We start from the raw sequence: 115,343 nt of genomic DNA, 5'->3' as shown, positions 1-115,343 counted from the left end.
ACGCAATTGCTGGTGTTGTGAATATCATTACCAAGAAGCAAAGCCACGGCTTCAATATCTCTGCACAAAGTGGTGCAAATGCCTATAATGGAGACGGCTGGCAGTATCAGGTCAACGGCGATGGTGGCTTCAAATGGGGCGATAATGGCTATGTTCATATCGGCGCTCAGCTCACACACTCTGATCACTTCATCACGAAAAATGTTTTTGACCACCGCCTCGTAGGCTACACACCTCCCGGCGTAGCATCAGTCTTGTACACGGCACCTGCTGGCGGATATCAGCCTCCAGCCACTAGCAACAAAATCATGAGCACCCCAGAAGAGACGCGTGAAAACCTCTTCATCAATTTTGGCCGTAGCATCAACGAGAATATCGATTTCTACGGACAAGTCAGCTACGCTCACCGCCACGCCGAAGCGTTCGAGAACTATCGTACGCCCAACAAGGCTCCAGAAGTCCACCCTTACGGCTTCTCTCCGATTGAAACCAATGAAGAAAATGATTTCGGTACAATTCTCGGGCTGAAAGGCCAAGTCTACGGTTTTGATTGGGATCTTAGCACTGTCTATGGTGAAGATATCGACCGTATCGGCAACAAAAATACCGCCAACCAAGCACTCTACCTAGCAACTGGCTACACCCCCACAGATGCACTTGCTGAAGGTTACAGCATGTCTCAGTGGACCAATACTCTCGACTTCCGCCGTCATTTCAGCCTCTTTAATGCCGTTCCCGTTACTTGGGCCTTTGGTGCACAGCACCGCCTCGATGGTTATCAAATTACTGCAGGCAATCCAGCTTCCTATTACTCAGGCGGCACCGCAGGCTACGCAGGCCTAACGCCACAAGATGCAGGGAAATGGTGGCGCAATATTTGGGCAGGGTACATGGATGGAGACTTCCACTTCACCCCAAAATGGGAAGTAGACTTTGCCGGCCGATTTGAACATTACACGGACGTCGGCAACAACGAAATCGGTAAAGTTTCAACCCGTTACGACTTCACTAAACGTATTGGCATACGTGGCACCATCAGCAATGGTTTCCGCGCACCGACACTAGCTGAACAAAACTTCAGCGCACTCAACGTTTCTCCCACTGGTGCTGGCGGTATCCTCCCGGTCAACTCTGCAGCTGCCCGCTCTCTTGGTGCATCCCCTCTGAAGCCTGAACGCTCTGTAAGCGCCAGCGGTGGTGTCGTTGTAGAGCCGGTAACAGGCTGGCATATTGAAACAGACGTCTATCAAATCAATATTCGTGACCGTATTGTCCAAGGCGGCACCACCAATGGCCTTCCAGCCATTGCTGCAATCCAACAAATGGGCCTGTCTCTACCCAGCGACCTTAGCCCCTCTGATTACTCAAACGTTTCAGCGTCTTACTTCGCCAACGGTGCCAGCACACGTACACAAGGCTTAGATATTAAAACTGATTACCTCTTCCACCTGCACAAATACGGTAATCTTGCGGTTACAGCGGCATTGGACTTGAACCGTACTCGGTTGCACCATAATGCTATTGGTTCTACCGGGAGTGCGCTGCTCACTGAACAAAACATTGCAGCCCTTACCACTGAATATCCACGTAGCAAACTGATCTTGAACGCGTACTGGACCTATAAAAACTGGGACGTCAATCTACGCCAAACCCGCTATGGCCAAACAACCGGCATGTTGACCTATGAAGACTGGACGCCATCTGCGGCATCCTGCCCCAAAGATGGTAAAGCTCTTCAGTATTCCAACTCTTGCTTCTATCAATTCAAGAATACGCCACGCTGGCTGACTGATCTTGAAGTTGGGTATCGCTTTAACGATCATTGGCACGTTGCAGTCGGCGGCAATAACCTCTTCAATATCCGACCACGCAAAGTACCTGGATACGTTAATACGCTCGGTGCAACAGTCTACGATCAAGACTCAGCACAAATCCCCATGTTTGGTGGATATTACTACGGCCGTATTAACGCGACCTTCTAAAAAACCCAACAGTGCCACCCCTTCACATGAGGGGGTGGCTTTTGTTTTATTTGTGCAAAAACAAAGCCTCATATTGCTCCGGCTTAAAGCCCAGATGTAAAACCTTTCCATCTTCGAGCAAAATAGGGCGCCGCATAAGAGTGGGTTGTTCTAAAAGCATCCCTAACGCCGTATCTGCATTCAAACGCTCTTTATCTTCTGCAGACAGCTTACGATACGTCATACCACTACGATTGAGCAGCTTCTCCCACCCGACCTGCTGCAACCAACCTGCCAGCACCTCTTGCGTGAGACCATCTTTCCGCAAATCATAATACTGATAAGCAATCCCGGCAGCATCTAGCCAACGGCACGCTTTGCGTACTGTGTCACACGTCTTAATTCCATACAGCATTATCATAGCGTTCACTTTCACTCGACGGCGCCCACATCTCTCCGCGTAACCTTCTATCACGAGGAATGGCACCTCAAAAGCATCCACTATCCAAGTGCCAGACAGACGAACGTTTCCACCCCCACAACGAAAAAGCTCCAAGCCCTTGTACAGAACTCGGAGCAATACGATGTCATGTGCCTCATGGCGAAGCCACCGTGTAAAAATTCTCTTTTTACAAAGCGATCTCGCCATACAACATGACTATATTCAGGACGGACGGCGACCCGATGAGCGCGGACGGCCACCGCCCGCACGCGGGCCACCATTTGAGCGGCCACCTGGCGCACCACCACCCTGCTGAGGACGACGGCGACCACCGCCACCGCCGCCACCACGCTGACCGCCACCACGACCACCACCTAAAACCGGTGGACGTTGTGTAGAATTCTGAGCCGCATCCGAATGATAAGGATGATCCGTTACAACGGGGATCTCTTTATCAATCTTACGCTCAATATCGCGCAGCCACGCACGCTGCTCGGCATCACACAACGACACAGCCCAGCCATCACGGCCTGCACGTGCCGTACGGCCGATACGATGCACATAAGACTCTGGCACATTTGGCAGATCATAATTGAAGACGTGCGTCACATCATCAACGTCAATGCCACGCGCCGCAATATCCGTAGCAACCAGCACCTTCAACGTACCATTACGGAAACCACTCATAGCACGCTCACGCGCCCCTTGTGATTTATTACCGTGAATGGCTTCCGCCGTGATGCCTTTTTTGTTCAAAAACTCAGCCACTTTATTGGCTTCATGCTTCATCAGCGTAAAGACAACAGCCCGCACCACATTTGGGCTATCTACCAGCATGTGAACCACGTCTTTTTTGTTTGGCGTGTCCACAAACATCACAGCTTGGCGAATACGGTCTACCGTGCTGGATTCAGGCGTAACCTGTACTTTAGCAGGGTTTTTCAGCAATGAATGTGCAAGGTCATTGATAGACGCTGGCATCGTTGCCGAGAACAATAGGGTCTGACGTTCTTCTGGAACCAACGCCATAATACGGCGAATATCCCGCACAAACCCCATGTCCAACATACGATCTGCTTCATCAAGAACCAAGATTTCCAAAGCAGATAAATCAATATGGCCTTGACCGATCAGGTCCAACAAACGTCCCGGTGCAGCCACCAGAACATCTACGCCACGGCGCATTGCTTCAATTTGACGCCCCTGCCCCACACCGCCGAAAACAACAGCATGCTTGAATGGCATATGACGCGCATAGGTGGAGAAACTCTCCGCAATCTGTGAAGCCAGTTCACGCGTTGGCGCTAAAACCAGCGCACGTACGCCCTTCGGCGGCGCTTTACGTCGCTCACGGCACAGATGGTCAAGAATAGGCAATGCAAAAGCAGCGGTCTTGCCTGTACCCGTTTGCGCTAGACCGAGCAGGTCACGCCCTTCGAGCAAGTATGGGATCGCACCAGCTTGGATAGGGGTTGGGGTAACGTAACCAGCTTCGGTCAACGCTTTTTGAATAGGATCCGCCAGATTCAGCGCGGCAAAATTTGTCATGGCCCCCTCCTAAGGGACGGCTAAACACGGTTCGCGAGTAAGCGGCGTCCAACGCATCATAGCGCGCATAGCGGCACGAACCCTGAACGCAAGCGGAGATGCTTTCTAGCGTTTAAGACAAAGATACAAGCTTTGCTCTCAGCATCGTTACGCCCGTCCTTCATAAGAACAACGCAACGGAAAACCATCACCCTCGGCTCTACAAACCACGAGCCGAGGGCGGCACCACTATAGCAACTCCCTCGCGCCCGCAAGAGAACCACGACAAAGAGACACAAAACGCCTCTTTGAAACCAAAAGCGTTACAAACAATCAAAAGCTATCGTGCAGGACAATCTCATTCAGTGGCAAAAATCCACCACGCCCTTTGGGCGCTTCTAGCCCTTTTCCTAAAGCAACAAACATCACCAGTTCATGGTCTTCAGGCAGACGAATAATCTCCGCGACCTTTGCAAAATCAAACCCATCCATTGGGCAGGTCTGCAAACCATGTGCCGCAGCAGCCATCATGAGCGCATAAGCTGCAATACCACAAGATCGGAATGCCTCATCACGTTGAACCTGAGGCTTACCCTCGTAATACTGCTGAATAAGGCCCGTATAAATATTTTGAACCTGCTCTGGTGTATCTTTCCAATAACGAGCCGGCTCTTTTTTCCACGCCTGAACGTCAGCACATAAAATGATCAGCGCAGCACAATCCTCAATCTGCGGCTGATTCCACGCAACCTCTTTAATTTTGCGGCGCTGCTCCGCATCACGTACTACTAAAAAACGATAATTTTGAAGATTAAACGCCGTCGGCGCATGCCGCGTTGTTTCCAGAATAGATGTCAGTTCTTCATCTGAAATGACATAAGAAGCATCAAAGCTCTTTTGCGCACGCCGTTCACGTATCGCATCAATAATAGCATTCATGACACATCGTCTCCGTAGTGAGGTGGCGTTCCGTTAACGCCCCACTCTCCACATGTTTCATTCACTGACGACTTAATAAAAAAAGCGCCTGCTCACCAAAAAGATTAGCCCACCGCACAGAACGGCGCCATGGCGCCTTTGCGCCATCTTCATCAATCGCCAGCCATTGCCGGATCGTATAATTTTCTTCTTCACACAACGCGACAAAATCTCGGATCGTACAAGGATGGATATTCGGCGTTTGGTGCCACGGCGTACTCCAGACCGGCGTCATCGGCATTCGCCCTGTCGTCAAAAGCTGTAAACGCAAGCGCCAATGGCCAAAATTCGGGAATGAAACGATAGCGTGCCGTCCAATACGCAGCATCTGCCGCAAAACCTCTTGCGGCCGCTCAACAGCCTGAAGCGTTCTTTGCAAAACCACAAAGTCAAACGTATCATCAGGGTAATGCGCCAAGTCATGGTCAGCATCACCATGCACAACAGGCAAACCATGTGCGACAGATTGCGTCACACTCTGCATATCCAATTCTATGCCGCGCGCATCGCATTTTCGCGTGCGATACAAATAATCAATGAGAGTACCATCACCACTCCCGACATCTAAAATGCGTGACCCGGGAGTAATCATTTCTGCAATTAACTGCTGATCAACACGCATTAACCTTGCCCCCGCCGCAAACCGGCATGCTCAGCCGCCCCATCCAAGAACCCTCGCACCGTGCGATCAAACTCAGGCTCATCCAGCAAAAACGCATCATGTCCACGGTCACTTTCGATCTCTACAAACGAGACATTCGCTCCAGCCCGACTCAAAGCTCTCACCAAAGTGCGAGACTGCGTCGTCGGAAAGAGCCAATCGGAACTAAAAGACACGACACAAATACGTGTTGAGCAATTTTGGAACGGAACCGACAAATCTCCATCATGATCGGCCGATAAATCAAAGTAATCCATGGCACGCGTAATCGTCAGATAGGAGTTCGCATCAAACCGCCGTACAAAAGTCGACCCCTGATGCCGCAAATAACTCTCGACTTCAAACATTTCCCCAAAAAGGAAAGCATCTGAAGATGCGCCAGCTTTTCGTACTCTACGGCCAAATTTTCGGTTTAAAGCATCTTCAGACAGATATGTGATATGCGCCATCATACGCGCCACGCCAAGACCACGCGCCGGTATTGCCCCATAATCCCGGTAACGCCCTTTATGCCATTCTGGATCAGCAAAAATAGCCTGCCGACTTACCTCATTAAACGCAATATTCTGCGCTGAATGATATGGCGATGTTGCAATCGGCATGGCCGCAAAAACACGATCAGAATGATGCGCAATCCATGTCAGAGCTTGCATCCCTCCCATAGAGCCGCCGACAACAGCGAATAAGCGCCCAATCCCCAAATGATCAATCAACTTCACCTGCGCGGCTACAATGTCTTTCATTGTAATTTGAGGGAAATCGCTATCCCATGCGGTCCCCGTTTCTGCTCGCACAGATGTCGGGCCAGTCGTTCCTAAACAGCCGCCCAAAACGTTAGAGCAAATAACAAAAAAACGGTCCGTATCAATCGGCTTACCCGGCCCCACCATACGCGCCCACCATCCCGGTTTACCGGTCAGAGGATTTTGTTCCGCAACGTACTGGTCACCCGTTAAAGCATGACAGATAAAAATTGCATTGTCGCGCGCGGGCGACAAAGTCCCATAGGTGCAATAGGCAATCTCTAATGGGGCAATATGCTCCCCACACTCCAACGACAACCCATCCTCTAAGCGTACCATTTTATGCGTAAATACAGAGGCGCTCTGCCCCGCATCAGAGGTGGCTTGACCCTTCTTATCATCGCTGGACATGCCGATTTTCCTTACCCATCCGCCTTACTGTCATCAAACGCGGCGTCATCATAACCAACGCATCTGCACGATCAGATATGGCACTCGGACCAAACATCGTAAACCCACAGGACTATTGACGATATATTAACGAATGATATGATGCGGGAGAAATTATAATTTTATACTCTTTTCAGAGAAAAAACTAGGAATACCACCTTGAAAGTTATAAATTTTATAACTGAAACAAGCACCATACAAATAATAGGTCATTCAGGCCTATTTGATCCAATTTATTATATCAAAAATAATAAAGATCTTCATGATATAGGCACAGAATCTCTCCGTCATTACCACATATATGGATGGAAAGAGGGCCGAAAGCCCAATCAGTTCTTTGACCCTAGATGGTATATTCTCCAAAATAGAGACGTCAGACAAGATCCACTTTTGCACTATATAACGCATGGTGAACATGAAGGGCGCCGCCCAATTTCATGGTTTGACCCTGTTTGGTACAAAAAAAATTATTCTATTCCAGAAGGAATGCTGGCTTTAACGCATTATCTTTTGAACCGTCAGCGTCCAGAAATCCGCCCAATTCCGGAATTTGACCCCGCCTTCTATCTAAAAACATATACAGATGTTGCCGCCGCTAATATGGACCCCCTAGAGCATTACATGCTGCAGGGTTTCCGTGAAGATAGACGTCCCTTTGCAGGTTTTGATCCACTTTATTATCGACGCAGATACTTAAAATCAATCCCAGATACAAACCCTTTACTTCATTACCTAAACAATAAATCACGACCTGATATTTACCCCGCAAAACCCACCAACGAAATTACTGTTTTTCGTGACGTAAAGCGCTTCAGCCGTGCCGGTAGTTTATTTGAAAAACAAAAAAAACTTCCACAAAATGCCGTTAAACGGGCACGTATATTCGCATACTATCTGCCTCAATTTCATTCTATTCCTGAAAATAACACATGGTGGGGCAAAGGCTTTACCGAGTGGACCAATACAGCACGCGCCATGCCGCGCTTTCACGGTCACTATCAACCACGCATTCCACGCGACCTTGGCCACTATACCCTCAACTCATCAACCCTTCTCTCACAACAAGCAAAAATGGCCCGCGACGCTGGTATCGAAGGATTTGTTTTTTATTTTTATTGGTTCAATCAACAACGATTACTAGAAACACCCCTTGAAATATTACTAAAACACCCCGAAATCGACCTCCCCTTCTGCCTCATGTGGGCCAATGAGAACTGGAGCCGCCGCTGGGATGGATCAGAGGATGACCTACTGATTGCACAAGACTACCACACAGATGATGACGTGGCCCTGATCGACTGCTTTGCTCGCCACATGAAAGACCCACGCTATATTCACGTCAATAAACGGCCATTACTCAAAATATACCGGCCAGACACCATACCCAATACTCAGAAAACCATTGCGCGCTGGCGTAAGATTTTCAAAAATCGCCACAATCTCACCCCACTCATTATAACGGGACAAGCCTTTAACAGCGCCGACCCACGCCCCTTCGGCGCAGATGGTGCATTTGAATTCCCACCGCATAAAATTGTTAACGGTCGCCCACTCCTAAATAATGATGTCACACTTTTTGATGAAGATTTTAGTGGGCAAATTTATGATTATGAAGATATCGTCACACACGCCCTACAGGAAGCCCCCCCTCCTTACCCACTCATACGTACAGCCTGCCCATCATGGGACAACGATGCACGCCGCCAAGGCGAAGGCCTAGTCCTGCACGGGTCCACGCCAGATCTTTATAAAAAATGGCTCAATGGCATTATTAATTACGCACAGAACAACCCCTTTCATAACGAGACCATCGTCTGCGTAAACGCTTGGAATGAATGGGCTGAAGGCGCTTATTTAGAGCCTGATCAACATTTTGGTAGCGCTTATTTAAATGCAACAGCCGAAGCCTGCGCCGGTTTCAATACAACCCTAAACACAACAAAACTTTTACTGATCGGCCATGATGCTTTTCCCGCAGGATCACAAACTTTACTCTTGGAGATTGCCCGCACACTGAAAAGCACCCGAGGGATAGATCTGCGTTTTATCCTCCTTGATGGCGGCGCATTACTGGATCAGTATCGCGCTCTTGCGCCAGTCGATATTCTACCACCAGATACACCAGACCTCTCCGCAAAACTAACACAACTTCGTCATAACGGCTTCCACCACGCGATACTCAACAGCGCGGCCTCCTCCCCCATCTCTGCCGCCCTGAATAGCGCACAGATCGCTTTTACTTTTTTAATTCACGAATTGCCTTACATTATCCAAGAACGCCATCTGCGCCCCAGCCTAGATATCGCATGCACCCTGGCCCAAACCATCATCACACCCGCACCCTTCGTTGCACACCAGTTGCTGCTATCAAATAATCCCAAACTCCATATACTCCCCCAAGGACTTTACACACATATCCAGTATTCAACCGCCACGAGACAAAACCTTCGAACACATATTGGCATTAACGAATCAGAAAAACTTATCATCGGCATCGGCTATGCAGATATTCGTAAAGGGTTTGACCTCTTCATTCAGCTCTGGCGCAATCTACCCAGCACTACACACGCAGTATGGCTTGGTGATATCGACCCTACACTTCATAAAGGTCTAGCGCGTGACCTAGAATACGCATCCAAAAGCAAACGCTTTCATCTGCTTGGTCATGTCAAAAATATCAACGAATGGCTTTCAGCAGCAGACTTCTTCACTCTCACATCACGGGAAGACCCCTACCCATCTGTGGTACTCGAAGCCATTGCTGCGGGCCTCCCATGCCTCGCATTCAATGAAACTGGCGGGATTCCTGATCTACTCCACAGCCTAAACGCAGAACCACACGCACTGTTACAACACCACATTCTTCCTTTTGGCCATATACAAGAAATGGCCCTAACACTCAGTAAAAGCCCTGCACCCACCGCACAACAGCGCAAACTCCAATCAAATCGCATGGCACAGAGATTCAACTTTACACATTATGCAGACCGCCTTCTGTCATATACAATCCCCGACCTTCCACGCGTCTCTGTCATTGTTCCCTCTTATAATTACGCGCACTACCTGGCGCAGAGACTGGCCTCCATATTTGCGCAAACACACCCCATTCTGGAAATTATTGTCCTTGATGATGCATCCCAAGACGGTAGCCCAACTATTGCCAAAGAAACGGCACGTCATTGGGGGCGCACTATTCGCCTCGTCACCAGTCGCACCCCTTCTGGATCCGTCTTCCACCAATGGCAAAAAGGCCTCGAACTTGCTCGTGGCGAATGGGTATGGATTGCTGAAGCAGACGACCTCTGCGATTCCACTTTTATCGAAACCCTACTCAACGCAGCCCTACAAACCCCCAACGCCGTTATGGCTTTCTGCGACAGCCGCGCCATAGATACCGAAGGGCGCGTACTCTACCCCAGTTACAAACCTTACTGCGCCGAAAGTACCGGTATTTTACTGGACCACGATGCTTGCTTTAATGGCAGAAATTTTATCCAATCCTGCCTCTCTGAACGCAATACCATTTTGAATGTAAGCAGTGCCATCTTCAAGCGAACAGCACTGCGCAAAGCGCTACAGCGCTGTAAAAACGACCTTAAAACCTATAAAATAGCTGGAGATTGGCGCACATACATTGAATTACTAGACCACGATAATGCCGAAGTCATTTACTTAAGCAAAACTCTAAATAGTCACCGCAGACATGATCAATCTGCCACACACTCGTTAGACTATACGATCCATTTAAACGAAATACAATCTATCCATACTCTTTTACAAAGACGCTTCACCTTGCCCGCAGAAAAAATAACAATACAAAATCAATATAGAAAATATATTGATAAAACTTTTACAAAACAAAAAATTCAATCATTATAAAACGCAATATTCATACAAAGAGGGTAAAATTCTATGGACACCAATTTACTTGTCGGCGACCTAATAAGAACAAAAGAATCATCTGTAAATCAAAAATTTACCGACCTAGGAAAGAGGGCACGAGGACCATATTTTTTAGGAAGGCACCCCGCTCTTGTACTGCAAAGAAGTATTTATGGATACGGTGCCCGAGACCTTGCTACCATCACCTACAAACAAAAAAATGGCAAATGGTCTAATCGAAACACAATAATTTGTTTGCGGTACTTTGAACTCGTTTCAAGACCTCAAAAAAGTGCTTTGTTCAACCCATTTAAAACGTGGGAAGCTTATGAACAAAGGCGTAGTATTACTCTCGTGAAATCTAAAAAGTGCGTTTACAGTTTTCAGTGGGCCAACTCTGCCTGCACAACAGACCCTGATACCCCTTTGATGTATCAGCCACTGCCGATGTCTCACGCTGAATTAGGGGCATATATCCGCCTTGCGCTTTCTAAAACAAGCGACCATGAATCACGACGAGAAAACGGTGTGATGCCCAGAGAGTATTTAGATGAAATATTCCGGCGCACAAGGATAAATTTTGACCCTGTATTCGAAGAAATGAAATCTAAATACAAACTTGATAGAACTAAATTACTATCAACACGATCTCAAATTAGTGTTTCACAACTTTATGATTGCTACCTAATCCAACCCACAGCATCTGCTCCAGAAAGTTTTCTTTTTGTTTCCATTCATGAGAGTGATGAAAATTTAGGCCGTGCCGCCTTATCCGTAATCGAACGCTCTATAACCGAAAAACAATACCGTACGGAACACTCGTTTCTTTCACGGATTACACCACACCTTGAACCCCATATTCTGAACGCCACTTTCTAGGGTGGATCTTCGTGACAAAAACCCACCCTAGAAAAATCAACCATTCACAATGATGCCGCCATTCACATGCAACGTCTGACCCGTCACAAAAGAAGCATCATCACTAGCTAAATATACATAAGCTGGCCCCAACTCCGCAGGGTCTGCGCAACGTTGCATGGGAGTGCTTTTCGTCAAATCGGCAACCGTCTGCGGATCAATAGGCCCCCAACTTGCAGGTTGCAAAGGTGTCCATACCGGACCAGGTGCCACCGCATTCACCCGCACACCATGAGATACCAACTCTAAGGCCAAAGCACGTGTAAAACCGAGCTCTGCGGCCTTAGTAGTCGAATATGCAAGCAACGCCTTATTACCCATAAAGGCATTAATAGACGATGTATTAATAATTGCACCGCCTGACGAAAAATGCGGAACAGCTGAGCGCGCCAAATAAAAATATCCGTTGATATTAATATCCATATGGCGCTGCCATTCATCATCAGAAATTGAGCAAATATCTTCACTCACAACCTGAATGCCAGCATTATTGACTAATATATTAAGACCACCAAACTCACGAACGACCTGCTCGACCGCATTCTTGCATACGCTACTGGAAGCGACATCACCCGCAATCGCCAGAGCCTTGCGCCCCTCAGCCTCAATGAGACGGACTGTCTCTTGGGCATCATCGTGCTCTTCCAGATAAAGAAACGCGACATCCGCTCCCTCACGGGCGAAGTGCAGCGCTACAGAACGACCAATCCCGCTATCACCACCGCTGATCAATGCCTTTTTACCCGCAAGCTTACCGCTCCCGCGATAATCTTCACGGATATGTACAGCCAATGGCTCTAACGCGGACTCTTTGCCCGGTTGATGTTCCTGTGATTGCGGAGGGATTTTTGTGGGCATGACAGAAACTCGCTCAAAATTTTTGCCCCTTACACGTAAGGAGCACTCTGCACGAGAAAACGCCGCCCCATCCCTGACCGTTGCCTCCATCACCTATCTGTGAAGAGACAACCGCCAGAAGGAACATCACTCCGCAATAATGGCTTAAACTGCCGTAATCACCTTCATACCGCCCATATAAGGGATCAAAGCTTCCGGCACTGTAATGCTGCCATCTTCATTTTGATATGTTTCCATGAGCGCAATCATCGTACGCCCCAACGCTAGGCCAGAACCATTCAGCGTATGCACAAACGCTGGCCCCTTAGCCGTCCGATAGCGCGCATTCATACGACGCGCCTGGAACGCACGCGTATTAGAGCAAGATGAAATTTCACGCCACGCCCCCTGCCCAGGCAACCATGCTTCAAGGTCATACGTCTTAGCCGCACCAAAACCCGTATCACCCGCACAAAGCAGCATACGACGGAAAGGAATGTCCAACCGCTCTAGCACTGTTTCTGCAGCCCGCGTCATGCGTTCATGTTCATCATCGCTTGCCTCAGGCGCAACCACGGACACCAACTCACATTTCATGAATTGATGCTGACGCAACATCCCACGTACATCACGCCCAGATGCCCCCGCTTCAGAACGAAAACACGCGGACAAAGCCGTCATACGGATCGGCAACGTAGTCTCTGGAAGAATATCTCCCATAACCGAAGCGGTTAAAGGCACTTCAGCTGTTGGAATCAACCAACGGCCATCTTCTGTACGAAAAGACTCTTCCGAAAATTTCGGCAGCTTATCCGTGCCATACATGGCATCATCACCAACCAAAAGCGGCACGGTCGTTTCGCTATAACCAAACTCCGTGGTGTGCGTGTCGAGCATAAACTGCCCCAACGCACGCTCCAAACGCGCCAAGGCACCGCGTAACACCACAAATCGCGCACCAGACAATTTGCTAGCCGTCGGAAAATCCATCAGGCCGAGTTGTTCGCCCAATTCAAAATGCTGTTTCGGCGTAAACGTAAAATTACGCACTGCGCCACGCTCATGCACAACAACATTATCGCTCTCATCCTTGCCATCCGGCACAGAAGAATCAAGCTGGTTCGGCAATGCTTTGAGCACATCATCAATGCCCGTTTGCAAAGCATTCGCCTTTTCTTCTAACGTCACGATCTCTTCACGCAGAGCGACTGCCCGCGCTTCCAATTCGCTCGTATCCGCGCCGCTGCGCTTACCCTGCCCGATCTCTTTCGCGATTGTCTTACGTGCCGCTTGTGCGTCTTGCAGTGCGGCTAACGCTGTACGGCGTGCTTCGTCTTCTTCAACAATCTTCTGCCCGACCGGAGCAAGGCCACGGCGCTTAAGAGCTGCATCGAACGCATTCGGGTCCGCGCGCAGGGCTTTAAGGTCGTGCATGGTTCAGGCTCCGTTTCTTCGTCTTACAATCAATCAACATCATCAGGCTCCGGCTTTGGCTCAACCAAACGTGCCGTAAGAATAGAGACCTCATACAACGCCACTAGCGGAACTGCGAGGCTCAACATCGTAATCGCATCCGGCGGTGCAATCACAGCAGAGACTGCAAAAGACGCCACAACCGCATAACGACGAAATTTCTTTAGCTGAGCGACGCTCACTAACCCAACACGCGCCAAGAGCGTCAAAACAACCGGCAACTCAAAACACACCCCAAAAGCAAGGATCATTTTGGTAACCAAGGTCAGATATTCTGAAACCTTCGCCTGTAACTCAATCTGCATCCCGTCACTACCGGGCGCACCGCTCTGGAACGATAGGAAAAACTGCCACGCAAACGGGAACACAACGTAGTAAGCCAGCGCTGCCCCCATCAAAAACATGACAGGCGTTGCCACTAAAAACGGTGCAAACGCTTTCTTCTCACTACGATACAAACCCGGTGCAATAAAAATCCACGCCTGAATGGCAATCATCGGAAAAGATAAAAACGTCGCCCCGAACAACGCCACACGAATATACGTGAAAAACGCCTCATACAGCGCCGTATAAATCAAATGTGGCTGCTCCCCCTTCTGCCGCATGATTGTGCCCAAAGGCGCAGCCAGAAACCGATACAACTCACCTGAAAAGTGGTAGCAAATCCCAAAAGCCACCACGAACGTTGCAATCGACCAGATTAACCGCCGCCGAAGTTCTACAATATGCTCCAGCAGAGGCATCGGCTTATCATCAAGTGCATCCGCCTCGCTCATGCCTGCGTCTCCTCACGTCTAATCGGCACACGGCGGCCATGATGGAGCGTCCGCACCGGGGGCAAAATATGCGGAGCCTCCCAGCGGGAACGCTCTCTTAACAAACGACGCGCCGTGCTTGGCGGCATAATCACAGGCGCCTGCGCGACATCCTCATTTAACACATGCTCAACGACTGGCTGCTCTACCGGCGCTCCCCCACCAAATGGCTCATACGCTTCCGGCATAGGTGGCGGTGGAGGCAATGGCGCAGGTGGTACACGCGGTAATGCCGATGGATCATGCTTGTCATCCAGTGACAAACCTTCTCTCAAACTCCCATCAGCATCTACAAAACGCCCAACACGATCACGCAAATTGAAATTCCGTAAATTTCGGAACTCATCACGTGCATCGGAGAGGTCCGCTTCACGCACCATGTCATCCACATGGGACTGAAACTCTGAGGCCATACGCCTCATCGCTTTAATCCCATTCGAAATTGTACGGATCGCAACAGGCAGGTCTTTCGGGCGGATAAAAATCATCGCCACGATCACGAACAGCGCAATCTCAGAAAAACTAAAGTCGAACATGCGCCAACCCTACCCCTTCACGGCCTTCTCGCCTATCCTTCATCTTGCGGATCACGCGTCATTCCTACCGTTTCTGTATCTTCTGTCGTCGCACGGTCTAGCAAGAAGTCCTCCCGGCGCGGCAAAGACGCCAGAGAAGACAAACCAAATACTTCTAAAAAACGCGCCGTTGTGCCCCATAATACCGGCCGACCCGGCACATCTTTTCGCCCTTTGGGAGACACTAAACCGTCTTCCAAGAGCGCATCCAACACCGCCTGCCCTAAAGAGACCCCGCGCACAGCCTCAACTTCTGAGCGCGTACACGGCTGATGATATGCAATGACGGCAAGCGTCTCCATCGTACTCCTGCTCAAACGCCTTGGTTTCTCGATAACCCGCGTCAAAGCCCCCGCATATTCGGCACGTGTCCGAAACTGCCAGCCACCAGCCACCTCAACCAATTCAATCGCATGATGCTCAAAACGCTTTTGTATCTCCAGAAGCACTTCTGGAGCATGCGCTTCTAAACCTTGCGAACGCAAAAGATCTACCATTGCTGATAGGCGCACAGGCTCTGGAGAGGCAAAAATCAATGCCTCCAGCAAACATGCTGCATTCATGCTCTTCGCGCCCTTCATGGTACACTCCGAAAATGAATATCGGCAAAAGCCTCATCCTGCCGCAACTGAACACGCCCTATTTTAGCCATTTCCAATCCTGCGACTAAAGAACCTGCCAGAGCCGCATGCCGTCCAATAGTCGTCTCTTCTTCTGGGAAAATATCTGGCACGATGGCATTCAAAGCGCACCATTCTTCCCCCACCCCATCTGACAACATGGCCTTTAACCGCGCCAAAGCATCTTGCACGCTCCAATATCGGCGTATTTTGGGCGTATAAACACGCTTCTTAAACGTTCTACGACGTGCAGACAGATAAGACGTGATCAACGATGTCAGGTCTACTTTCAACCCAGATCGATCAATTTCAGTATGATCTTCTCCAGCCCCCCGCCGAAAAACATCAACGCCTAACTTGGGCTGTTTTCCGAGCCACAAGGCAGCTTCACGCATGTGCTCTAACGCAACCAGACGCTCTTGCAATAATTCTGCCGCTTCTTCAGCCGTGGCATCATTTTGTTCTACCGGCAGCAACAAGCGTGACTTTAACCACGCCAACCACGCCGCCATAACCAACCAATCGGCGGCCAATTCCAGCCGAAAAGAACGTGCCTCAGCACGCGCCTTTTCCACTAGAGCAAGATACTGCTCCACCAGTTGCAGAATGGAAATCTGAGCCAAGTCCACTTTCTGCGCCCGAGCTAACTCAAGCAACAAATCCAGAGGCCCCTCATAACCATCCAGCGTGAGGTGGAGCGTATCGTCGTTCAAAGCACACTCAAAATTGCGCTGGCGTACACGCGATAGACTGCGCATGCAGCTTCACACAAAACGCACGGGCAGCCTTACTATCAGCAAAACCACCAATACGGAGACGCACAAAACTACGGTCTCCCTGCGTCGTATGCTCAAAGAGCGGCGTATGCCCACTCAATAAACCTGCAGCACGCGCGCGCAAGGTCTCCCATTCATGATGCGCCATGGCTTCACTATTGAGCGCAGCCAATTGCACCTCATGATGCCCATTACCCGATGCCGCGTGTGGCGTATCATCACTCTCCGGCACAGGAGATGGCGGCGGCAATGGAGCTGCCACAGCAGGGCGTGGCGCAGGTACAGGAGCAGGCCCGACCTCTTGCCGAATAATACGCTCCCGCTCTGGAGAAACCCGCCGGGACGTCACCGCCGACCGAACAGCCGGCAAAGAAGGCGTCTCGGCCGCATCCGCATCATCATCACTCGGTGTTACCACCTTCGCCGCTTTCACAGGCGCTGGTGGCGATACATGCTTGACCGGTGCAGGCGACTCACTCTGCGCAGAAGAGGCTTTGGACGCAGCGTCAGCCAATTGCGTCCGCTCCCCAGCAACTGTGTCAGGTGCCACACCATCCTTCGGCTGTGTATTCAGTGACGATGCATCGGCTGACTTCTCTGCCGTAGCCGCAGGAGACGTAACCGTATTTTGTGCCACCGGCTTTGGTTCCGGAGGCGCACCGTACTGCCGCGCAAAAGCCTTCGTATCAGGCTGTTCTGGTCCCGGAGCTAAGTGTGCTTCTCCGCTGCCTGTCATATCTGTGCTGTCATCACCGGCCATCAACTGCATACCACCAGGATCTGCCGGAACTTCGCGCACAGCCCCAGGCGGCGGCCCAATAATGGGCACACCACCATGATGCTTGCCAACCAAACTCCAGCCACCAACAGCAACCAGCAACACCGCTCCAATACCGACAGCACCACCTACCAGCTTACGCGTCGCCGGGTCGCTTCCAAGGAACGACATAACCCCTGCACCAGCAGCAGCCTTTGCCTTCCCCTGTCCAGCCGGTGACGCCGCATTCGCAGGACGTGCCGCGCCACGACGGCGAGACGGCACATCATCATAATCTTGGCTCAACCGCTCACGCCCTTGCGGACGGCTCTCCGGTGACCGTGCAGCAGGCCCACGGTCATCCCCTCCCCCTAACGGGCGGCGAGGAAGATCATCCCGCCGTGGTGGTTCATCATGCCGATAGCCGTCACCACCATCTGCCATTACATTTCCTCCACCGGCTCCACGCCAAGAATGGCCAGAGCATTACGCAATACCTGAGCAAGAGCAGAAACCAGCGCCAATTTTGACAAGCTCAACGCACGGTCATTCTCATGCAAGAAACGCAGTGCTGCATCATCACGCCCACGGTTCCACAATGCATGGAAGTCAGACGCCAAATCCACACAATATGTTGCGATACGGTGCGGCTCACGCGCCACTGCCGCTGCTTCAACCGTACGCGGGAAGGCCGCCAAACGGCGTAGAACCGCGATTTCTGCATCTGATGACAAGCCAGACAGATCCGCACCGTTCAAGCTTTCAGCCGTCAGTGCATCTGCACCAAACATCGTCGCGGCAGAACGTAAGACAGAACGGCAACGCGCATGTGCATATTGCACATAGAACACAGGGTTATCGCGCGTTTGTGCCACGACCACATCAAGGTCGAACTCCATCTGCGCATCTGCCTTACGCGTCAACATCGTGAAGCGCACCGCATCACGCCCAACTTCATCCAGAAGATCACGCAGCGTCACGAATGTTCCCGCACGCTTGGACATACGCACAGGCTCACCGTTCTTCATGATGCGCACGATCTGGCACATCACAACTTCAAAGCCCGTTTTACCTTCTGTCAGCGCTGAGACAGCTGCCCGCATCCGTGAGACATAACCGCCGTGATCTGCACCTAACACGTCAATCAACACATCAGCATTGCGTGCCTTTTGGGCGTGATAGCCAATATCATTGGCAAAATACGTGTTGGTTCCATCAGACTTACGCAACGCACGGTCGGTATCATCACCAAAATCCGTGGAACGGAACAGCGTTTGTGGGCGTGGTTCCCAATCTTCAGGCGTCTTACCCTTAGGTGGCTCAAGCACACCTTCATAAAGCAGGCCCTTAGCGTCCAACTGACCAATCGCGTCATCAACCAAACCAGAAGCCAGCGTCTCAGCTTCCGATGCAAAAACCTTATGCTCAATACCGAGAGCGTTCAGATCTTCACGGATAGCAGCCATCATCCGTACCAAAGCCGTCTGGCGCACGACTTCGAACCAGACGGACACGTCAGCTGGGCTACCATCTTCAGCAGCCAATGCGCGGCCATGTTCTGCGGCAATCGCCTCAGCAACCGGAATGAGATATTCTCCCTGATATTGCAGCCCATTTGGCGTTAGCTTGCCAAAGGTTTCTGCATCAATATCCGTGCCAATAGCCTGCAAATAACGCCAATACACAGCCCATGTCAGGGCAACAACCTGCGTCCCTGCATCATTGATGTAATATTCGCGCGTGACATCATGCCCTGCCGCTTCCAACAGGTTAGCCAGCGCATCACCCACCACAGCACCACGGCAATGCCCTACATGCATTGGGCCTGTCGGGTTCGCTGAAACATATTCCACATTAACCCGCGTGCCATGCCCCAAACGGGAACGACCAAAAGCACTCTCCGCACGCAGCACCGTACGCGTCACGTCCTGCAGAACATCTGCCTTCAATGTGATGTTCACAAAGCCTGGGCCTGCAGATTCCGCCTTTGCAATTATCGGCAAATCACTCAGTGCTTTAACCAAGTCCGCCGCAATCTCAACCGGCTTACGGCGCGCGGGCTTCGCAGCCAGCAGCGCTGCATTCGTCGCCATATCACCATGTGCCGCATCACGTGGTGGCGTGACTTCCACTCGTGCCAACACAGCATCAGGCACATCTGGCACCACAGAGCGCAGAGCCGTGCACACTAATTCGCGCGTCTGTGCGAACAAGCAGTCGGTCGTAAGGGTGGAAGAAGCTGCGTCCATGATGCGTTCGAGTCCTGTTGTGTCTATCATCGTCAAAAAAAGCGTGGCCTTATCAACCCAGCACAGAGAGATCCGTCAACCGCCGATGTTCCTCCATCGCAAAACGATCGGTCATTCCAGCAATATAATCGGCCACTAAACGGCGAAGTTGCTTATCATCAGCAGCCTCGGCCCGGTCACGCCACGGATCAGGTAAGAGCCTTGGCTCATCTGTTAAGGTTTCAAAAATCTCCGCTACAGCAATCCGTGCTTTACGCGCCATGCGGTTCACGCGCCAGTGGCGATAAAGCCGCGCATATAAAAATGTCCGGATCGCTTTATTTTTTTCCCATATTTCGGGACTGAAGGCGACGACTGCCTGCGGCGCATGACGAATATCATCTGCTGATTGGGGGTTCAACGCTTCCAAATTCCGGCGCGTTTGCTCCGTCAAATCCGTAGCCAGCGCATTAATCACCAAACGAACCGTCTCATGCCGTGCACGCTGCGCCTGATCTTGCTTCCCACGCCCCGTTTCACGCTCTAAAGCCCGTGATTTTTCCAGCGCTTCGCCTACAATCGGCAAGTCTTCAATATCTTCAAATGTCAAAAGCCCAGCCCGCAAACCATCATCCAAATCATGGCCGTGATAGGCGATATCATCCGCCAATGCCGCAACCTGTGCTTCTGCCGATGCAAAACTCTGCAAATCCAGGTGATGAATAGCATCATACTCCGCCATATACGGCGTAGGATTCAAAACTGGGCCATTATGCTTGGCCAGCCCCTCCAACGTTTCCCACGTCAAGTTCAGGCCATCAAATGTATGATAGCGTGCTTCCAATTTGGTCACGAGACGCAAAGACTGGGTGTTATGATCAAACCCACCCCAATCCTGCATCACTTTCGAGAGGCCATCTTCCCCCGCATGGCCAAAAGGCGTGTGCCCCAAATCATGCGCCAGCGCCAAGGCTTCCGTCAGATCCTCATTTAATCCCAAACTCCGCGCAATAGAGCGCGCAATCTGCGCGACTTCTAAAGAATGGGTCAGGCGGGTACGGAAAAAATCACCCTCATGATTGATAAAGACCTGCGTTTTGTATTGCAGCGTCCGAAAACCCGTCGAATGCACAACCCGGTCACGATCGCGCTGCCAAGGGGAGCGCGTTGCTCCTTCATCTTCTGCAAATAAACGCCCACGCGCGCCACGGTCTTGAACAGCATAAATGGCCGGCATCTTGTCTTCATCCTTGCCTTGAGCAACCCAACTGAACCGGCTGGGTCTCTGTCAGGGACAACCCTGACAAGCCCATTTTACGCTCCATACGGCATGACGCAACTCCAGCTCTTGGTCTCTACGCATTCCATCGCCATATGGGAGTGTGCTACTCCTCAATCCACCACACGGAACGGACCAGCCGGAACGGATATCCTCCACATGTCTGACACACCCAATTTTTCCATCTCTGCCAGCGCCGCAGCCCGTATTTGCGAAATCATTGCTGCCCAACCAGACCCGCAAGGCCTTGCGCTACGCGTTGCGGTCTTGGCTGGTGGCTGCAATGGCTTCCAATACCAATTCAAGCTCGACACCACACAAAATGCCGATGACCATCGCCTCACCCGAGACGGTGCTGACGTTATTGTCGATGAAACCAGCCTTGACCTCCTCGAAGGCGCTGAACTCGACTTTATTGACAAACTCATGGGCGCTCACTTTACCGTCACCAATCCCAATGCAGCATCCTCTTGCGGATGTGGCACCAGCTTTTCATTGGCATAAATCCTGTGAGCAATACCCCGCTGCGCTTCGCGACTTGGAACATCAACTCTATCCGAGCACGTGCCCATCTGGTCCATGATTGGCTAGACCGTAACCCGGACTGCACCCTCCTCGCGCTTCAAGAAATTAAGTGCGAAGAACACCAGTTCCCCACGTCATTTGCCGAGGCTGGCTTTCACGTCGCGATACTGGGGCAGAAAGCCTATAACGGCGTGGCAATCATTTCCCGCCGCCCACTCACTGTCACCATGACGGGCCTCCCCGGCGTTACGGACCCTTCGTCTCGTTATATTGAGGTCGAGTGTGATGGCTTCACCCTAGGCAACCTCTACCTCCCGAACGGAAATTCCGGCGGCGAGGAAGGCTATGCACGCAAACTGGCCTTTTTTGACGGGCTGACAGAGCGCGCACGCACGCTACTAAGCACGCATACATGTTTTGCGTTCATCGGGGACTATAATGTCTGTCCAACCGATGAAGACCTTGCCCCCAAAGCCCTCTCCGCAAGTGATGCACTCGTCCGTCCAGAGACACGCGCTGCATTCCGCCGCCTGCTCTGGACAGGCTTAACCGATGGCTTACGCGCTCTGCATCCAACCGGGCCATATTATACTTTCTGGGATTATCAATCCGCTGCATTCCAGCGCAATTCTGGCCTGCGCATTGACCACGCTCTCCTATCCCCCCGCGCGGCAGAGCGCCTCACGAGCATCACCATTGACCGCGATGAACGCGCCCGTGAGAAATGTTCAGACCACGTCCCTGTGATCATAGAGCTAGCTGCACGCAGCACCTAAAATACAGCCCATGCAGGCACTCACACCGCATGGGCTACAATTTTAAAATAATAAATAAGAATATAATCAAATAACGAATACATCCTTCCTTAGACGGTCACTGGTCTTAGAGAGAAGACTTTTATACTCTAACCAAAAAAGTAACCTGATATTTCGCACCAAGAAATCGATGCTCCCGCAATTCCCGATAGGCTTCACCATTATACCAAGATAAAGCCGCATCACGGTCTGGAAACTTCACCACCGCGCCCCCTTCCGGTCCTTGACCTTCAAAGCACGTCTGTTCGCCGTAAGCCACAAGCACCTCATAATGAGTGCCCCTCAAAGGTTTTGCAGCCAGAGCAGAATATATCTCCATACCTTTCTAGGAAAGCGTCTCTTCGCACGTAAAGATACCATAGGCTGACATCTATTTTTCCAGATACTTCCGAAGAGAAATATACTCATAATCCACGATCAATATGACAAAACTCACTTCCCTATTACGAGAACGATATGCAACCAATAGTTCTACGCAGAACAATGGAAACCGACTATGCAAAGCAAGATAGAGGGCACAACCCTTCCCGTTCTCAGTATCCGGATTGACCCCGGCGAGCGCCTGTTTGCAGAAACTGGTGAACTCTCATGGAAAACACCCAATATTTCTTTGCGCACCACCACATCCGGCGCCGGAAATAGCGGCTTTTTCGGAGCAATCTCTCGCGCCATAGCCGGAGGGGGCTTATTCATGACCGAGTTTTTCTCCGAAGGTGGCCCCGGCATGGTATCTTTCGCAGCAAAAATTCCAGGCCAAATTGTGGAACATACCGTTGATAGTACAACTAGCTATATGGTCCACCGCCACGGTTACATGGCCAGCACAGATGGCGTGACACTAGACCTCGGCTTTCAACGCAAATTAGGCGCTGGTATTTTCGGTGGTGATGGTTTCCGCCTCCAACGCATTTCTGGCTATGGCCAATTCTGGACCATGCTCGGCGGAGAAATCATCCCCGTTGACCTCGGACCGGGAGAACAGTTGGACGTTCACCCCGGGCATGTCGGCATGTTTGAAGAACGCGTGAACTTCGACATCACCATGCTCCCCGGTATTCGCAACAAAATTTTTGGTGGCGATGGCTTCTTCATGGCACGCCTCACCGGCCCCGGCCGCGTATGGCTACAAACACTCACCATGCCTAACCTGGCCCACGCACTAGCCCCCTATATGGGCGTAGAAACCGCAACAGATGCTGCCGAAGCAGGCGGCGTGGCAGGAGCAGCCTCTCTCATCGGTCGCATGTTCGAATAAATTTTTCTCAGAAAAAAAGCGCGGCTCCATCCGGAACCGCGCTCTCCAAAAACACCTTTAGTCCAATCTTACTTAGACAGAGCAGGCTTCGGCTTTGGCAAATCCAAAGCAAGGTGCAGTTCTTTCAAGCGTGCAGGCTCAACCGGAGCAGGTGCTTCCATCATCAGGTCTTCACCGCTCTGGTTTAGCGGGAACAAGATCACTTCACGAATGTTCGGCTCATCAGCCAACAGCATCACGATACGATCCACACCCGGCGCAGCACCACCATGCGGCGGCGCACCATAGCGGAACGCATTCAACATACCGCCAAAGCGTTCTTCCACCACTTCTGGGCCATAACCTGCGATTTCAAACGCACGCAGCATGACTTCCGGCAAATGGTTACGGATAGCGCCAGAAGACAATTCCACACCGTTACACACGATATCATACTGATATGCGTTAATCGTCAGCGGATCCTGCGTGTTCAACGCATCAAGCCCACCTTGCGGCATGGAGAACGGGTTATGTGAGAAATCAACCTTACCCGTCTCTTCGTTCAGTTCGAACATTGGGAAGTCCACAACCCAGCAGAAGCGGAACGCGTTCTTCTCAATCAGGTCAAGTTCAGTCGCAACCTTGGTGCGCACAACACCAGAGAATTTCGCAACCTCATCGCCCTTACCCGCGGCAAAGAAGACTGCATCGCCAGCCTTCAGACCACAAATCTCACGGATCTTCTCAAGACGATCTGCCTCAAGGTTTTTAGCAATCGGGCCCTTACCACCATTCTCTTCGAAGATGACATAGCCCAGACCACCGGCACCGTTCTCACGCGCCCATGAATTCAGCTTATCAAAGAACCCACGCGGACGATCCCCCGCACCCGGCGCCGGAATTGCGCGGATTTGACCGCCAGAAGCCGCAATCTTTGCAAACAGACCAAAGCCAGACTCAGCAAAAGCTTCGGTCACATCTTTCAAGATAAGCGGGTTACGCAGGTCAGGCTTATCGGAGCCATAGTCGCGCATTGCATCTTTATACGGGATACGCGGGAACGCACCATCCGTAATCTTCCAACCTTCTGGCGTGAACTCTTCAAACAGCCCCGCCAAAACAGGTTCCAACACGCCGAATACATCTTCCTGCGTGGCAAAAGCCATCTCAAAATCGAGCTGGTAAAATTCACCCGGACTACGATCCGCACGGGAGGCTTCATCGCGGAAACAAGGCGCAATCTGGAAGTAACGGTCAAAACCCGCCACCATCGCCAACTGCTTAAACTGCTGTGGTGCTTGCGGCAGTGCATAGAACTTACCCGGGTGCAGACGTGCTGGCACCAAGAAGTCACGTGCACCTTCAGGTGAAGACGCCGTCAAAATAGGCGTCTGGAATTCCGTAAAACCCTGATCATTCATACGCTGACGCATGCTCGCAATGACCTTGCTGCGCAGCATGATGTTACGGTGCATCTTCTCACGACGCAGATCTACGTAACGATATTTCAAGCGCATTTCTTCAGGATAGTTTTCCTGACCAGCCACCTGAAATGGCAGCACCGCAGCACTGGAGCGTACTTCAATGCCCTCTGCGCGTACTTCGATTTCACCCGTCGGCAGATGTTCATTACGCTGACCATCTTCACGAAGCACGACCTTACCGGTCACAGTGATCACGCTTTCAACGCGCAGACGCTCAACTTTTTCCAGCAATTCCGGGCCTGATGGCACCACAATCTGCGTCATACCAAAGTGGTCACGCAGATCGATAAACAACAACCCACCATGGTCACGCTTACTGTGAATCCAACCGGAAAGGCGGACCGTCTGCCCCGCATCTGCGGCTTTTAGGGCACTGCAATCATGAGTACGATAGGGATGCATGACAGACCTCATTCGACTTTACTGGCAACGACCGACACACGTCGGAACAAAACAATTGGGCGCAGGAAGCCGGGTAGCGCCTACAATGTCAAGCACAGGAGCGCATTGAAACGCGTATAGCATCTGTTTCTCTTCCAAACGTCGTATAATTTCACACCTCTTCGTGCAAAAACGCCTCAAAATCAACTGCTGCCTTCGCCAATTCTGCCGCATGGCCAGCACCCGCCATCGCTACGGCTTTGCCCCCTTGCGTATACGTAGCCAAGAAATGGAAACCGCGAATATCTCCCTTCAAATGCACCGCATCAAACGATTCACCCCATCCAAGAACTTCTATTTTCTTGCCAAATTGCTGCGTCCAAAACCAAGGCATTGGTAAACGCCCCATATGTCCCATCATAGACAGCGCAGCCTGCCGCCCTTGGGCTTGCGCATGTCGCCAGTGCTCAATCCGGTACGTTTTTTCCCCATATCGTGTGGCGGAAACATCCCCCGCAGCATACACCCCCGGCGCAGCCTGCATTCGCTCATCAACAATGACAGCGCCCTCATCATCGCGCTCCAGCCCCACCACAGGCTCAGACGCAGGTACGACCCCCGCACCAAAAAGAATAAATGCCGCAGGCAGGCGCATGCCATCACTCAACTCAACGCCTTCAGCACGCTGTTCACCATAAATTTTGACCACATGCGCGTCGGACACAAACGCTACACCATTTTCTTCATGCAACTGGCGCAACCGAGTGCCAATTTCACGCCCCAAATGCCGCTCTAACGGGACATTCGTTGGCGTAATAATCGTGACGCCAACCCCACGCTGACGCAATAAAGACGCCACCTCAAGACCAACAAAACCCGCCCCAATAATCGTCACGGCATGATCATCTTGCACCCGCGCAGCAATAACTTCCGCATCATGCTCACGATGCAAAGCAAATACCCCCTCCAGCGTATCTCCCGGAAGGTTTAACGGCCGAGGAATAGACCCCGTCGCAATCAGGACATGATCTCCAAAAAGCTCCACATCATTCGTTAATGTCGCCATCTTACTGGTCGGGTCAAACGAACGTAAACACGCATGCACAACATTAATATCATGTGCCTGATAATACTCTTCTTCACGCAAAGCGGGCGCACGGGCGGAAGAGCCATCCCCTAAAAGAACCGTTTTACTCAACGCCGTCCGGTCATACGGCAAATCTTTTTCTTCCGTGACCATTGTAATGGTTCCGGCAAAACCTTCTTGCCGCAATGTCACGGCTGCGGTCACACCTGCCGCACCCGCCCCTAAAATTAGAACATGTTCATCGCTTTGCTTTGCATCCGGCACAGCGCGTTCCTGTGGCGCCGTCCCCACCCATACCCGTCCATCACGCAGTTCAACAGGAAACGACTTCAAAGGATCAAGAGCGACGGGCTCTTTCAACGCACCATCCACCACAGCAAAAACAGCTTTGTGCCAAGGGCAAACCACCACCCCCTCACCTTCTGCCGTATGGCAAAAAGCCCCTTGCTCCATCGGTGCGTCTTTATGTGGACAGCGCCCCTCTAACGCATAAACAGCATCACCATCGCGCACCAATACCACGCTCTGCCCTGCCACTGAAAAAGGACGGATTATGCCATTTTCCAACTCATCAAACGCCACAATATCATGAAACTTTGGGGCACTAATCTCAGAACCTGACATGCGTGGCGTCCTCCGGTACACAAGCAATGAACTCTCAATAAACGCAATATACCGACCATGAGTTGAACATAAAAAAAGCCGCCCAGTTCAAAACTGGACGGCCTCACAACATTAAACCGAACGATTAAAAACTATCGTCAAAATCATTCCCGCCAAAACCACCACCGCCGAAATCGGAATCAGAGAAACCGCCACCGGCATCCGTCCCTGACCCAGCGAATGGATCTTGGCCTGCATCACCATAATTGTTGTTGATGATCGTTTCACCACCGCCGAAACCACCATCTTGGCCCCAGCCACCTTCATGGTGATGCTCGCTGAACAAGCCTTCCAGTGCATCGGCTGCCATCATACCACCAGCAACGCCAGCCGCCGTCGTCAACGCAGACCCCAAGAAACCAGAACCACCACGCTGAAACATGCCCTGCTGATAACCCGGTGGGTAACCATATTGTGGCTGTGGTGGCATCTGTGGCGCTTGCGCTCCCCACCCCGGAGGGGGTGCTGCATTTTGCTGCGGACGCGCCCCCCCCCCAAACAGTCCACCGAATAAACCACCACCTGCATTACCGCGTTGCTGCTGCGCCTGCGCGAGTTGAGACTGCGCCTGCTGCAATTGAAACTCCAACTGACGGATGCGGTTTTGCGCCTGCGCCAACGCGGCTTCTTGCACAACAGCCATCTGCGTTACACGGTAACGTGCTTCCGGATACCGCTGGAAGTTATCGGCAATAAACCGATCAGCTTCCGGGTCAACCGGCGGCAGTGCTGGCGCCTGCTGCTGACCAAAAGAGCCAAACGCACCACCCTGCTGCACTTGTGCTCCACCACCAACACGCGCAACAAAGCGGGAAATTAGCTCACGTTCTTCGTTGTTCATCGTCTCAGCCCTTCCAGACGAGAAATCGTTATACTCTGAAAATATGATGCACTCCTGCCCTTACGGCAAGGGCTCAAAAAAACTCTCACACAGCAAATACCCTTTTAATATTTCTTCAATAAATAAAGGACTAAAAAAGTCCAAAATCATAAAATTTTCCGAATAATACTAATATCACAATCAATATTTTAAATTTTTTCTATATTTTTCCAAAAAAATTAACACTCAAACTTTACAAAGAAAGAAAAAATCTCTTTAAAAACCTCACCACCTCCTCGCATGGACATAAAACCCTGCTCTCCGTTCTACCACAATCATTCCGAGAATTGATAACTGCCCTGTGGCAGCCAATCATACTCACATGTATTGTGCTCGGATTGGGTGGGCAACTCACCTTACAAAGCCAAGCCCTCCCGGATGAAGCCCCCCGCATAACGCTGGAACGCCTTACCGGCCTTCATATTGGTCCAGAAACGCATGATATGGACGTGCACTGCTCCGCCATGATGCACATGCCGTCCAGCGCGCAGCATGATGATCACCATCATAATAACCCCTCCTGCCCGTTATGCCCCTTACTACATCTACCGGTCATCATTCTTGGCCTCGCCATCATCGCGCTCCTCATCGCACGACTGCGTATTCCCACACGATACACACCACAACTTACACACCTGATCCCCGCCCAGCGTGCAGCATTCTTACCACCCGCAACGGGCCCTCCCGCCTTCGCCTGAAACGTCCTTCCTCACAGCTTTAGATACGCATCATGCACCGGAAAAACACGGCATTCATGACGCGCATCCATAGCTATCGATCGTGTTTCATCGAAAGCTCACTCAATGTTTTATCCCTTCACACGCCATAGCTGCCGCCTTGCGCTACTTGCATGCGGCTGCGTATTGCCACTCCAGCATGCCCCTCTATACGCTCATGACACGGTAGAAATAATCACCGTGAATGGCATACGGCAGCACAACACATCAGCAGACACCACAAAACTGCTACATAACAGCCTTGGGTTCAGTGCCTATTCAGCCGGCGGCATTTCTTCTCTTCCCGTTTTAAACGGCATGGCGGATGACCGGGTCGCAACCTTTGTGGATGGTATGCGCCTGTCAGCAGGCTGCCCAAACCATATGAACCCGGCCATGTCTTATATCGACCCGGACTCTGTATCCTCAGCTGTTGCCACTGCAGGCATAACCTCCGTCAGTGAGGGCGGCGACAACACTGGCGGTACCATCACCATCACGCGCAAACCGCCCATTTTTTCTAAAAGTGAAAAACTCCTCATCACGGGAGAAGCACGCGGCACCTATCGTAGCAACGGTGGCGCATCGGGCGCGTCCGGCTCTTTGACCCTTGCAAATGACTGGCTAAGCCTGCGCTACACTGGCTCTTACGCCCATGCCAGTGACTACCATGCGGGTGGCGCGGACCAGCGCGTACGGTCAACAAATTATTTAACCTATAACCACGCCGTTACCCTAGGCATACAACACGAGGCACAACTCTTCACCCTCACCGCAGGGCAACAAGACACGCCTTATGAAGGCTTTCCCAACCAATATATGGACCTTACCAATAACCGATCGACCTTTGTTAATGGGAAATACACCAACACCTTCCATTGGGGCACATTAGAGGCGAGCGGTTTTTGGCAGCGCGTCTCTCACGCCATGAATATGCTCTCGGATAAAGGCGGGCACAGCGCGACCCGCGGGATGCCAATGAACACGGACGGGCGAACAGCAGGCTACACACTAAAAACCACCATCAACCTGTCCTCCCAGCAAACCCTTGGCCTCGGCAGTTCCTTCGAGCATAGTGGCCTCAATGATTGGTGGCCCGCCATTCCAAGCAGCATGATGATGGGCCCCAACACGTTCCATAATATCAATAATGGGCACCGCAATCATCTCGGTCATTATGCTGAATGGCATGCGGCTTGGACGCCACACCTCTCCACAGAGCTCGGCCTACGCAGTGACATCATCATGATGAATACAGGCCCCGTTACGCCATATTCATGGACTGGCATGATGAACATGGCAGACGCTATGGCAGCAAAGCGCTTCAACACCCTTTCCCGCGGGCGGACTGATTATAATTTTGACGTCACCGCTCTCACTCACTGGGATGCAACCGATACCTTCTCTCTCGAAGGCGGCTACGCCCGCAAAACCCGTTCCCCCAACCTTTATGAACGTTACGCATGGGGCCGCGGCATTATGGCAATGAAAATGATCGGTTGGTTCGGCGATGGGAATGGCTATGTCGGGAACCCCAACCTCACCCCAGAGATCGCTAATACCGTCAGCACAACACTCCACTGGCACGACAAAAGCAACGAACGTTGGAGCGTGCAGATACAGCCTTACTACACTTATACGCACCACTACATAAACGTCATGCCTCTTGCCACACTCGCCAATGGTCGCCGCACCCTCGCCTTCGCGAACCACAATGCCCAAAGTTACGGCATCAATAGCAACGCCTTCATCCAACTCTGGAACACAACACATTACGGAAAGGCCGTGCTCCATACGCATCTCAACTGGGTACGCGGGCAAGACCTGATCACACATACAGGTCTATACCAACAAATGCCGACTAACGGCTCCGTACGATTCCAAGAAACCTACGGCGCATGGAGCGGCTATACCGAACTCACACTCGTCAAAAAGAAAAGCACTGTAGACCTCCTACGAAACGAACCACACACACCGGGATACGCCTTGCTTGACATAGGCAGCACGTATCACTGGCGTGCCTTCACGCTTGAGGGCAGCATCGAAAATCTGATGAACCAGCATTATTTCCTCCCCCTCGGTGGACTATCTTTAGGGGATTACCGCAACACAGGCATCCTCTCGCCACTTCCCGGGCTAGGGCGCTCTTTCAATCTCAGCCTGAGCGCTAAGTTTTAACGCGTCTCTGTCATTATAAAATGGTTCGTAGAACCACCTCGGCACCTGCCTCACTTCTTCCAATTATGTGGCAGGTGCTCACTCACCCTAGATTGTGCAGTAAAGCAAAATTTGAAACCTACCGAAGCACTCTTTCGGTTTTGGCCCTTCCCTTGTAAGGTGAGGGCCATTTTTTAGCTTACTTCGGAGCCTTTCGCCTTGTCCGACAATCGGCCGCTCTGTTTTCAGGATCTCATCCTGCGCCTTCATCGCTTTTGGGCCGATAAAGGCTGTGCCATCCTCCAGCCTTATGACACCGAACTCGGTGCCGGTACGCTGTCGCCTCACACCACACTGCGCGCTCTCGGTCGTACACCGTGGTCTTGCGCCTATGTGCAGCCTTGCCGCCGCCCATCGGATGGTCGCTATGGTGAAAACCCGAACCGCCTTCAGCATTACTACCAATACCAAGTCCTGCTGAAGCCTACCCCAGAAGACAGCCAGCAGCTTTTGCTGGAAAGCTACCGCGCCATCGGGATCGACCCCGACAAGCACGATATTCGCTTTGTGGAAGATGACTGGGAAAACCCCACCATCGGCGCATGGGGCCTCGGTTGGGAAGTCTGGTGTGACGGAATGGAAGTCACACAATTCACGTACTTCCAGCAGGTCGGCGGCATTCCAACCGTCATGCCGTCAACAGAATTGACCTACGGGCTAGAACGTCTGGCCATGTACGTCCAAGGTGTCGAGAATGTCTATGATCTCGACTATAACGGCAAAGGCCTGAAATATGGTGATGTCTTCCTCCGCGCAGAGAAAGATTACTCACGCCATAATTTTGAACTTGCCAACACAGACATGCTGTTCGCGCATTTCAAAGATTGTGAAGCGGAATCCATCCGCCTAGCCGAGGCTGGCGTGGCTCAACCTGCTTTTGACCAGTGCCTCAAAGCATCCCACCTGTTCAACCTGCTCGATGCACGCGGTGTCATTTCCGTGTCCGAACGCGCCTCCTATATTGGCCGCGTCCGTACTCTCGCAAAAGCCTCCTGTGAAGCATGGCTAGCTGGTGAAGACGCAGGCGAAGAGGACAAGAATAATGGCTGAATTTTTCCTTGAACTCTTCTCTGAAGAAATCCCAGCAAGCGCACAAGAAAAGGCCGTAAACGACCTCTCCTCCCTGCTGACCACGGCGCTGAATGGCCTGAACCCATCCAACATCCGCACCTTTTACGGCACACGCCGTATCGCTATTACATTGGATGTTGATGCCGAAATCCCTGCACGCACGCTCTCTGAGCGCGGCCCACGTGACGGTGCCCCCGAAAAGGCCATCGCAGGCTTCACCCGCAAACATGGCGTCACCCCCGATGATTTGACGCTTGAAAACGGGTTCTGGGTGCTGAACCGAGATCTTCCCCCGGTACCCGCCTCCGCACGCATCGCAGAAGCCCTACCGGATTTGCTATGGAAATTCCCATGGCCCAAATCCATGCGTTGGGGCAATGGCTCCCTCTTCACATGGATCCGCCCTCTGCGCCGTATTGTGTGCTTGCTCGATGGTGCGCTCGTTGAGTTTGATCTCACCCGTGATGGTGATGACGCTCACGGCCTGCGCTCCAGCACACAATCCGAAGGCCATCGCTTCATCGCACCCGAAGCCTTCACCGTCACATCCGCAGCACAATGGCGGAGCGCCCTCACAGAACGCTCCGTGATCGTCGATGCCGATGAACGCCGCGCCATGATCCGCGACGGCGTTGCAGCACGTGCAGCAAAACACGATGCACTAGTAGTCGAAGATGAAGGCTTGGTGAGCGAAGTCGCTGGCCTTGTCGAATTCCCAGCTCCGCTGATTGGTAAGATTGACGACGCCTTCATGGACCTCCCGCCGGAAGTCATGCAGGTCTCCATGCGGATCAATCAGCGCTACTTCGCGCTCCGCACGCAAGATGGCAAAGCCGCACCGCTTTTTGCCTTTGTAGCGAACCTGCCTTTTGCGGATCAAGGCGCCCTCACCATTGCGGGCAATGAGCGCGTCCTGCGCGCCCGCTTCGCTGATGCCCGCCACTTCTGGGACCTTGACCGCAAGACCCCACTTGCCGAGCGCGTTTCTGCCCTTGATGCGGTCACATTCCATGCCAAACTCGGCACACAAGGCGCACGCGCACAACGCATCTCAGCCCTTGCTGGAAAGGTTGCACAGGCCATGGGTCTCGATGCCACCAGCATTACCCATGCTGAACGTGCTGGCCTTCTGTCCAAGGCCGACCTCACCACCGGCATGGTTGGGGAGTTCCCAGAGCTGCAAGGCGTCATGGGCGGCTATTACGCAGCGCATGACGGTGAAGCAGAAGCCGTCGCGCGAGCCGTGTCCGAGCATTACCTGCCACGCGGCCAAGCTGACGCAACAGCAACAGCACCTGTCTCCATAGCTGTAGCCTTGGCTGACCGCCTCGATCTTCTGGCCGGTTTCTTCGCCATCGGTGAAACACCCAGCGGGTCCGGGGACCCATACGCACTGCGCCGCGCTGCACTCGGCGTGATCCGTACCATCCGCGATAACGGCCTGCGTCTTGACCTGATGGCACTCATCACCGAGGCCGCCGCTGGCCGTAATGGTGAAACATTAAAGACCCTGCCATCCTTCATTGCAGAACGCCTGCGCGTACAACTCCGCAGCGAAGGCGCACGCTACGATGTCCTCGCGGCAACCTTGGCTGGCGGCCTGGATGGCGACCTCGTCCGGCTACTCGCCCGCACAGATGCACTCTCTGCCATGATCCAGTCAGAAGATGGTAAAAACCTTCTGGCCGCGGCAAAGCGCGCAGCCAATATCTTGCGCATTGAAGATAAAAAGGACGGCCCACACACAGGTGAACCTGATGCGTCTCTCTACACGCAAGACGAAGAGCGCGCTCTGGCAACGGCTCTCACGGCGGCAGTTTCAGACACCAAGACGGCCCTAGAGGCCGAGAACTTCACGCAAGCCATGCAAGCCATTGCAAGCCTGCGCCCCGTGCTCGACCACTTCTTTGAAGCCGTCATTGTGAATGCACCAGAGGCTGATATTCGGAAAAACCGCCTTCGCCTTCTGGCAACATTCCGCGCGACCACTGGTCTCATTGCGGACTTCAGCCAAATCGACGGCTAAAAACAAAAACACTCCCCCTTATTCAGGGGGAGTGTCCAACATGGCCTCATAGAACAATGCGACTTTATTCAGGGTCCATCTCATTCCGATGAACCCATGACGATAATAAAAGCCCAAAACCAAACATCATCGTCAACATCGCAGAGCCACCGTACGAAATCAGCGGCAACGGCACCCCACCAACCGGGATTGCCCCCATCACCATCGAAAGATTAACAGCACAATACAAAAAGAAATCCATAGCGATGCCCAAACCCAGCAAACGCCCAAACTGATTACGGCTCCGCAAAGCTATGAGCATACCGCCCAAGACCAGCGTGCCTAACAAACCAATAACCGCTATACCGCCGACAAAGCCCCATTCTTCACCAATCATAGTGAAGATAAAATCTGTCTGCTTTTCCGGAAGAAAACTCAACTGCCCCTGACTGCCATGCAGGTAGCCTTCACCCCACATGCCACCAGAGCCCAAAGCAATCTTAGATTGAATAATATTATATCCAGCCCCCAAAGGGTCACGCTCAGGATGCAAGAACGTATCAATACGCGCCTTTTGGTAGTCATGCAAATGACTGTAAATAAACTTACCCAAAAAAGGTATCGGCGCTACCAACGCAATGATTTGCCATAACCGCATACCAGCGGAGAAAAATAACGTTGCCCCAATTACACCAATAATAGTTGCCGTACCTAGATTTGGCTCCTTAAGAACCAAAAGAACCGGAAGCAGAGTAATAATCGCCGGGAAAATTAACCGCAATGGATTACCCAACCGCTCTGGTCCAGTACGATGGAACCATGTAGCCAACGCCAAAACAAGCGCAATTTTAGCAAATTCAGATGGCTGAAACTGCAAACCCGCCAAATTCACCCAACGCTCCGCCCCCTTACCGACATGCCCCATTTTCAGAACAAGCCCAAGCAACAGCAAAGCAACACCATACATAGGCCACGCCATCAGTCGCAGAACACGAGGCGGCACTAACGCCACCCCAATCATCATGACCAACCCCAACCCAAAGCGCACCATTTGCGGCCCAGCAAACGGATGAGATGACCCGCCCCCGGCCGAATACAGCGCGATGTAACCAACCCCTGCCAACATGCAAATCAACAGAACGTAAAACCAGTTCACCTGCATCAAACGTGCCAACGGCCGAAAATCTGGCTCAGCCCGCAACAGGCGCTTTTCACGCCGCAAAAACCCTAAACTATTACGCATCAGCCTTGCCCTGAATCTGTACGAGCAACTGTCTGACCTGGTGGACGCGCCTGATTGGCCGGATCACGCAGCAAGGTATCCGTCATAATTTTCTTAGCCAGAGGAGCCGCTTCATCCGCGCCTGCATTCCCATGCTCAACCACAATCGACACGGCATAATGCGGGTCATCATAAGGCGCGAAACAAATAAACAGCGCATGTGGGCGATATTCCCACGGCAAATTCGCAGAATTAAAATGCCCAGATTCACGCATTGCACGTGACACACGCCGTACCTGTGCCGACCCCGTTTTCCCAGCCATTGTAATACCCGGCAAATCAAGGCGTGCTTTCGGCGCCGTCCCATGCTGGTCATTCACAACGGCAAACATCCCTGCGCGCACGACACTAAGATGTTCCTGCGGTATCTCTAAAGCTGGCACCGTATCAGATACAGACAAGGTCGATACATGCTCGTTCACCGTCCGTAAAAGATGCGGCTGCACATTGCGCCCTGACGCAATACGCGACGCATAGGTTGCCAACGCCAATGGCGTAACTTGCACAAAACCTTGCCCGATACCCGCATTAACCGTATCACCACCATTCCAGTGATACCCATGTTGACGCCGCCACTCCGGTGTGGGGATAATCCCTGACCTTGCATGAGGGAGTTCTATCCCCAGCGGCACACCCAACCCCATCGTGTTAGCAATGTCCTTAATCGGGTCCATACCGCAACGACGAGCTACCTCGTAGAAATACACGTCACACGAATATTTCAGCGCTTCCCGCATATCAACCGCGCCATGCCCGTATTTATTCCAGCAATGGAAGCGCACTCCCCCCATATCAAAATAACCAGGACAGACAAAACGATCCTGAGGTGAAACCGAACCTGCTTTTAAAGCAGCCATTGCAACTGCGGGCTTAAAGGTAGAACCCGGCGGATACACCCCCGACACTGCCTTATCCACTAACGGTGTTTTGGGGTCTTCCACCCATTCATTCCACTGCGCATGGCTCACACCGGAATCAAAAAGAGATGGATCAAAGGACGGCGTACTCACCATCGCCAGTACTTCACCATTGCGGCAGTCCATCACAACTGCACTCGCAACGCGGTCTTCCAAACTCTCCCGCACTTGCTCTTGCAGCACAGAATCAAGCGTTAACCGTACTGTGGCACCTTGCTGCCCTTCCGCCCGGTCCAACTCACCAATCACACGCCCATGCGCGTTCACTTCCATTTCAACGGAACCTGGTTCACCGCGTAACGAAGCTTCCTGAGTTTGCTCCAACCCTGCACGCCCCACACGCATTCCGGGCAAAGACAAGGTCACATCATGCGCAACATCTGTCTCATTTGGAGGGGCCACATAACCCACCAAATGCGATGTTAACTCCCCTAGCGGATATAAGCGCGTCGAACCAACATCAACCAAAACACCCGGCAAAGATGGTGCGTTAAGCTCAATCTTTGCCATATCATCCCATGACAAAAACTCACGCAGCGTTACTGGGACATATTTCCGAAGATGCTTCAAATCGCGCTCAATACGCGCATGATCATGCTCATCTAAATCAATGAACGTACCAAAACGTTCAATGACAGCCGCAACATCTGTCGTTTCTTCCGGCATCAACAAAGCACGCCAGCTTACTTTATTTTCTGCTAACGAACGCCCAAAACGATCCTGTATTGGCCCCCGTGCGGGAGCCAAAAGGCGTTTGCTCGTACGGTTACGTTCAGCCAATTGCCGAAGGTGCTCCCCCTCATGCAACTGCAACGTATGTAGACGCCGCCCTAATACCCCAAGCACCCCCGCCTGCACCGCCATAACAACCAAAGCACGCCGCGTAAAAACCCCACGCGACGAACGCACGGCCCCATCCCCCCTTTTAAAGAGATTTTGCAACAAGCGAGATTTGCGAGCGCGTGGCAACATGTGGTGGGTGTTCAAATCCAAAAAAACAGAGCGACAAAGGGCGTTTTAACAGAACACCTATGCGCGATCAGGATTCGCAAACGTTCGGCTACCCCAAGAGAACAAAGCCATAAGACTTGGATAAAGGCCAATTGTCAGCACTGCCTGAAAAACACCGGGCATAGGCGATAAAAACGCAAAGGCATGAATACAGACAAGCAGCCACTGAAGACAGCATGTTAATATTACAAAAAGCGCAAAGATGAGCCAAACCAAAAGAAAGCTCACCTGAGCCAGAGCATACCGCCAATGCCTAGACACACCATAGAACACCAAAAGCGCCAACACCGCTAAACCGGGTGGCCCAAAACTATACAGTTCAAGGATAATCCCACACAAAAACACGACAGGCGTCGGCATGAGGCGTGGACGGTTCTGCCCCCAAAACCACACGACACATAACGCCACCCCAAATTGCACCTCTTCCTGCCCCGGCACCCCAAACGGAGCTGACAGAAAAATAATGACCGCAATTAACAACAGCGTTGGCATTGCAGACCGGAACATCCGGTCCAACACCAAACGCCATGTCTGCTTCGGTTCAACAGCAGAATGTAAATTAGGGGTCGAGCGCTCAGCGACCATGATTAATGACCACTCGCCGGCGGCACAGGCATCGACTGCAGCAAAAAAGGCAAACCAAACATCGTACTGTCAGACGATAACGGTTTCGAATCCATAATGCGTGCTTTCACACGCCCCGGCGCATCAGGGGCAACTAAGCTTTGACCACCATAATCAAAAATACGCACGATATCGAGGCGCGCCAAATCCGCATCAGGCACAACAACAGGATGATTAGGTGCGCTGTAATGAACGCTCCCAATAGGCAACCCCGCTGGCATTGTGCTCTGCCCTCGCGTTTGCACGCGCTCCCCCTCAATCGGGTGTTGATTCTGTGGGTAATACATCAAACGTGGCGTCGCCCCATCATCCCCCACCATAATCGCATCTGCCCGTGAGGTGGAAAGTGTCACAGGAATACGGCTCGCATCATCATTAATTTGAAGCACACGTACCGTATGCGGCCCCACTTCCGTCACGCGCCCAACGAGGCCCGCTGCATCCAGTGCGACGTCCCCGGCTCTTACAACGTGACCATCCCCTACATCGAGCAAAACAGCCCGTGCATAGAGACCGCCATCATCACGTGTGACACGCCCCGTCACATATTGCGGTGTCGGCTCCGGTATCCAATGCAGGCTATCTTTTAACTGGGCATTCTCACTGGCGAGTACTACTGCCACATCATACCAATGCCGCAAGGAACGATTTTCTTCACGGAGACGACTGCACTCACGCGCCAAATCCGTCGCCCCTTGCAAATCTTCAACCCAGTGCCGTACCTGTATCTGCGGCCACACCATTGCATGATAGGCCGGCGCCAACATATCTGCTGCCAAAAGACGCGCCTCATCCACCGCAGAACGTTTGGCCCACCCAATAACAAGAAGGCCAACCGCCAACATCACCAGCACGGGCAAAGAGGCCCGTGCTACAATCTGCTTAGCATGAATAGACAGCATAATGGCCGACCGGGCACTTAGTACATACTACTCAGAACGCTACGTAACCGCCGAGTTTCTTCCAAAGCACGCCCTGTTCCCAAAGCCACGCAAGAGAGCGCATTTTCTGCGACAGTGACCGGAAGCCCCGTATATAAGCGCAAGATTTCATCCAAACGGTACAACAAAGCACCACCGCCAGACAAAACAATGCCCTTATCTACAATATCTGCCGCCAGTTCAGGCGGAGTATTCTCCAGTGCTGTCGTAACAGCATCAACAATTTGCTGTACAGGCTCTGCCAAACTTTCCGCAACTTGTGCTTGGCTCACCACGACTTCACGTGGCACGCCATTAATCAAATCACGCCCCTTAATCTCAGTCAATGGACCATCAGGATTAGAACGATCATCCGGCGGCATCGCCGCACCAAGCTCAATCTTAATCCGCTCCGCTGAGCTTTCACCCACCAGCAAATTATATGTTTTACGGATATAAGAGATGATAGCTTCATCCATCTGGTCACCGCCAACACGCGCCGAGCGCGCATAGACAATCCCACCCAGAGAAATAACGGCCACTTCTGTGGTGCCACCACCAATATCAACAATCATGCTGCCGGAAGGCTCGGTCACAGGAAGCCCCGCACCAATCGCTGCGGCCATTGGCTCTTCAATCAAAAGAACCTTACGCGCCCCCGCGCTCTCTGCACTTTCCTGAATTGCACGACGTTCCACCGCCGTCGCACCAGACGGAACGCAGATAATAATTTGCGGCGTAGCAAAAGCTCGACGGTTATGGACCTTACGAATGAAGTGCTTGATCATCTCTTCAGCAACTTCAAAATCCGCGATCACACCATCCCTTAATGGACGAATGGCTGTGATATTGCCGGGTGTACGCCCAACCATCTGTTTGGCTTCATTACCGACAGCCAAAACCTGCTTTTTACCGCGCACATCCGCGATGGCTACAACGGATGGTTCATCAAGAACAATCCCCCGGCCCTTAACATAAACCAAGGTGTTGGCAGTGCCGAGGTCAATCGCCATGTCAGCCGACATGAGGCCCAGCAAACGAGAAAACATTTAATACTCCTGGCGCGACGCAAAGGCGGCAGAAACGCAGTTCCAATTCAGAATGGGACTTACCGACCCCACAGCAATACGACAAGGGGAAGTATCCCGTAACATGCATCAAATGATAGCCAAAAGGGAACTTATCGCCTCGTCGCAACAAAAAATTATATCCTGCCGCAATCCAGCCATCTTCTAATCACCTTCTCAGCGCAGTTCATACGGTATCATAATCGCGTAGATCCTTTCTTTCAGATCCACATCTTCAACACAGGTTACCACTGATCATGAATACTCCAGCCCGTTCCCGCAGCCTCATCGCCCTCGCATTCTGCGTCCTCACACTCACAGCCTGCGGCAACCCTTACGACAGCGGCGCACGCGCAGGCTCCGGCGCCCTTCTCGGCGCAGGTGCGGGCGCAGCCCTCGGTGCCATCGCTGGGGGGGGCCATGGCGCGGCTATTGGCGCTCTCGCCGGCGGCGGCACAGGCGCAGCTCTTGGAGCGGCAACCACCCCCAGCCGTCACCACCCACGCAACGAATACTGATTCAACGCAATGAAAATATTATCTACAATACACCGCACAAAAACAGTGATGGCTTCATGCTGCGCCCTTACATTGGGCGCGACTTTACTTTCAGCATGCAGTGATGATGCCTACAACCCGAATGCTCGCGCAATGAACGGCGGACTACTCGGTGGTGGCACTGGTGCTGCCATTGGCGCTCTCGCCGGTGGCGGACGCGGCGCAGCTATTGGCGCCCTTGCAGGCGGAGCATTAGGAGTTGCTACAGGCGCTCTAACCACACCAAGCCGCAACAACAACGATTATAACGCCCCGAACTATAATCAAGGCGGATACAACCAAAACGGGTACGGATACCCTCCCCCAGCGTCATACCCTCAAGGGTATAGCTATGGACAGCCCGGCCAATACACCCAACAAGCCGCCCCTCCACCACCGAATGCATGCCCACCGGAAATGGTCTGCACCCCGCGCTCAACATATACACAACCTAATTATGGGTATGGCTACTAAGCCATACCCACCGCTTCGGCGCTTCAAACCATCCGCAGGCCAATAACAAACAGTAAAATACCCAAAACCCATCGCTGAACACCGTCCGACAGACGATCTGAGAAAAGCGTACCCAAAACAATACCTGGTATGGATCCCAACAAAAGAGCCACTAAAACCGTCGTATCAACAGCCCCTTCTAACCAATGCCCACCACCCGCTAACAATGCTAATGGCACAGCATGCGCAATATCTGTGGCAACAAGCGTACGCGTACTCAATCGTGGGTATAACGCAGTCAAGGCTGCCATCCCAATGGCACCCGCGCCAACAGAGGTCATTGTGACCAAGGCCCCCAAAACAGCTCCCAGAAGAACCGTTAAAATCACCTCTAAACGAGGAGACAAAGGTGGACGATTAACCGATAACTTACCGAGCCACGGCTTCAGCAAAACAATCGGCGCGATAATCAACAATGCAATTGCCAATACGAGCTTAATCAAATGCGACGTCGCTTCAGACGGCCCTGCATGATGCAAAAAGAGCAAGCACAGCACACCTGCCGGTAAGCTCCCAAGCATTTGCAGCAAAACAATACGCCAAGCCACCACGCCCAAACGGCGGTTTAACGCTGTACCAACAATTTTCGTAATAGCGGCATACAGCAAATCTGTACCCACCGCAGATTGAGGTTTAGCGCCAAAGAATAATATCAATAGCGGCGTCATTAACGAGCCACCACCAACACCCGTGACACCCACCAAAAAGCCTACTAATAGGCCGGATGCCGAATAAAGCCACTCATGCGGCATCGTGATCTCCCTTACCGAAGGGAGATCACATTATCATCCGTTACAATTCTGTCTATAAAATTATACCACGAATTGTAACTGTTTATTGTGGCAGAGCCTCAGGCTCCGCACGGTCACGCTTGACCAACAGTTTATTCAGCGCATGGATATAAGCACGCACAGCAGAAACTACCGTGTCAGCATCTGCACCCTGCCCATCAACCAACTTGCCATTCTCTTTCAGACGAACCGTTGTCCGCGCCTGAGCGTCCGTACCCTCCGTAACGTTCGCCACCGAGAAAAGCGCCAACTCAGCCGTGTGTGGGAATGCCTGACCAATAGCGCGGAACGCCGCATCAACCGGACCATTACCCGATACGGCAACATACTGAACCGCACCATCAACCGTGATTTCTAACTTCACATGCGCTTGCTGCTTGGTCCCACCACTCAATTCCAGCGCAATCAGACGAACACGTTCGTGATCACGGCTCTCATCATCGACCAACGCACGAATGTCATCATCAAACACATCCTTTTTGCGATCAGCCAAATCTTTAAAGCGTGTAAATGCCGCGTTCAACGCGGTATCATCCAGCTCTGCATAACCCAATTGTGCCAGCTTATCCCGGAAGGCCGCACGCCCTGAATGCTTGCCCAGCACCAGAGACGTTTTAGTCCAACCAACACTCTCTGGTGTCATAATTTCGTATGTCGCCGCATTCTTCAAAACGCCATCTTGGTGGATACCACTTTCATGCGCAAAAGCATTACGGCCAACAATGGCCTTATTGGGTTGCACATCAAAGCCCGTAATCGTTGCCAGCATACGTGACATACCCAGCAACTTCGGCGTTTGAATACCGGTAACACGCCCATACTGATCATGGCGCGTCTTCAATGCCATAACGATTTCTTCAAGCGCCGCATTACCGGCACGCTCACCAATACCGTTAATCGTACATTCGATCTGACGCGCACCACCATCTACAGAAGCCAGCGTATTCGCAACGGCCAACCCAAGATCATTATGGTTATGCGCTGAGAAAATAACATCTGACGCACCCGGCACACGCTCACGCAGCATCGTGAAAATAGCACGCATTTCTTCCGGTGTCGCGAAACCTACAGTATCGGGGATGTTAATGGTCGTCGCACCATTACGGATCGCCACCTCAACGCAACGACACAGGAAGTCCGGCTCCGTCCGCGAACCATCTTCCGCGGACCATTCAACATCATCTGTGAACTGACGAGCTTTACGGTTGCCTTCCGCAATAATCTCCAAAACCGTTTCCGGCTCCATCCGCAGTTTGTACTTCATATGCAGTGGAGAGGTGGAAATGAAGTTATGGATACGCTTCCGCTCAGCTTGACGCAGCGCCTCACCTGCCGATTCAATATCGCGCTTACCACCACTACGGGCCAAGCCACAGATCACCGGCCCACGCACATGTTCCGCAATACGACGGACGCTTTCAAAATCGCCCGCAGAAGCAACCGGAAAGCCTGCCTCGATCACATCAACGCCGAGTTCACCCAGCGCATGTGCCATACGCAGCTTTTCCTCAATATTCATTGAGAAACCGGGAGATTGCTCACCATCACGCAGGGTCGTATCAAAGATAATGACGCGATCGTCTGCGATTGTGCCGAAAGAAGGATGCTGAAAAGCCATGTTATTTATCGTCTTATACGTTCAGGTGTACCGAAAAACACTTCCCCTGAACGCAATGGGCTTCGCACCCGGCTGAAAACGCGTTCAGGGGCTGATAAGTCGAAGCGTAAGACGAATAGAAATAATCATGAGCGGGAAATTGAACGATTCTTACCCAAGACGCAAGGGAGGTTTTCAAAATAAATCTTTTATCCCGCCATCACAGCAGGCCGTGACGCAAAATAACGTTCAATCGCAACCTTCATAGCCGACGCCACTTGCGCCCGATGACTCTGCTGCCGCAATGCAGCTTCATCCATACGGTTAGACATAAAACCCATCTCTACCAACACTGACGGAATATCGGCCGCTTTGAGCACAACAAATGCCGCATGGCGTGCCGGATGCGTTAATAAGCCAATACGATTTTGAAAAGACTCAACAACACTCGCCGCCATATGCGCAGACCCTCGCCTCGTCTCTTCAGAAACGAGGCTGGATAAAATTTGTTGAATTTCAGGCGAAACACCATGGAAGGCTGGCCCGGCAAAACGATCAGCACTATTCTCTTTCCGTGCCAAAGCCTCTGTTTGAGCATCAGACGCACCGCTCGACAGCGTATAAACAGAAGCGCCTCGGACCTCGGGGTCATGCAAAGCATCCGCATGCATAGACACGAATAAAGACGCCTGATGCTTTTGCGCGAGCTCAACGCGCCCATCCAACGGGATAAAGCGGTCATCAGCGCGCGTCATCACCACGCGATAACGCCCCGTCGCGACCAGAGCATCGTGCAGCGTTTTCGCCGCAGCTTCAGAGATATGTTTTTCGTATGTCCCCGAAACACCAATGGCACCTGGGTCTTTCCCCCCATGACCGGGGTCTAGCATAATCAAGGGCGGCGGCGGTTGTATGCCACGCTTCACATAAGGGGCTGCCAAATCTTTTGATCCCGCATGATGCTCACGCCCAACCGCATGCGCAGATACCTCCCCTACGCAACCCGCACTCAGTAACCCTCCCACAACAAGCCGGCGCGACACATGCGACACAGATCGAATGCCTGACGTAGCACTCAATCCACTTGATGATTTATGTATCAGCGTCATTTCTACCTGCACCATTCTATCACGGCCTTTGATCCTGGTGACATTACAGCCTCAAGACCATGTCGGCATCATGGCAAACACTGCGAGGAAACAACAGTTTCACCAGAGACTTGCCAGAGTTCAATCTTTCAGTCACACTCACATACGGGTAAGTTGTAACTTGGCTTGAGCGGCGGTGACCCGATAATCCTCCCGCCCCCTGTTCAATACAACCATCCATGGGCCAAAAAGCCACGTCGTTTGATAGGCTGCCACCCAATATGATGGCATCCTGTCCTGATTTGGCCATTTTGGTCAGGCAACTCCACCGATATGAGATGCGTAATCTCTTGTGGAGCATTTTGAGAGTGGCCCCTGTTTTAACAGGGCCAGATAATATTTTTAGGGGTCGAATGTCTCAGGACATGATCACAACCTGCAACCCTGCTGCACCGGCATCAACCCGGTCAGGCTTTCGGTTGTCCAGTGTGTTGCGCCCCCGTCACCCCGCACAATCTGGCGCGCAGACCAGCCTCACTGAGCAGGCGGCCGCGCCATGGAGTTCAGCTTTCCATGAACAAGCGCATGTTGATCGACACCACACACGCGGAAGAAACGCGTGTCGTGGTCATGAATGGTGATCGCGTTGAAGACTATGACGTAGAAACATCGTCGCGCAAACTGCTTAAAGGCAATATTTACCTCGCCAAGGTCATCCGCGTTGAACCCAGCCTTCAAGCGGCTTTCGTCGATTACGGCGGAAACCGTCACGGCTTCTTGGCGTTCAGCGAAATTCATCCTGACTATTTCCAGATCCCCATTGCAGACCGTGAAAAACTCCTCAGCCTGCAAGAGGAAGATGCTGCTGAAATACAGGACAGCCCAGAGCCTGAACCACAACATAACGAAGACGACGACAACGCCGATCGTCGCCTTCCAGAAATTGTTGGCGGTGAGCACGATACCGGCGAAGAAAATGCCGCATCGCGCCGCACGGCACGCTTCTTACGTAACTACAAAATCCAAGAAGTCATCCGCCGCCGTCAGATTCTTCTTGTTCAAGTCGTTAAGGAAGAGCGCGGCAATAAGGGCGCAGCTCTAACCACATACGTCTCTTTGGCGGGCCGTTATTGCGTCCTCATGCCAAATGCCCTGCGTGGTGGTGGTGTCTCTCGCAAAATCACATCCGAGTCCGATCGTCGCCGCCTGCGCGATATTATCGCAGAACTCGAGCTTCCACGTGCCATGGCTATGATTGTCCGCACAGCGGGAGCCGGTCGCCCCGGCCCAGAAATCACGCGTGACTGCGAATACCTGCTCCAACTTTGGGACGATATTCGCTCCCACGCCCTTTCTTCCGTGGCGCCGACACTCATCTATGAGGAAGCAAACCTCATCAAACGCGCCATCCGTGATCTCTTCTCGAAAGAGATTGATGACATCATGGTCGATGGTGAGCAGGCATGGAAAAGCGCGCGTGAATTTATGCGCCTACTCATGCCGCATAACGCCAACAAGGTGAAGCTCTGGCAAAACCGTGGCCAAAGCCTCTTCGCACATTACAATGTCGAAGGGCATCTGGATGCCATGTTCTCACCAACAGCGCGCCTGCGTTCTGGTGGGTATCTGGTGATCAACCAGACCGAAGCCCTCGTCTCAATTGACGTGAACTCTGGCAAATCTACCTCTCAGCGAAATATTGAGGAAACCGCATTGCGGACTAACCTCGAAGCCGCTGAAGAAGTTGGTCGTCAGTTACGCCTCCGTGACCTCGCGGGCTTGATCGTGATCGATTTCATCGACATGGAAAGCCGCCGTCACAATGCACAGGTTGAGAAGCGCCTGAAGGAAGCCCTGCGCTCAGACCGTGCACGCATCCAAGTCGGGCATATTTCACATTTCGGCTTGCTCGAAATGTCACGTCAACGTCTGCGCCCTTCCATTGCAGAAGCCGTTCTATCCCCCTGCCCACATTGCCAAGGTACTGGCTTTGTCCGTGGCACAGACAGCGCCGCCCTGCATATTCTGCGTGCTATTGATGAAGAAGGTGCACGTCAGCGCGCTTCAGAGATTGCTGCCTATGTTCGTTCGAACATTGCGCTGTACATCCTGAACAACAAACGCGCATGGCTTACGGATATCGAAACACGCCACCGTATGCGCGTGGTATTCGAAGCCGATGACAACTTGGTTGCATCCGATATTCGTATCGAACGGATTGCTCCGCAGACACCTGCTCCGGCACAGCACCAAGCACCACGTCACGTCAAAACCGTTGACATTATTGAGGATGCAGCCCCCACGCACCGGCAACAGCCAGAGCATGAATCCGCTGTAGCTCCCCTGCCTATCGAGCGCCCTGCACCGGAAGCTCAACAGGAAAACACGTCCTATAACGCGGATTACAACGCCTCATTCCAAGGCGATGAGCACGATAACGGTAACGACCAAGGCCGTAAGCGCCGCCGTCGTCGCCGCAATCGCAACCGCCGTGACTACGAACAAGGTGAGCAAAACGACTTCAACTCCCGTGAGCACAGCTCACATGATGCGCAGCCCAATGAACAGCCGCGCGCTGCTGAACCAGCGCGTACTGCGCCAACCGCAGAGCAAGCTGATCCAGAAACTGGGTTAATTCCCGGCCGCCGTCGTACACGTTTCAAGCGCCTGCAAAAGGATAATGAAACCACGCCAGCAGAGGCACCCAAACCACAGCGTTTCGAGCAAGAAAAACCTAAAGCACCCAACCGCTCTTACGCAGGCCCCACCCCTGCAAATCCGTTCGGCGGCAGCTTTGATATTTTCGATGTCATCGAACAAGCTGAAATGTCTCAGTCCTCACGTCCGGCACCAGTACGCACCAGCAAACCGATCGCCATTCATGAACGTCCGGTTGAACGCCCCGTAGCACAGGCGATTGAGCCAGAATACGCGGCACAACCTCATGACCGTGAGCAGCCCGAACAGCACAGCGCGCCTGCTGCGGATGAATACGCCGCACCAAAGCGCGGTCGTGGCCGTCGCCGCAGAACACACACGGAAGAGGTAAGCGCCTCGCCTGTTGCTCTTGAAAACACAGCACCCGCCAGTGTTTCTCAAGACGCTGCATCGACTGCAGAGGCTGACGCCAAACCACGTCGTACGGTGCGCCGCCGCAAGCCAGCACCAGAAGACGCAGTGGCCGATGTACCGAGTGTAGACACATCAGCAGCATCTGATGACAGTGCCTCTAGCGCTCCGGCCAAACCTCGCCGTACGCGTGGCCGCAAAACGGACGCAGACGTAGTCACCGCTCCGACCACAGAAGAAGCACCGGCACTACAGCCTATCAACATTGATGACGTTGCCGTTAAGAAACCACGTGCAGGCTGGTGGAAGCGCTAAAGCGCTCCACCTCCCTTGTCGTGAACATACAAAAAAAGCCGCCCTATATTGGGCGGCTTTTTTTAGTGACCATCACAAGCAAGACTTTAACGGCAAACACTTCTCTGCCCATCTGCCGCAATGAACGTCCCTGTCAAAGCGTCAAAACACGCATTACGCGGGCAAGATGAAGACGCCATCTTCGGCTGGGGGTACACCACAGCTCCGGCTTGGTTCGCTTCCCGCAAAGCCGTACCGCAAAGAGGCGTATCCACGGCAGCAGACGGATCATTCTGTACCGTATTTCCCGCTGGTAAAGGCTCTGCACCGGGCACTAACCCTGGCGCAAAATCTTGGGGAGGTATCTTTGGTTGAACAGGCGCCGATGCTGGCGGCTGATCCGCACACGCTGCCAGAAGCGGCAAAAGCGCAAAACCCATTAAGACACTACGCATCATTTCTCCGCTTCCTCAAACATGCGCCATCCTTGACGCTTACAGTTCCAATTCCGTTTGCTGCCCCGCATCCAGGCGTAGAACATCCAACTTAGCCCCACGCTCCCCATCTGCAAAAGACAAAACCACCCGTCCATGCGCTGGCTGAGCATCCGCACTCGTCACAGGACGACCACGCACATCCTGCACCAAAACATAACCACGCCTTAAAACAGCATGGGGAGACACAGCCTCCAAATGCCGCCCAATGCCTTCCAAACGCGTACGCTGTAGGCGCAACGGGCCTGCCATCAGTTCAGGCGTTAAACGTAATCGCTCAAGCTTCAGTTTCCTACCTTGCTCAGCCTTTCCCCATGCGCCTTCAGCCGCTTGCCATGTCGAGGCTAAACGCGCTGTCGCCCGTTCAATCAACCATTGAGGTGCCGTTAACTGCCGCTGCGGAGCATTCAAAGCACCACGCGCCCGTTGCACAAACGCTGGCAAAGCAAGATCTAACCTCTGCCCACGCTCTTCAAAGCGCTGCCGAGCGGCTACGACCAAGCCCGGAAGATCTGGCAAACGCGCGACCACCTGATCATTTCGGGCACGCATTCTCTGCACGAAGGCTGGAAGTGCTAAATCCAACCTCTGCCCCCGATCATCCAAACGCATCCGCGCCGTATCCATAAGGCTCGGCAAATCCGGCAAGCGCGCTGCCACCTGCTCACTCCGCGCACGCGCAGTCTGAACAATACGACTTAATGCCCCCGCCAGACGCGCATTACGATGCGCCAAATCCGCCACCAAATCAGAGCGCGGAGGCACAGCCATTTCTGCTGCTGCAGTCGGAGTGGGCGCGCGCCGATCAGAGACGAGGTCAATCAACGTCGTATCCGTCTCATGCCCGACGGCAGAGATCACAGGGATCGGACACGCTGCCACGGCCCGAAGCACCCGCTCATCATTGAACGCCATCAAATCTTCAAGAGAGCCGCCACCACGCGCAACAATCAGCACATCAGGCCGACGCGCGCGCTGGCTCATCCCCTCAATAGCGGCCGCAATCTGTGCAGCCGCCCCTTCGCCTTGCACGGCAACAGGCCAGAGCAAAAGGTCACGCGGGAAACGCCGCGCAATCGTTGTATGAATATCGTGCAGCACCGCACCAGAGCGGGACGTCACAACCCCGACAAGTTGCGGGAGGAAAGGAATCGGCTTCTTACGCTCCTGCGCGAAGAGACCTTCCTCCAATAATTGCCGCCGCAACCGCTCAATTTTCGCCAGCAAAGCCCCCTCACCGGCGAACTCCATACGGTCAATCACTAGCTGGTAACTGGAACGCTCACCATAGGAGGACACACGCCCCGTCGCGATGACTTCATTGCCATTTTCCGGCACCATCCCAAGGCGAGACACGCTACCGCGCCAGATAACCCCCGAAATCTTCCCGCCATCATCCTTGAGGGACAGATACACATGACCGGAAGGATACCGCTTGAGCTCGGTCACTTCCCCGCGCACACGCACACGCGCAAAACCTGTTTCCAAAGTGCGTTTAATGGCACCAGAAATCTCAGAAACGCTAAATTGGGGCACATTTCCCCGTGCCGGGGCGCTCTCACTCTCCATCATTGCGCCAGTCTATGCTACGGACGCGAAAAGACGAAGCCCCATTACGGTAGCCCCCCCATGATAGGGCCACCCGCAGAGAAAAGGATAAAGTGACATGCGCGTTTTGCTGGTCGGCTCCGGAGGGCGCGAACACGCTCTAGCAACTTGCTTGGCACGTTCCCCACACCTCACCACGCTATACGCCGCACCGGGCAACCCCGGCATGGCCGCACATGCTACCCTTGTGCCCATCAAAGCAGATGACGTATCGGCACTTGTTGCTTTTGCGAAGGCTGAGAAGATTGATCTCGTCGTGCCCGGCCCAGAAGCCCCTCTCGTTGTTGGCCTCGCCGATGCCTGCGTTGCTGCGGGCATTCCCTGTGCTGGCCCCTCCCAAGCTGCAGCCCAACTTGAGGGCAGCAAAGCCTTCACCAAAGACGTTGCAGACGCAGCCGGCATTCCAACCGCCGCATGGGAACGCTTTGAAGATGAAGCCGCTGCTCTCGCTTACGTCCAGCGCAAGGGTGCCCCAATCGTCGTGAAGGCTGACGGTCTTGCAGCAGGCAAGGGCGTCGTCGTAGCGCAGAGCGTGAACGAAGCTGAAGACGCGATCAAAAAGCTCGGCATGCCATTGGTGATTGAAGATTGCCTCGTTGGCCGGGAAGTCTCCCTCTTTGCGTTCTGCTCCGATGATGACGCCGTACTGATCGGCGCGGCACGTGACCATAAGCGCCTTGGTGATGGTGATACCGGCCCCAACACAGGCGGTATGGGCGCGATTGCGCCACCACCAGTCTTTGACCGCGCAGCACAAGAACACGCTCTAGACCTCACCGTGCGCCCTATGCTGCGTGAAATGAACCGCCGCGGCACACCCTTCCGTGGCGTCATCTTCGCGGGTTTGATGCTGACCGAAACCGGCCCATCCCTCATCGAATACAACGTCCGTTTTGGTGACCCAGAAGCTCAAGCACTGCTGATCCGCTTAGAATCAGACCTACTTCCAGTTCTGGCGGCACTGGCAGAGGGTAAACTGGACAATGCCGAGGCCCGCTTTACCGATGAAGCCTCAATCTCGCTCGTCCTCGCCGCTAATGGCTACCCAGATGCCCCGAAAAAGGGCGGCGCCATTCGTGGGATTGAAGCCGCTGAGAGCGTTGAAGGCGTGTCCGTCTTCCATGCCGGCACAGCGTTGAGCGATGGTATTCTGGTCGCCAATGGTGGCCGCGTTCTCACCATCAGCGCCCGTGCAGCAACGGCAGAAGAAGCCCGTAAGCGCGCTTATGAAGCCGCTGATAAAATTGAGTGGGCCGATAAGATTTTCCGCACGGATATTGGTTTGTAAGAGACTGTCCTCAAGCCCTCAGAATATTCAGAATATACTGAGGGCTTAGAGTTCTTCAGCGTGCATTGCTTTTATTCTTTTTTGCAAAAAAGAACCAAAAAACTCTTATTTTTCAATAAAATTATCGCGCGATAAAGCACGCCAAATTTTCAAAAGTCTTTTTGCTTCTTTTTCTTCAGAAAAAGAATAACACCCCCACGGCATCACTGCACCCACACATGCGAAAACACCATGTGATCCAGCCACGTTGACGTATAATTCCCCAAACGGCGGGATACAAAATCCACCGTTTTCATCTGGATCATTGGTGCGCCCGGCATTTTCGCCATGATGTCCCGGCCCGCTTCTTCCCAAAGCGGGTTGGCCTTCGCAACCTCCACCTGCTCCCGCGCTTGATCCATCAAGCTTTGAATATGCTGGTCACAAAAACCTGTGAAATTCGGAGAGACGGACACATTCGGGTGGTAATTATCACACCCAAACAGATCATCTAGAAACGTCGAAGGCGATGGGTAATCTGCAAACCAGTAAGACAGCGCAATCTGCACATGGTTCGCTGTATTCTGCTCGTAACTATCGGCCAAACCAGCCGTAATAGGCCGTAATTGCGCGTTTAGACCAATCTGAGACAAAGCATTCCGCAGATACGTCCCCATACCAAGTTCAACCGTACGGTTCGGCACAACCAGCGTCACAGACGCCCCATCCGCTCCAGCCTCATGCACCAAGCGCCGTGCCTCAGCCACGTCTTGCGGGCAGGTCATACCCAAATCTGCCCCCGGAATCCCATGCGGCACCATTTGGCATAAGGGCTCAGAAATCGCACTCCCCCCGAATAAGATCGTCATGGCGTGGCGGTTCACCCCAAGACTCACGGCACGGCGTACACGCTCATCCGTAAAAGGCGCTTCATGGTTATTCATCGCCAGATAATACAGCCCTAAAAGCGGCTCTATATGCACCTGGCCCGTATATTTCGCACCAATTTCCCCTAAACGATCAGCAGGCTTTGCATCCAGCATCCAGTCATACTGCCCCTGCTCCACCGCGGTAACCTGCGCCTCATCCGACAAACCAAAGTCATATTGAATACGATCCACAAAACCATCGGTTTGCGCTTGCGGGTTCCACACATGGAAGAACGGGTTGCGCTCCAGCACCATGCCATGCTCTGGGTCATAATGCGTAAGGCGATACGGCCCTGTACCGGGCGCTGTCTGCATACCTAGGTCATGCAATGGCGTCGTCCGCGGGATAATCGCGGCATGAGGAAAAGCGAGTTTATAGGTAAATTCACCATCAGGGTGGATAAGGTGAAAAGTTATCACCCGTGTTTTCGGGTCACCGCTAACACCGGGAAGAAGGCAGCGCTCCGGTACCTTCAAACACTCAGCCGCCCCCTCGATATTTCCATAAAACGAGGCCGCCGTCGGGCTCCCCGCTTGAAAAATACGCCGATACGACGCGACAACATCTTCAACCTCTACGGGCGAACCATCCGAAAATTTCAGCCCGTCCCGCAGCGTCAAACGCCATGTAAGCCCATCTACACTGATCTGGGGCATCTCCTCCGCCAGATCTGGCACGACCTCCAAACCAACTTTTCCCGGCGCCTGCCGATACACAAGAAGCGGGTCATACATCACGACGAAGACCTGCATATACTGCGTGCCGTAGTTGATTTGCGGGTCCAGAGTACCGCCCGGCCCATCTGCCGTGAGGCGTAAAGTTCCGCCTCTATGGGGGCTGCCTAATGTTTGACCGTTCCAATCCAGCGGCAAGTGGTCTTGCGCCATAACCGGCACAGCACCACACAACACCGCCATGACTGCCAGACAGGCTAACCCCCAGCGCCGCATGTTAATGCGCCGCCCAGTGATCAATCTGCTCAATCCACGTGCTGTCATCCGTAGACGTATCAAGCATACCCGCATAATGGCTGCCCGGGTCCATCACCACAACCTGCGGGGCCTGCTCAAAATGCCCATCTTTCATCGTGTAAGGTGCATGATACAGCGCCGTCATGGCCCGGATCATATTTTCCGTGCCCATTAACGGCATGACATGCGGTGCGATAGGCAAAATATAAGCCTTCGCCATATCGGTCTCGATATTCGGGTCCAAAGACACAGCAATCACCGTTACGGGTAGGCCCTTGGCCACTAGCGCATTCCGCGTCGCCTCTAAACGCGTCAAGATCGGGCGGCTTTCATGCAAAGGGGTGCGCGCATCATAGAACCACACAAGCAACCAACGCCCGTGGAAATCCCCCTCAGAAACCGTGCTGTCCCCAAGAGAAACAAGCCGGAAACTCCCGCCCACAGCATTACCGTTAGACTGTACTAGCCACCCCGTCCCGCCATGTGACGCGATTTCAAAGGCGCCATATCCAACCGCCGCGGCCACCACAAAAACAGCCGCGACAAACCACTTGCTAATACGCATTTTACGTTGCGCCATAACCGACATCCCTCTTCTTAATGGGCCTCAGCCCAGCTCTGGCCAATGCCGGTTTCCACGTCCAACGCCACATCCAAAGACGCAGCCGCCATCATCTGCTCACGCACAAAACTGGCCAAAGCGTCCGCATCATTCTGCGCCACTTCAAACAGCAATTCGTCATGAACTTGCAAAAGCATGCGCGCCTTCAAGCCCGTTTCCGGCAATTTCTGCGCCAAACGCACCATCGCAGCCTTAATGATATCCGCAGCACCACCTTGCAACGGTGCGTTGATCGCTTGACGCTCCGCATAACCACGGCGCGCACCATTCTTTTCCTTAATGCCCGGCACATAACAACGCCGCCCAAACGGCGTCAGCACATAGCCATACTCACGGGCTTCTTCCTTGGTACGCTCCATATAATCGTGGATACCGGGGTATTTCGCAAAATATGCATCAATATATTTACGCGCCTCCCCCGGAGAAATCTGCAACTGCCGCGCCAAGCCATACGCCGAAATACCGTAAATAATGCCAAAGTTAATCGCCTTAGCGCGGCGACGCGTCAGAGCGTCCATTCCCTCCAAGGGGACACCAAATACTTCTGATGCCGTACGGGCATGAATATCTTGCCCTAAACGAAACGCCTCCAACAAAGGCTCAATCTTCGCCACATGCGCCAAAAGACGTAACTCAATCTGACTATAATCAGCGGAAACCAAAACATGACCGGGCGCGGCAACAAATGCCTTACGAATACGCGCCCCTTCTGCTGTACGAATGGGGATATTCTGCAAATTTGGTTCATTAGAGGACAAGCGCCCTGTCGTCGTCACCGCCATTTGATACGAGGTGTGAACGCGCTGGCTGCCTTGGTCCATCTGTTCCACCAACGCATCAGCATAGGTGGATTTCAGCTTAGCCAACTGCCGCCATTGCAGCACTTTCTGCGGCAAGTCATGTCCCTGCTCGGCCAGACTTTCCAAGACTGACTGATCTGTCCCCCAAGAACCGCTTTTCGTACGCTTGCCACCCGGAAGCTCCATCTCATCAAAGAGAATTTCACCCAATTGCTTCGGAGAACCTACGTTAAAGCTTCGCCCCACTTGCGCGTGAATATCCGCTTCAATCTCACGCATACGCTTTTCAAAGTCATCCGACATACGGCGCAGCTCAACAGCATCAACTTTGATGCCCGCATGTTCCATCTCAGTCAGAATACCAATGAGCGGACGTTCCATTTCCTCGTAAAGCGCCAATGCCTTACGCGTCCGCAAGCCCGGACGCAGAACCTCCCACAGACGCAGCGTAACATCGGCATCTTCTGCGGCATATTCCGTAGCCCGGTCCAACACCACCTGCGCAAACAGAATACGATTACGTCCCTTACCCGTTACATCATCATAACTGATCGGCGTATGCCCCAGATGCAACGCTGAGAGTTCATCCATCCCCTGCCCATGCTCACCGGCTGACTGTGCGTAAGACAGCAGCATCGTGTCATCAATAGGAGTAATGGTTTCAATACCGGCACGGCGGAAAACGGTCAGATCGTATTTTGCATTCTGAAAAACCTTCAGAACGCTTTCATCGGCCAATAAAGGCGCCAAACGCTCCAAAGCGGCCGTACGATCAAGTTGCATTCCTGTAGGCTGATCCAACGTCCCTTCATGGCCAAACGGCACATAACAGGCTTCCCCCGGGGCCACAGCCAAAGAGAGTCCAATCATCGTAGCCTGACGGGCATTGAGGCTATTTGTCTCAGTATCAACGGCCACCACACCCGTCTCATGCGCGCGCGCAATCCACTTGTCGAGCGCATCCATCTCCATGACGGTTTGATACCCCGTGAATGGACGCTGCACCGCAGTATCTTGTACAGCGGCCTCATTCTCGCCGGAAACCGCATCAGCCTTAGAGGCCGCCGCTTTTTTTACGGCAGGAGCCGCAGGCTTCATCCCCATACGCTGAATCGTAGAATGGAACCCCATTGATGCCAGCCAGTCCCGCAGCGTATCCGGCTCTACATCACGACAAACCAAGCCATCAATAGACTGCGGCAAAGGCACATCATCTGCCAAAAGAACCAATTGGCGGGAAATACGTGCCGCATCCGCATGCTCAATCAAATTTTGCTTACGCTTGGACGTTTTCATGGACGGAGCCGCCGCCAAAATCGCCTCTAACGACCCATGCTCCTTCACCAACTGGGCCGCACCTTTTGCGCCAATACCCGGCACACCCGGCACGTTATCCGTTGAATCGCCCATAAGCGCTTGTACATCCACCACCTGATCGGGGCGCACGCCAAACTTTGCTTCCACCTCAGCATCCCGAATAGGCTTTTGCTTCATCGGGTCCAGCAACTCCACACCGGGGCGGATCAACTGCATCAAATCTTTATCGGATGAAACAACAGTACAACGCCCGCCCGCCTCAACAACCGCCCGTGCATAGCTGGCAATCAAATCATCCGCTTCCCAGCCGGGCAGTTCGATCGATGGCACGTTAAAAGCCGCCGTTGCATCACGGATTAGGCTGAATTGTGGGCGCAAATCTTCCGGAGCCTCCGGGCGGTGCGCTTTATATTGAGGGTACAAATCATTACGGAACGTATGCCGCCCCGCGTCAAAAATCACAGCCAGATGGGTTCCAACATGGTCACGTAGCAAACGCGTCAACATATTGGTAAAACCATACACAGCATTGACCGGAACACCTTCCGGGTTGCTCATTGGCGGCAAAGCATGAAAAGCCCGGAAAATGAACCCAGAACCATCAACCAATACTAAATGGGGCGCTTCAGACGTCACCAATAACTCTCCTTACTCGCCCACATGGAATAGGCACGGCATATTGCGCCGGATGATAGGCGCTTTCCCGCGCGTTTCAAACCATACATCGCTCTTTGCCTGCGTAATGTTACTTACAGCCTGCACCAACCTACCACACCGCCCCAATCTACAGCCAACAGCACAAGAACAAGCCCTCGTACCGCCAAGCGCTTTTTTCAACGCGTCCGACCATGCCCGTATTCCCCTGCGCCTGTACCCAGCAGCAGGCACACCCCACGCCCTTATCCTCGCTCTGCATGGCTATGGCGACAGCCGCGACGCATGGGAAACAATCTCTCCTGCCCTCAACCAAGCTGGCATCACCATCATCGCACCAGACCAACGCGGTTTCGGCCAAGCGCCACAACGCGGAGACTGGAGCAACACAGAACGCATGGTAGAAGACGCACACGACGCTGCTCTCTGGGCGCATGACTACGCCCCGCACCTTCCCCTTTATATCATGGGTTCGAGTATGGGTGGTGCCGTCGCTCTTCTCCTCACCACAAGCCATCCGTCACCAACCATCACGGGCACTATTCTCTTAGCCCCTGCTGCGATGGATATTGCCCCCCCATGGCAGCAAACACTGGATCTTCTTGCCACTCTGGCACCACATAAACGGCTTGATGGCTCATCCGTCCCCGGCACACATATCGCCACGGACAACATCGCTGCTGCACGCCGTCTCTATTTTGATCCACTCACTATGCATCAAGCCACCTTTCACACGGTTGATGGCCTAACCCACTTGATGCGTAGCGCTTACCAAGCATCTCCGCACCTCACACAGCCCACACTTATGATCTTCGGTGGACAAGACCAATTCGTGCTGCCTCTTTACACAAGCCGCCTCATTAACCGACTTCCCACCAGCGTCCGACTTGATGAGATTCCCACCGGGCATCACCTCCTTGAGCGGGATCAACGCGATACCGCCAGAGATATTGTGTCGTGGATTTTTGCCCCTCAACAACCCCTCTCCTCCGGCGGTGACATCGCTGCGGCCCTCTGGAAAGCAACGGACACACACTAAAATCAACTCACTCGTCGGAAAGACCTTGGCAAAAGCCTCAGAACCGTCTATCGAAGCCCGCAAGGGACCCGTAGCTCAGCTGGATAGAGCGTTGCCCTCCGAAGGCAAAGGTCACGCGTTCGAATCGCGTCGGGTCCACCATACTTTTCAAAAATCGCTGTTTTCTGCCATTTATTGGTTAGGTTTGACACTTCACGAGTTCGGTTTGACAATTGGGTGCAGCCTTGACATTGCCGATTTCGCTAATTCCATCTGTTCCGCAGCACGTGTGTAGCGGGCTATTTCTGCTAAACTTCGGTGCCCCGTAATCGAAGCAATTTGATGCGTTGTGCATCCCGCTTCAGCTAGCCTTCGTGCTGCCGCTTTGCGCAAGCCATGCGGACTACACTCTGGCGATAGTCCAGCGCTAGCGCACCAATCTTTGAAGTGATTATAAAAATTATTCACTGACATTGGGCTACCTCTGTCCGTAGCCAAAAATGTTCCGGATACGTTCGGCGTCCATTGATCTAATTCGTCTTGTAGGTGCTGATGAATGGGAATAATCAACTCCGTCCCAGTCTTTTGCTGGCGGACATAAATTGCCTTTCCGGCAACAGCCTTCGGACCCATTTTAACCACATCGCTACGACGCTGCCCCGTATAGAGCAGTAATGCCAAAGCTAAACGCTCTCTGGTTCCGCTTGGCCACCGGGCTTCATACTGCTCGATCTCAGCATCCGTCCAAGAGTGAATACCTTCACTTTTAATCTTCAAACGAGGTACGCCTGTTGTCGGGTTACTCTCAGCCCATCCCATTTGAATGGCATGCTCCATGAGCATAGACAGTAGACGCAGCATTCGGTTGGCTGTGGTAGGCGACGCACTGTACTGGTTCATAATTGAACGTACATGCCGACTTTCCATAAGCATTACTGGATTGTTCGCGTAATTCGCCCCACGCATTCTTTCCAGCAAGCGCTTATAAACAGCCTGCGTGCTCGGCTCGAGTGCTTTGTAATGCGCGGTTGCATACCAAGTCTCGATAACATCACGCAGACTGCCTGAGTGCTTTCGCTGCACCATCACAGCAGCCTCAGCCTTGGCCCCTTGCGCAGCTGCCTGATACGCGGCCATAAAGTTGGGAGATTTCAAATCAGGCAAAGGAACAGTTTTTTGTCCCTTCTTCCTGAAATAGTACCGCACTTTACCATGCCTATCTTTGAAACGCTGGATGAATGGGAGCCGAAGTGTCGTCAAGTAAGCGCATCCCAAGGGTTAAACTCACCATGGGGGGCATGAATGTCGGAATGAGACATCTTACTCTCCAACCAACGGTCAAGTTCGCTCACTAAATACCCCCTTCGCCTCTCTGATAACGATATCTGCCGAATGTGGGGTAAAACCTGCGTCCGAAATGTCCCAACGGACATGGCCAAATAATGAGCTGCATCATTTATATCAAGCACCTTGGGACCTAGCTGCACGGTTAATCGCTTCATCCGTGCCCCCCATAAACCCGTAAGAACTGCTCAACAGTCATCACACGCGGCTCATCGTCCGCTACTGTGACTTCGATCTGATCTGGCCCGACAACGCACAGGGTCAGGCCAAGGCGCTCCGCTAGGGAACGCGCTTGGTCGATTTCGTCCATCACCCTTCCCTTTCATCACTCACGGCCCAAGCGGCCGGCACATCATCGCATTCAACGGCTGGATATTCACGGCGTAGACGTTCGAGCGTCTGCCAGATGGTTGTCGGGTCGTAGCCCGACAGGTGTGGTGCGGGGGTCATACCCACTCTTCCTCGTGCTCAGACGGTTGTTGACCAATTTCTGTCTCTTGAATTTTTTGAAGGCGCGCTGAGATGGCGTCCTTAATCTTTTCAGCTAGCTCAGGACGCTCTACCTCAAGCCGCTGCATACTTTTGGTAAACGCCCCGACAGATGTACGGCTTTCAAGAGCATTGATTGTATTCGCGCCGTGAATGCTTTGAATTTGCTTGTCAGCCCACTCAGCTGCTTTATCTACCCCCTGACCTTGAACAGGTGGTTCCTGCTGAACCCGAAGCGGCTTAACCGTATAGAGCTTCTTGCTACCCCGCGTTACTTGAAGCGCCATAGGCATATCTTTCTCGAGGCCGCTCATGTGACTAATGCGGATACCGCCCACCATAATCCCGCCAAACTTTACGTTTGGGTCGCGGAATAACGTCATGGATTGCCCAGCATATGCTACTCCATCCCGCCCCCAGACATTCACAAGGACACGACGCATAGATTTGCAGGGATAGAACGGCTTCCCATTGCAGCCTTCATAGAAGATCGCTACCGGCTGATCTGCGCTTCCCTCTTTGACACCCTGTACTTTAACGGTGATTGGACCGCCCAGTAGATCGTCAGCATTCAACTGATCTGACTTGGCTATAATGGTGCGAGATAAATCAACCATCGACTAAGATATCCTCTTCGACAGCACGTTTTTCTGTGTCCAGAAAACGCAGATCAGGGTTCAGAAGGGCTTTTTCATACTCAGTGCGCTTCGCTTTAATCTCAGCCTCAAAGGAGGCAGCCGCTTCGACCAGAGCGCCTTGCATGTCTGTATCTGGATACACCCGCTTCACGAGCATCTTGCCGCCCCCCATTGCTGGGAAGCTGATGAAATCAAGCCACTCACGACCAGAGACAAGAAGCCCCGTCTGGATTTGCGCCATGTATTCGGTAGGCACTACTTGATCACAAATAACGCCCATCTGAAGGCCGTGTGCTCGGCTCTTACACTCTAGAAGCCCAACATCACCTACCAAGCCATCTGGTGAGTAACCCAGCTTAAAGCCCCACCGATCTTCCGTGATAAAACCAGCCTCAGACACAGGACCAAAATTCTGCGCATATAGAAGTTTGGCCTCAATCTCATCTTCATGACCACGTTGCATGGCAAATGTGTTTGGCTGATCTTCAACCACCTTGCTGATGCGCTGCGCCAGAAGATCTAGTATCAGCCGACGGCTTTTGTCGTTCTTCGCGCTTTTGCCGGTTGGTGTAAGAAGCTTACCAATTGTGCTGGCTGTTAAAATGCCGCAACGCGCTTGCAGCCACTCATCGGTGCCTTGTTCAAGGTCATGATAAATTTTGCGTACCATCACACCAGCCCCAGAATACGAGCAATAAAAGGCACACGCTGGCGAGCGACTTCTTGGCGCCACTGCCGAACCAGAGCTTCGAGGCGTTCGGCATGGCCTTGGCGGTTATTCTCCCACACCTTCCACATCAGGGGGCTATCAGAGAGATTGCGGCTGCTGCGTGCAAATCCCTCCAGATGGCGTGTTTGTTCAATCTGCTCAGATAATGAATGAAGTGCATTAGACGCACCTCGGGCATTTGCTGTTTTCAGCATGTTAAGATTTCCTGTTGGTTACTTGTTATTCGATAAAGCTAAATGGCGTTTCTGATGCTGCACGAAGCAAAACTCTGATATTTCGGAGCGGGTCTCCATCAGGGACCTATATTCAGATGGTGAATATTTATTAGCCAACCCCATGGACTTCCAGAGTTGACGCGCTGCCTGTTCAAGAAGATCAAAAGCCTTCTCCTTATCTGGGTCAATCTCAGACGCGCTCATATTCATCGATCCTCTCCTGAAGTTCGATTTGCTCCGCCTCGTTATCAGCAAGCCGACGGTACAGATCATCAACCATTGCATCGTCTTCAGCATGAAGATCCAGCGCAGCATCCAGCTTGTTTTCTTCCGCCCGGAGATTATCCATCTTCCGGTACATCCATGCTGGCGCTTCTGCTTCGTCACTGACGCCGTATGCGGCATCAAACGCAAAGGAACTGAAGTTGTCAGGGTACGGCATCAGTGCAGTTCCCCATGCGTGGCGGTATCCGTGCGGCGGGCAAGTGCTGTAGTCTGATAAACCCCGAGGATAACCCGGAGGCGTGCTAGTCCCTTTTGTGTGATCATCGGCTGGCCAACGCCTTCGGTGTAACCCGTGCGCTTTACTTCGACGTTCTTAACTTCCATCAAGCCAGCTTTGATCTTGTCTGCATACGCGCATTTACGCCCGGTCACAGCATGGATGTAGATCCATTTAATCTGAATAAGCTTGTCGATGAATTTCCGCTCTGGCCATTTGCACTGCGCTGCCGAGATTCGGAGGTTGTGACGTCCTTCGAGGTTCGCGAGCGCGTCGAGGGCTTCTGCCTTTGGGGCGAGAACTGCAATCTCTGCATCCTTCTCGCGGATGATGTCCTGCGAGATAAGGAATGCTTCGTTGATCTTCTGTTCGCGTGAAAGGGGCTCAACAATCTTTAGACCCTTCCCCATCATCATCGCGTCAAACGCGCGGATAACGCGAAGATGGAAAGCTGGGCTGATCCACATTGCGTAGGCGTAGATCAGTTCTTTGCAAGCGTAGGTGCCACCGCCTCGGCCCTCAACTGTAACTACCGACTTCCCGGCAGTTTCTGAAACTGTGGGAATCTCCACAGTATCGATTTCAGCGATGAGCGCCTTGGTCTGCTTGTTGGCCATCCACTGGCCCGGTGCCTTGGAAGCTTCGCTGCCAGAAGACCGGTGGCAGTCGTTCAGGCAATACCGCCCCTGCGCGTCCTGCCGAATATTCACATCAAGGATTGTTAACTGTGTCACGAGCGTTTCTCCCATCACCCGACTGGGGTGTGGGGTTATTGTTAGCTATACCAACATTATGTCGTCAAGATAAAAGTTGGCAATTCCAACATTTATTCCCAAAAAGAAACCCGGCCGGAGCCGGGTTGATAGACTTCATGTCGATGGGTTTTAGTGTGATGTAAAATGAGCCACTAGGTCATGCCATCTTGCTGCAGCTGTCAGGATCGCCACCGCCACTGACACCATAACTGCTACGCCTTTAGTTGTTGCGAGCTTGTTTGTCCGCTCATCAAGAACCGCAACATGCATGGCTAGTGCATGAAGCTCATCTTTCGTCGCCATCGATGCTTCTATCCGGGCAAGCGTCACCTGAATGGAACCCAAGGTCTCTTGGACTTTGTCCATCTTAGTTTCGAGCACACCGACGCGGCGAGTTAGATCATCCATACCGCCTCCACTACCAGATTCTCGGCCCTTTCTGGAAGAATTATCTGACCATTTAAAATTGGGATGGTCCGAGAGTTGTGCAAGCCTACTTTCGAAATCAGTCATTTCTGCGCCTCGAAGAAATGCTTGTGGAGATTTTCTATCATGGACAATGATTTCTCCATATGCACAGAAAACTCTCCCTTTATAAGCCTATCCCCTTTCTCAGTATTTATCTCATTTATCGCTTTCTGTAGTTCATTTAAGCATTTCATATTATTAATCTGGAATTGGTAAACGGCTGTAATAACCTCAGTTATTAACGCAGCATTGTCTTTAGGTAAGTCATCAAAAAACATGCTTTATTCTCCATTGAAGGGGAAAGGTCCCCTCACTTCCAATCCCACTTCCCAACCACGCATATCACCCAAATGAAACGGTCGGATTAGGCCGATAACTCGCCACAACCAACGCCTGGATAAACACATCAGGCATTCCGGCGTCGTGTTCGTTTCCTCTAGCTGGAACGCGCACAGGCATCGCGAAATCAGGGTTCGTGCTTTGCGGCCAGAGAATCATCTCGCCATCATCTCGGACCTGCACAGCCTTGACTGTCGCCTCAAAGTCACTCGTCGTTTTCGAGCGCTGCACAGCGACGACGATCTCTCCTGTATGTGGCATACGCCCAAGGTCCGAGAGGTTTATCACCACGACAACTGATCCGTCTGGGAACACCTTGTTCATGGAGTCCCCCTTCACGAGGAGACCGTATCGATGCAACCCCGCATAAGCGGCATCAAGAGGCACGGTGATGGCGTACCAGTCTGCACGAGGCCACTCCACAGCCTCACGCCATACACCCGCCTGAACATCACCTCGAACTTCAATTTGCGTTGTGTGGATGGGCTGGAGGGGGCTGGCCCCAGATAAAATCTCTTCTACGCTAACCCCATAATAGCCAGCCAAAGCGACAAGAGTATCTCGGCCCGGCTTGTCATGGCCTTTTTCGTAGGCAGTCAACGTACTTCGGGCAATTCCAACGGCGTCAGCGACCTCGGCTTGAGTAGCACGAGCCCCTCTAGCTTTTCCATGTTGGGTGCGGAGCGCCTTTAAGCGCACTCCAATAAGGTGCTGTTCTGTCATGTTGGAAATACAATCATGTCTAAATATCCAAGGGGATGGTTTTTCCAACATTTTCTCTTGCTTTAATATGTTGGCATATCTAACATTTAAGAATGTCAATTGTTGATGAAGCCATCACGGCGGCAGGTGGAGCGCTCGAATTAAGTAAGGCGTGTAACTTGCATCGGACTTCGGTCCTTTTTTGGCGCTACCGAGACCGAATTCCTGCCAATCATGTCGTTGCAGTCGAAGAAAAAACAGGTATTCCGCGTGAAAGACTGCGCCCTGATTTATATCGAGAGATTACCCCCTCCCGCCGCTCCACGCGCAAGGAGGCGGTGCATGTCTGATAATACCCCAAACAGCCTTTCCGAGTGGTTGAGCATACCTGGAGTTAGGGAAGTGGTGGCAGACCTCCTTTGGAAGTCCGCCGACCTTCCTCAACGTCCCGAAAGGGTGCAAAAAACGTTCACGGCAGACGTGAATTTTTCCATTTCACGTTCAGCCGCCTCCGTCATGGCCTCGCTTCGCATTGAGCCAGGGGACTTCCGCAAGGCTTCCCATTTTTCATCTTGTGTCTTCAAGAGGGCCAAAACGTCATGGCGCTGCGCTGCTGGCATCATCGCTGTGATTGCGACCATTATCTGGTGCTGCGCTGTGCAACGGCCTTCAACGCGGGCAAGAGCATCTTCTAATTCAGCAGGTGTCATAGTTTCATCCTCGGCAGATGGTGAAAGCGGGGACTCGGTTGCCGCCGATCCCCGTACAAACGCTACTACGGCCTCTGTTGTGGAGGGCGAATAAATGGCTGGCTCCGTCAATAAGGTCATACTCATCGGCAATGCCGGACGTGATCCCGAAATTCGCCACACACAGAGCGGTTCGAAGATTGCCAATCTGACCCTCGCTACGTCGGATACGTGGAACGATAAGCAGTCTGGTGAGCGTAAAGAACGCACGGAATGGCATCGTGTTGTTTGCTTCAATGACCATCTGGCCGGTGTGATCGAGCGCTTCGTAAAGAAGGGCAGCAAGCTCTACATCGAGGGTGAATTGCGCACCCGCAAATGGACTGATCAGAGCGGGCAGGAAAAGTACACGGCAGAAGTCACTATTGATCGCTTCCGTGGTGACGTGACCTTGCTCGACAGTCGCAATAATGGCGATCAGAACAGCGGGCGCCAGCAATCCAGTAGTCAGAGCCATCATGACGGTTACGGGTCGCCTGGTCGGAATGACTTCGACGACGATCTCCCGTTCTAAGACTGCCCTCACCCGATGTCTGCCCCCAGCTCTTCCAGAACCCTCAGCGCGATGTGGTCTCTGACCTCTTGGCACTCTGTTGGGTGCAGCGTGGCCCATAGCCGCGCTGTCTGGATCAAGCTGCGGGCAAGTACGGGTTCATCCATGTTTTGTTCGTGTTCCGGGGCAGCCTCCACTGTCTGTTTCTCCAATCCGCTCAGTGACATGTCGGATTGTGGAGCAGGATGATGGAAATTTCTCGGTTCAATCTTTCCCCCAAAAGTCACGGTTCATTCCGGGGTGAGAACGTCACGAACGAATGGTGCGTGGAAACGGTGAGCAGCGCTCTCCAAGGCCGATACGGCGAATTACGAAATGCAGCCAAACGGGTCTCAAGGGCGCGCGGCTGGACAGTTAAGGCTTTCACAAACTGGCTCTACGGCAAGAACGCGCCTCGCATGCATGACCTCATCATGCTGATGGCCGACTGCCCTGAGCTTGAACAGCGCATCGTCACGATGGTGCGGGAGACAAGGGAATGTTCAGTTTTACAACCATCCAAACCGTGCTGTGGCGCGGTTTCGGTCTCGACCGTGGTGCAGGATACCTCGAAGCGCGGCTTGGCCTGATAGGCTTTGCCTTTGTGCGCGGCGACTTGTGGAGTGCGCATAAGAAGCTGCGCGAAACGTGTGCCTCGTATGAGCAGGAGATCATGATTCTGCGTGAGGAGTTGCTGAAATGAGCGAGCGCCTCGATAGCGTGGACGTGTTTCGTATCCTTCGTGAGACGATTAAGGAAAAGTACGGAAATCAGCGTACTTTTGCAGAGCGTCACGGCGTAACACCTCAGTACGTTTCAGACGTATTAGCGGGTCGGCGTGAGATGCCAAAGCGCTTCTTGCAAACCTGTAAAATACGGAAAATTGCGTACTTTGAGCGAGTGGAGGCGCGCGAAGATGCGTGAAATCACCTTCACCCTCCCTGAGCCTTTCCCGCTGCTCAACAAGCAGCAGCGCAAGCACTACCGCACACGCGGGCGGGCCAAGGTTTCAACGTCACGGCAGATCATTGCCCTACTCGGCTCTGAGCGGCCGCAGGAGCCGTTTCAGCGCGCTTCAGTGCATGTGGTGCGGCACTCGGTCGGCAGCCCTGATCTCGACGGCTTGTATGGCGGCTTTAAGGACATTCTCGATTGCCTCACCACGCCAGTGCAGCAGGCGAACGGCAAGGTCAAGAACAAGCACGGCGTTGGCCTGATCGTGGACGATAACCAGCTCTCCATCCGCCTCAACATTGAGGGTGTCCGATGCCGTCGCGATGAGCAGAAAACGGTCGTCACAATTACCGAAATTTTGGATGCGGAGGTGGGTTTATGAAAATTCCTGAACCAATGACGCCAAGTGACTGCGATTTGCGTGGATTGCCTTTTATGCAATTGGACGTGGTCCGCCTCATAGATAGTGACCTCTTTGCACTCTCAACCGGCGACGAGTTCAAGGCCGCTGTTGCGCTTTGGTGCAAGAGTTGGCTGCAAGTTCCTGCTGCTTCTTTACCAGACGATGATCGTGTTCTTGCTCATTTATCATCTGCTGGTACACGCTGGAAAAAGGTAAAAACCTTAGTTTTGCGCGGGTGGGTTAAGTGTTCTGATGGTCGTTTATATCATCCCACGGTAGCGGAAAAAGCACTGCATGCATGGAAGGCCCGCACTGCGCAGCGTGAGCGTGCGGCAAAGCGCTGGCAGAAAAAAGACGAGGACACTGGCAATGCCACGGCATCGGAAAACAACATGCCACGGCATAGCGGCGGCATATCCCACGGCAATGCCTTAGAGAGGGAGAGGGAGAGGGAGAATATACCTCTCACTACGTTCGAGGACGCGGCTCCGCCGTCGTCGCAAGTTCAAGCTCAACAAAAAATCGCTCAGATCGATGCTTCAGCGCCCCGCACCCCAGATGCGAGAGATCATCTCTGGCGTCACGGAGCTGAGGTTGTTCGACACTCCACGGGATTACCCCCAAAGCGGGCCAAGAGCCTGATCGGTAAATGGCTCCGAGATTGTCGCGACAGCGCTGAAACTCTCAACGCCATCCTTGATGAGGCCGTAAGCGTGCGACCAGCGGTGTTCGAAGAATGGGTGACGAAAGCGATCCAGAACCGGATGCAAACTGACCTGCGCCAGATCGAGGACCAGTGGGGGCTGACAGGCTACGACATCGACGCCAATGCCAAGCGCTTCGAGGAGATGGGCCAATGAGCGATACCCTCGCCCCGCTGAACCGGGAACGGACGCAGCACATCGCAGGCTGGCTAGGAAGGCTGGCCCGAACCACGCGACACCAGCAGCGCCTAACGCCCGATGAGACCAAAGCGATGTTGGCGGAGTACGCTGAGATGCTGCTCCGGCGTGAGGTCCCTGCATCTGCCTACTGCCTCGATGCCCTGAGCGTTGTGACTGAGCAATCCGATTGGTGGCCGCCAGTGGGTTCCCTCGCCCGAATGCTGGAAGAATTTGCCCTCGTGCAGCGGGTGCGCCGGAGCAACGCGAACCAGCCCTTGCAGATTTCAGGCTCAACCACGCAAGCCCGCAAACTGTCCGAAACCGATAAAAACTGGCTGCGTAGCTGGCACCAGAACGAGCAACTGAACTGGAACCTACCCGACGAAAATGGCGCCACGGATGAGCAGCGCTCCGAACGGCGGAAGATTTGGACTTCGATGCTTAGGCGGTACTCCCCAACCGTTCACGAGATGGTCACGGGTGTTGATCCCGGTAGCCGCGATCCTCGAGACTGGCAAGATGCGGATCGTCTGCGCCACACGCTGCGCCGGATCAGTGAAGGTCCGTTCCAGCCGTCATTCTTCCGCTGCGTTCAGGCTGCGGTTGGCAAGCACGCGCCGGACAACATGGGTTTGGTGATTGAAGCTATGCAGGCTGCAAATGTGCCGCTCAGTGAACAGCGCTCACAGTGAGATGGAGTGTGGTGGCGCAGATTGACGCTACCACCCAACTCATAACATCGACGCTAAGGGGGGTAGGTTCGGCGGAGAGGGCATTAATTAATTTAACGCAAGACATTTACCGCAAAAACGAAAAAACGCCTGTACGGCGAAATTCCTTGCGAGGTGTATTGGAAACGAGTAGTGTAATCCAGACACGAAAAAAGGGCGGGATTACGAGTCCCACCCTTTTGAATTCCACAGACGTCAATCCCGCCCGTGGAAATGCTCACATGTAACGTAGCGCATAGATTATGCGCTATTCAATGAGTATCGGTCAAGGCGGTTCTTTATCCCTCTCGAAGTGGAGAACTGTTATTTATGACCAAAAACAATCGAAAACCCTCGAAAATACTGACCCGAACCGACGCTGAAATAATCATTCAGCGTATTGCAACGCAGGAGTATCTGAACCGTATCGCTGCGGATTATGACGTTAATCCGGGGCGTATCTCAGAGATCAAGACCGGGAAGCGGTTTCCAGATCTTCAACGCCCTTGGGGTTGATGTCGTGGGGCGGTTGAGAGGCCGCCCTACTTTTTTGTCGCATAACAATTTAGGCCGTTCCTGCGTCTTGCTCTCTAAGGAATCTATTTATCAGCCAAGGATATCAATCAACAAAGCTACAGCTCCAAATAGGGTGGCAATAACTGCAATCTCGCGCTCATAATCAAAGAAATTAGGATTGTTTTTAATGCAAAATCGACACAAAAAAAACGAAAAAACTGATAACAGTAATACAGGCAGCAAATCAAAAAAAGATTGTCTGGAAAAATGATTTTTAAACAATGAAATTGTCGCTGAAAAAACAATAATAATCAAAACAACCATATGGAAAATAAATATATATTTTTTTGCCCTCTCACTAATTCGTCCAATATCTTTTTTTAGAAAAGGTTTGTTTATTATCAAAAAATCTATAACGAAGGCGCACGCAGCAAAAGATATTAAATATTTTTTGCTTCCAAACAGATAACAAAACCCTACTGATAGAGCCAATACAGCAATTATATATATAATCGCCCTTCCCCATCTTTTGCCACGAGAAGGAGGCCCCGATGAAGGGCCTTCTCCCCCCATGTTTTCAGTTCTCTCTTCAAGTGACCTTGCGCTCAGATGAGGATGGGAAGACGGTGCGCCACCAGAGGCAGGGCCATATGGAGTATCTGTTGCAGTAGAGGTTTGGTCTGGCATAGAGCGATTCCTTATATTTGGTCCTATGCTAGAATTAATGTTATATATTGTGCCCTACATTCAATAGGGGATATTATACTAATTTTCTCTGTGACTAAATTAGTTGGGGTCGTATTCATCCCATTGGTTTTGTTTTTGAACGGTTCATGGTCTGAATTGTTCTCGATGAATGGGCCGCTGTCGAAGTGTCAGAATGGCGTAACAGGCGTAAATTGAAGCATCGCCCTAAATGATACGGTATCCAATTACCGCTTTTTCTTGTAAGCATAGGCGCACTTTGATAGACTGCGCCTATGACAAAAGCCCCTCAGAACAGCGGAGCTAAGCCGCGCAAGATGCCCGTTGGCCGCCCGTTCAAGAAGGGACAGAGTGGCAATCCCGGTGGCCTGCCGAAGAACATGCGCGAGGTGATTGCACTGGCGCGATCACACACAACGACAGCGATTGAGGCATTGGCTGAGATTGCGGGCAACAAAACAGCCCCTGAGAGTGCTCGGGTGTCGGCGGCAAACTCCTTGCTCGACCGCGCGTGGGGCAAGCCGAAAGACACTGTGGAGATCCAAGGGCAAGACGGTGCGCCGCTTGGTTTGGTAGTGACAATGGTTCGCCCGAGTGAGTGACATCCCCTTCCCTGAAAGCCTCGCGTTCCTGTTCGATAAGGCGCGCTACAAGGTTGCGTATGGTGGCCGTGGCTCGGGGAAGTCTTGGGGCATGGCGCTGGCTTTGTTGATACAGGGCGCGGAGCAGCCATTGCGAGTGTTGTGTGCGCGTGAGTTTCAGAAGTCTATTGCGGACTCTGTGCATTCTTTGCTGGCGGATCATATAGCGCGCAGCCCTGCTTTGAGTGAGTTCTACACCGTCCAGAAGACGACGATTACCGGGCGCAACGGGACCGAGTTCATCTTTGCGGGTTTGCGGCACAACATCGCCTCGATCAAATCCATCGAAGGCATTGACCGCTGTTGGATTGAAGAAGCGCAGACGATCACCAAGGGTAGTCTCGACATTCTGGTGCCGACCATCCGTAAGGAAGGTTCTGAGATTTGGCTCGGCTTTAACCCTGAGCTGGCAGAAGATGAGGTCTACCGGCGCTTTGTGCTGAACCCGCCAAGCAATGCGCTTGTTCGCAAGGTAAACTGGGATCAGAACCCGTTCTTTCCGTCCGTGTTGCGTGAGGAAATGGAGCAGCTGAAAGCGACGGATTACGATGCCTGGTTGAACGTGTGGCAGGGTAATCCCAAGCAGGTTCTGGAAGGTGCGATCTATGCCACAGAACTGCGCCAAGCGACGGATGAGCAGCGTGTGTGCCGAGTTGAGTATGACCCATCAGCGCCCGTCTTTACAGCATGGGATTTGGGGTGGTCAGACATGACCAGCATTTGGTTCTGGCAGAAGATTGGCTTCGACATTCGAGTGATCGACTTCTATCAGAACCGCATGGAGGGGCTGGACCATTACGTGAACGTGCTTCAACGCAAGCCCTACACGTATGAGCGCCATTTCCTGCCGCATGATGCGAACCAAGGGCAGTTGAGCGCAGCGGGCAAAACGATTGCATCTCAGTTAAGGGCGCGCTCGATGCCGATCACGGTCCTGCCACAGCTGCCGATTGCTGCGGGGATTAGTGCAGCGCGAACGCTCTTCCCGCGCGTGTGGTTTGATGAGCAAGCGACAGCGGATGGGGTGAATGCTCTGCGCCGGTATCGCTATGATGTGGATCAGCAGACGGGCCAGTTCAGCAAGAAGCCTTTGCACGACGATGCCTCGCATGGTGCGGATGCTTTCCGGCAGTTGGCAGTGGCGATTAATGACCCAAAACCACGAGCCGAACGTAAGCCGATCACACGCCCATCGTTCATAAGCAGCAATACGGGATGGATGGGCGCTTAATCGGTTCAGCCTGTAGATTTGTATTGTAGGCCGCGATTCTTGTGTGGTATTTAGTTACCACATGAGCGAAAGCCTTTTAGCAACAAACTCCGTTATCTCCGAAGTCAAAGAACGGTTTGAGGCTGCTCAATCGTTCGAGGCAGACTGGCGTCGCCGTGCGCTGGATGATCTGCGCTTCTTCCATGCCGATGCGTACAATCATGACCAGTGGGATAGCGGGGTTTATCAAGCACGCTCTGGTACTTTCGGCGGCTCTCCCCGTCCCTGTCTGACGATTAACAAGACGCAGCAGCATGTGTTCCAGGTCGAGAACGATGCGCGTCAATCTCAGATGGGCATCAAGATCAATGCTACGGGCTTTGGCGCATCTGAGAAGGCGGCTGATGTGCTTGAGGGCATCATCCGGCACATCGAGTATCAGTCGAACGCTCAGCAAAACGCCTATGCTTGCGCCATTCAAGGCCAAGTGCGTCAGGGCATAGGCTGGGTGCATGTGGTCACGGATTATGTCAAAGGCCAAGACAGCTTTGATCAGGACTTCTTTATCAAGTCTGTGCCTGATCCTCGCGCCGTTTACTCTGACCCGAATACGCAGGAGCCTGACCACTCAGACATGCAATGGGCGATGCTGGTGGAAGAAATGCCGCGCGCTGAGTTTGAGCGGTTGTATCCCGATCATGCAGACATATCAGGATCGCCACTTTCCATTGCTGGTGATACGGATTATCGCGGGCAAGAAGTCGATGCGGATATTGTGCGGGTGTTTCGCTATTACCGCCGCAATGAAGACAAGGACACGCTTTGGGCGGTTCCTGTGCCGCAGCCTGATGGCTCTGTGTCGGTCCAGCCTATGCGGCAATCAGACATGCCCGATGACATGGTGACGTATTGCCGGGAGATGAAAGCGCAATCACGACCGATTGTGCGGCCTACGGTGGAGTTTTATCTCATCGCGGGTGATCAGGTCGTGTCACACGGCGCAACGGTCTTTCAGAACATTCCGCTTGTGCCGTTTGTCGGCGTTGAGAGTGTGGTGGATGGGAAGCTGGATCGCTGCGGCTTAGTACGTTCGTTGATCGACCCGCAGCGCATGTTCAATTACTCAGCTTCGGCTTTTGTTGAGAGCATTGCCGTTCAAACGAAATCGCCTTGGCTGGTCGATGAGCGTTCCATTGAGGGCTATGAGAACCAGTGGGCCAGTGCGAATACATCGAACGCGGCATGGTTGCCCTATCGTTCAACGGATCCCGATACGTCTGAAGCGTTGCAGCCACCGCAGCGCCTTGATCCACCAACGGGCAGCACCGGCCATATGCAGGCAATGCAGAACGCCGATCTGCAAATGCAGATGGTTACAGGGCAGTATCAGGCTGAGATGGGCGCGCCGGGGAATGAGAAGTCTGGCCGTGCTATCAATGAGCGTCAACGCCAATCGGACACAGCGAATTACCACTACACCGACAATCAGGGCATGGGGCTGCGGCTGGTTGGGCGCATCCTGATAGACGCCATTCCGATGGTGTATGACACGGCGCGTGCGGTTCAGGTTTTGGGTGAAGACGGCGCACAATCGAGCGCGGTTGTAGACCCACAAGCCCAGCAAGCGGCGCAGGTGGTCCAAGCGCCGAACCAGCCACAGCAACAGGGCCTGACCTTTGAGCAGCAGCTTGCTCAGGAAGGCGCAATCCTTGCAGTTAATCCGACTATTGGCCGCTATGACGTTGAAGCAGACGTAGGCCCCGCCTTCGCCACGCGCCGTCAGGACACATTCAACAGTCTGATGCAGGTGTTGCAGGCTTCCCCTGAGATTATGGGGCAGATTGGCGACTTGTTCTTTAAAGCGGCTGACTTCCCGCTTGCTGATGAGATTGCCGACCGGCTCAAGCCTGCGTCTGATGATCCACGTTTGGGTCAGGCGCAGCAGACGATCCAGCAGCTTCAGCAGCAGATCGGACAGCTTACGCAGCAGCTGAAGGACAAGCAGCAGGACTTTGCGTTGCGCGCCGATAAACAGCGGCATGATCAGGTCATTGATCTGATGGATGCCGACACGAAAAAGCGTGAGCAACAGACGGATGAGATGGCCGCGATTGGGTCTGTAGCGCCGGAGAGTTTGAAGCCGATATTGATCAACCTGATCAAGACCGTCCTTGCTGAACAAGGAACGCCGAACGCGCCGGTGCCAGAGGTTAACCCGCAGCCTCTCGAGCGCATGCCATCAACCAATCCACCGGGCGGACCTATTCACGCCCCCAATCCCATGACAGGAGCCGTACAAGCATGAGCGAGACTTTAGAAGCGACCGCGCCGATCGAAGACACCAATATTCTCTCGGGCATTGAGTTTGGCAGTGATGCGGGTGCAGAGCAACAAACGCCTGAACCTGCACAGGAACCACCTTCCGGAGCAACGCAAGAGGAAGCACAGGCCGCGCCTCAGGAAGAAAAGCAGAAGACACCTGACTGGTTGCAGCGCAAAATCGATCGCGCGACCTATGAGCGCCGAGAAGCAGAGCGACAAGTGCAAGCCTATCGGGACGAGTTAGAGCAAACGCGTCGTGCTCTCGAAGCTGCACGTGGAAAGCAGCGAGAAGAGCCCGAACTGACGCCTGACCAAATCCGCCAGCAGGAACGTGATGCGGCAGCGCAGCAGCGCGCAGTTGAACAAGAGCAGAACAGCTTTGGTGAAGCCGCGCAGAAAGTCGCCAGTGATCTTGTTGGTGTACATGGTGCGGATGCTGTGACACAGGCCACGAAGCTGCTTATTGATCGTGGTGGTATGGACTTCGATAATAAGTCCCACCAACAGATCATCAAAGATATATCGGAGTTGCCGAACAGTGGCGCAGTGTATTATGCTCTGGCTAACGACCCGGATGCAGCAAGTGCGCTGTTCGATGCTCCTGAGCGCCGTCAGTATGCTTTGCTTCAGAAGTTCGCGTCTTCGATGACGGATCAGGTACAAGAGCAGCAAGCGGCACCAGCGGCCACGGCACGTCCTTCAGTATCTCCTGTTTCGAAAGCGCCGCCTCCTGTGCCTGCTGCTACGGGTTCGGCTCGCCCATCGGGTGGCAGTCGCTCTTTGTATGACGACAGCCTCTCGGCGGAAGACTTCGCGAAGATGTTCAGCAAGCGCGGCTGAACAAAGGCGACGGCCTCTAAACGGCTGTTTTGGCGGTATCTCAAACCGCCCGTCACGGGACGTAACCCGGCTGTTTCCGGTCTCAACCGGCACACGTTCTGCCTTTAGCGAGAGCGGCACAATTGGCGCATAAGCGCATCTTCTGTGAGCCGAAACCGTGGCATCGAATAACCTGATTAACAACCAAATGATTACGAAAATGGCGCTTGCCATCCGTCGTAACCAGAACTCCCTCGTGCAGAACGTTGACCGTTCGTATCAGAGCCAGTTTGCCAATTCTGGCGGCAAGATTGGTGATACGGTCAATATCCGCCTGCCGAACGACAACGTGGCTATCCAAGGCCCTGTCGTGAACCCGCAGGCAATGACCGAACGCTCCATCCCGCTGACGATCAATGAGCGTTGGAACACGTCCCTCTCCTTCACGACGCAGGATCGGACCCTGAAGGTCGATCAGTTTGCAGAGCGTTATGTTGCGCCATCTGTGAACGTGCTGGTGGGTGCTTTGGCAGCAGACCTTATCGGTCTGTCGTTGCAGTTCTCTAACCTCGTGCGCAATGTCGACGAGAACGGCAATACGCTGGTGCCATCCTCCAGCACATGGCTGCGGGCAAACGCTATTTTGTCTGAGTGTAATGCTGAGCCTGCCAACCGCTTTGCATGTTTGGACCCGCTCTCTGAGGCTGACACTGTTGCAGGCCTCATGGGGATGTTCAACCCTGCGGGCGAGATTGGTGAGCAGAACCGCTCTGGCCGCATGGGATCGCGCCTTTTGGGTGTTCAAGGCTGGATGCAGGACAACACGGTCATCATCCACCCAACTGGCAGCTATGACGGCAAAGCAACAGCGACGGGTGCTGTGAACTCCTTCACGCCGAATGGTCAGGTTGTGCCCTCGACCAATATTAGCGCGATGACCAGCCCGCATATGTCGATGATCTCGACAGGGGCGATCAACGGTGGCCTGAACGCAGGTGATATCATCACCATTAGCGGTGTGAACCGCGTGAACCGCATCACGAAGAAGTCACGCGCAATCCCGATGCAATTCGTGGTGGCACAGGATTGTGCATCGGGTTCAACAACCATTCCGGTTATGCCGGCGCTTATACCGCCGAATGCGGATGGCTCCCCTGCCCTTTATCAGACGGTTGATTCTGCACCACAGGCTGGCGCGACCATTAATCTGATCGGCAAGCAGGGTGAAGTGACGCGCCGCAACTTCCTGTACCACAAGAAAGCCATGACGCTGGCAACGGTTGATCTGGAGCAGGTTACGGGCGCAACCATCGAGTGCGGCCGTGATAACCTCGACGGTATCAGCCTGCGTACGCTGACCTATTATGACGGGCCAGTGGACGTCCGTGGCACGCGTATGGACTTGCTGTATGGCAAAGCCATGTTGCGCCCTGACTGGGGTGTTGTTGTTCCGTCTCCAACGGATGACGGCTTCTAATGCGCCCGTACCCGCGCACCCTGGTTGTGCCGAATGGGCATGAGACAATCACCGTTCACAACGCTGAGCAGGAAGCGCGGGTACGCGCACGTTTACAGGGGTATTCTGAGCCGCAGAGTAAAGATGCCCCTCCCAAGCCTGTCATGAGACGCAAAGGACGCGCAGCGAATGTCCGGAAGTCTTAACGGAACACCCGGGGCGCAAGGCTACCTTGTCTCTGATCTCATCAATATGGCGCTCCTACAGATCGGAGTAGGCGCCATGGGCACGACTGCAAATGCGCCGGATATAGCCTCAGGTGTCATGCATTTGAACATGATGCTGGCCCAGTGGCAGCGGAAACGGTGGCTTGTTCCTAACCTGATAGACAGGGCATTTTTGAGCACGGGAAAGAGTGTTTACATGATTGGCCCTGGCGGGGATCTCGATGTCCCCGTTCGCCCCACTCAGATCAGTGCTGTGTATGCGCGGCTTTTAAACGGCGCCCCACCCTCAACATTGGGGGATTTCTTACAGGCAGACTTTGTCCCGTCTGACTTTGACACGGGCAATAATGGCCTCGACAGTGGTGCTCAACCTATCGATTACACACTGACGCGCATAGAAGCCTATGAGGACTATGCATCACTGAGCCTGAAAGCCCTTCGGACATGGCCTTCATATTGCCATTATAACCCAGCCTTTCCACTTGGTGAGTTCCGGCCATGGCCTATTCCGGCTGGTGGGATATGGGAGTTTCATCTACTTTTTGCTGAGCAACTGCCCGCTACGTTACAGGCAACAGATACGCTTAATCTGCCCCCTGAATACTGGGATGCCCTGATGTGGTCCTTGGCAGCGCGTCTTGCGCCATCCTATGGGCAACAGCCCGACCAGACCGTTTTGGCGGCGATGAAGTCCGCCCTCTCTACCTTGCGTAGTGCTGATACGCAGATACCCATCTTGCAAATGCCCTCAGCTTTAAATTCTGCGCCTTGTGGCTTCTATTGGCCCGGCCTCACCAAATCATCTGTTTAAGGGGGCTTCATGGCGCTTCAACGTATTGCTCTGACCGGTGGCTCTTACGATGCCCGTGCCACCTCTGTTGCGGCGCAGCGGTGCCTAAACCTTTACGGTGAGCCCATCCCACAAGGCGATGGAGAGCCGATACAATTTGCGTATTATCCTGCACCCGGTTTGGGGAGCTTTGCTCAACTTTCCGGAACGATCCGCTGTCTATATCAGACGACACAAGGTCAGCTTATTGCTGTTGCGGGCTCACTTGTTGTCACTCTCTCCGCGACGGATCAAGTCACAGCAATTGGGAGTATTTCAGCAGGCGCAACACCTGTCCGCATGTCTGATAATGGCACATGCCTGTTCATCGTGGATGGGACAAATGGCTGGTATTGCGCCATGCCTCAAAAGCTCGAGGGCGCGTATGGCCGTATTACCCAGTTGTCAGACCCAGCATGGTATGGCTCACCAGTCATTGATATTCTTGATACGTTCTTTTTGTTTATTAATGCTGGAACGGCCAACTGGTTTACATCACCCGCACAATTTGCTGACGAAAAAACAACACCTTTTGATAGTCTCTACGTTGCCTCTGATAGTACCAGTCTAAGCACTATCATGAGCCTCTGCGTCGTCGGGCAAACCATCTGGCTGTTTGGACGCTGGCAAACAGAACTCTGGTACGATAGCGGTGCAGCTGATTTCCCGTTTCAGCGCACGGCAAGCATCACCATTGAGAGTGGCGCGGTCAGTCCGTACGCTGTGGCGCGTATTCCCACGACAGGCACGACGCCCAATGGCGGGGTCATGTGGTTAGGACAGGACCGCAGCGGGACAGCGCGTGTCTATCTCGGCCAACTCCAGCAGGCTGCCCCCGTCTCGACCTTCCCGGTGGAAGGAGCGTTGCAAGATATGGGGGATTTGTCTCACGCCGTTGCCAGTGTTTACCAGCAAGAAGGGCATGTCTTTTTCGTGCTCACGATACCTGGGCAATCATCCACATGGGTGTACGATCTCTCCTCTAATCTCTGGCATGAGCGATGCAGCCTCGATGCTGACGGCAATGAGAGCCAGTATCGCCCGTATTGCTGGGCAGCGGCCTATGGCAAAGTTTTTGCAGGCGATTACGAAAATGGCATAATTTACCAAGTCGATCTCAATATCCCGACAGACAATGGCCAGCCGATAAAGCGCCAACGCTCATTCCCGCACCTTCTGACCAATGGGGCGCGGGCGATACACCGTCAATTCATGCTCGATATGCAAAATGGCAATGGCCAAACGGTTAGTGTGGATTGGAGCGATGATCGTGGGGCTTCATTTTGCTCCCCTCAAGCGTTGGCACTGGGTACAACGGGTAATGTGTGGCCGTCCCTGTGGCGGCTAGGGCTGGCGCGTGATCGTGTTTATCGGGTCACATGGACTGCCAGTGGCGGCACTGCGCTGATAGGTGCCTTTCTCTCTGTGGAGCCCGTAGGATCATGAGCGGGCCGCGTGACCTCAACTCTCCGTTGCCCATACAACTCTGCAATACGGATGGAACACTGACAGCAGGTGGGCAGGCGTTCATCCGTAGGCTGTGGGAGCGCACCGGATTTGCTCCCGGCATTGATACTGCGTGGATTGCCAAGGAAGCGGATCAAGCACTTCTTTGCGCAACGCAAGCACAGATGGATGCGGCCTCTGCTTTGCGTGAGGCACACGCCGCGCTCGACTTGGCAGCGCAGACGCTCATAGAGGCGCAATCTATACGAGCAGAGGCACTAAAAGCTTTGGAAATCGCCCAAGATTGCGCTATTCTCGGCGCTACGGCGAGCGGAAACGCGCAGGCGGCTCAATCTTCTGATGAGAGCATGATTTTTGCAATCATGACCCGTTGATGGCCGTTATCTCCAAAGCATTACAACCTGGTGTTATTTTAACGTCTACTGCACAGCCTGTCTTCACAGCAGGCGTTGGTACAAGCATTGTCTCTGGCGGTGTGCTCGCGAACCAAACCAGTGCAGCCGTAACGTTCACGCTTCAGGTCCAGCGTTCTGGCGGACAAGCAATAGACCTTGTTCCACAGCGTGTCGTTCAAGCAAATGGCACCGATCTCCTGCCTGAAATCAGAGGCCTTGTTCTCAATGCTGGTGATGCCATCCTTGCATCCGGCAATAGCCTTGCACTCATCCTCAATGGATACGCAATGTCATGATAATGTGTGCTCCTCCCCTACCGCAGGCATCATGGAACAATATCGACGCGATTAACCGCGTTATTACGCATGCTGAAGTCTACGGGGAACATGCGCGCATCGTTGATGTGCAAGATCGCCTCGTCATAGCATTGCCCGGAATTGTCGTAGGCTTCCGCGAAGTGCAGCCACGTATTCATGAATGTCACCAAGCTGTTATCCCTGCAATGCGCGGCAAAAAAGCCCTCTCTCTGATGCGTCAAATCCGAGATTGGTGGTGGGAAGTTCAGCCATCTGATCTCTTAGTGGGAACGGTCCCTGAGAATAAGCGGCAGGCCCGATTTGTCATGCATGCCCTTGGTTTTACTCGATGGGGGGAAGTGGATGCCCCATGTCCAGACGGCATTAACCGTCGCCACACAACATATGGAATGGAGCGGCCAAAATGAGTGATATGTTTGGTATTGGCCAAGGCGTTCAAGCAGCGACGACAGCCGCCACAACGGCTGCACAAATGGCTCTAACCCAAAGCGCTATGCATAAGGCCAACCAGACAGGCCAAGAAGTAGCGTCCAATATATCCCAATCTGGGCAGCAAGCGAATGCGCTGCTCGGCAATTATGCAACTGCGGGCAATAATGCGATCAATGCTCTCAATGGTGGCCTGACGCAGAATTTCCTTGAGAATACGCCCGGTTATAAATGGAACCTGAACCAAGGCGAACAAGCAGCAACAAATAGTGCCGCAGCGCGCGGATTAGCGAATAGTGGTGCAGCCTTGAAAGGTGCATCCACCTATGCTTCCGGCCTTGCCGATAGCACGTATCAAAACCAGTTCAGTGACACGAATGCGCTAGCAAATTATGGTTATAATGCACTAGCAACTCAGGGACAAAATGATATCAACAGCGCGTCACTTGCAGGCCAAGCAAGAATGGCCGGTGTTGGCGCTCAAATGGCTGGCACGCAAGCATCCGCAAATGCCTTAACCAATGGTCTTACCAATCTTGGGAACCAAGCTGGCGGCCTTGCGACCAACTACCTGAACTACAAAACATTGTTAAACGGAGGGAGCTAAGGTGAGTGGCCCCTTTGACATGAATGCGAATGCTTTGCTTGGTATTGGACAAGGCACCGTTCGCCCCACTGATCCATCAGAACAAATTTCACGCGCTATAGGCATTCGTAACGCCCTGCTCGGCAATCAAATCCAGCAGAGTGAGTATGATGCACGAAAAGCCAGAGGCAAAGCTTATGCTGACAACTACAATCCTCTAACAGGAAAGTATAATATCCCGGCTGTGCAAGCAGAAATGGGGTCAACCGAAGCAGGGCAATACGGCCTTCCTGAAGCTGTCACGACCCTCGGAAGCCAAAAAGCACAGCAGATCGGCAATGACAGCGCCCAGCTTGCCCTCAATCAACGCCGTGCTGGCATGATCGCAGGTATTGCAGCGCCATACCTTAGAAAAGAGGGGTTAACCAAAGACGACCTCGCGCCCGCATATGGAACCGCCGTCGCGCATGGCCTGATGTCTCTGGATCAGGCACAGCAAAGCTACGCCTCTCTTCCAGAAGGCGGAGACGAATTAAAGCAGCAAGTCCGCAGCCTAACTGATGCATCTATAGGGCCAGAACACGCCTACAACGATGCCTATGGCTCCATGCAGCTTGTAGATGTTGGCGGCCATCTTCAGTGGCAGAATGTTGGCTCTCCTGCCAGCGGACAAGGCGGCGTCAGTACAGGGGCGCCGATAGGGAAAACGCTATCTCCGAGCGAGGCGACTACACCGCTGCCCTACAATGACCTTGCGGGTAATCCGAAGATTGCAACGCGTGCTGACGTGGTACGGGCAAACGGACAGGGACAATATCTGGACGCGACAAGCAAGCCCACCGTTCCGCTCAGCGTAATGGGTGACGGGTCGTATCCTGCACAGCCCAGATCAGCGAATGGCGCGCAGCCGGGTGGTTTTTCGGCAGGCCCAGCTCCAGGGCAGGTTGACGCTCAGATAGCGACAGCAAAGGCTGGAGCAGAAGGCGCTAACGCACTCATGCAGGCTGCGTCAGGCCGCAACGAACGCATGGCTATGCTCGGGAACATGCAGACGGATCTAAACGGCTTTACGCCGGGGCCTGGTAGAGCGAAGATCCGAAGCATAGAGGCATTTGCCAACAGTTGGGGTGTTCCATTTGGGGCTGACGAGGTGCAGTCGGCCCAAAGCTTTGATAAATGGGCGCAGAATGTTGCCAATGCGCAGGCGTCTGTTTTGGGGCATTCTGATGCGCGGCTTGCGGCGGCGGAACATGCCATGCCTAACAGCAAGATGCAGTCCGGCACGATTAGCCTTATGCTTCATCAATTAACTGGCAACGAAGACGCCATCAATGCGAAGGCGAACGCTTGGAAAGCTTCAGGGCTTCAACCCGCGCAGTATCAGACTTGGGAGCAGAATTTTAATCAGAATTTCAACCCACGCGCCTTTCAGCTCCTGAGAATGACACCCGCCGAGCGGGAAACAGCTTTCAAGGAGATGCGCGCCAGCGGCCAGTTGGAGGATTTCAAGAAGACCTATAACAGTATGGCCGCAGCCGGGTTGGTGCCGAGTGGGCGCTGATGTAGAGCGGCATTACGAGAATGCGGGACGCTACTGGAATGTTAATCCCGCCATTCTGCGTGCCGTGCATCAGGTCGAAGACCCGCAGGATGATCCGAAGGCTCAATCTCCTGCGGGTGCTGTTGGGCATATGCAGTTCATGCCGGATACAGCGCGGCGGCTGAGTATCGACCCGACTGACCCGGTGCAAAGCATCTATGGAGCGGCTCGTCTTCTTCGCGAAAATCTAGACCGATACGGAAACGTTCCAGATGCCTTGCGCGCGTACAATGCAGGCACTGACCGAACACATTGGGGGAACCCCGAGACCATGGCTTACCCGCAAAAAGTTGCTGACCACTACGCACATCCCTCCCCGCAAGATAATTCCTTTGGTGGGCAAGAAGCCTCGCCAGCACCCAAGACGGACGGCGACGCGTTCGGAGCAGTGTTCGGTGTAGGCGCTCAGGAGCAGTGTTCGGTGTAGGCGCTCAGGAGCAGGCCACCCCGAAGGCGGGTGATCCCTTCAATTCTGTTTTTGGACATGAGGCAGAGACGACACTTCCTGCTCAGGCCCACGCACATCAGGGAACGTGGCTCGGCAATCTTGCGCAATTTGCAAGAGATGCAGATGAGAGCGCGGGCGCTGAACTAGTGAAAGCTGGCGCAAATATCGTGGACGGGATCACCCTTCATCATTTGCGCGGGACAGATTATGACCCTGTTGCCTACAAAAAATCCGTGGACAAAATCGTAGCATCGCGTGCGGGAGACTGGGGAAACGGAGTAGCGAAGCTTGGGGGACAGCTTCTTGGAGATGCGGGCGTTGCTTACACAGTCGGTCGCATCATGCCGTCTCTTGGAGGCGGGCTCGCAGCTAATGCTCTTACTCAAGGCCTTCAGGGCGCAACCACCGCATCCCTTGTGGATCAGAACCCCCTGCTTGGCGGCGTTCTCGGGGCTGCCTCTGCGCCTGCCGGGGCGGTAGCATCGCGCGCGGTTAAGGCACTCAGAAAAGAAACACCTGCTATGGCAGGCGGATCAAACGGCACCGCAGACGGTGCAAGTCTCTCGGACGCAGCACCAGAGACTGTCACGAGCCAGTCACCGGAACAACCGCCTGAACCAACTTTGCCGCAATCAAAACCACCTCCTGAAGCGATCAAGCTGGGCTTACTTACCGGGCCCAAACAGGCGGATAAGCTGGCGGCCCGAGTATGGAATGATTATCAGCAAGGCGGCCCGGTTACGCTGATTGACTCGAAAATTCCGGGCGTTCGTCTGACGGCTTCGCAAGCCACTGGTAATGCTGGATTGGCACTGCTTGAGCGTGTCAGGCGCGCTGCCAACCCGAACAAATTTACTGACATTGACGTTCAAAATTCAGTAGCCAGAAATGCCTATGCCCAGAAGATTATCGGCACGGATGACCAGCTTGAAGCTGCAGAAGCCGCGCGGACAACATTGGAAGCGCAGCACCGGGATGCAGCTTTTGCTGAACAGGTGCCTGTCGATGTGCTGCCAATCCGCCAGCATCTTGCGCGTCTGATTGATGACAATCGGGGACGCGAAACGGTCCAGCAGCCGCTGATAAATGTTCTTCGACAACTCAATAACGTTGCCGAGGAAGACGGGACCGCCATGCCAGACAAACTCTGGAATGTGCGGAAGTATTTGGGCGATATGGTATCGCCACGAGCACAAGGCACGGCAAACGATGGGCAGGCAGCAGCCTCACAGCTTCTTGCCCTGAAGCCTACCCTCACGGATCAGATCGACGCAGGCGCTCCAGGCTTCAAGACTTACCTTCAGCACTACGAGGAAATGTCACGGCCTATCGACGCCATGCGCTATCTTCAAGGTCGCAAACTTACGGATGCTCAGGGCAATGTCCAGCTTGGCAAGCTTGATAGTTTTCTAAACGCGATCAAACAGGAACAGAGGAAATCAGGTGCCCGACTTGCTGACAGTGTGACGGACGAACAGTTCAAGGCGCTGACTGATTTGCGGGACGACATGCGGCTTCACTCCCGTATTGATCTTGGTAAAGCGCGCGGTTCGGATACCAATGTTAATCTGATGACCAGCGGGAAGGTTGCAAAAATGGCACAAGGTGTTGCACCGAAAGTAGCAGCAATGGGGGCCGGATATCTGGAGGGCGGAGCGCTTGGCGGCTTGCTGGCAAACGGTGCGGCTGGCTTGGTCGAACGTCGCATGATGGGGCGCATGGCTAACACTGAAAAAGCCACGCTGGATTATCTTGATAACGCCCTAGTTAATCCACGTCTGTTAAACGGAGGCCGTTGAGGGCGCGGTCCATGCGCGCAGCACGGCGGCGATGAATGATGTATGGAGTGAAGGCCAATAAGGTACCTGCGACTGCTATTAGCGTGAAAACAGGCAACGAATTGTCAGGTGCGGGGTCTTTACCGTCGAAAGAAAGCGTTTGCATCAGGCTTCCTTTAACAGTTTTCACGTAATCACATGGCATTATCGCTCCCGAGGGACACATTCCTTGCAAAGCAAGGTAAGCGCGATGGGGAGCATTGCTATCAAACACATATGATGAATGCATTGTGAAAATGAACGCTAATAATAATAAACAAATAAAAGCTGCAGCCCAAAGCTGCCCCTTCAGCCAAAAGAAGAGCCATGCCGCAGCTATCGCAAGATAAAGGATGATCATGCCGCTGACCTCTGCTTCCACTCTGGCACTGTCACGCCTAGCTGCGTTGTGCGTACACGGCCACCTTCGTCTGCATGTCGATAGGAGAGTGTGAGCACAACGATATTGCGTTCGAACAGCTTCTTACGGGTCATTTCAAAGACGGGTGATTGCGCGTTCTCTGGCAGGCAGTAGAGCGTGTATTCGCGCCTACCCGGTGCAGAGCAGCGATCCGCAGGGTTCTGTGCGGGAGTTTCTTTACCGTCGAGTTCTTCATTTATCAGTGCATGACTGATAAGAGCGGGGCGTTTCCCGTCTTCATAGATATGAAGCGCCAGTTCTGTGATGTCCGCAACGAATGTCACGCCTGAAGGATGCGACACATCGAAGCGTACGATCTCTACCGGGTCATCCGATTGATTGATGAGATCAAAGGAAAGCTTCAATACGGGCGGTGCTTTGGTACCGCCAAGCGGCTCCCACTCAGCGCGGGAGTAACACTTTGGCAAACGGCGATCTGAGAAGATTTTCATCACCCTCTCTCGTACCACAGGCGATATGTATTTCAGAAGGAAAATTGCGACTGTTGAAAGTGAATGATGGAGCATCCCTCACCGTCTCAGAGTAGAAAGAGTCGAGTCAATCTCTACTGTCGGTGGGACCGCCGTAGGGAGCTGGATGAGAGGTTCGAGGGGGGAATGAACGCTTAAAACGATAGAAAATACATATTTTCACGACCATTATAGAACATATGCGCATAGGACAGCACGTCTCTCCCCAGAAGCCCGTCGATCCCCTGTGCAGCAAAATCATTACTCGTGACGGACAAAGTTGGCAGACTGTTTACATCCGAAGGTGATAAACCCTGAAAAGTCATTGCGACATCGTAAGTCGGCACTGGCTGTGGGGTAGTACCAGTTGATGGGGTGAGGACATTCATAACGCCTGTAGGACTAAGCCCCAAAGAAGATGCTATGTTTGTGCAAATGCAGCTTTTTGAAGCACCGGTATCAATTAAGAGGTTTGCTATAATCGGGGTCGGTATAGGCTTTTCTGCTCTTACGAGAGCTTCTGCTCGTGCGTGGCTGACGCCAATAGTAACGCGCAGCAATGGACCAACTTGCGTAACTGTATTGGAAAAGTGCGTCATACAAAAGAAAGGCTACGCGTATAGTGAGTTACCGCGGGGGAGAGCGTGACCTGCTTTACGAGAAATGGCTCTAGTCCGTACTCTTTATATGCAGCAGAAAGTGCATCTTCGTAGTCGTTAAAGAAACCTAAAATATTGCTTCCGCGCAGGACCGCATATTTCCCTTGCTTATCTTTTAGCGGCAAGACCTTTTCCTCGAACGTTTTAAGTTCCTGTGCAAGCGGTAGCATTTGTTGGTCAGACATAATTGAACCTCAATAAGGGGCAACCTTACGAGTACATTAAGTTACGGCGCAAAGTCACTCCAAAAACCCCTCAGAGCCCCGAGATTCGAGTCAATCTTTAGCTATGAGATGCCCTGTACTCCGGGTCAATCGTCCAGAGTTCTTTATCCAAAGCAGCGCGTTCGTTTTCCAGTTCGGTCAGGCGCCTGATAATGGTGCTTTTCATAATATCTGGCAGCCCCGACAGCCCTTCAGATAGGGCAGACCATTCTTCCATCACGATACTCATACGGCGTTTGGCATTATCAACCTGTTCTTTGTGAGAAAGCCGTGGTTGCTCCAGCATGTCTCGCATCGGCCATGCGGGGTCCTTTTGCCATAGAGCATCCTGATTCAGGCTTGCAACCAAGCGTGCAGATATCTCTGCATTCATTGAGCGCGAATTTTTGGCCGCAGACTCCCTCATCGCTTGAAATACTTCAGCATCAATTCGGATGGTAATGGAGCGCGTAGGTGAATCTGACATTCCGAGAAATTAGCGCGAGTGCAAAAAAAAGTCTTGCACTCAACGGTTAAGGGGAGAGCATGAGCCACCGAGATTACATGGTCCACGTTCGAATGGAGCCAAAGATGCGTCAATGGTTACGCGAGCGTGCATGGGCCGACCAAACCACAATGACGAATCTTGTCGTCAACCTGATCAACAAGGAAATGGAGAAAGACAATGGCGCGAAAGAAAACGTCATCCATCACCATCCGAATGGATAGTCCCATTCTTCATGCCCTTAAGATGAGGGCCGCTTTGAATGAACGCTCCGCAAACCGCGAGATCGTTTCTATTCTAAAGGCATTTTTGAATAACGAAAAGGCACCAGAGCCACGGTTGGGGAACCGCTCTGATGCCTCCGAGTGAACCAGCAAAGGAACACGAACGTGACGAATAACACACAAGCGATCACAGACACAAACCTTATTCCCTTCTCATTTGAAGGGGCAGAGATCCGCGTACTCGACCAGACCGGAGAGCCGTGGTGGGTTCTTACGGACGTCTGCAAAGTGCTCGATATTGCCAACGCAGGAAATGCTTCGGCGCGCCTAGATGATGACGAGAAATCCACTATCCAGATTACGGATAGTGGGAACCTAAACGCTGATCGCACCATCATCAACGAGTCCGGCCTATGGTCGCTCGTCCTGACAAGCCGCAAGCCTGCTGCCAAACGCTTCAAGAAGTGGATCACTGCCGAGGTCATCCCCTCCATTCGCAAAACTGGCGGCTACATGGTCGCGGCAAAGGAAGAGACGCCTGAAGAGTTAGCCCTTCGCGCTGTTACGGTCCTGAAGGCCACTTTGGAGCGCCAGAAAGAAGAAGCACGTGTCGAAATCGAACGTCAGAAAGCGCTAATTGATGGCTATGCCCCTAAAGCTGCGGCACTAGATCGGATCAGTGCGTCAGGCGGGGAGTTCGGCCTCACCGAAACGGCGAAAATGATTCAGGTTAAGCCCGGGAAATTCTTTGACTGGCTGGATCAGAACCGATGCCGTTATCCTCGAGGCAAATCCAAACTTGCCTATCAGGAGAGGATTGACTCCGGATATCTGAAGAACAAGGCGAACCCTTACTTCGACGCGAATGGTGAGCCGCAGGTGGGGAATACCATCAAGGTTACAGCGAAGGGACTGGCATGGTTCGCTAGAGTGGTTCCGGGAGCCGATCTGGACCCAGCCTATGCTCACCTGATCAAGGAAACCCCTGTCCCTTTCGCCAAGGTTCCGGAGGCAACGTCATGAAGGCGCTGACAAACGCGCGCCATGAGCGTGTCACTGGGGCTGTGATGGTAAACGGCGAGATGATCTGCTTCGATGCAGAGGATTATGATCTCGCCGCCGGGACACAGGCAGTCGTCATCGGTGAACGTGGCGAGATTTACGTTGCACCGATTGCGGCTGATCACCCGGAGCAGAAAGCGCGCATGGCCCGCAATCGTAGCGCGTTGGTGCCGTTCGTGTCAGGGCGCTATCCGCCCGGAACGCCGGAGCATCTACAAGTGAAGGTGCTGGGGCGTTATGTCCCGGTCGCCGCGCCTGTCAGAGCGAAAGCGCGGCATTTAGAAGCCATTTAACAACAGAAGCCGCCTCTAACAGGGCGGCTTTTCTACGCCGCAGCTATCGCAAGATAAAGGATGATCATGCCTCTATCTTACCACACGTAATTGGAAGTTTGCCAAAGTTATCTTTGCTCACCGGCTGGCGGGACAGCCGCAAGGACCGAGATGAGAGGTTCGAAGACTAGACTCAGGCTGCCAGCAGCTCTTTGACTTTTGCCTCAAAAATACGGGCGGTATCCCCAGCACGATTATTTTCATTTCTTAGGCGATAAATGACAATAGCTTCGATACCATAATCACGGACGCTATCGTCTGAAGCATGGAAGAGGTTTTTATCCCCGATCACATTAGGCACTTGCAGTCTATTTTTTAGGTCATAAAAACGACTTTCACGCGGGCTAACGAGGTGAATTTCTAGCGGCTTTATACCCTCTGGAAATTTGAGGACGCGTAAAGCATCCATCAACCTTTCGTAAACCCATTTAGGGCCTTTGCTATCAATCATTGGCGTGATGAGAAAATATCGCCAGCGCTTTGAATCAGTTGGCCGATACCAGCCTGCACCGCTCGCATTGAAGCCAATATCATCTGTTTTTTGCAGCAGATAAAAACCTGCATCACGTCGTGTCTGATCTATCGTGATTATTTCAAAAGCCATTGGACTAGCCCCATTGTATCAATGGCAGACACGGCGCTCTCTGCCAGAGCTTGTGGAAAAGCGGTAGGCACATGATAGCGCATATTTATGTCCCAGTCTTTGATAATCAACCAGGCATCGATATGAGGATCACGTGTTGCTTTAAGCAGTTCTATGTTGATGTGATTGTCTAAGCCCGCCAACTCTGTCAACGATTCAATATCATGCGTATAAAACTCACGGCGTTCGCGCCTCTCAGGCCAGCAGTTCATTCCGTGAACACGCATAATTTTGTATTTCAAAGCACATTCTGCGGCGATGCCTGCATGATGGTATGCCTGTTTCCACTTTCGCGCCGCTAGCATGATGCGCGCAGATTCGCGCTCATCTTTCGCTAGTGCTTCCCAGTCATCGGCGTATTGGGCATCCATCCCTCACCGTCTCAGAGCGGAAAGAGTCGCGTCAATCTTCTCGCTGGTGGGACCGCCGCAAGGATGCACAGTGTGGGGTAATGCTCAGTCTTTTGAAGGCGTAGACACTAATTTTGTATTGCAAAAGTACATGATTGATATCATATCGGCTAACTGATCGCATTAGGTAATGCGGCAACCACCTCATTCTACCACGCCTACCTTCTCTCACAGATGGGACAAATTTTGAGAGATTATCGCAGCGGTAGATCAAGTCGGGGCATCGGCCCAATCATAAGAGGGAGTGCAGGATAATGCCAGCACATAGCCCAATCGCCGTGGCAAACGAATTCATCAAACGCATGTCGTCGTCCGCAACCCCAAACCAGATGCAGATCCAGAAACTTGTTTATATCGCCAATGGATGGAATCTTGCCATTAACGGATGCGCGCTTGTCGACGAAAACCCAGAGGCATGGGATGGCGGTCCCGTATTTCGTAAGATATGGAATTCTATACGGGATTTTGGGTACAGCAAACAAGAAGGTCTTCTTCAAGGTGTGTTTGGCGTTCCAAAAGATCACTTTACTCCAGACGAAGAGAATATAATTGACCATGTTTGGAAGAAGTATGGAATCTTCAGTGGTTACGAACTCTCGGAGATGACGCATCGTCCAGACACGCCTTGGACAGACACATACATAAATTCTGGTCGAAATGCTAAAATTCCGCATGATCTAGTTCGCAAACACTTTATTAAACTGGCTGTGGCAGGGCGTAGTGCAGCATGATGACGCAGTCCAACTCACTGTTGGCGACCTAGATAATGCTCCCCTTTCTTGCAGTCCTCAAGCACGTGAAGCATCTCAGACTGCTCTCGGAAAGACACAGGAGGCGTTCTTTTCTGCCGCTAGAGAATCTGCAAAATACCAAGCTGAACTGGAAGAGCAAAAGCAAAAAAATAAAGCAGCTGAACATGCCAATAATGCTGTTGCTCAACTAAATTTGCTTATAACTCCAATAGCCAAAAATCTATTTAGGTTCATATGTTGCTATTGCACGGGTGTGGGGGTCATGGTTTCCGGCAACAAGTGGCTTTGTATACCCGAAGCCACGCTGAATTTTATGGTAGGAAGTACCGCAGTATCTATTTTTGGCCTTTTTGGAACGATTTTAATGAGCGTTTATGCTGGGGTAAGGCCAAAACGATAGGCGTGCCTCCAGCATTGTTCGTGCTTATCTTTCGCTAGCTCTGCCCTGTCGTTGGCGTATTAGGCGTCCATCCCTTACCCTCCCAGAGCAAAAAGAGTCGCGTCAATCCTTGTCCGAGACTAGACCTATTAAGCAGCGGCCCGAGAAGCAGCGCTCTCTACACCAACCAGCAGGTCAGCCGAGATCCCCCATGCGGCCCGAATACGTGCAATCATTGAGGTGGAAAGTGCGCGCTGCTTATTCAGCACCTCGCTTGCGCGGGATTGAGAACCAATGACGCGACCAAAGTCTGCTTGCTTTAAGTCATTCTGCTCCATGTAAAGGCGAATGACCTCGACCGGATCGGAAGCGGCGATAGGGTGATGCACGCTGTCATAAGCATTAATGAGAGCCGTCAGCACATCAAAGCGTTCCGCCTCAGGCGTCATTGGCGCGGGCTCGTTGTCGAAATACTGTTCAATCTCTTGAACGGCCCAGTCGTAATCCGCGTTAGTGCGGATCGGGCGAATATCCATCATCATCACACGGTCTCCGGGTTAATTCTGTCATAGTCTTTGTGCGTGCCAACAAACTTGATCAACACACGCTTGTGCAGGTAGGCGACGCGAACAATGAGACGGTATTTGTTGCCGCCAATATTGAAGATCACACGATTATCAGCCACAAAATCAGCACTGTTCAACTGAGCGCGTATATCGGCTGGCCCTGCCCAGTCGGCTTTACTGACGAGAGCGTACCAAGCTTTAAGCGGGCCTGCAGCTTGTGGATGCTGGGCCCAGAAGTCTCTCAAAGCTTTTAGTGCGATCACGTTCATGGGGATTGTATACATCATTCCCATTTTGGGATCAATCTATATATCCCATTTTGGGAAAATTTAGCTACAAGAACCGTTCTTTAGGACAGATTTTCCACTTGTACCGTACCCCCAACATCCGCTAAGATTCACACACGGCATGCTTCGCGCTGGCGGCACAACTCGAATACCGATTGTCGCCCATGCGCCGTATATTGTTTGCCCTTCCCTTTCTTATCCCATTCGTTGCGCATGCTCAGCAGGCTGCTAATCCTGTTGAACCCTTTCGCTATGGTATGCATGTCGGTACGGCGAAGAACCCGCTCTATGCGGCTCTGTCCTCTGTTGTGCCAACGGCGCAGGCAGATGCTGGTCAGGCTGCGGCTCCCGTTGAGTTATTCCAGTATGGCCACCGGGTAGGGACGCAATCGAACCCGCTTTACATTAATTTAGGCAATGCACTGTCAGCGTTTCTGCCAATAGCGGGTGGCGTTATGACGGGTAACTTATATGGAACCAATGCAACATTCTCTGGCTCCGTTACTGCAGGGACAGGCCTTCAGATCAGAGTTCCCAATAGCACCGTAACAGGTGGTATTTTGCCTATAGGTACCCTGGGAATGGAGTTCGTCAACTCAAACGGTGCCATCATGGATGGAACCTTTGGTTCAATCTATTCAAATTGGCTGATTGTGCCGAAGGTTTTCTCATACGCTACCCTGCCTTCTGGGGGCTCTTATGGCGCAGAGGCAACCTGCAAAGATTGTTGGAGCGCATCAAATCCCAACGGTCCATCTTCCCCTGGCATCCATGTTTACTGGTTGAATAACCAATGGGCTGATGCTTTCGGTGTGGGAGTGAAACATCCGTGAGCGATGAATTCATCACGCGTGGCGAGTTCTCGGAGCGCTTTGGCAGCCTTCAAACGAATGTGAAGGAGCTTGACCGCGATGTTACGGAAATCCGTACAACGCAGAATGCGCAGAGCGCACAGCTTGCTAAAATCCTGACAAACCAAGAGACGCAGGACCGCAAGTTAGATGCCCTTTCATCTACGCGCCATACGATCCGTTTGGTTTTGGTCCTTCTGACATCCACGGGTGCCATGCAATGGTTTGTCCATTGGGTCGGTGCACGATGATGGGCCTCGATGTGCGCCAATTGAAAGTGGATATTGTCCGCCCTGCTCTCTCCGCGCTTGGTTTATGGTCTAGTGCGGCGGAAAACTTGTTAGTTGGTACAGCGCTGGCGGAAAGTCGGGCGGTGTATGTGCGGCAAGTGGGTGGGGGCCCGGCTCTTGGGTTGTGGCAAATGGAGCCCGCAACACATGACGATTGCTGGCTGAACTTTCTGAACTTCCCGGCACAATCGCGCTTTGCGACGGCTGTGCTGGCGATGATTGCACGCGACATTAATCCAGTTGAGCAGCTGGTGTGCAATTTGCGTTATGCCTGTGCCATGGCGCGGGTGCGGTATTACCGCGCTCAAGAGCCTCTTCCGGCTGCGACCGATGCCGCGGGGCTGAGCCTGTATCACAAGCACCATTACAACACGGCGCAGGGAGCGGCTAACCCGCAAGCCAATGTCGCGTTTTTTGCGGAGGCTATTGCTGCATGAACACTGTAGCCCAGCCCCAAACCCTCCGTTCGCGCGCATTGCAATGGCTTCGACAGCCGACGACGCTGCAAGGCTTTGCGTGTCTCTTTGCGGCAGCTACTGGCGCTTACACGGGTATGAGTAAAGAAATTTACGGGCCTCTTGCCGCGGCATCGATCCCGCTTCTTTTCCCTGAAAATTCACGCCTTCAGCAAATTGGCAGCATCCTCGCTGGCGCAGCCGTTGCGGAGGCAGGTCGCCATGCTCTGACAGAGCCGACCGAACCGAAACCTTCCAGCCCAGTTTCGGGCGGGGGCTAACCGAGCAAAGGAGCTCATCATGGACCAGTCTGTTCTTACTGAAATTGAAACGCTGGCGCAGCAATTTGTCCCCACTTTAGCGGGCTATATTGCTGCTAAGGCCGATGCCAAGGCCAACAGCCCCGCTGTGAGTGCTGCTTCAGCCACGATCATCTCTGGCATTATCGCTCTCGAGAAGGCTCTCGAAGGCGAAGCTGCACCGGCTGCGTGATCCAGTATCTCTACATCGGCGGGGGCTTACTTGCCCTCGCCGCTTTGACTTGGGCGATGTGGTTTGCATATCGCTCTGGGAAAAGTGCTGCGTCTATCGCTGCCTCACAAACGAGTACTGATGCAGCAACTGTAGCAACCCGAAAAGCCGAAGCGATGGCGCAAGCTGAAGCGAATAAGCCGAGCACTGAAGATACGGTACTGATCCGGTTGGATGAAGGGACCTCGTAATGTACGAAAACGTGCTGCCACCAGGATTTACGAAGCCTGTAACGCTCGACAATCTAGCTGATGTTCTTGAAAGCCTGCAGCGGAACGAAAGCAATGCGCTTACTGTTTTGTCTCCTGTAATTGCGGCGCCATATTCCATTGTTGGAGTAACTCTAGACAATTACGACAGCACGTTTTTCCTCAATGAGAAGGCAGAACTTCTCAGCAAAGCAGTGCAGGCAACAACGCAAGCCGCTCTCATACAGCGCCTTGCCCGCCTTATCCAGCAATACGCATCACTGGGGGCTGCATAATGACGGCAATATGGCAACCCGATACGGCGCTCTCCGATATTTTACAAACGGGCTATGGGATTGCCTTTTCACGGTATCGCCCACTTGGCCATCTTACGGCGGAGCCATACCGGAATAAGATTTACAATCTGCCGTATTCCGATAGCCAACCTACGCCAGCGACGGTGTTCTCAACGCAAATCAATGCAGATCAGTATCGCCCATGGATCAATGATCCCTGCCGCATGATCTGGGATGAAACCTGTGGTTTGTGGCGCTCATGGACACTGACAAGTGACAATCCTGAACAGCCGCATCAGACGTGGATGGAGTTAGTCTCTCCCGATCTAAACACGTGGGTGGTGAACCGCACACCTTTCTATCTTGATGACCAGAAATACCCGGCGCTTTGGGGTGGAAGTGTTGTCATTGATGACAATAACACGGCAGGTTTCGGTGCTGGTGCGGTCCTCTATTACATTGCAATGCCGGGCAGTAATACGGGCGATACGCTCCAGTGCATCACGCTCTGGGTGGCACCGCAGCTCGGAATGGCCCCGGTTTTTTATAAGGTCATCATCTCAAATCCGGCCAGCTACCCCGTCAAAATGCCAGGGGCCGACTTTCGAGATCCCCGCGTATTCTGGGATACAGTTCAGGCACGCTGGGTGATGTCGGTCTGTCTGAGTTGGGGTATTGGGTTTTACACCTCGGCCGATGGACTGAATTGGACGTTCCAAAGCGCCGTCAACTTAACAGAATGGTCACAAGTCGAGACGCCAGACCTTCTCCCTATGACAGATGCGAAGGGGCAACAAAAATGGGCGCTATTTTTCTGCCTCAAGACTTGGAATGGGCAACCCTACGCTGGTGTAGGCTATCTAGTCGGGCAATGGACGGGCACAAACTTCATTCCCGATACTCCGACGCCCAAGCTGCTGAACAATGGCCATGACTATTACGCGCAGGCCATCACGCAAAAAGATGGGATAACCTATTGCTGGGGGTGGATGGGGAACTGGCTGTATAGCCAACAACTCCCGACGCAGGGTTTTGCAGGTAATTTGTCCCTCGTGACCCAGCTCACACTCGGGAACGATGCGGATGGAAGTGCACGGGTTAAAGTTGCCCTGCTAGAAGGGCAGCAAAACCACTATGCCAATTATAGTGAGTCCTGGAATACTGTCCTGTCGAGTACGTCAGCCTCCCAGACATGGAGCCCCCCGTCACGAACCCAGGTGTTTCTTGGCGTGCGGATATGGTGCTGAAACGCAATTCCCCGCACGCATGGTCGGATGAATTGCAATTCAATTTCTGCGTTGGGCCATCCAATTACAGCCGCCTGACCTTCAACCCGAATGCGGGAACGCTGACCTTATCGCGCGCTAAATCTGGGTCTGGACCTTTGGATACGACGGATGCTTTAGCGCAAGCCACTTGGGTACAAGACCGCATTGCATCTCTTCCGCCCGCGTTGATCTACAATGTGACCATCGTTTTTGATGTGTCTGTCGTGGAAATCATCGTGAATGGCACAGTCTACATGTCGTCTTTAATTTTCCCGCCAGAGAATGCCTACGGCATGAACGTGACGCATGTTGGTAATGGCGGAACGTATCTCACCTACTTCAAACTCTCCTGCTGAGGTATTCCATGGCTATTGTAACCCAAACTCCTGTTGTTGCGGGACAACCGTCCACTGCGACGATCTTGACCTTAGATCAAAGCGGCAATGTTATTCCGATCAAACTGCTGCTTCCGCCGGGTGCGCCTGCCGCCCTCCCTGAGGGATTAGCTGTTCAAAGTGACCTTGCTGAGTTCATTTCTGGAACCTTGGGAATGGGCAGCCCCGATCAAGCAGGCCTTGGCTTGCACTGGAACGGCACTTCAGATGTACCGCAAATGGTGTACGGCACACTTGCGCAACAGTATTTCTCGTCCCTGCTGGCAACGAACCAGGCTGGGATGTATCTGACGCAATCTGGAAATACAGTTGCGGAGATTGCATCAGCTGCCCCGCTGAGGATGCAATCCTTCACGGCAACCGCAGTCCAGAACGGTGACACGATTGCGTTCCCGACTGCTTTTTCGTCTGCGAACGTCCAAATCTTTATCACGCCGAAAACGCCGTCCGCATCAGGTTCATGGTCTCCACCATTGTGCGGATACACGAATGTGACGCAGTACAACTTCCAACTTGGGAGGTTATTCACAGACGGCACAGCATCCACTTCAACAGGCGATATTTCCGTCATTGCTGTAGGGCTAAAATAATGAGCCATCAAAACTACTTTGCCATTGTCCGCTCTGGCGCGAACCTCTCAACAATTGTGCCCATTGTGGGATGGGATGCCGTGGAAGCTACCGGTGATGCAACGCCATCTCTACAAACTGCCGTAGGATTTGAAGCAGTGTATCTGCCTAATATGACGGCCGGTGAGTGGCAATCTCGCGTGAATGGTAGCCAAGCGCCCATGGCGCTGTCTGGTGGAGAGGTCATTCCATATATACCTCTCTCTCCTATTGTTCCGTTGCATCAACAAGCTCAGGAGGCCCTTACCTTAATTCAGACACAGGCGACTATGGCCTATGCCATGGGCTCACCTTTTGGAACCAAGATGCAAGCCTATGTTAAAGCAGTGCAGGCTATTGCAAATGGCACCGACACAACGAGTACGGCATTGCCGAAGGCGCCGTTGAGTACGTCAGAATGATGTGGCGGTATGCTGCCATTGGTGCATTACTGGCGCTTAGTAGCTGCGCCTCTGTGCATTATGTGCCGTGCCCTACCCTCACGACTTATAGCAAAGTCGACCAAAAGGCATTGGCAGCAGAACTGCGCCTTCACCCTGCGCCGCAAACTGTACGCTGGGTTGGTGATTACATCGGGCTGCGCGATCAAGTGCGGGCATGTGCAGGAGCTATAAAATGATGAAACGATTTTTTTGCGCGACTGTGAGCACTCTATCATTGATGGGCGTTGCATTTGGTCAAACGCCTCCCAAGTTGCAGTCTAGAGTTTCCATTGATTCCTTAAGCAAGGCACTTTCGACATTTGCCAATGTGCAAAATGGCACATTAAACAATCCTCAGATAACGGGGGGCAATGTCACTCAAGCTGATGTGTCACAGTCTTTTATTGCTCCTCAAACTACAGGAGCGCAGGCTGTCTCATTGATTAGTGCAAATGGTCAGGCGATTAATCAAGAGGCTACGCGTGCGTTAGCGGCTGAGGGCAAGCTCATGCCGCAATCGTTGCTTAATGCGCCTAATGGTGTTGCGGGCCTTGATGCAAACCAGCGCATTACCTCTGACATTAACAACACGAACATCACAACAGTGGGCGCAACGGCTGGTGTTTATAGTGGCGGCAAGTCACTTATGGGCGTTGAACCGCCGTCTCCGATCATCAGCCTAGCGGCGACCCAGGACATTTACGGTCGCACACCACAACTTCCCGGCGACACGCAAGGGTTGAACTTCGAATTAGACCGCACATTACAAATCGGCGGACAGCGCACGGGTTCATGGGGTCATATTTTCACGTATGGACGCCCGTATGCCGGAGGCATGGACGGCGTTATTGACGGCGTCTTCATGAATGGTAAATCCATGGCGCAGGGGACGGGTATCTCGGCTGGTACTTGGACGGGGATGGTCGGCAATGGCCTACCACCAAGTGATCCACACTATAACGGCGGCAACCTGAATGACGATGCGGCGGCACGCGCTACAGAAACAGGGTCAACACCACCGCTCTTCATCGCCTCAAGCGCGATTAGCGATCCGGACAACAACACTCATGCGGTAACGTTTCGTGCTGACGGCGCGGACTTCTCTCCTGCGCTTCCTGCGTATTGGGGAAAACAAATCCGACCCGGCATGAATATTGCAACAAACGTCGTTGCTGCTGCTCACGTACAGGGAAATAACTGGAATGAGCCGTGGTTGTCTGATGCGTATTTCCGAAAAGCTTTCAACACATTTTTCGGCACCATCGCATCCGTAAATCAAGATGCTTTCGGGAACATCACGGGCATCAACATTGATACGGCGTGGTACCTGCCTCAGCAGACACAAGCTGGCTTCGGCACGAAAACAGGCCTCGTCCCTATGCGTGATACGTTCGACGGTAGTGCCGCAGGAACGCTGGACACGCAATTCACAAACATCAACGCTCCAGCTGTGTTCTTCGGCGTCTTTACCAAAGCCTTCCCGGAATATGAATTGTGCGCCCTAACGCGCCAACCCGGCACAGATAGCGCCAATCCATCAGGAACAATCAACAGCCTAGTGCATGAGTGCGATGACGAGCATGACTTGTGGAACTGGGACCCGCGCGACTACATGAACTCCATCCACGGCGTCACATATACTCTCAATAATGGTGGCGGTGGCAAGCTCACTCGTGACAGCTATGGTGTGGGTGTTTCAGGTGGGGGTGCGTTGCCGCTTGGCATGCGTGTATGGGGTCTTCTCTCTGGCTCAATAGCTTATCAAGCCATGTCCAACAGCAGCACACAAGCCACGAACGTCTACCAGCCTGACGCTGTAACACGCGCCATCGGTGATGAGTGGACCTCGCAAGCTTGGCAGTTCTCAAGCTCTGGTGTGTCCGGGGGAAATACATCAACACTCCGACTGGTGCAGTTCCGAGACGTGGACACGACGGGCAGTGTAACGCCTGACACGTCAACGACGAGCGTTCATCTTGCGTATAAATATGATTACAACCAAGACCCCAGAAATGACACCAACACTATCACAGGGGGGCAGTTAGTATATGACCCCGCAGGTTATCGCTATGGTGTGGGTATTGGCGCTGGTGGCTCTTACGAAAATCCCGTCTACAGCCTGATCGCCATGCCATCAGGGCCAGCAATCATGCCTCAAGGCGCTACGATGCCTTATGTTCTCGCTGATGGCATCGGGAGTAAATCAGGCAAAGGCATTACTGCAACGGACTTTTTCACGGCATCGTCCGGACTCGCTGCATCCTACGTCAAAACGAACGGTATCGCGCCAACCGATGCGAAGTTTCTGACAGTTACTGCCCCGTTACAAATTCGTGGGGGATCTACATCAGATCAACCATATAGTTTAGCAAATTTACCAAATTCTCCATCTCAAACGTCCGACGGGGCGCATGTTTGGTGTGGCGATTGTAAAACACCAAAAGGCCATACTGGTATGCCCGTTTATTGGAGGGTGTCAGAAGGCGCTTGGACTGATGCAATGGATAATCCTTTGAGTAACTAACCATCACAGCAATCAGCCTGATACTGCTACCCAATAGGTTTGACACTTACCCGATTCACCCCTTGACCTTCCGTTGTCTGAAATTAATGGTTTGACACCGTAAGTCATTGATATTGCATAATATACACAGATGCGTCGGGTCCACCACTCACATAAAATAATAAATTACTCTGCGGTTTAAAACGCCGCTGTAAGACAGCACATCTTACATGCAGCATACCCTCACTAAGTCTTGAAACTCGCCCGCTCCCCTCAACGTTACCCTCATTCGCTTAATAACTAAGATATTGAGGCTGACATGTTCATTCAGCCTGAAGTGCAGAAGCTTCTAGCGCTTTTTCAAAAGAAGAATCTTCCGGCTATAGATACTCAAAGCGTAGAAGAACTAAGGCGTGCCAGCCTCAACACAGGACCAACATTTGGTGGTCCTACCCTCCCCATGGCAACCGTAGAGGACTTGGCAGCAGTCGGCCCAGCAGGCTCCATCCCGTTACGCCTATACCGCCCAGAGGGGGTTTGTAAGACAAATGCCCCTGCGCTAATTTATATTCATGGTGGAGGGTGGGTCATTGGTAACATCGAAACCCATGATCGTGTTTGCCGCCAAATCGCCACCCGCGCAGAATGCACTGTCATTTCGGTGGAATACAGGCTTGCCCCTGAACATAAAGCTCCTGCTGCCGCTGAAGATTGTTGTGCGGCTTTACACTGGATTTACCAACACGCGGCTACATTAGGTATTAACCCACAACGTCTTGCCGTCGGCGGAGACAGCGCAGGAGGGAACCTCTCAGCAGTCGTTGCTCTTGAAGCCCGCAACACAAACATCCCCCTACGGGCACAGGTCCTCATTTATCCGTGTACTGATGCACGTATACCTCTACACCAATACCCATCACGCCTCCAAAATGCCGAAATTCCACCCCTTACCATGGGAGCGTTGAAATATTTCTCCAACCATTACGTCGGGGATAATGAACCAATGTCCCACGATTGGCATATTTCCCCCATTATGGCTGATACACTCGAAGGCGTTGCTCCTGCATTACTCCTTACAGGGTCAATCGATACACTCCACGATGAGGGCATTGCTTATAGCAACCGGCTAGAAGCCGCTCAGGTTCCCGTTATGCGGCAAACCTTCCCCGGTATGATACATGGCTTTATTGAACTCTCTGGCGCCCTAAATACTGCAAATGAGGCGTTTAATATTATAGGTTTTTTTCTCAGAGAGCGCTTACACGTCACATCGGATCAAACCCCTTAAAAAAATTCGCACCACCTTCAAACATTTATCAGCGAAGGCGAAGGTGTTCGCCAAAAAATTGGATCAGAAATATAAAATATTTATGCGGACCATTCATGAATACGGTCCGCATGATAATAAATCTAGATTTTTAACAAACATTACTACTAATTTTATTATATTTAGCCTGATCAATTTCTTTCAATTGACCAGACCAATATTCAAACAATCAGTGCATGATCGTTTTGTCTGACGGGAACGGATCTGCTTTTAGAATTGAGCGCGGGTGTTCATTCATATCTTTCAAGAGATAAGAAATTGCGGCGTCCAACTGTTGATCTTGCCCATGGAAAGTAGCCACAGGCATATTCTCAACCTCAATATCAGGTGAGACGCCTTTATTTTCGACCAACCAATGACCGTTCATATCATAATATGGATTTTCAGCGGTACGGGCCATACCGTTATCCACCAAATGATCGGCGTCAGACAACCATACACCTGCCCCGGCAGTGCGCTCACCTAACAGTGAAGCGATATGCAGTGACTTGATACCTTGCGAGAAAGTTTCACCATCAGAATAGGTCATCTCGTCAGATAAGACGATGAGATGGCCCTGAAAGGCCTGTTGCATATCAATGGCAGGAGCATTGTCATAACGACTCCAAAACATCCATGCACGGCGCATGAGTTGGGTGAGAACCCAACTGTCAATATTTCCACCATTATTGCCACGAACGTCAATGATGAGGCCGTCTTTGTCGATATTCGCATAGAATTCACGAGCAAAAGCTTCCATATCGCTGCCGACCATGGCTTGAAGGTGAAGATACCCTATCCGCCCATGACTGACACGATCCACCACCTCTGCACGGTTTACTTCCCAATCACGTGCCCGCATCTCTTTTTCTGCGCGCCAACTCACCGGTACGACAACCGTCTTATGCTCCTTGTCTCCACGGTGCAGCGTCAGAAGCACTTGCTTGCCGGCTTGATCTTCCAGCAGCGGGGAGATATCTGGCGCATCTTTCGTGCTTTGGCCGTTAATAGCCGTAATCACATCATTATTTTGAGCATCCACCCCCGGCATCGCAAGGGGAGATTGCTGATCTGGCAAGTCCTTATCGGCTTCATAAATATGAATGATGCGAAAACCATTTTCTTGTCGTTCCGTTGCTGCTCCCAGTCCTGCAATAAAGCGACTAGCAGGTGCATCATCATTCTGAGCCGGATGAATTTGCGAGTGCATGGCACCGATTTCTGCAACCATTTGACCTAGCAGATCATCAAGATCAGAACGATCACCTAAGCGATTGAGCAATGGCTCAAAATGAGCCCGGACCCCGTTCCAGTCTACACCCTGCAAGTGACGATCAAAATAATGATCTCGATGAAGCCGCCACGCGTCTATGAATTCATCATGCCATTCCTGCATAGGGCTAATATGGAAATGCACAGGAGCCAAATTGATATTAACCCCCGTCATATCATCCGGCTTTTTTGCTCCGGCAGGAAGAAGGAGCAAAGACGGCGGACCGTTTTTACGCTCTGTGAAAGTAAGAAGGGTTTTACCATCCGCTGAGAGGTCAAAATCATCCACATCGGGGGCGTATGTTTCAGTTTTATGCTCTTTATTATCGATATGAATGGATTTAAGGGCGGCGCTGTCATCGCCTGTTGCATCCAAGGTAAAGAGGAAGTCATTGGATGCGGCAAGTCCACGGTAATCGCTAGCGCTCACAGGAGCCTGATAAAGGCGTGATGGCAGACCACTCCAACTAATAGCAGGAATGGCCTTAGCTTTTTCACCTTTACTATCGCTTTGCTTCTTCGATGGCGTAGTCGGCTCAACATCCAACTCTGTAGGAGCCAAGAACGGGAAACGTACATCATTTTGTAGAGCGAGAGCATAAATGCCCGTTCGATGCGGGAAAGCAGGCCCTAAATTACGGTCCCCCCATGGAGAGCCATTGGAAAGAGAGAATGTACGGTCGGAAAGGAACCATAACCAGTGACCATCAGGAGAGAAAACTGGAGTATATGATTCATAACGATTATCCGTCACCCAAGTCGTCTTTTTGGACTGTAGGTCAAAAAGAGCAATTTGGCGCCGAAGACTTGAGCCACGTGTACGCACAAAGGCTATTGCCTTGCTATCCGCAGACCACGTGACACTATCAAAAGAGGTCGTACCGTCTTTAACAGCATCATCAACACAGCTTTCTGTTTTATGCGTGAGGTCAGTCAGCCACAGCAAACCACGCATATCAGTATGTGCTGCGTATTTTCCATCGGGCGAAATAACCAACAAAACGGGCTGTGTTGGTGAGGGCTTCCCAATAGCCTCTCCCGCCCCACTGCCATCAGCCGCAAAACGCCATAAAGCGGATTCACCACTCACGTCGTTAAAGGCAAGAATAGATTTTCCATCAGGAGTTGCACGCGCCAAACGTAACCGAATTGAATCTGGTGTTGGGATAGTAACAATTCGGCGCGGTGAAACCCCTGCGATAACCACATGCCCTCTCATGGTCAAAATGGCAGCATTACCTTTTGGAGCAATGGCATTTGACGTCAAAAACTTGGCAGGGTCACTGAGCCAGTATGCTTGACGAGGAGCATCATCTGAAATGACGGAAATCGGCACAAGCTGGGTCGTATTATTCGTCAGATCCAAATCAAAGAGGTCTGGCCCTTTACGAAAAATAACATGATCGCCGGAGATCGAAGCTTCTAGAACACTATCATCTGTAAAATGCGTGAGCGGTTGGGCGTCACTCCCATCGGTTGCTAAGCTCCAGAGATTAAAACGGTTGTCGGCATCGGAAAGAACAATGAGGCGATCTCGCCATGGCATCGGATGCACGAGGTTAGCGCTACGCGTGCCAATGCGCTCAGCTTCTTTGCCATTACGTAAGTCAAAGCGCCAAAGCTGAGAAAGTGCCCCACCGCGATAACTACGCATATGATCGCCTGTGGTGGCCAACCCAAAGCGTACAGCATAAATCCAGCGCCCATCAGCACTAAGAGCTGCATCATTAATATTCGCCAGAGGGTAAACGGTTTTACGCCCCGTTTCTGGGTCAAGAGCTGCAACAATACTGTTATAATAAGGCCCTGTTGGGCTTGGTGCGCTGTATAAAATACCCGCATTTTTATCCCAACCTATGAGTTTAAGGCGAGCTGAATTTTCAAACGTGATCCGTTTCGGAGTGCCGCCTGCGCTCGGCATAATATAAATTTCGGTCGGACCATCAAAGTTACCAAGAAATGCCACCCACTTCCCATCCGGAGATGATACCGGGTGCGGAGCCACAGCGTGCCCAGGCTGAGGGAGGGAGGTCAAACGTTGTGCTGTACCACCATGAGCAGAAACACTCCAAACAGACTGCTCCGCACTAAAAAGAAGTGTTGTTCCATTCAGGTAAGGCTCGCGAAAATACGATCCAGCGGCATGCGGCCCCGTTGCATTTGGGTCATTCGTAGCCGCATGAGAAACGGAAAATGTGCTGCTGATCAAAGCGCTGCAAATAAGAAACGCATAGGTTCGGGGCAAGGGCACAGGTAAAACCTTTTAAAATATAATACAGTTAAATACCTTAATGCCTGATATCTTGGTAAGACGTCGAGAAAATTGTTACTTTATAACATTGATTTTATGTAAGATTTACTCCGCATCTTCTTGAAACTCGTTTTCCGAGACGAAAAAACAGGATAACACCTCCATGAGAGGATGAAATCCCTCACATACCCCAACATATCAGGCGCTCTATGCCCATGCGCCCATTACGTACATCACCCTTCAAATAATACCTTCAGCCCTCTCATTGAGGTCAATTTTACTTCACCATGACATAATGCCCACAAAGAGCCATATTTCAGGAATTACTATCACCTTGAATACCGGATCAGGAAACTTCCCAGCCTCTGCTGCGATATTCCTCCATCCTATTAAGAGGAGAAAACGTCATGAACCGTAAAATTCTACGCACTGTATTGGCTGTCACTCTGCTCGCCGGTGGAAGCCTCTCCCTCTCCGCATGTAATACAACGCGCGGCGCAGGTCAGGACATCTCAGCAGCAGGCAAAGCAACGTCAAACGCTGCAACCAGCGCTGAAAAGAAAATCAGCAACTGGACCAGCGGTAAATAATAAAACCGCTTCTCTACGGCCCGTGCATCAAGCCGGGCCGTAGCTTACTCAGTCTTAGACAAACGCCATTTTATTCACATCAACCAATCCACGATCCGTCAATTTCAAATGAGGGATCACCGGCAGCGCCAAAAAGGCAAGCTGCAAGAATGGCTCTTCCAACGTTCCGCCCATAGCCTTCACCGCAGCGCGCAGTGCAATCAACTCATCACGCACTTGCTCATAGGGCGCATCACTCATCAGCCCCGCAACCGGCAAGGCCAATTCACCACGGATCTCACCATCCTGCACGGCCACAAAGCCACCGCCCGTTGCCATGAGGCGCTCCACCGCAATCGCCATATCCGTGTCATTCACACCCACCACACAAATATTGTGGCTGTCATGCCCAACGGAAGATGCAAGCGCTCCGCCCTTCAGACCAAAACCTTTCACGAAACCATGGCCAATATTCTCATTGTGACCATGCCGCGCCACAACACAGAGCTTCGCAATATCCTGCGTCACATCAGCTAAGACCTGCCCATCACTCTGAGGCAGATCATGTGTCAGATATTCCGTGATAATTTGACCGGGAACGATCCCGATCACAGGACGCGCCCTCCCCTCACCATGTACGGCCAACTCCGCCACGGTCACGGCGTTCGCCCGGCGCATACTGTCTTTGCCGACTGGAACAACCGTCTCACGCGTGCCAAACAAGGCATCATCCACCAGCCGTCCAGCAGAAATCACATCGGAAACAAGACACTCTTCTAAACTGTCCAGAAGAACAACATCCGCCCGCTTGCCCGGTGCAATCATACCACGATCACGCAACCCAAAAGCCTGCGCAGCAGAGAGAGATGCAGCACGGTAAGCGGCCAAAGGTGGCACGCCCAGCGCAATGGCCTTACGAATCAGATAATCCAAATGCCCTTCATGCGCGATTTCCAGCGGATTGCGGTCATCGGTACAGAAAGCAAAGAATGGTGACGTCTCAACCGTCAAAAGCGGAGCCAAAGCTTCTAGGTCTTTACAGACTGACCCCTCACGGATCAGCACCGTCATACCCTTGCGGACTTTTTCTAAGGCCTCATCGGCGCGCGTTGCTTCATGGTCGGTCGTAATACCGGCTGCCAGATAACCATTCAGCGCAGTACCGCGCATCAGCGGCGCATGCCCATCAATATGACCACCAGAAAAAGCCGCTAACTTCGCCAAACACCCCGGGTCACCATGCAGAACACCCGGCATATTCATAAATTCAGCCAGACCAATCACCTGCGAATGATCACGATAGGCTACCAAAGAAGCAGCATCCAAGCTTGCACCGGATGTCTCCATATCCGTGGCTGGCACACAGCTGGAGAGATTAACACGCAAATCCATAATCATCCGTTCAGATGATTTCAGGAAATAATCAAATGCCCCACCACCAATGACATTCGCCAGTTCATGCGGGTCACAAACAGCCGTCGTCACACCATGCGGCAAAACGCAACGGTCAAACTCCTGCGGCGTCACCAAAGACGATTCAACATGAAGATGCGTGTCAATGAAACCGGGCACCGCAATACGCCCGCGCCCTTCAATCACCGTATGCCCTTCATAACGACCATACGTTCCCACTACCGTATCACCACACAGGGCAATATCCGTCGGGACTAATTCACCAGTCACAAAGTCCAGCAGCCGCACATCGCGGATCACCACATCAGCCGGTTCAGCACCTTGGCCTTGGGCAATACGCTTCTTCAAGATGCGTTCCATTCCCGTTTCTGACATGATGATCTCCTTCTTTATCATGGCAAGGCCATCGCACACCGCGCTTTACGCGCGCAACATCCTTCATCGAAAAACCTGACAAATTCTGTAGAACGTGGCATGGAACCGGGCATGACCCCAGCACACAGCCCGACGCACAACCCCGCACAGACCATAGATATTATCGGCGCAGGCCCCACAGGCCTCATGGCGGCCGAGCAGCTTTCTGCCTCCGGCCATCACGTACATCTTTATGATGCTATGCCGAGTGTTGGGCGTAAATTCCTCATGGCTGGGCGTTCAGGCCTCAACCTCACCCACGCCGAACCGCTTGATCATTTCCTCACCCGCTATGGCACGGCGCAATCATGGCTCGAACCCGCCATCCGTGCCTTCCCTCCTGAAGCCCTACGTGCATGGGCAGAGGAACTCGGTCAGCCTTGCTTCACAGGATCTTCCGGCCGCGTATTCCCCAAGACTCTCAAAGCCTCCCCCCTGCTGCGAGCATGGCTCAACCGCCTAACTGCCTCAGGCGTTTCTTTGCACACGCGCCACCGCTTTACGCAATGCAGTGCCGCAGGAAACCACTTCTCCACTCCCAATGGTGAACACATCTCACAGCCCGCCGCCACTCTACTCGCCCTCGGCGGCGCAAGCTGGAGCCGCCTTGGCTCTGATGGCGCGTGGAGCCACCTCTTCCCCGGTACGGTCACGCCGTTTGCACCATCAAATTGCGGCTTTGTTCCCGCATGGTCGCCCGAATTTCAAACACGGCATGACGGCACGATACTGCACGGCATAGCCCTTACTATTGAAGGCCATACCCGCCGGGGAGACCTAACAGTGACACAACGTGGCCTCGAAGGCAGCGCACTCTATGCCCTCTCCCCCATATTACGGGAGCAACTGGCACAACACGGCCAAGTCACCACCACACTCGACCTCAGGCCCACTCTCACCATTACGCAAATCGAAGAACGGCTGAACGCACAACGCCCACGTGAAAGCCTTTCCAACCGCCTCCGCAAAGCCCTCTCTCTCGATACACTCGGCCGAGACCTCCTGCGTGACGCCACCCCAAAAGGCGCAACGCCCACAGAGCTTGCTCGCGCTATCAAAGCACTCCCCCTCACGTTAAAGGCTACCGACACACTGGACCGTGCCATTTCAACGGCAGGCGGTTTAAAACACAGCGCCATGAACGAACACTACATGCTCCACACCCATCCGGGCCTTTTTGCCGCGGGTGAAATGCTCGACTGGGAAGCCCCAACGGGCGGCTACCTCCTCCAAGCCTGTTTTTCGACGGGCCTTGCCGCAGCAAAGGGCATCACTCACTGGCTCGAATCACAAGATTCCGCTATCCGCTTGACCCCATGACCTCCATCATTCTCGGACAGGGCCGTGACGGCTCCGCTATAGACCTCGATCTCCCAGAACTTCTCGCCACGCGGCTTCTAGTTCAAGGCAACTCCGGCTCCGGCAAATCACATTTGCTGCGCCGCTTGCTGGAACAAACGGCCAATGTCGTCCAACAGGTCATGATCGACCCAGAGGGAGACTTCGTCACCCTCGCTGAACGCTATGATCACTTGGTGATTGACGTTGAAGATCAAAGCGAAGCTAGCTTGCGGGCCGCGGGCGAACGTGTCCGAGCGCATCGCGCTTCGGTCGTACTGAACCTCGAACACGTCGAGGCCGAAATGCAGCTCCGCGCGGCAGGTGCCTTCCTGAACGGCATGTTTGAGGCCCCACGTGCACATTGGTACCCTGTCCTCGTCGTGGTGGATGAGGCACAACTTTTCGCCCCTGCTGCCGGTGGCGATACAACCGACGAAGCCCGCCGCCTCTCCCTCGGCGCCATGACCAACCTCATGTGCCGTGGTCGTAAGCGCGGTCTCGCAGGTGTCATCGCCACGCAACGTCTGGCAAAGCTGGCAAAGAACGTCGCAGCGGAAGCTTCAAACTTCCTGATGGGCCGCACATTCCTCGATATTGATATGGCCCGTGCGGCTGATTTGTTGGGAATGGAACGACGTGCCGCTGAATCCTTCCGTGATCTCGCTCGTGGTCAGTTCATGGCACTTGGCCCCGCCCTCTCACGGCGCCCCAAACTCGTTGCCATTGGCAGCGTAGAAACAGCTAGCCATGCAACTGGCCCTATTCTCGTCCCGCTCGAACCCATGGCTGCGGAAGATTTGCGCGATATTATTTTAGAGCCTGTCGCTGAACTCTCCGCCCGCCCACGCCGTGAAACACGCCCGCCACCGCCTGACCTTTTGGCCCAGCTCGATGCATACGGCACGAACCGCGATACGGCTGAGACAAACGCCCCCGTGGCGGAGCCCGTCACGGCCGATCCAGAAACATTATGGTCCTTAGTATCCGAAGTCGCACACAGTGAAGGCTCAGATTACAAACCACTGGCTACGTTGTATCAAGACTTCCAACTCCGCGCCCGTATTCTCGGCCTGCCCCGTACTATTCTAGACCTCGGTAACTTTCAGCGCCTGCTAATCAATTGCCGAACAGGCTTAGAGAGAGAGCGCGCAGAAAGCAGCGAATGGCAACAAGCCGAGGCTATGGCGCAGACACTTCCCGAAGATGTGCGTGGTGTTTTCCTCCTCCTCGCACGTCATGCATGGGATGAAGCCCCTTGCCCTGACGATGATGCCCTTGCCCGCGCCTATGGCACACATTCTCTAGGCCGCGCCCGCCGTCAACTCAATTACCTCGAGGAGCGCGAAGTCATTGTTTTGCAGCAAACAACATCCTCTCGCCGTGTTGCTATTGTCGGTATTGGCTGGTCCACAGCCTGATCTACAGCAGGTCACAAAAGTGAAATAATTTATTAATATGAGTTTCACACTGTAAACATCTGGTAATGTCTAGGTTCCGACCCGGTTTTCATGTCATCCATAAGGTTGTCCATGTCGGGTCTTTTTTTGCGTCGTCGCGCGCAACTTGCACTATTCTGCTCCCCTATCGCAGTTGCTTTTGCGTCGGCGCATGCAGCGCCTGTGCATCACCATATTAAGAAGGCTGTTGCAACACATGCCGCTAAAGCGGTGCAACATACGCCCAAGGTCGCACCACAGGCCCCAGTAAACGCCTCTGCCGCCACAGTTGCTCCCGTAGCCGCACGTCCAGCACCGATCGTCGCGCCAAAAGCGATCTCTGCGCCTGCCAGCGGTAACGAGCAACTTATCATCACCGCACGCCGTACCCACTCCGAACAAACTGTCGGTCGTGTACAGATGCAGCGTGAACTGCCCGGTATCAGCCCAATTAAAGCCCTCTCCGTCCTTCCGGGTGTCGTCTTTAACAACGCTGATCCATGGGGCAATAACGAGCAGAACTCTTCTCTGATCGTACATGGTTTTAACCAAAACCAACTCGGTTACACTTTGGACGGCATTCCTTTGGGTGACCAAGCCTACGGCAACTATAACGGCCTCTCCCCACAGCGTGCCGTCATTAGTGAAAATGTTGGCGCAGCCTCCATCGCAACAGGCGCAGGCGACCTCGGCACAGCATCAACATCCAATCTGGGTGGCTCTCTGCAATTCTCTACCCAAGACCCTTCTCACCGCCGTGGCGCACAGGTTGAGCAAGTCTTTGGTAGCTTCTCTACCTTCCGTACATTCGCACGCGTTGATACGGGTGATTTCGGAAACGGCAACAATGCCTATCTGTCCTTCGTGCGCCAAGATGCCCGCTCTTGGGATAATCCCGGCTCACATCAAGGCGGCTATCAGGTCAACGCCAAATTCCGTCACGATGACGCGCATGATCACGTTTCTGTCTTCTTTGACTGGTCTCAGAAAGCTGAGCCGAACGAAGACCCCATCACAATTACCCCGACATCAACGAACGTTCCTTACGTTCGTCCGTTCATGTTCCCTGACATGAACTACGCACAAAATTATATTAACTCACCTAACATTAATAAAATTATTGCGTCTAATAATTACCGTAACTATTACGGCGGCGCACAGCGTGAAGACTTCCTCGCTTACGCAAAATGGACCCATGATTTCAGTGCAAATCTACACTGGGATAATAACTTCTATTACCATCATGACCTTGGCGAAGGCATCATCGCTGGCCCAACAACTGTGGCTGGCCTCCCATCACTGTTCTCCGCTTACTTCCCAAATATGAGCCAACAAAGCCTCAATGCCGTTTTTGGTGGTTCAGGTTACGCAACCCGTACAACAGAATATTGGGATAACCGCGGCGGCCTCACATCCACCCTGCGCTATCACCTTGGTCAGCATTCCATCGAGTTGGGTGGCTGGTATGAACGCAACAACAACACACAAGCACGCCGTTGGTATCCGTTCTCATTCTCCAACCCAACAACGCCTTATGAGCGTCAACAAAACCCACTCATCCACCAATACACGAACTACTTCTACACCAATACGTTCGTGACCCATCTGCAAGATACGTGGCAGATTTCTAAGAACTTCTCTCTGATGGGCGGCTTCAAATCTGAGCTGATTTATACAAACGGTACACTACCCGTAGCGTCCAAGACTGGCGTGACCGTACCGGGTGGCACAATCAGCACGACTAAGCCTTTCCTTCCGGCTTTTGGTGCAACCTGGACCATCTCACCGCATGAGCAGTGGTTCGCTAACATCCAGCAGAACGTCCGCTCCTTCCAAGCCGCAGGTACAGGCAACCCAACACCTTGGGGCGCAACAACTCAGGCTGCTTTCGAAGCATTCCGCAAATACGGCAAGCCTGAAACATCATGGACCTACGAAACCGGCCTGCGTGAACATCGTTCGCTTAACCTAGGCCCGATCACCGGCTTTGAAGGCCAAGTGAACTACTACCATGTTCACTTCTCTAACCGTTTGCTCGCCATCGCAACGAGTAACATTTACTCCGTCGCTGGTGCTGCCACCATCATGGCAAACGTTGGTTCCGTGGATACAAACGGCGTCGACATCAACGGCACACTGCACCTGGGGCCGCATTTCTCATTGTATGACGCACTGTCCTACAACAAGTCTCAGTACAATGCAGACTACATGAACAATGGGAAAATCGTTGCAACAGCCGGCAAGAACGTGGCGAATGTTCCATCTTGGAGCAACAAATTCATCGCCAGCACCAACTGGGGTAATGCTTACGGTCAGTTCATTGGTGAGTATCAGGGCAAGCGTTACACCACCTACACGAACGACATGTCCTCCCCCTCTTACAAGCTGTTCAGCATGAATGCTGGCTACACCTTCAACAATATCCCACATATTGCGTCTCTGAAGGTACAGGGTAACATCACCAACCTCACCGGTGAGCGTGGCTGGTCCACCATCAATGCCGGTGCAGCAAGTGGCCAATACACAGCCTTCCCAATTGCACCACGTATGTACTTCATGACCATCAGCGGTTCTCTGTAAGGAGCACAATAACCATGTTGACCCGCCGTAAGACCCTTGGCCTCCTCACGGCGGCCAGCATGGCTCCCGCGATTATCACCTCACGGGGGACAGCACACGCTGCCCCCTCTCTTGCTCCGCAACCACTAATCTTTGCTCATCGTGGCGCATCAGCACTGCGACCTGAGCACACTTTTGGTTCCTATGCCAAAGCCATGCAGGACGGCGCCGATTTTATCGAGCCAGACCTCGTCATGACAAAGGACGGCCACTTAGTCGTCCGCCATGAACCGAACATCGTCGAAACAACCGATGTTGCCGATCATCCAGAGTTTGCAAACCGTCGTCGCACGGTCACGATTGACGGAGAAAAGCAAACTGGCTGGTTCACGTTTGATTTTACTCTTGCAGAAATCAAAACACTTCGCGCGCGCGAGCGTCTTGCAACGCTCCGCCCACAAAACACGCGTTATAATGATCGCTTTGCAATCCCTACATTTGAAGAAATGATTGAGCTGGTTTCTGCGGAAGCATCAGCAACTGGAAAAACCTTTGGTATTATTCCCGAAATCAAACACTCAACGTTCTTCCATAGCATTGGGCTCGACCCTGAGACCGAATTCCTACGTATTATCGCAGCACACGAATATACCCGTCAGGCACCGCTAGAGCTGCAATCGTTCGAAACTGCCAATCTCGCGAAAATTCGCAGCCAAGTGCTTGCCATTAACCCACAAGCACGCCTGATGTTCCTTATGGATGACCGTAACGCCGTTCCCGCCGACGTCGCCGCTGCCGGGAAGAAAACAACCTTTGGTGACTTCATGACACCATCTGGGCTGCAAGAAATCCGCCGCTTTGCCGACGTAATTGGCCCATCCAACGTCGATATCATTCCCCGTGACGCTCAAGGTGCATGGTTAGCACCATCCAGCCTCATCACGGATGCCCATAACGCAGGCTTGCTGGTCCACTCTTACACCGCACGGCCAGAGAACATCTTTTTGCCCAAACAACTCCGTGGCCCCGGCGGCCCAGCAGCACGCAACCCTGAGGGCATGATTGCTGAACTCCGTCGCTATCTGGACCTTGGGCTTGATGGCTTCTTCACAGATGATCCTGCCATCGGACGCCTCGCTCTTAACGGCCCGATCTAATCAAAGCACCTCTGAGCTGTCCAAATGATGGGAAGGTTATCCCCAGTTTCATGGAACATCTCAGGGGACGGGCCTGTGGATAGCTACTGAACAACGTGCACGATATCTACAAAACCACAGAACCATGCGCCTCTCTATCAGGGCATAAAAAACGGCACAGTCTTTATCAGACTGTGCCGTTTTCAGAGAAAGCATCTTACTGATTTTATTCAGAAAGCACCCCTGAAGAGACTTGCACCATCGAATGTGCATCTTCTCCCAATAACTTAACGAGTTCTTCTACGACACGTTCTGCCGCTTGCTCACCGTTCACAGCAATGACAGGCTCATCATCTCCGGGCTCTTCCAATATAGCAAGTTGGCTCGGCAGAAGTGTCGAAGGCATGAAGTGTCCTTCCCGCGCAGCCATACGCTCACGCAAGACCTCTTCACTCACCTTCACATAAACAAACTCAACCGGCAGACCACCCGCCCGCAAACGTTCACGATAGGAACGCTTCAACGCCGAGCACGTCAAAACAGCGCCATGACCAATGTTTCTCTCACGCTCAAGCCAGTCATGGCACAACTCAAGCCATGGATACCGGTCTTCATCCGTAAGAGGCTGCCCAGAGGACATTTTCTGAACATTCTTTTCAGGATGCAGCGCATCGCCCTCCTGAAAATCCCAGCCCAATCTACGCGCGAGTTCAGCCGCCAACGTTGTTTTACCCGTTCCACACACACCCATCACGACGATGAAATGTGGACGAGGTGTAGGCGTCTTGTTCTCTGAGGGTGTTACTTCCGTTCCCACCGCTCCACTCCATGATCCATTGCGACGAAGACCTCATTGGTCATGCTGAGGAACATGCCATGCTCCACGACCCCAACAATTGATCCAATTCGTTGCTGAAGCTTTTCTGCGTCTTCAATGAGCCCAAAAACGCAGTCTAGGATCAGATTCCCATTATCCGTGATGTAATGATGTCCGTGGTTATCCATCCGAGGCTTTACCGCGACGGCACCACACTCTTTCAAGCGCTCTGCCGTGCACTCCCACCCGAAGAACACAACTTCCACCGGAATCGGCGCCCGCTCACCCAAATGATCCACTGGCTTCCGATTATCAACAATCACCACAAAACGCTTGGCAGATTGCGCGACAATTTTTTCGCGCAACAAAGCTCCGCCCAACCCCTTCACGAGGTGTAACGTGCCGCGCTGCACTTCGTCTGCACCATCAATCGCAATATCAAGCACACGATGTTGCGAAAAATCCGTCAACTTAATGCCAGCCTGAACCGCTTTCTCTGCACTATCAATTGAGGTCGGGATGGCTTCAATGCGTAGCCCTTCAGCCACGCGCTCTCCCAAACGCTCAATCATATACTTGGCGGTGCTGCCCGTTCCGAGGCCAACCGTCATCCCATCCTCTACAAGGTCCGCAGCACGCCGTGCCGCCATACGCTTGTAGATTTCAATTTCTGAGACGGCACCACTCATGGCTCGCGCCCCCCTTACTCGCCAGCAGCAGCGCGGTCCGCCAGAATGACAATGCGCCCTTCTGACGTCACCCGTGCGGATGGCAGTTCTTGATCACCAGCGCGCAGACGGCCCAGCATTTCGACTTTGGACGCACCCGTCACCAGAAAAACAACCAATGCACTTGATGCAATCGCCGGGTAGGTCAGCGTAATGCGCTCATAAGGTGCGGTTTCCGGTGCCGCCACACCCACCCATGCTTGCGTTTCATGCAATACTGGCTGCCCAGGGAACAATGATGCCGTATGACCATCCGTCCCCAAGCCCAGCATCACCAAATCAAAGAGCGGGCGCCCTGCTTCCAAGACATCTGAACCATAAGCTGCTTTGAGCGTCTTTTCATACACAGCCGCATCAGCAGATACCGCAGCACCGGTCGGAATAGGAAAAACATTCTCAGCCGGAACCGGGACATGTCGGAGCAAAACAGCTTGCGCAACGGTCTGATTGGCATCTTGGTGACCGAACGCAACATGACGCTCATCACCATAAAAAATCTGGAGCCGATCCCAAGCAACACGATGGCGAAATGTCTCAGAAGCCAAAAGCTCGAAAAGGCGCTTAGGTGTAGACCCACCGGACAACGCCACACGGAAGAAACCCTCCGTCTTGGCTTGCACCCCCTCGATCAGCAACTCTGCCATACGAAGTGCTACAGCCTCAGAATCAGCGAGCGTTTCGAGGGAGGCGTTACGGATATCGGTGGTCATGGTTTTTGTATCCTTGGCAAAATGAAGCGTTCAACCGCCTGTGCCCAACCTTCTCGCTCATTTGTGTCCGTCTGGAAATGAGCGGCGGCAACTATTTCTTCTTCAGCCTGCCCCATTGCAATGCTCAAACCGGCTGCCGCAAACATGGACAGATCGTTTTGCGCATCACCGAGGCAAGCCACTTCATGCGGCTCAACACCACAGGCCTTCGCCAATTGGCGCAGCCCCTCCCCTTTGTTGGCCAAAGCAGGCGTGACATCAAGCATTGTCTCTGCAGAACGGCGCACACTGGCTTCACCTATCAGCATCGCGCCCAGTTCTGCCTCAACTCGCTTCAGCAGGCCGTAATCGTTGCTCACACCAACAACTTTACCAATGTCATAGCGCTCATTACGCAAAGAGCTAATTTCCGTTGGCTCCAGACCCGTCATCCGGCGGTCAAGGGCAACAAAGCCCGTTGATGAATCTTCCACTAACCAAGTGGAGCCACGCAAAAACCAAGTTTCCACCCGGTGCACATGCAGCACATCCAAAATAATATTAAGGACCTCTGCATCCAGCACACGATTCACTTCCAGCGTACCATCGGGGCGAAAAATCGCTCCACCGTTAAACGCAGCAGAAGGCCCTGTAAGCCCTAACGTTTTGACAACGGGCATAACAGCAGCAGGCGGACGCGCGCTTGCAAGACAAAGAGGAACGCCCAAAGTGCTCAAACGCTGCACCATCTTCCGTGACGCATCGGTCACGCTTTTCAAAGGTGTCAGGAGCGTCCCATCCAGATCCGAGACGACGAGCCGAATACGCTCTGCCGGCGGAGACAGATCAGCATGAATAGCATCAAGATCAACGGACATTACACGACACTCCCGACCAAGCATGGCCCCACTCTGGAACGCTGAATGGGACCACGCCATGGTATTATTTTAACGAAAGCTCGTCCCTTTTCGATGACTTCATTCAAAAAGAAACGAACTCTCAAATACCAGATCAACGCTTACTTTGGTTCGACGTGTCCGCCGAATCCGAAGCGCTGTGCGGAGATGATTTTCTCAGCGAAGT

The 115,343-nt window shown here is 52.7% G+C and carries 123 protein-coding genes and 1 tRNA gene (1 of these 124 running past the window's edge); 63 read left to right on the top strand and 61 right to left on the bottom strand.

Features of this window, described 5'->3' with window-relative positions; all coding sequences use genetic code 11:
- Positions 1-1,982: the 3' portion of a TonB-dependent receptor plug domain-containing protein gene (locus KB213_RS08695; protein WP_211682319.1), read on the top strand. 598 nt of this gene lie to the left of the window's left edge; 1,982 of the gene's 2,580 nt are visible here — the last part of the coding sequence; the start codon falls outside the window, past its left edge; its stop codon occupies positions 1,980-1,982.
- Between the two features lie 46 nt (positions 1,983-2,028).
- On the opposite strand, the gene KB213_RS08690 is transcribed toward KB213_RS08695, so the two are convergent.
- From KB213_RS08690 to metX, 5 genes are all read right to left on the bottom strand, one after another.
- Positions 2,029-2,382, bottom strand: coding sequence for an ArsC family reductase (locus KB213_RS08690; protein WP_211682242.1), 354 nt, complete (start codon positions 2,380-2,382; stop codon positions 2,029-2,031).
- Between the two features lie 243 nt (positions 2,383-2,625).
- A complete protein-coding gene (locus KB213_RS08685; RefSeq protein ID WP_211682240.1) occupies positions 2,626-3,951 on the bottom strand; it encodes a DEAD/DEAH box helicase in 1,326 nt (441 codons plus the stop codon).
- 312 nt (positions 3,952-4,263) lie between these two features.
- Positions 4,264-4,869: a nitroreductase family protein gene (locus tag KB213_RS08680; RefSeq protein WP_211682237.1), complete on the bottom strand. Its 606-nt coding sequence runs from the start codon at positions 4,867-4,869 to the stop codon at positions 4,264-4,266.
- Positions 4,870-4,930: 61 nt separating this feature from the next.
- The gene (gene metW, locus KB213_RS08675; protein ID WP_211682235.1) at positions 4,931-5,530 is read right to left on the bottom strand and encodes a methionine biosynthesis protein MetW; all 600 of its coding nucleotides are present in this window, start codon (positions 5,528-5,530) and stop codon (positions 4,931-4,933) included.
- A complete protein-coding gene (gene metX / locus KB213_RS08670) occupies positions 5,530-6,723 on the bottom strand; it encodes a homoserine O-acetyltransferase MetX (RefSeq protein WP_211682233.1) in 1,194 nt (397 codons plus the stop codon). The genes metW and metX overlap by 1 nt, the downstream gene beginning before the upstream one ends.
- A 429-nt stretch (positions 6,724-7,152) precedes the next feature.
- Here metX and KB213_RS08665 point away from each other — a divergent pair, with 429 nt between their 5' ends.
- Together KB213_RS08665 and KB213_RS08660 are read left to right on the top strand one after the other, a co-directional pair.
- Positions 7,153-10,641, top strand: coding sequence for a glycoside hydrolase family 99-like domain-containing protein (locus tag KB213_RS08665; protein WP_249110404.1), 3,489 nt, complete (start codon positions 7,153-7,155; stop codon positions 10,639-10,641).
- Between the two features lie 33 nt (positions 10,642-10,674).
- On the top strand, positions 10,675-11,523 hold the full coding sequence (locus KB213_RS08660) for a hypothetical protein (protein ID WP_211682229.1): 849 nt from the start codon (positions 10,675-10,677) through the stop codon (positions 11,521-11,523).
- 36 nt (positions 11,524-11,559) lie between these two features.
- Here KB213_RS08660 and KB213_RS08655 read toward each other — a convergent pair whose 3' ends face one another.
- From KB213_RS08655 to KB213_RS08615, 9 genes are all read right to left on the bottom strand, one after another.
- Positions 11,560-12,420, bottom strand: coding sequence for a glucose 1-dehydrogenase (locus KB213_RS08655; protein WP_211682227.1), 861 nt, complete (start codon positions 12,418-12,420; stop codon positions 11,560-11,562).
- Between the two features lie 144 nt (positions 12,421-12,564).
- Positions 12,565-13,833: a serine--tRNA ligase gene (serS, locus tag KB213_RS08650; protein ID WP_211682225.1), complete on the bottom strand. Its 1,269-nt coding sequence runs from the start codon at positions 13,831-13,833 to the stop codon at positions 12,565-12,567.
- A gap of 29 nt (positions 13,834-13,862) precedes the next feature.
- Entirely contained in the window at positions 13,863-14,648 is a 786-nt protein-coding gene (gene tatC / locus KB213_RS08645; RefSeq protein ID WP_068170279.1) for a twin-arginine translocase subunit TatC, read from the bottom strand.
- Positions 14,645-15,223 (bottom strand): Sec-independent protein translocase protein TatB, encoded by a 579-nt coding sequence (tatB, locus tag KB213_RS08640; RefSeq protein WP_068170282.1) that lies wholly within the window; start codon positions 15,221-15,223, stop codon positions 14,645-14,647. Before tatB ends, tatC begins: the two co-directional genes overlap by 4 nt.
- 32 nt (positions 15,224-15,255) lie before the next feature.
- Positions 15,256-15,843: an SMC-Scp complex subunit ScpB gene (gene scpB / locus KB213_RS08635; protein WP_211682223.1), complete on the bottom strand. Its 588-nt coding sequence runs from the start codon at positions 15,841-15,843 to the stop codon at positions 15,256-15,258.
- Positions 15,840-16,595, bottom strand: coding sequence for a segregation and condensation protein A (locus KB213_RS08630; RefSeq protein ID WP_249110402.1), 756 nt, complete (start codon positions 16,593-16,595; stop codon positions 15,840-15,842). Before KB213_RS08630 ends, scpB begins: the two co-directional genes overlap by 4 nt.
- A 7-nt stretch (positions 16,596-16,602) precedes the next feature.
- The gene (locus KB213_RS08625) at positions 16,603-17,859 is read right to left on the bottom strand and encodes an SPOR domain-containing protein (RefSeq protein WP_211682219.1); all 1,257 of its coding nucleotides are present in this window, start codon (positions 17,857-17,859) and stop codon (positions 16,603-16,605) included.
- Positions 17,859-19,664: an arginine--tRNA ligase gene (gene argS / locus KB213_RS08620; RefSeq protein WP_211682317.1), complete on the bottom strand. Its 1,806-nt coding sequence runs from the start codon at positions 19,662-19,664 to the stop codon at positions 17,859-17,861. Before argS ends, KB213_RS08625 begins: the two co-directional genes overlap by 1 nt.
- 52 nt (positions 19,665-19,716) lie before the next feature.
- Positions 19,717-20,880, bottom strand: coding sequence for a deoxyguanosinetriphosphate triphosphohydrolase (locus tag KB213_RS08615; protein ID WP_211682217.1), 1,164 nt, complete (start codon positions 20,878-20,880; stop codon positions 19,717-19,719).
- Between the two features lie 201 nt (positions 20,881-21,081).
- Between KB213_RS08615 and KB213_RS08610 the strand changes: the two genes are divergently transcribed.
- Positions 21,082-21,426, top strand: a complete 345-nt coding sequence (locus tag KB213_RS08610) for a HesB/IscA family protein (RefSeq protein ID WP_211682215.1) — start codon at positions 21,082-21,084, stop codon at positions 21,424-21,426.
- On the top strand, positions 21,399-22,223 hold the full coding sequence (locus tag KB213_RS08605) for an exodeoxyribonuclease III (RefSeq protein WP_211682213.1): 825 nt from the start codon (positions 21,399-21,401) through the stop codon (positions 22,221-22,223). Before KB213_RS08610 ends, KB213_RS08605 begins: the two co-directional genes overlap by 28 nt.
- A gap of 121 nt (positions 22,224-22,344) precedes the next feature.
- On the opposite strand, the gene KB213_RS08600 is transcribed toward KB213_RS08605, so the two are convergent.
- A complete protein-coding gene (locus KB213_RS08600) occupies positions 22,345-22,581 on the bottom strand; it encodes a DUF1330 domain-containing protein (protein ID WP_249110400.1) in 237 nt (78 codons plus the stop codon).
- 177 nt (positions 22,582-22,758) lie between these two features.
- Between KB213_RS08600 and KB213_RS08595 the strand changes: the two genes are divergently transcribed.
- Positions 22,759-23,517, top strand: coding sequence for an AIM24 family protein (locus tag KB213_RS08595; RefSeq protein WP_211682209.1), 759 nt, complete (start codon positions 22,759-22,761; stop codon positions 23,515-23,517).
- 68 nt (positions 23,518-23,585) lie between these two features.
- Here KB213_RS08595 and aspS read toward each other — a convergent pair whose 3' ends face one another.
- From aspS to KB213_RS08580, 3 genes are all read right to left on the bottom strand, one after another.
- Complete coding sequence (aspS, locus tag KB213_RS08590; protein WP_211682207.1) at positions 23,586-25,382, bottom strand: aspartate--tRNA ligase; 1,797 nt, start codon at positions 25,380-25,382, stop codon at positions 23,586-23,588.
- A gap of 151 nt (positions 25,383-25,533) precedes the next feature.
- Positions 25,534-27,072, bottom strand: a complete 1,539-nt coding sequence (locus tag KB213_RS08585) for an FAD-dependent oxidoreductase (protein ID WP_249110392.1) — start codon at positions 27,070-27,072, stop codon at positions 25,534-25,536.
- Between the two features lie 124 nt (positions 27,073-27,196).
- Positions 27,197-27,952, bottom strand: a complete 756-nt coding sequence (locus KB213_RS08580; protein WP_211682205.1) for a DUF2076 domain-containing protein — start codon at positions 27,950-27,952, stop codon at positions 27,197-27,199.
- Between the two features lie 368 nt (positions 27,953-28,320).
- Between KB213_RS08580 and KB213_RS08575 the strand changes: the two genes are divergently transcribed.
- The 4 genes from KB213_RS08575 to glyS all read left to right on the top strand — a co-directional run bounded on the left by KB213_RS08575 (position 28,321) and on the right by glyS (position 34,021).
- Complete coding sequence (locus tag KB213_RS08575) at positions 28,321-28,689, top strand: DUF2946 family protein (RefSeq protein ID WP_346266695.1); 369 nt, start codon at positions 28,321-28,323, stop codon at positions 28,687-28,689.
- 105 nt (positions 28,690-28,794) lie between these two features.
- A complete protein-coding gene (locus KB213_RS08570) occupies positions 28,795-30,885 on the top strand; it encodes a TonB-dependent receptor (protein ID WP_211682203.1) in 2,091 nt (696 codons plus the stop codon).
- 198 nt (positions 30,886-31,083) lie between these two features.
- Positions 31,084-31,974 carry a glycine--tRNA ligase subunit alpha gene (locus tag KB213_RS08565; RefSeq protein WP_068170317.1) on the top strand — a complete coding sequence of 297 codons (891 nt, stop codon included), beginning with the start codon at positions 31,084-31,086 and terminating at the stop codon, positions 31,972-31,974.
- Positions 31,967-34,021 (top strand): glycine--tRNA ligase subunit beta, encoded by a 2,055-nt coding sequence (gene glyS, locus KB213_RS08560; RefSeq protein WP_211682202.1) that lies wholly within the window; start codon positions 31,967-31,969, stop codon positions 34,019-34,021. The genes KB213_RS08565 and glyS overlap by 8 nt, the downstream gene beginning before the upstream one ends.
- Positions 34,022-34,085: 64 nt before the next feature.
- On the opposite strand, the gene rodA is transcribed toward glyS, so the two are convergent.
- From rodA to KB213_RS08535, 5 genes are read right to left on the bottom strand one after another with little or no spacing between them, the layout of a single operon-like run.
- Complete coding sequence (gene rodA, locus KB213_RS08555) at positions 34,086-35,243, bottom strand: rod shape-determining protein RodA (protein WP_068170332.1); 1,158 nt, start codon at positions 35,241-35,243, stop codon at positions 34,086-34,088.
- Positions 35,243-37,171, bottom strand: coding sequence for a penicillin-binding protein 2 (gene mrdA / locus KB213_RS08550; protein WP_211682200.1), 1,929 nt, complete (start codon positions 37,169-37,171; stop codon positions 35,243-35,245). Before mrdA ends, rodA begins: the two co-directional genes overlap by 1 nt.
- Positions 37,172-37,228: 57 nt before the next feature.
- A complete protein-coding gene (locus KB213_RS08545) occupies positions 37,229-37,795 on the bottom strand; it encodes a hypothetical protein (protein ID WP_211682198.1) in 567 nt (188 codons plus the stop codon).
- A gap of 2 nt (positions 37,796-37,797) precedes the next feature.
- Complete coding sequence (mreC, locus tag KB213_RS08540; RefSeq protein WP_211682196.1) at positions 37,798-38,736, bottom strand: rod shape-determining protein MreC; 939 nt, start codon at positions 38,734-38,736, stop codon at positions 37,798-37,800.
- Between the two features lie 17 nt (positions 38,737-38,753).
- Positions 38,754-39,803, bottom strand: a complete 1,050-nt coding sequence (locus KB213_RS08535; protein ID WP_068170350.1) for a rod shape-determining protein — start codon at positions 39,801-39,803, stop codon at positions 38,754-38,756.
- Positions 39,804-40,078: 275 nt separating this feature from the next.
- Here KB213_RS08535 and KB213_RS08530 point away from each other — a divergent pair, with 275 nt between their 5' ends.
- Both KB213_RS08530 and KB213_RS12840 read left to right on the top strand, forming a co-directional pair.
- On the top strand, positions 40,079-40,339 hold the full coding sequence (locus KB213_RS08530; protein ID WP_211682194.1) for a hypothetical protein: 261 nt from the start codon (positions 40,079-40,081) through the stop codon (positions 40,337-40,339).
- A gap of 9 nt (positions 40,340-40,348) precedes the next feature.
- Entirely contained in the window at positions 40,349-40,831 is a 483-nt protein-coding gene (locus KB213_RS12840; RefSeq protein ID WP_249110391.1) for a hypothetical protein, read from the top strand.
- Between the two features lie 23 nt (positions 40,832-40,854).
- On the opposite strand, the gene KB213_RS08520 is transcribed toward KB213_RS12840, so the two are convergent.
- From KB213_RS08520 to KB213_RS08510, 3 genes are all read right to left on the bottom strand, one after another.
- Positions 40,855-41,622 (bottom strand): sulfite exporter TauE/SafE family protein, encoded by a 768-nt coding sequence (locus tag KB213_RS08520; protein ID WP_211682192.1) that lies wholly within the window; start codon positions 41,620-41,622, stop codon positions 40,855-40,857.
- Between the two features lie 82 nt (positions 41,623-41,704).
- Positions 41,705-43,279, bottom strand: a complete 1,575-nt coding sequence (locus tag KB213_RS08515; protein WP_211682190.1) for a 2-isopropylmalate synthase — start codon at positions 43,277-43,279, stop codon at positions 41,705-41,707.
- Between the two features lie 188 nt (positions 43,280-43,467).
- Complete coding sequence (locus KB213_RS08510) at positions 43,468-44,367, bottom strand: N-acetylmuramoyl-L-alanine amidase family protein (protein WP_211682188.1); 900 nt, start codon at positions 44,365-44,367, stop codon at positions 43,468-43,470.
- A 552-nt stretch (positions 44,368-44,919) separates the two neighbouring features.
- Here KB213_RS08510 and KB213_RS08505 point away from each other — a divergent pair.
- Positions 44,920-47,730 carry an Rne/Rng family ribonuclease gene (locus tag KB213_RS08505; protein ID WP_211682186.1) on the top strand — a complete coding sequence of 937 codons (2,811 nt, stop codon included), beginning with the start codon at positions 44,920-44,922 and terminating at the stop codon, positions 47,728-47,730.
- 86 nt (positions 47,731-47,816) lie between these two features.
- On the opposite strand, the gene KB213_RS08500 is transcribed toward KB213_RS08505, so the two are convergent.
- Both KB213_RS08500 and xseA read right to left on the bottom strand, forming a co-directional pair.
- On the bottom strand, positions 47,817-48,164 hold the full coding sequence (locus KB213_RS08500; RefSeq protein ID WP_249110420.1) for a hypothetical protein: 348 nt from the start codon (positions 48,162-48,164) through the stop codon (positions 47,817-47,819).
- A gap of 39 nt (positions 48,165-48,203) precedes the next feature.
- A complete protein-coding gene (gene xseA / locus KB213_RS08495; protein WP_211682184.1) occupies positions 48,204-49,775 on the bottom strand; it encodes an exodeoxyribonuclease VII large subunit in 1,572 nt (523 codons plus the stop codon).
- Between the two features lie 94 nt (positions 49,776-49,869).
- Between xseA and purD the strand changes: the two genes are divergently transcribed.
- Positions 49,870-51,099, top strand: a complete 1,230-nt coding sequence (gene purD, locus KB213_RS08490; RefSeq protein WP_211682183.1) for a phosphoribosylamine--glycine ligase — start codon at positions 49,870-49,872, stop codon at positions 51,097-51,099.
- Between the two features lie 203 nt (positions 51,100-51,302).
- On the opposite strand, the gene KB213_RS08485 is transcribed toward purD, so the two are convergent.
- The 3 genes from KB213_RS08485 to polA are packed head-to-tail and all read right to left on the bottom strand — an operon-like array spanning position 51,303 to position 56,354.
- The gene (locus KB213_RS08485) at positions 51,303-52,925 is read right to left on the bottom strand and encodes an ABC transporter substrate-binding protein (protein ID WP_249110419.1); all 1,623 of its coding nucleotides are present in this window, start codon (positions 52,923-52,925) and stop codon (positions 51,303-51,305) included.
- Between the two features lie 34 nt (positions 52,926-52,959).
- Positions 52,960-53,559 carry an SCO family protein gene (locus tag KB213_RS08480; protein ID WP_245642188.1) on the bottom strand — a complete coding sequence of 200 codons (600 nt, stop codon included), beginning with the start codon at positions 53,557-53,559 and terminating at the stop codon, positions 52,960-52,962.
- A 17-nt stretch (positions 53,560-53,576) separates the two neighbouring features.
- Positions 53,577-56,354, bottom strand: coding sequence for a DNA polymerase I (gene polA / locus KB213_RS08475; protein ID WP_211682179.1), 2,778 nt, complete (start codon positions 56,352-56,354; stop codon positions 53,577-53,579).
- A gap of 52 nt (positions 56,355-56,406) precedes the next feature.
- On the opposite strand from polA, the gene KB213_RS08470 reads away from it, so the two are divergent.
- Positions 56,407-57,411 carry an alpha/beta hydrolase gene (locus tag KB213_RS08470; protein ID WP_211682177.1) on the top strand — a complete coding sequence of 335 codons (1,005 nt, stop codon included), beginning with the start codon at positions 56,407-56,409 and terminating at the stop codon, positions 57,409-57,411.
- A gap of 64 nt (positions 57,412-57,475) precedes the next feature.
- Positions 57,476-57,552: transfer RNA gene (locus KB213_RS08465), tRNA-Arg, on the top strand.
- Positions 57,553-57,603: 51 nt separating this feature from the next.
- Here the strand turns inward: KB213_RS08465 and KB213_RS08460 are convergent.
- The 12 genes from KB213_RS08460 to KB213_RS08400 all read right to left on the bottom strand — a co-directional run bounded on the left by KB213_RS08460 (position 57,604) and on the right by KB213_RS08400 (position 63,593).
- The gene (locus KB213_RS08460; protein WP_249110388.1) at positions 57,604-58,554 is read right to left on the bottom strand and encodes a tyrosine-type recombinase/integrase; all 951 of its coding nucleotides are present in this window, start codon (positions 58,552-58,554) and stop codon (positions 57,604-57,606) included.
- A gap of 334 nt (positions 58,555-58,888) precedes the next feature.
- Positions 58,889-59,044, bottom strand: a complete 156-nt coding sequence (locus KB213_RS08450; protein ID WP_211682175.1) for a hypothetical protein — start codon at positions 59,042-59,044, stop codon at positions 58,889-58,891.
- Entirely contained in the window at positions 59,044-59,184 is a 141-nt protein-coding gene (locus KB213_RS08445) for a hypothetical protein (RefSeq protein WP_211682173.1), read from the bottom strand. Before KB213_RS08445 ends, KB213_RS08450 begins: the two co-directional genes overlap by 1 nt.
- Positions 59,181-59,840 (bottom strand): hypothetical protein, encoded by a 660-nt coding sequence (locus KB213_RS08440; protein ID WP_211682171.1) that lies wholly within the window; start codon positions 59,838-59,840, stop codon positions 59,181-59,183. Before KB213_RS08440 ends, KB213_RS08445 begins: the two co-directional genes overlap by 4 nt.
- On the bottom strand, positions 59,833-60,531 hold the full coding sequence (locus KB213_RS08435) for a lambda exonuclease family protein (RefSeq protein ID WP_211682169.1): 699 nt from the start codon (positions 60,529-60,531) through the stop codon (positions 59,833-59,835). The genes KB213_RS08440 and KB213_RS08435 overlap by 8 nt, the downstream gene beginning before the upstream one ends.
- Entirely contained in the window at positions 60,531-60,785 is a 255-nt protein-coding gene (locus KB213_RS08430; RefSeq protein ID WP_211682166.1) for a hypothetical protein, read from the bottom strand. The genes KB213_RS08435 and KB213_RS08430 overlap by 1 nt, the downstream gene beginning before the upstream one ends.
- 18 nt (positions 60,786-60,803) lie before the next feature.
- Entirely contained in the window at positions 60,804-61,010 is a 207-nt protein-coding gene (locus tag KB213_RS08425; RefSeq protein WP_211682164.1) for a hypothetical protein, read from the bottom strand.
- Positions 60,997-61,248 carry a hypothetical protein gene (locus KB213_RS08420; protein WP_211682162.1) on the bottom strand — a complete coding sequence of 84 codons (252 nt, stop codon included), beginning with the start codon at positions 61,246-61,248 and terminating at the stop codon, positions 60,997-60,999. The genes KB213_RS08425 and KB213_RS08420 overlap by 14 nt, the downstream gene beginning before the upstream one ends.
- Positions 61,248-62,042 (bottom strand): KilA-N domain-containing protein, encoded by a 795-nt coding sequence (locus KB213_RS08415; RefSeq protein WP_211682159.1) that lies wholly within the window; start codon positions 62,040-62,042, stop codon positions 61,248-61,250. Before KB213_RS08415 ends, KB213_RS08420 begins: the two co-directional genes overlap by 1 nt.
- A 150-nt stretch (positions 62,043-62,192) precedes the next feature.
- Positions 62,193-62,576: a hypothetical protein gene (locus tag KB213_RS08410; RefSeq protein WP_211682157.1), complete on the bottom strand. Its 384-nt coding sequence runs from the start codon at positions 62,574-62,576 to the stop codon at positions 62,193-62,195.
- Positions 62,573-62,809 (bottom strand): hypothetical protein, encoded by a 237-nt coding sequence (locus KB213_RS08405; protein ID WP_211682156.1) that lies wholly within the window; start codon positions 62,807-62,809, stop codon positions 62,573-62,575. The genes KB213_RS08410 and KB213_RS08405 overlap by 4 nt, the downstream gene beginning before the upstream one ends.
- 64 nt (positions 62,810-62,873) lie before the next feature.
- Positions 62,874-63,593, bottom strand: coding sequence for a LexA family protein (locus tag KB213_RS08400; RefSeq protein WP_211682154.1), 720 nt, complete (start codon positions 63,591-63,593; stop codon positions 62,874-62,876).
- Between the two features lie 92 nt (positions 63,594-63,685).
- Here KB213_RS08400 and KB213_RS08395 point away from each other — a divergent pair, with 92 nt between their 5' ends.
- A complete protein-coding gene (locus KB213_RS08395; RefSeq protein WP_211682152.1) occupies positions 63,686-63,922 on the top strand; it encodes a transcriptional regulator in 237 nt (78 codons plus the stop codon).
- A gap of 90 nt (positions 63,923-64,012) precedes the next feature.
- Here the strand turns inward: KB213_RS08395 and KB213_RS08390 are convergent, their stop codons facing one another.
- Positions 64,013-64,282, bottom strand: coding sequence for a hypothetical protein (locus KB213_RS08390; RefSeq protein ID WP_211682150.1), 270 nt, complete (start codon positions 64,280-64,282; stop codon positions 64,013-64,015).
- A gap of 94 nt (positions 64,283-64,376) precedes the next feature.
- Between KB213_RS08390 and ssb the strand changes: the two genes are divergently transcribed.
- Entirely contained in the window at positions 64,377-64,835 is a 459-nt protein-coding gene (gene ssb / locus KB213_RS08385) for a single-stranded DNA-binding protein (protein WP_211682148.1), read from the top strand.
- Between the two features lie 8 nt (positions 64,836-64,843).
- On the opposite strand, the gene KB213_RS08380 is transcribed toward ssb, so the two are convergent.
- Positions 64,844-65,101 carry a hypothetical protein gene (locus KB213_RS08380; protein ID WP_211682146.1) on the bottom strand — a complete coding sequence of 86 codons (258 nt, stop codon included), beginning with the start codon at positions 65,099-65,101 and terminating at the stop codon, positions 64,844-64,846.
- Between the two features lie 251 nt (positions 65,102-65,352).
- Between KB213_RS08380 and KB213_RS08375 the strand changes: the two genes are divergently transcribed.
- The 6 genes from KB213_RS08375 (at position 65,353) to KB213_RS08350 (ending at position 68,320) form a co-directional block, all read left to right on the top strand.
- On the top strand, positions 65,353-65,556 hold the full coding sequence (locus tag KB213_RS08375) for a hypothetical protein (protein WP_211682144.1): 204 nt from the start codon (positions 65,353-65,355) through the stop codon (positions 65,554-65,556).
- Entirely contained in the window at positions 65,553-65,777 is a 225-nt protein-coding gene (locus KB213_RS08370) for a hypothetical protein (RefSeq protein ID WP_211682142.1), read from the top strand. The genes KB213_RS08375 and KB213_RS08370 overlap by 4 nt, the downstream gene beginning before the upstream one ends.
- Positions 65,770-66,189 (top strand): hypothetical protein, encoded by a 420-nt coding sequence (locus KB213_RS08365; RefSeq protein ID WP_211682140.1) that lies wholly within the window; start codon positions 65,770-65,772, stop codon positions 66,187-66,189. Before KB213_RS08370 ends, KB213_RS08365 begins: the two co-directional genes overlap by 8 nt.
- Complete coding sequence (locus tag KB213_RS08360) at positions 66,186-67,070, top strand: DUF1376 domain-containing protein (RefSeq protein WP_211682138.1); 885 nt, start codon at positions 66,186-66,188, stop codon at positions 67,068-67,070. The genes KB213_RS08365 and KB213_RS08360 overlap by 4 nt, the downstream gene beginning before the upstream one ends.
- 116 nt (positions 67,071-67,186) lie before the next feature.
- Complete coding sequence (locus KB213_RS08355; RefSeq protein WP_211682136.1) at positions 67,187-67,786, top strand: hypothetical protein; 600 nt, start codon at positions 67,187-67,189, stop codon at positions 67,784-67,786.
- A 348-nt stretch (positions 67,787-68,134) separates the two neighbouring features.
- Entirely contained in the window at positions 68,135-68,320 is a 186-nt protein-coding gene (locus tag KB213_RS08350; protein ID WP_211682134.1) for a hypothetical protein, read from the top strand.
- Positions 68,321-68,410: 90 nt separating this feature from the next.
- Here the strand turns inward: KB213_RS08350 and KB213_RS08345 are convergent, their stop codons facing one another.
- Positions 68,411-69,007, bottom strand: a complete 597-nt coding sequence (locus KB213_RS08345; RefSeq protein WP_211682132.1) for a hypothetical protein — start codon at positions 69,005-69,007, stop codon at positions 68,411-68,413.
- A gap of 293 nt (positions 69,008-69,300) precedes the next feature.
- Here KB213_RS08345 and KB213_RS08340 point away from each other — a divergent pair, with 293 nt between their 5' ends.
- From KB213_RS08340 to KB213_RS08270, 15 genes are all read left to right on the top strand, one after another.
- Entirely contained in the window at positions 69,301-69,627 is a 327-nt protein-coding gene (locus KB213_RS08340) for a DUF5681 domain-containing protein (RefSeq protein WP_211682130.1), read from the top strand.
- A complete protein-coding gene (locus KB213_RS08335) occupies positions 69,620-70,897 on the top strand; it encodes a PBSX family phage terminase large subunit (protein WP_211682128.1) in 1,278 nt (425 codons plus the stop codon). Before KB213_RS08340 ends, KB213_RS08335 begins: the two co-directional genes overlap by 8 nt.
- 61 nt (positions 70,898-70,958) lie before the next feature.
- Positions 70,959-73,181 carry a portal protein gene (locus KB213_RS08330; protein WP_211682126.1) on the top strand — a complete coding sequence of 741 codons (2,223 nt, stop codon included), beginning with the start codon at positions 70,959-70,961 and terminating at the stop codon, positions 73,179-73,181.
- Complete coding sequence (locus KB213_RS08325; protein ID WP_211682124.1) at positions 73,178-74,038, top strand: hypothetical protein; 861 nt, start codon at positions 73,178-73,180, stop codon at positions 74,036-74,038. Before KB213_RS08330 ends, KB213_RS08325 begins: the two co-directional genes overlap by 4 nt.
- A 157-nt stretch (positions 74,039-74,195) precedes the next feature.
- Positions 74,196-75,494 (top strand): P22 phage major capsid protein family protein, encoded by a 1,299-nt coding sequence (locus tag KB213_RS08320; protein WP_211682122.1) that lies wholly within the window; start codon positions 74,196-74,198, stop codon positions 75,492-75,494.
- Positions 75,494-75,679, top strand: coding sequence for a hypothetical protein (locus KB213_RS08315; RefSeq protein WP_211682120.1), 186 nt, complete (start codon positions 75,494-75,496; stop codon positions 75,677-75,679). The genes KB213_RS08320 and KB213_RS08315 overlap by 1 nt, the downstream gene beginning before the upstream one ends.
- A complete protein-coding gene (locus KB213_RS08310; protein WP_211682118.1) occupies positions 75,663-76,511 on the top strand; it encodes a hypothetical protein in 849 nt (282 codons plus the stop codon). Before KB213_RS08315 ends, KB213_RS08310 begins: the two co-directional genes overlap by 17 nt.
- Before the next feature lie 9 nt (positions 76,512-76,520).
- A complete protein-coding gene (locus tag KB213_RS08305) occupies positions 76,521-77,975 on the top strand; it encodes a hypothetical protein (protein WP_211682116.1) in 1,455 nt (484 codons plus the stop codon).
- Entirely contained in the window at positions 77,972-78,370 is a 399-nt protein-coding gene (locus KB213_RS08300; protein ID WP_211682114.1) for a hypothetical protein, read from the top strand. The genes KB213_RS08305 and KB213_RS08300 overlap by 4 nt, the downstream gene beginning before the upstream one ends.
- Positions 78,370-78,687 carry a hypothetical protein gene (locus KB213_RS08295; protein ID WP_211682112.1) on the top strand — a complete coding sequence of 106 codons (318 nt, stop codon included), beginning with the start codon at positions 78,370-78,372 and terminating at the stop codon, positions 78,685-78,687. The genes KB213_RS08300 and KB213_RS08295 overlap by 1 nt, the downstream gene beginning before the upstream one ends.
- On the top strand, positions 78,684-79,115 hold the full coding sequence (locus tag KB213_RS08290) for a DUF2824 family protein (protein WP_211682110.1): 432 nt from the start codon (positions 78,684-78,686) through the stop codon (positions 79,113-79,115). The genes KB213_RS08295 and KB213_RS08290 overlap by 4 nt, the downstream gene beginning before the upstream one ends.
- Positions 79,112-79,744 (top strand): hypothetical protein, encoded by a 633-nt coding sequence (locus tag KB213_RS08285; protein ID WP_211682108.1) that lies wholly within the window; start codon positions 79,112-79,114, stop codon positions 79,742-79,744. The genes KB213_RS08290 and KB213_RS08285 overlap by 4 nt, the downstream gene beginning before the upstream one ends.
- A gap of 1 nt (position 79,745) precedes the next feature.
- Positions 79,746-81,284 carry a hypothetical protein gene (locus KB213_RS08280; RefSeq protein ID WP_211682106.1) on the top strand — a complete coding sequence of 513 codons (1,539 nt, stop codon included), beginning with the start codon at positions 79,746-79,748 and terminating at the stop codon, positions 81,282-81,284.
- The gene (locus tag KB213_RS08275) at positions 81,274-81,750 is read left to right on the top strand and encodes a lytic transglycosylase domain-containing protein (RefSeq protein ID WP_211682105.1); all 477 of its coding nucleotides are present in this window, start codon (positions 81,274-81,276) and stop codon (positions 81,748-81,750) included. The genes KB213_RS08280 and KB213_RS08275 overlap by 11 nt, the downstream gene beginning before the upstream one ends.
- Positions 81,738-83,570, top strand: coding sequence for a hypothetical protein (locus KB213_RS08270; protein ID WP_211682103.1), 1,833 nt, complete (start codon positions 81,738-81,740; stop codon positions 83,568-83,570). Before KB213_RS08275 ends, KB213_RS08270 begins: the two co-directional genes overlap by 13 nt.
- Here the strand turns inward: KB213_RS08270 and KB213_RS08265 are convergent.
- From KB213_RS08265 to KB213_RS08245, 5 genes are all read right to left on the bottom strand, one after another.
- Positions 83,539-83,949, bottom strand: coding sequence for a hypothetical protein (locus KB213_RS08265; RefSeq protein ID WP_211682101.1), 411 nt, complete (start codon positions 83,947-83,949; stop codon positions 83,539-83,541). The genes KB213_RS08270 and KB213_RS08265 overlap by 32 nt on opposite strands.
- Positions 83,946-84,461: a hypothetical protein gene (locus KB213_RS08260; protein ID WP_211682099.1), complete on the bottom strand. Its 516-nt coding sequence runs from the start codon at positions 84,459-84,461 to the stop codon at positions 83,946-83,948. Before KB213_RS08260 ends, KB213_RS08265 begins: the two co-directional genes overlap by 4 nt.
- A 173-nt stretch (positions 84,462-84,634) precedes the next feature.
- On the bottom strand, positions 84,635-85,078 hold the full coding sequence (locus KB213_RS08255) for an aspartyl protease family protein (RefSeq protein ID WP_211682097.1): 444 nt from the start codon (positions 85,076-85,078) through the stop codon (positions 84,635-84,637).
- On the bottom strand, positions 85,075-85,323 hold the full coding sequence (locus KB213_RS08250) for a hypothetical protein (RefSeq protein WP_211682095.1): 249 nt from the start codon (positions 85,321-85,323) through the stop codon (positions 85,075-85,077). The genes KB213_RS08255 and KB213_RS08250 overlap by 4 nt, the downstream gene beginning before the upstream one ends.
- A 97-nt stretch (positions 85,324-85,420) precedes the next feature.
- Positions 85,421-85,828, bottom strand: a complete 408-nt coding sequence (locus tag KB213_RS08245; protein ID WP_211682093.1) for an Arc family DNA-binding protein — start codon at positions 85,826-85,828, stop codon at positions 85,421-85,423.
- A gap of 198 nt (positions 85,829-86,026) precedes the next feature.
- Here KB213_RS08245 and KB213_RS08240 point away from each other — a divergent pair, with 198 nt between their 5' ends.
- The 3 genes from KB213_RS08240 to KB213_RS08230 are packed head-to-tail and all read left to right on the top strand — an operon-like array spanning position 86,027 to position 87,425.
- Complete coding sequence (locus KB213_RS08240; protein WP_211682091.1) at positions 86,027-86,215, top strand: hypothetical protein; 189 nt, start codon at positions 86,027-86,029, stop codon at positions 86,213-86,215.
- A 20-nt stretch (positions 86,216-86,235) separates the two neighbouring features.
- Positions 86,236-87,093, top strand: coding sequence for a phage antirepressor KilAC domain-containing protein (locus KB213_RS08235; protein ID WP_346266693.1), 858 nt, complete (start codon positions 86,236-86,238; stop codon positions 87,091-87,093).
- A complete protein-coding gene (locus KB213_RS08230; RefSeq protein ID WP_211682089.1) occupies positions 87,090-87,425 on the top strand; it encodes a hypothetical protein in 336 nt (111 codons plus the stop codon). The genes KB213_RS08235 and KB213_RS08230 overlap by 4 nt, the downstream gene beginning before the upstream one ends.
- A 172-nt stretch (positions 87,426-87,597) precedes the next feature.
- Here KB213_RS08230 and KB213_RS08225 read toward each other — a convergent pair whose 3' ends face one another.
- Together KB213_RS08225 and KB213_RS08220 are read right to left on the bottom strand one after the other, a co-directional pair.
- On the bottom strand, positions 87,598-88,068 hold the full coding sequence (locus KB213_RS08225) for a hypothetical protein (protein ID WP_211682087.1): 471 nt from the start codon (positions 88,066-88,068) through the stop codon (positions 87,598-87,600).
- On the bottom strand, positions 88,053-88,478 hold the full coding sequence (locus KB213_RS08220) for a hypothetical protein (protein WP_211682085.1): 426 nt from the start codon (positions 88,476-88,478) through the stop codon (positions 88,053-88,055). Before KB213_RS08220 ends, KB213_RS08225 begins: the two co-directional genes overlap by 16 nt.
- 293 nt (positions 88,479-88,771) lie before the next feature.
- Between KB213_RS08220 and KB213_RS08215 the strand changes: the two genes are divergently transcribed.
- On the top strand, positions 88,772-89,248 hold the full coding sequence (locus tag KB213_RS08215) for a Panacea domain-containing protein (RefSeq protein WP_211682083.1): 477 nt from the start codon (positions 88,772-88,774) through the stop codon (positions 89,246-89,248).
- Complete coding sequence (locus KB213_RS08210; protein ID WP_211682081.1) at positions 89,238-89,669, top strand: hypothetical protein; 432 nt, start codon at positions 89,238-89,240, stop codon at positions 89,667-89,669. The genes KB213_RS08215 and KB213_RS08210 overlap by 11 nt, the downstream gene beginning before the upstream one ends.
- Positions 89,670-89,797: 128 nt before the next feature.
- Here KB213_RS08210 and KB213_RS08205 read toward each other — a convergent pair whose 3' ends face one another.
- Complete coding sequence (locus KB213_RS08205) at positions 89,798-90,190, bottom strand: helix-turn-helix domain-containing protein (protein ID WP_211682079.1); 393 nt, start codon at positions 90,188-90,190, stop codon at positions 89,798-89,800.
- Positions 90,190-90,483: a type II toxin-antitoxin system HigB family toxin gene (locus KB213_RS08200; protein ID WP_211682077.1), complete on the bottom strand. Its 294-nt coding sequence runs from the start codon at positions 90,481-90,483 to the stop codon at positions 90,190-90,192. The genes KB213_RS08205 and KB213_RS08200 overlap by 1 nt, the downstream gene beginning before the upstream one ends.
- 182 nt (positions 90,484-90,665) lie before the next feature.
- Here KB213_RS08200 and KB213_RS08195 point away from each other — a divergent pair, with 182 nt between their 5' ends.
- From KB213_RS08195 to KB213_RS08130, 14 genes are all read left to right on the top strand, one after another.
- Entirely contained in the window at positions 90,666-91,334 is a 669-nt protein-coding gene (locus KB213_RS08195) for a hypothetical protein (RefSeq protein ID WP_211682075.1), read from the top strand.
- Positions 91,331-91,603 (top strand): hypothetical protein, encoded by a 273-nt coding sequence (locus KB213_RS08190; RefSeq protein ID WP_211682073.1) that lies wholly within the window; start codon positions 91,331-91,333, stop codon positions 91,601-91,603. The genes KB213_RS08195 and KB213_RS08190 overlap by 4 nt, the downstream gene beginning before the upstream one ends.
- Positions 91,600-92,079, top strand: a complete 480-nt coding sequence (locus tag KB213_RS08185; RefSeq protein WP_211682071.1) for a hypothetical protein — start codon at positions 91,600-91,602, stop codon at positions 92,077-92,079. The genes KB213_RS08190 and KB213_RS08185 overlap by 4 nt, the downstream gene beginning before the upstream one ends.
- Positions 92,076-92,378: a hypothetical protein gene (locus tag KB213_RS08180; protein WP_211682069.1), complete on the top strand. Its 303-nt coding sequence runs from the start codon at positions 92,076-92,078 to the stop codon at positions 92,376-92,378. The genes KB213_RS08185 and KB213_RS08180 overlap by 4 nt, the downstream gene beginning before the upstream one ends.
- A 19-nt stretch (positions 92,379-92,397) precedes the next feature.
- Complete coding sequence (locus tag KB213_RS08175; RefSeq protein ID WP_211682067.1) at positions 92,398-92,589, top strand: hypothetical protein; 192 nt, start codon at positions 92,398-92,400, stop codon at positions 92,587-92,589.
- Positions 92,586-92,819 (top strand): hypothetical protein, encoded by a 234-nt coding sequence (locus tag KB213_RS08170; protein ID WP_211682065.1) that lies wholly within the window; start codon positions 92,586-92,588, stop codon positions 92,817-92,819. Before KB213_RS08175 ends, KB213_RS08170 begins: the two co-directional genes overlap by 4 nt.
- Positions 92,819-93,112, top strand: coding sequence for a hypothetical protein (locus KB213_RS08165; RefSeq protein WP_211682063.1), 294 nt, complete (start codon positions 92,819-92,821; stop codon positions 93,110-93,112). The genes KB213_RS08170 and KB213_RS08165 overlap by 1 nt, the downstream gene beginning before the upstream one ends.
- Positions 93,112-94,359, top strand: a complete 1,248-nt coding sequence (locus KB213_RS08160) for a glycoside hydrolase family protein (RefSeq protein WP_211682061.1) — start codon at positions 93,112-93,114, stop codon at positions 94,357-94,359. The genes KB213_RS08165 and KB213_RS08160 overlap by 1 nt, the downstream gene beginning before the upstream one ends.
- On the top strand, positions 94,350-94,736 hold the full coding sequence (locus KB213_RS08155; protein ID WP_211682059.1) for a GH32 C-terminal domain-containing protein: 387 nt from the start codon (positions 94,350-94,352) through the stop codon (positions 94,734-94,736). Before KB213_RS08160 ends, KB213_RS08155 begins: the two co-directional genes overlap by 10 nt.
- An 8-nt stretch (positions 94,737-94,744) precedes the next feature.
- Positions 94,745-95,365: a hypothetical protein gene (locus KB213_RS08150; RefSeq protein WP_211682057.1), complete on the top strand. Its 621-nt coding sequence runs from the start codon at positions 94,745-94,747 to the stop codon at positions 95,363-95,365.
- The gene (locus KB213_RS08145; RefSeq protein ID WP_211682055.1) at positions 95,365-95,805 is read left to right on the top strand and encodes a hypothetical protein; all 441 of its coding nucleotides are present in this window, start codon (positions 95,365-95,367) and stop codon (positions 95,803-95,805) included. The genes KB213_RS08150 and KB213_RS08145 overlap by 1 nt, the downstream gene beginning before the upstream one ends.
- The gene (locus tag KB213_RS08140; RefSeq protein WP_211682053.1) at positions 95,802-96,023 is read left to right on the top strand and encodes a hypothetical protein; all 222 of its coding nucleotides are present in this window, start codon (positions 95,802-95,804) and stop codon (positions 96,021-96,023) included. The genes KB213_RS08145 and KB213_RS08140 overlap by 4 nt, the downstream gene beginning before the upstream one ends.
- Positions 96,020-98,350: a hypothetical protein gene (locus tag KB213_RS08135; RefSeq protein ID WP_211682051.1), complete on the top strand. Its 2,331-nt coding sequence runs from the start codon at positions 96,020-96,022 to the stop codon at positions 98,348-98,350. Before KB213_RS08140 ends, KB213_RS08135 begins: the two co-directional genes overlap by 4 nt.
- A 298-nt stretch (positions 98,351-98,648) precedes the next feature.
- Complete coding sequence (locus tag KB213_RS08130) at positions 98,649-99,617, top strand: alpha/beta hydrolase (RefSeq protein ID WP_211682049.1); 969 nt, start codon at positions 98,649-98,651, stop codon at positions 99,615-99,617.
- Between the two features lie 208 nt (positions 99,618-99,825).
- Here KB213_RS08130 and KB213_RS08125 read toward each other — a convergent pair whose 3' ends face one another.
- Positions 99,826-103,158 (bottom strand): S41 family peptidase, encoded by a 3,333-nt coding sequence (locus KB213_RS08125; RefSeq protein ID WP_346266692.1) that lies wholly within the window; start codon positions 103,156-103,158, stop codon positions 99,826-99,828.
- Between the two features lie 407 nt (positions 103,159-103,565).
- Here KB213_RS08125 and KB213_RS08120 point away from each other — a divergent pair, with 407 nt between their 5' ends.
- Positions 103,566-103,748: an entericidin A/B family lipoprotein gene (locus KB213_RS08120; RefSeq protein ID WP_211682047.1), complete on the top strand. Its 183-nt coding sequence runs from the start codon at positions 103,566-103,568 to the stop codon at positions 103,746-103,748.
- A 54-nt stretch (positions 103,749-103,802) separates the two neighbouring features.
- Here the strand turns inward: KB213_RS08120 and ade are convergent, their stop codons facing one another.
- Positions 103,803-105,515, bottom strand: a complete 1,713-nt coding sequence (gene ade, locus KB213_RS08115) for an adenine deaminase (RefSeq protein WP_408903733.1) — start codon at positions 105,513-105,515, stop codon at positions 103,803-103,805.
- Between the two features lie 111 nt (positions 105,516-105,626).
- On the opposite strand from ade, the gene KB213_RS08110 reads away from it, so the two are divergent.
- From KB213_RS08110 to KB213_RS08095, 4 genes are all read left to right on the top strand, one after another.
- On the top strand, positions 105,627-106,874 hold the full coding sequence (locus tag KB213_RS08110) for a TIGR03862 family flavoprotein (RefSeq protein ID WP_249110387.1): 1,248 nt from the start codon (positions 105,627-105,629) through the stop codon (positions 106,872-106,874).
- Positions 106,871-108,313, top strand: coding sequence for an ATP-binding protein (locus KB213_RS08105; RefSeq protein ID WP_211682043.1), 1,443 nt, complete (start codon positions 106,871-106,873; stop codon positions 108,311-108,313). Before KB213_RS08110 ends, KB213_RS08105 begins: the two co-directional genes overlap by 4 nt.
- A 111-nt stretch (positions 108,314-108,424) precedes the next feature.
- Positions 108,425-110,911 carry a TonB-dependent receptor gene (locus KB213_RS08100; RefSeq protein ID WP_211682041.1) on the top strand — a complete coding sequence of 829 codons (2,487 nt, stop codon included), beginning with the start codon at positions 108,425-108,427 and terminating at the stop codon, positions 110,909-110,911.
- Positions 110,912-110,925: 14 nt separating this feature from the next.
- Positions 110,926-112,047, top strand: coding sequence for a glycerophosphodiester phosphodiesterase family protein (locus KB213_RS08095; RefSeq protein ID WP_211682039.1), 1,122 nt, complete (start codon positions 110,926-110,928; stop codon positions 112,045-112,047).
- Positions 112,048-112,252: 205 nt separating this feature from the next.
- On the opposite strand, the gene KB213_RS08090 is transcribed toward KB213_RS08095, so the two are convergent.
- From KB213_RS08090 to KB213_RS08075, 4 genes are read right to left on the bottom strand one after another with little or no spacing between them, the layout of a single operon-like run.
- The gene (locus KB213_RS08090) at positions 112,253-112,843 is read right to left on the bottom strand and encodes a gluconokinase (RefSeq protein WP_346266691.1); all 591 of its coding nucleotides are present in this window, start codon (positions 112,841-112,843) and stop codon (positions 112,253-112,255) included.
- Positions 112,828-113,532, bottom strand: coding sequence for a ribose 5-phosphate isomerase A (gene rpiA, locus KB213_RS08085; RefSeq protein WP_211682037.1), 705 nt, complete (start codon positions 113,530-113,532; stop codon positions 112,828-112,830). The genes KB213_RS08090 and rpiA overlap by 16 nt, the downstream gene beginning before the upstream one ends.
- Positions 113,533-113,546: 14 nt before the next feature.
- Entirely contained in the window at positions 113,547-114,281 is a 735-nt protein-coding gene (gene pgl / locus KB213_RS08080; protein WP_211682035.1) for a 6-phosphogluconolactonase, read from the bottom strand.
- Positions 114,278-115,138, bottom strand: coding sequence for an HAD family hydrolase (locus KB213_RS08075; RefSeq protein ID WP_211682033.1), 861 nt, complete (start codon positions 115,136-115,138; stop codon positions 114,278-114,280). The genes pgl and KB213_RS08075 overlap by 4 nt, the downstream gene beginning before the upstream one ends.
- Positions 115,139-115,343 lie beyond the last annotated feature (205 nt).

Source organism: Neokomagataea anthophila (genome assembly GCF_018122595.1).
GTDB classification, from domain to species: domain Bacteria; phylum Pseudomonadota; class Alphaproteobacteria; order Acetobacterales; family Acetobacteraceae; genus Gluconobacter; species Gluconobacter anthophilus.
Note: the sequence above shows the minus strand (reverse complement) of the source record. Positions and strands in the feature narration are given on the sequence as shown.

Excerpts from the sequence above, each read along its gene's own strand:
- KB213_RS08585 (WP_249110392.1), bottom strand. The coding sequence starts at position 27,072 with ATGTCAGGTTCTGAGATTAGTGCCCCAAAGTTTCATGATATTGTGGCG.
- KB213_RS08390 (WP_211682150.1), bottom strand. The coding sequence starts at position 64,282 with ATGACACCTGCTGAATTAGAAGATGCTCTTGCCCGCGTTGAAGGCCGT.
- KB213_RS08600 (WP_249110400.1), bottom strand. The coding sequence starts at position 22,581 with ATGGAGATATATTCTGCTCTGGCTGCAAAACCTTTGAGGGGCACTCAT.
- KB213_RS08425 (WP_211682164.1), bottom strand. The coding sequence starts at position 61,010 with ATGAGCGCGTCTGAGATTGACCCAGATAAGGAGAAGGCTTTTGATCTT.
- KB213_RS08500 (WP_249110420.1), bottom strand. The coding sequence starts at position 48,164 with ATGCGTAGTGTCTTAATGGGTTTTGCGCTTTTGCCGCTTCTGGCAGCG.
- KB213_RS08435 (WP_211682169.1), bottom strand. The coding sequence starts at position 60,531 with ATGGTACGCAAAATTTATCATGACCTTGAACAAGGCACCGATGAGTGG.
- KB213_RS08375 (WP_211682144.1), top strand. The coding sequence starts at position 65,353 with ATGTTCAGTTTTACAACCATCCAAACCGTGCTGTGGCGCGGTTTCGGT.
- KB213_RS08520 (WP_211682192.1), bottom strand. The coding sequence starts at position 41,622 with ATGCCGCATGAGTGGCTTTATTCGGCATCCGGCCTATTAGTAGGCTTT.
- KB213_RS08405 (WP_211682156.1), bottom strand. The coding sequence starts at position 62,809 with ATGTTTTTTGATGACTTACCTAAAGACAATGCTGCGTTAATAACTGAG.
- KB213_RS08510 (WP_211682188.1), bottom strand. The coding sequence starts at position 44,367 with ATGACGCTGATACATAAATCATCAAGTGGATTGAGTGCTACGTCAGGC.
- KB213_RS08680 (WP_211682237.1), bottom strand. The coding sequence starts at position 4,869 with ATGAATGCTATTATTGATGCGATACGTGAACGGCGTGCGCAAAAGAGC.
- KB213_RS08340 (WP_211682130.1), top strand. The coding sequence starts at position 69,301 with ATGACAAAAGCCCCTCAGAACAGCGGAGCTAAGCCGCGCAAGATGCCC.
- KB213_RS08195 (WP_211682075.1), top strand. The coding sequence starts at position 90,666 with ATGCGCCGTATATTGTTTGCCCTTCCCTTTCTTATCCCATTCGTTGCG.
- xseA (WP_211682184.1), bottom strand. The coding sequence starts at position 49,775 with ATGATGGAGAGTGAGAGCGCCCCGGCACGGGGAAATGTGCCCCAATTT.
- KB213_RS08365 (WP_211682140.1), top strand. The coding sequence starts at position 65,770 with ATGCGTGAAATCACCTTCACCCTCCCTGAGCCTTTCCCGCTGCTCAAC.
- ade (WP_408903733.1), bottom strand. The coding sequence starts at position 105,515 with ATGTCAGAAACGGGAATGGAACGCATCTTGAAGAAGCGTATTGCCCAA.
- KB213_RS08430 (WP_211682166.1), bottom strand. The coding sequence starts at position 60,785 with ATGCTGAAAACAGCAAATGCCCGAGGTGCGTCTAATGCACTTCATTCA.
- KB213_RS08355 (WP_211682136.1), top strand. The coding sequence starts at position 67,187 with ATGTTGGCGGAGTACGCTGAGATGCTGCTCCGGCGTGAGGTCCCTGCA.
- KB213_RS08155 (WP_211682059.1), top strand. The coding sequence starts at position 94,350 with ATGGTGCTGAAACGCAATTCCCCGCACGCATGGTCGGATGAATTGCAA.
- KB213_RS08530 (WP_211682194.1), top strand. The coding sequence starts at position 40,079 with ATGAATACTCCAGCCCGTTCCCGCAGCCTCATCGCCCTCGCATTCTGC.
- KB213_RS08325 (WP_211682124.1), top strand. The coding sequence starts at position 73,178 with ATGAGCGAGACTTTAGAAGCGACCGCGCCGATCGAAGACACCAATATT.
- argS (WP_211682317.1), bottom strand. The coding sequence starts at position 19,664 with ATGGACGCAGCTTCTTCCACCCTTACGACCGACTGCTTGTTCGCACAG.
- KB213_RS08305 (WP_211682116.1), top strand. The coding sequence starts at position 76,521 with ATGGCGCTTCAACGTATTGCTCTGACCGGTGGCTCTTACGATGCCCGT.
- KB213_RS08515 (WP_211682190.1), bottom strand. The coding sequence starts at position 43,279 with ATGGCTTTTCAGCATCCTTCTTTCGGCACAATCGCAGACGATCGCGTC.
- aspS (WP_211682207.1), bottom strand. The coding sequence starts at position 25,382 with ATGCATCCCTATCGTACTCATGATTGCAGTGCCCTAAAAGCCGCAGAT.
- glyS (WP_211682202.1), top strand. The coding sequence starts at position 31,967 with ATGGCTGAATTTTTCCTTGAACTCTTCTCTGAAGAAATCCCAGCAAGC.
- KB213_RS08450 (WP_211682175.1), bottom strand. The coding sequence starts at position 59,044 with ATGGACGAAATCGACCAAGCGCGTTCCCTAGCGGAGCGCCTTGGCCTG.
- purD (WP_211682183.1), top strand. The coding sequence starts at position 49,870 with ATGCGCGTTTTGCTGGTCGGCTCCGGAGGGCGCGAACACGCTCTAGCA.
- KB213_RS08300 (WP_211682114.1), top strand. The coding sequence starts at position 77,972 with ATGAGCGGGCCGCGTGACCTCAACTCTCCGTTGCCCATACAACTCTGC.
- scpB (WP_211682223.1), bottom strand. The coding sequence starts at position 15,843 with ATGAAGGGCGCGAAGAGCATGAATGCAGCATGTTTGCTGGAGGCATTG.
- KB213_RS08100 (WP_211682041.1), top strand. The coding sequence starts at position 108,425 with ATGTCGGGTCTTTTTTTGCGTCGTCGCGCGCAACTTGCACTATTCTGC.
- KB213_RS08260 (WP_211682099.1), bottom strand. The coding sequence starts at position 84,461 with ATGAAAATCTTCTCAGATCGCCGTTTGCCAAAGTGTTACTCCCGCGCT.
- KB213_RS08215 (WP_211682083.1), top strand. The coding sequence starts at position 88,772 with ATGCCAGCACATAGCCCAATCGCCGTGGCAAACGAATTCATCAAACGC.
- KB213_RS08185 (WP_211682071.1), top strand. The coding sequence starts at position 91,600 with ATGATGGGCCTCGATGTGCGCCAATTGAAAGTGGATATTGTCCGCCCT.
- KB213_RS08180 (WP_211682069.1), top strand. The coding sequence starts at position 92,076 with ATGAACACTGTAGCCCAGCCCCAAACCCTCCGTTCGCGCGCATTGCAA.
- KB213_RS08315 (WP_211682120.1), top strand. The coding sequence starts at position 75,494 with ATGCGCCCGTACCCGCGCACCCTGGTTGTGCCGAATGGGCATGAGACA.
- KB213_RS08240 (WP_211682091.1), top strand. The coding sequence starts at position 86,027 with ATGGCGCGAAAGAAAACGTCATCCATCACCATCCGAATGGATAGTCCC.
- KB213_RS08595 (WP_211682209.1), top strand. The coding sequence starts at position 22,759 with ATGCAAAGCAAGATAGAGGGCACAACCCTTCCCGTTCTCAGTATCCGG.
- KB213_RS08175 (WP_211682067.1), top strand. The coding sequence starts at position 92,398 with ATGGACCAGTCTGTTCTTACTGAAATTGAAACGCTGGCGCAGCAATTT.
- KB213_RS08395 (WP_211682152.1), top strand. The coding sequence starts at position 63,686 with ATGTCAATTGTTGATGAAGCCATCACGGCGGCAGGTGGAGCGCTCGAA.
- KB213_RS08420 (WP_211682162.1), bottom strand. The coding sequence starts at position 61,248 with ATGCCGTACCCTGACAACTTCAGTTCCTTTGCGTTTGATGCCGCATAC.
- mreC (WP_211682196.1), bottom strand. The coding sequence starts at position 38,736 with ATGCTGTCTATTCATGCTAAGCAGATTGTAGCACGGGCCTCTTTGCCC.
- KB213_RS08110 (WP_249110387.1), top strand. The coding sequence starts at position 105,627 with ATGACCCCAGCACACAGCCCGACGCACAACCCCGCACAGACCATAGAT.
- KB213_RS08135 (WP_211682051.1), top strand. The coding sequence starts at position 96,020 with ATGATGAAACGATTTTTTTGCGCGACTGTGAGCACTCTATCATTGATG.
- KB213_RS08485 (WP_249110419.1), bottom strand. The coding sequence starts at position 52,925 with ATGGCGGTGTTGTGTGGTGCTGTGCCGGTTATGGCGCAAGACCACTTG.
- KB213_RS08605 (WP_211682213.1), top strand. The coding sequence starts at position 21,399 with ATGTGGCACCAGCTTTTCATTGGCATAAATCCTGTGAGCAATACCCCG.
- KB213_RS12840 (WP_249110391.1), top strand. The coding sequence starts at position 40,349 with ATGAAAATATTATCTACAATACACCGCACAAAAACAGTGATGGCTTCA.
- KB213_RS08290 (WP_211682110.1), top strand. The coding sequence starts at position 78,684 with ATGATAATGTGTGCTCCTCCCCTACCGCAGGCATCATGGAACAATATC.
- KB213_RS08690 (WP_211682242.1), bottom strand. The coding sequence starts at position 2,382 with ATGATAATGCTGTATGGAATTAAGACGTGTGACACAGTACGCAAAGCG.
- KB213_RS08570 (WP_211682203.1), top strand. The coding sequence starts at position 28,795 with ATGTTTTATCCCTTCACACGCCATAGCTGCCGCCTTGCGCTACTTGCA.
- KB213_RS08225 (WP_211682087.1), bottom strand. The coding sequence starts at position 88,068 with ATGGCTTTTGAAATAATCACGATAGATCAGACACGACGTGATGCAGGT.
- KB213_RS08360 (WP_211682138.1), top strand. The coding sequence starts at position 66,186 with ATGAAAATTCCTGAACCAATGACGCCAAGTGACTGCGATTTGCGTGGA.
- tatC (WP_068170279.1), bottom strand. The coding sequence starts at position 14,648 with ATGAGCGAGGCGGATGCACTTGATGATAAGCCGATGCCTCTGCTGGAG.
- KB213_RS08220 (WP_211682085.1), bottom strand. The coding sequence starts at position 88,478 with ATGGATGCCCAATACGCCGATGACTGGGAAGCACTAGCGAAAGATGAG.
- KB213_RS08445 (WP_211682173.1), bottom strand. The coding sequence starts at position 59,184 with ATGACCCCCGCACCACACCTGTCGGGCTACGACCCGACAACCATCTGG.
- KB213_RS08250 (WP_211682095.1), bottom strand. The coding sequence starts at position 85,323 with ATGTCTGACCAACAAATGCTACCGCTTGCACAGGAACTTAAAACGTTC.
- KB213_RS08230 (WP_211682089.1), top strand. The coding sequence starts at position 87,090 with ATGAAGGCGCTGACAAACGCGCGCCATGAGCGTGTCACTGGGGCTGTG.
- pgl (WP_211682035.1), bottom strand. The coding sequence starts at position 114,281 with ATGACCACCGATATCCGTAACGCCTCCCTCGAAACGCTCGCTGATTCT.
- KB213_RS08545 (WP_211682198.1), bottom strand. The coding sequence starts at position 37,795 with ATGGTCGCTGAGCGCTCGACCCCTAATTTACATTCTGCTGTTGAACCG.
- mrdA (WP_211682200.1), bottom strand. The coding sequence starts at position 37,171 with ATGTTGCCACGCGCTCGCAAATCTCGCTTGTTGCAAAATCTCTTTAAA.
- KB213_RS08145 (WP_211682055.1), top strand. The coding sequence starts at position 95,365 with ATGAGCCATCAAAACTACTTTGCCATTGTCCGCTCTGGCGCGAACCTC.
- KB213_RS08470 (WP_211682177.1), top strand. The coding sequence starts at position 56,407 with ATGATAGGCGCTTTCCCGCGCGTTTCAAACCATACATCGCTCTTTGCC.
- KB213_RS08580 (WP_211682205.1), bottom strand. The coding sequence starts at position 27,952 with ATGAACAACGAAGAACGTGAGCTAATTTCCCGCTTTGTTGCGCGTGTT.
- KB213_RS08160 (WP_211682061.1), top strand. The coding sequence starts at position 93,112 with ATGACGGCAATATGGCAACCCGATACGGCGCTCTCCGATATTTTACAA.
- KB213_RS08150 (WP_211682057.1), top strand. The coding sequence starts at position 94,745 with ATGGCTATTGTAACCCAAACTCCTGTTGTTGCGGGACAACCGTCCACT.
- KB213_RS08350 (WP_211682134.1), top strand. The coding sequence starts at position 68,135 with ATGACCAAAAACAATCGAAAACCCTCGAAAATACTGACCCGAACCGAC.
- KB213_RS08625 (WP_211682219.1), bottom strand. The coding sequence starts at position 17,859 with ATGGCAGATGGTGGTGACGGCTATCGGCATGATGAACCACCACGGCGG.
- rodA (WP_068170332.1), bottom strand. The coding sequence starts at position 35,243 with ATGCGTAATAGTTTAGGGTTTTTGCGGCGTGAAAAGCGCCTGTTGCGG.
- KB213_RS08615 (WP_211682217.1), bottom strand. The coding sequence starts at position 20,880 with ATGCCGGCCATTTATGCTGTTCAAGACCGTGGCGCGCGTGGGCGTTTA.
- rpiA (WP_211682037.1), bottom strand. The coding sequence starts at position 113,532 with ATGAGTGGTGCCGTCTCAGAAATTGAAATCTACAAGCGTATGGCGGCA.
- KB213_RS08255 (WP_211682097.1), bottom strand. The coding sequence starts at position 85,078 with ATGACGCACTTTTCCAATACAGTTACGCAAGTTGGTCCATTGCTGCGC.
- metW (WP_211682235.1), bottom strand. The coding sequence starts at position 5,530 with ATGCGTGTTGATCAGCAGTTAATTGCAGAAATGATTACTCCCGGGTCA.
- KB213_RS08285 (WP_211682108.1), top strand. The coding sequence starts at position 79,112 with ATGAGTGATATGTTTGGTATTGGCCAAGGCGTTCAAGCAGCGACGACA.
- KB213_RS08535 (WP_068170350.1), bottom strand. The coding sequence starts at position 39,803 with ATGTTTTCTCGTTTGCTGGGCCTCATGTCGGCTGACATGGCGATTGAC.
- metX (WP_211682233.1), bottom strand. The coding sequence starts at position 6,723 with ATGTCCAGCGATGATAAGAAGGGTCAAGCCACCTCTGATGCGGGGCAG.
- KB213_RS08655 (WP_211682227.1), bottom strand. The coding sequence starts at position 12,420 with ATGCCCACAAAAATCCCTCCGCAATCACAGGAACATCAACCGGGCAAA.
- KB213_RS08130 (WP_211682049.1), top strand. The coding sequence starts at position 98,649 with ATGTTCATTCAGCCTGAAGTGCAGAAGCTTCTAGCGCTTTTTCAAAAG.
- KB213_RS08480 (WP_245642188.1), bottom strand. The coding sequence starts at position 53,559 with ATGGCGCAACGTAAAATGCGTATTAGCAAGTGGTTTGTCGCGGCTGTT.
- serS (WP_211682225.1), bottom strand. The coding sequence starts at position 13,833 with ATGCACGACCTTAAAGCCCTGCGCGCGGACCCGAATGCGTTCGATGCA.
- KB213_RS08345 (WP_211682132.1), bottom strand. The coding sequence starts at position 69,007 with ATGCCAGACCAAACCTCTACTGCAACAGATACTCCATATGGCCCTGCC.
- KB213_RS08295 (WP_211682112.1), top strand. The coding sequence starts at position 78,370 with ATGGCCGTTATCTCCAAAGCATTACAACCTGGTGTTATTTTAACGTCT.
- tatB (WP_068170282.1), bottom strand. The coding sequence starts at position 15,223 with ATGTTCGACTTTAGTTTTTCTGAGATTGCGCTGTTCGTGATCGTGGCG.
- KB213_RS08660 (WP_211682229.1), top strand. The coding sequence starts at position 10,675 with ATGGACACCAATTTACTTGTCGGCGACCTAATAAGAACAAAAGAATCA.
- KB213_RS08265 (WP_211682101.1), bottom strand. The coding sequence starts at position 83,949 with ATGATCATCCTTTATCTTGCGATAGCTGCGGCATGGCTCTTCTTTTGG.
- KB213_RS08200 (WP_211682077.1), bottom strand. The coding sequence starts at position 90,483 with ATGAACGTGATCGCACTAAAAGCTTTGAGAGACTTCTGGGCCCAGCAT.
- KB213_RS08610 (WP_211682215.1), top strand. The coding sequence starts at position 21,082 with ATGTCTGACACACCCAATTTTTCCATCTCTGCCAGCGCCGCAGCCCGT.
- KB213_RS08685 (WP_211682240.1), bottom strand. The coding sequence starts at position 3,951 with ATGACAAATTTTGCCGCGCTGAATCTGGCGGATCCTATTCAAAAAGCG.
- KB213_RS08165 (WP_211682063.1), top strand. The coding sequence starts at position 92,819 with ATGTACGAAAACGTGCTGCCACCAGGATTTACGAAGCCTGTAACGCTC.
- KB213_RS08330 (WP_211682126.1), top strand. The coding sequence starts at position 70,959 with ATGAGCGAAAGCCTTTTAGCAACAAACTCCGTTATCTCCGAAGTCAAA.
- KB213_RS08410 (WP_211682157.1), bottom strand. The coding sequence starts at position 62,576 with ATGACTGATTTCGAAAGTAGGCTTGCACAACTCTCGGACCATCCCAAT.
- ssb (WP_211682148.1), top strand. The coding sequence starts at position 64,377 with ATGGCTGGCTCCGTCAATAAGGTCATACTCATCGGCAATGCCGGACGT.
- KB213_RS08140 (WP_211682053.1), top strand. The coding sequence starts at position 95,802 with ATGATGTGGCGGTATGCTGCCATTGGTGCATTACTGGCGCTTAGTAGC.
- KB213_RS08505 (WP_211682186.1), top strand. The coding sequence starts at position 44,920 with ATGAACAAGCGCATGTTGATCGACACCACACACGCGGAAGAAACGCGT.
- KB213_RS08120 (WP_211682047.1), top strand. The coding sequence starts at position 103,566 with ATGAACCGTAAAATTCTACGCACTGTATTGGCTGTCACTCTGCTCGCC.
- KB213_RS08105 (WP_211682043.1), top strand. The coding sequence starts at position 106,871 with ATGACCTCCATCATTCTCGGACAGGGCCGTGACGGCTCCGCTATAGAC.
- KB213_RS08075 (WP_211682033.1), bottom strand. The coding sequence starts at position 115,138 with ATGTCCGTTGATCTTGATGCTATTCATGCTGATCTGTCTCCGCCGGCA.
- KB213_RS08440 (WP_211682171.1), bottom strand. The coding sequence starts at position 59,840 with ATGGTTGATTTATCTCGCACCATTATAGCCAAGTCAGATCAGTTGAAT.
- KB213_RS08310 (WP_211682118.1), top strand. The coding sequence starts at position 75,663 with ATGTCCGGAAGTCTTAACGGAACACCCGGGGCGCAAGGCTACCTTGTC.
- KB213_RS08245 (WP_211682093.1), bottom strand. The coding sequence starts at position 85,828 with ATGTCAGATTCACCTACGCGCTCCATTACCATCCGAATTGATGCTGAA.
- KB213_RS08095 (WP_211682039.1), top strand. The coding sequence starts at position 110,926 with ATGTTGACCCGCCGTAAGACCCTTGGCCTCCTCACGGCGGCCAGCATG.
- KB213_RS08370 (WP_211682142.1), top strand. The coding sequence starts at position 65,553 with ATGAGCGAGCGCCTCGATAGCGTGGACGTGTTTCGTATCCTTCGTGAG.
- KB213_RS08400 (WP_211682154.1), bottom strand. The coding sequence starts at position 63,593 with ATGACAGAACAGCACCTTATTGGAGTGCGCTTAAAGGCGCTCCGCACC.
- KB213_RS08205 (WP_211682079.1), bottom strand. The coding sequence starts at position 90,190 with ATGATGATGGATATTCGCCCGATCCGCACTAACGCGGATTACGACTGG.